The organism is Streptomyces orinoci, from assembly GCF_003121295.1.
Classification (GTDB): Bacteria; Actinomycetota; Actinomycetes; order Streptomycetales; family Streptomycetaceae; genus Streptomyces; species Streptomyces orinoci.
The window spans coordinates 1-115343 of record NZ_PHNC01000012.1; the positions used below are offsets into that span (position 1 = coordinate 1).

Below are 115343 nucleotides of genomic sequence, written 5' to 3' on the forward strand. Positions count from 1 at the left end.
CCGCTGGGGACGCCCCTGCCGGGCGCCCCCAAGGGCGCTCCGTCAGCCGCCGAAGCGCTGGAGGAGCGTTGGCAGCGCCGTACCGATCGGCTCGCGGATCACCTCGTCCGCCCGTTGGTCATAGGGCGTTGGCTCGGCGTTGACGATGATCAGCCGGGCCCCGTGGTCGGCGGCGACCCCCGCGAGGGAGGCCGCGGGCTGGACGGTGAGACTGGTGCCCACCGCGATGAACACCTCGCACGCCCTGGCCACCGCCACCGCCTCGCCCAGCACCACGGGGTCCAGGCTTTCGCCGAACATCACCGTGGCCGACTTCAGGATCCCGCCGCAGCTCTCGCAGGCGGGGTCCGGGTCCCCGGCCGCGACCCGGGCCAGCGCCTCGGTCATCTCCGTGCGCGCCCGGCAGCCGGTGCAGACCACCGCCCGAGCGGTGCCGTGCAGTTCCAGGACCTTGCGCTCGGGCAGCCCGGCCAGCTGGTGCAGCCCGTCCACGTTCTGGGTGATCACCCGCACCGGGGTGCCGGAGCGCTCCAGCCGTACCACCGCCTCATGGGCCGCGTTGGGCCGGGCTCGCAGCGTGGGCGCGTCCCGCCGCATCCGCCAGGAGCGCCGGCGGATCTCCGGGTCCGCCATATAGAACCCGTAGGTGACCAGCTTCTCCGCCTCCGGGTCGCGCCGCCACAGGCCCTGGGGTCCCCGGTAGTCCGGGATGCCGGAGTCGGTGGAGATCCCGGCACCGCTGAGGATGGCCACCAGGGGCCGGCGGTCCGGGGCCGGCTGCTCGCTGCTCATGCGGGGAGGGTATGCGCCGCCCCCGGCGGGCGGCGAGCGAATTGACGGCCGTACCGGCCAACCGGTCACCGGTCACCGGTCCGGTCAACCGGTCACCGCGGGTTGGCCCCGAGCCAGGCCAGTACCTGCCCGGCGTGCCGGTCCGGCGGGAAGACCGGGTAGAAGACGTGCTCCACCACACCCCCGCGCACCACCAGGGTGAGCCGCTTGTAGAGCTCCGCCCCGTCCGCCCGGAAGGTGGGCAGCACCAGCCGCCGGGCCAGCTCCAGCCCGGGGTCGGAGAGCATGGCGAAGGGCAGATGCAGCCGCTCGGTCACCTCACGCTGGTAGGCGGTGTCCTGACCGGACAGGCCGAACACCCGGGACGCCCCGGCCGCCAGCAGCTCCTGGTGGTGGTCACGGAACCCGCACGCCTGCGCGGTGCAGCCCCGGGCGCCGGGGATGCCGTCCCAGCCCTCCGGCAGGTCTGCGTCCGGCCGACCGGTCAGCGGGTAGAGGTAGAGCACCGTACGGCCCGGGCCCAGGGCGTCCAGCCGGATCCGCTCGCCCGAGGTGGCTGTCAGAGTCAGCTCGGGCAGTGCCGCGCCGGGCAGATGGGCGGCCGCCCCGTCGTCCTCGGGCGCCGGAAGACCGGCCGGCAACCGGATGTGGTCGTTCAAGGGTTCTCCCGGAGTGATGATGCTGTTGCGATGGGCGGCCCGGTGCAGCCGGGCCGTCACGGCCGCCCGGCGGGCGGCCAACTCCTCGATGCGCTCGGTCAGTTCGTCGATGACCCGGCGGTAACCGGCCAGCGAGGCCGGGCAGTCGTCGGCGTGGTCCTGGCCGGTGGCCAGACAGTCCAGGAACGGACGGGTGCGCTCCGCCGGAATCCCCAGCCGGCTCAGCGCCTTGATCTCCCGGATCAGCCGCACCTCCCGTTCCGCGTAGTCGCGGTAGCCGTTGGCCAGCCGGCCCGGCGCGATCAGCCCCAGCGACTCGTAGTAGCGCACCGCCTTGACCGACACACCCGCCGCCCGTGCGGCATCCCCGATCCGCATCCAAGCCCACCCCCGCTCTGCCGTACGGAGGCTAAAGCCTGCCCCCGGGGGCAAGGTCAACCGCCGTCACCGGCACCCGGTCGGACGCGCGTCGCCGCGCGGGCCCCGGCCCGCTTGCTGCCACCCTCTCGAACATGACAGTAGGAAGATCACGACGTCACTTCTGCCGGACGGCGCTGGGCACGGGCACGGTACTGGCCTCCCTGGCGGCGTCCCGGACGGCCGCGGCCCAGCCGGACCGGCCCGCTCAGCCGCCCCGGGAACCCGGGGAGACACGGAAGGCCGGGGAGCCCGGGGACGCCGGCTGGCCCCAGGACCAGGCGCTGCCCACCCTGCCCGAGCCCTACCGGCTGGACGTCTGCGAGGTGGACCGGCTCTCGGCGGACGAACGTCTGCTGCTGAGCACCCTGCAAGGGGTGACCGCCCGGCGGCGTCCCTGTGTGTATCTGTCGGCGCCCTTCGAGGAGGGCCGCGACACCTGGCTGCGTGAACTGGATGTGCCCCATGCGCCGGTTGACGGCCTGGCCGCCCTGGTGCGCCGGTACCGGTCCGAGATCCGGGGCGCGGTCATCACCGACCCGGCGGTGCCGGCCACCCGCAATGTGGCCACCACCCTGGCCGGGCTGGAGAACGCGGTGGTGGCCACCTCCGCCCTGGCCTCCCGGCTGGGACTGCCGGTGGTCAAAGACCTGCGCGGCCGGTTCAAGGACGCCCACTCCGCCTACGCCTGGGCGCTCAAGGAGCTGTGGCCCCGCTGTACCCACCGGATGCTGATCGCCGTGGATCCACAGCGCAACCTGGAGAATCTGCGCGACTACGCGGTGGCCCACCGGGCCTTTGTGGTGTGGGCCGACCCCACCCGCGCCAAGGAGGCCGCCCTGCTGGCCTCGCTGATGCGCGCGATGCCCGACAACTCCCCGTTCCTGGGCTGGTTCCCCAACGACCGGGAGAACGCCGGCACCGAACTGGCCTCCCGGCACGGGGTGTATGTAGTGGCCGCCGACTACATCAACAACCTCACCGTGCTCGCCGGGGCTCAGCGCCGCTTCGCCTCCCGGCAGCCCTATGCCGCCCCGCCCCGGCTGCGCCACCGGATCTATGTGACCTTCACCTTCACCGAGGGCGACAACCTCCAGTACAACCAGCACCGGCTGCGCAAGCTCTGGGACGATCCCGCACGCGGAACCGTCCCGCTCAACTGGTCGGTCAGCCCGCTGGCCGCGGACGCCGCCCCGGTGTTCCTGGCGTACTACCAGCGCACCGCCACCCGGCAGGACTACCTGGTGGCCGGGCCCTCCGGCCTGGGCTACATCTATCCGGACGACTGGCCCGCCGCCAAGCTCGCCCGGTTCACCCGGCAGACCGGAACCTATATGCGTGACACCGGGCTCTCGGCGCTCTGTGTGCTCAACCGGGCGCACGGCAAGGACATCGACCTCAGCGCCGGGGCGGCCGCCGCCTACGCCCGGGACGTCCGCCCGGCGGGCATCTGGCAGCACTGGACCAGCCACTTCGGCACCCGCCTGGTCTCCGGGATGCCCATCAGCACCGCCCGGCTGGTCTCCGACGTCAACGGCGCCCGACAGATCCTGGCCAAGGCCGCCCGGGGCTGGAACGGCAAGGCACCGCTCTTCCTCAGCGTCGGAGTGCTGGCCTGGAACCTCACCCCCGGCGATGTCGCCGAGATCGCCCAGGGCCTGGACGAGCGCTTCACCGTGCTGCGCGGCGACCAGTTCTTCGAACTCATCCGTCAGACCAGGTGAGAGCTCATCCTCAGACCAGGTGAGCCTCCAGCCACTCCACCCCGAACCGCACCAGGGCCGCGGCGTCGAACAGCACACTCTCCGCGGCCCCGGCCCGCCCGCGTACCCCGATTCCGACGGCCAGTGCCTCCCGGGCGATCACCGTGAACGGCCACTCGCCCGCCGGCACCGCCCCGGAATAGTCGAAGGCGCCCGAGTCCGTGTCGATGTCCCGGAAGCGCCGCCACACCCGGCGCCCACCCTCCAGCACCGGCAGTTCGTACTCGACGAACCGCTTGCCCGGCGCCGAGGCCAGTGCCTCGGCGTGGTGCAGCAGGGTGAGCGTGTCCAGTGGCGCGCCCAGCAGCAGCACCCGGCCGCCGTGGGCCACCAGGCGGGCCAGCGGGCTGCCGGGGCCGTGCGGATCGTTCCAGGGGTGGCCGGCCGTGAGCTCCCCGGCCGCCGCCCCCAGCGCCGCGAAGCTCACATCCGGATGGCGGCTGCGCACCGCGCCCGGCCAGCGGGCAACACCTCCGGCAACCGGCCGTTGTTGTGGTCGGACTCGCTCAACAGCGGGTCGAAAGCGGGGAGTTCGTCCCGTACGGCCGCCTGCCATGCCTCGGGCCAGCGGATGAAGTCATAGGGCGGGGCGTCGTTCCAGCCGCAGTAGACCAGCAAGGTGCCCCGTACGCCCACCACTTCCAGCAGCGCTTCGATCACCGTGCGGGCGCCGCCCGCCACATAGCCCAGTGCGGAAAGCCGGGTGTGGAACATCAGGGTGTCGCCCTCGGCCAGCCCCAGTGCCCTGAGATCACTGACCAGTCGGCTCCTGGTCACCGGGCTGCCGGAGCGGCGCAGCAGTTCCGTCTCGTCCATGCCCGGCACGGAAACAGAACGGCCCGCCGGCCCGCAAGGCGATTAGCCGCTCCGGGCCGCGCCGACCGGTCGCCACACCGCAAGGGGGTGGGCGGGCGCCCGGCCGCTGGGTAGGGTCGGCCAGCCGGGGCCGAGCGAAGGGGTGGCTGATGGCGGTGGACGACCGGCGGGTACTGGTGGCGCCCGACAAGTTCAAGGGGTCACTGACGGCGGTGGAGGTCGCCCGGCATCTGACGGCCGGGCTGCGCCGGGCGGCGCCCGGGGTGGCGGTGACCTCGCTGCCGGTGGCGGACGGCGGTGACGGAACGGTGGACGCGGCGGTGGCGGCCGGCTACGAGCGCCGCACGGTACGGGTGCGCGGGCCGCTGGGCGAGCCGGTGACGGCCGGGTACGCGCTGCGCGGCGATACGGCGGTGGTGGAACTGGCCGAGGCCAGCGGGCTGCGGCGGGCGTCCCGCCCGGCGCCGCTGACGGCGACCTCCTACGGCACCGGGGAACTGGTGCGGGCGGCACTGGACGCGGGCGCCCGCACGGTGGTGCTGGGAGTCGGCGGCAGCGCCTGCACCGACGGCGGGGCCGGGATGCTGTCCGCGCTGGGCGTGCGGCTGCTGGACGCGGACGGCCGCGAGGTGGGGCCCGGCGGAGCCGGCCTGGCCCGGCTCGCCTCGGCCGACTGGTCCGGCCTCGACCCCCGGCTGCGGGAGGTTTCCGTGGTGCTGGCCGGCGATGTGGACAATCCGCTGACCGGCCCGGAGGGCGCGGCCGCGGTCTATGGCCCGCAGAAGGGGGCGAGCGAGGCGGACGTCCGGCTGCTGGACGCCGCGCTGGCCCGGTATGCCCGGGTGCTGGGCGCCCGCCCCGATCTGCCGGGCGCGGGCGCGGCGGGCGGGGTCGGCTATGGCGCGCTGGTGGGCCTGGGGGCGGAGTTCCGGCCCGGGATCGAGGTGATGCTGGAGGTGGTGGGGTTCGCGGCGGCGGTGCGGGGCGCTTCGCTGGTGGTGACGGGGGAGGGCTCGCTGGATGAGCAGACCCTGCGGGGCAAGGCGCCGGTGGGGGTGGTGCGGGCTGCTCGTGGGGTGCCGGTGGTGGCCGTGTGCGGGCGGCTGTCCGTCGCGCCGGAGGCGCTGGGGCTTGCCGCGGCCTATCCGCTGACCTCGCTGGAACCGGATGTCCGGCGATGCATGGCCGATGCGGGCCCGCTCCTGGAACGGCTCGCCGCCCGGGTGGCCGCGGATTGCCTCGCCTGATCCGCGCGGGCCCCGCCGCTGGTCGCGGCCGTCCTTCGGCTGCCCCGCCCCGGTGGCACCATCCCCACCCACGCATCACCCGTCACCCGCCCCCGGGCTGGGTGCCCCACCGGTGGGTGGCTGGGCGCCGTCGGCGGCCGCCGGACGCCGACGGCGCCCAGCCACCCACCAGCGACCCCAGCCAACCCCGCTGACCGCAACGGGTGGCGCGTGGGTGGGGCCGGCCCGCCGCAGGCGGAAACGGCGCCGCACCCGGCAACGCATCGGCACCCGCCACCGCATCCGTACCCGCACCCGCGGAAACGGCGCCGCACCCGGCAACGCATCCGCATCCCCACCCGCGCCCGCCCTGCGGAAACGGCGCCGCACCCGGCATGAGCGCGCGGCCCCGCCGAAACGGCGCCCGCCCCCCGCGTCCGCCCGCCCCCGCGGAAAAGCAAAACGGGCCCGGGCAGAGCCCGGACCCGTCATGCGTACGCGGCGGCGTCAGGACTGCGCAGCAGCCCGCGCCTCCCGCCGGTTGTCGCGGAACGTATTCACCCGCCGCGCCGTGGCGAACAACGGAATAACCGCCCCCAGCACCAGCTGAAGCGCACAGCCCGTCTGCAGCAGCAGCTCACCGCCCGGCGCGTCAAAGGCCCACGCACACAGCAGCCCCATGCTGAGCACGATCCAGCTGAGCATGGCCACTGCCAGCCGGCCCCGCGGCTTGGGGTACTCGACCCGGCTCACCATCAGCCAGGCGACGCCCACGATCGCCAGCAGCGTCGGGATGAACGGCAGCTCCAGCAGCACCACCGACACCACCGTCAGGGCCCCGAACGGCGAGGGCATCCCCTGGAAGATGCCGTCCCGCATCGGTACACAGGAGAACCGGGCCAGCCGCAGCACCACCGACAGCAGCAGCACCACCGCCGCCACCGCCGACACCTTCTGGTGCGCACCCTCGGCGACCACGCCCCAGACCACCACAAAGTACGCGGGGGCCAGGCCGAAGCTGATCAGGTCCGAGAGGTTGTCCAGCTCGGCACCCATCGCCGAGCTGCGCAGCTTGCGGGCCACCAGCCCGTCGAACAGGTCGAAGACCGAGGCGAGCAGCATCAGCATCACCGCCGTGGCGGCGCTGTTGCGGGCCATGCCCCCGTCGTCGTTGCCGGTCAGGTGCGGCATCAGCACACCGGTGGTGGTGAAGTACACCGCCATGAAGCCGCAGATGGCGTTGCCCAGGGTGAGGGTGTCCGCTATCGACAGCCGAGTGGACAGCGGCATGTCGTCCACATCGTCCTCGGGCTCCGCCTCCGGAACCCAGGCGGCCTGGGCATCTGGATCAATCACGGTCAAGGCGTGTCACTCCTGCCTTGGTGACCTGGCCGACCTCCACCGCGGGCTCGATGCCCTCCGGCAGATAGACATCGACCCGGGAGCCGAAGCGGATCAGGCCGATCCGCTCGCCCTGCTCGACCTTGGTGCCCTGGGGGACATAAGGCACGATGCGCCGGGCGACGGCGCCCGCGATCTGGATCATCTCCACGTCACCGATCTCGGTGTCGAAGTGCCAGACAACGCGCTCGTTGTTCTCGCTCTCCTTGTTGAACGCCGGGACGAACCCGCCGGGGATGTGCTCCACCGAGGCCACCGTGCCGGCCAGCGGCGCACGGTTGACATGGACGTTCAACGGGCTCATGAAGATCGCGACGCGGGTGCGTCCGTCCTTCCACGGCATGATGCTCTGCACCACGCCGTCCGCCGGGGAGATCACCCGGCCCTGGGCGATCTCCCGCTCGGGGTCGCGGAAGAACCACAGCATGCCGGCCGCGAGCGCGGTCGAGGGCACGGCCAGCGCCGCCCAGCGGCCGGAGCGGCGGGCGCGGGAGAGGCTGACCGCCGCCGTGGCGACGGTCGGGAGGAGCCACGGCGAAGCTCCGCGCGCAAGGCGTACGCCGACGAGGCTGTCGCGTGTTGCAGAGGTAGAGCTGTGGGGCATGGATGACCTTCGTAGCGGAGGGTGCCGCGTAACAATTCGGGGACGGCGGCTTTCCGGCGATGCTATCGGTTGCGACCAGCAACTGGCTAAGCGCCAGGGCCAGTCGATGGCCGGACATTGATGACAGGGTGTGATCTAGTTCTCTCCCAAATCGCCCCTTTCGGACAATTACCCCTGGATTCGGTACTCCTCGAGTAGCCGACGCCCGATGATCATTTTCTGGATCTCCGCCGTGCCCTCACCGATGAGCAGCATTGGCGCCTCCCGGTAGAGGCGTTCGATCTCGTACTCCTTGGAGAAGCCATAGCCGCCATGGATGCGGAAGGCGTCCTCCACGACCTCCTTGCAGTACTCGGAGGCGAGGTACTTGGCCATGCCGGCCTCGAGGTCGTTCCGCTGGCCCGAGTCCTTCTTACGGGCAGCGTTGACCATCATCGCATGAGCCGCTTCGACCTTTGTCCCCATTTCGGCAAGTTTGAACTGAATTGCCTGGTGCTGGGCAATGGGTTTGCCGAAGGTTTGCCGCTGCTGGGCGTAGGCGACGCCCAGTTCAAACGCACGCTGTGCTACGCCGCAGCCACGCGCCGCCACATTGACCCGGCCGACCTCCACGCCGTCCATCATTTGGTAAAAGCCGCGGCCGGTGGTCCCGCCGAGCACCCGGTCGGCCGGAATGCGCAGGCCATCCATGATCAACTCGGTGGTGTCCACGCCCTTGTAGCCCATTTTGTCGATCTTGCCGGGAATGGTGAGACCCGGCCTGACCTCGCCGAACCCCGGCTCCTTCTCGATCAGGAAGGTGGTCATCGACTTATGCGGGGCGGTGCCCTCCGGGTGGCCCTCGTCGGTGCGGCAGAGCACGGCGACCAGAGTGGACGAACCGCCGTTGGTCAGCCACATCTTCTGGCCGGTCAGCAGGTAATCCCCGCCGTCCCGCACGCCCTTGGATGTGATGGCCGACACATCGGAGCCAAGTCCCGGCTCCGACATGGAGAAGGCGCCCCGCACCTCGCCCAGCGCCATCCGCGGCAGGAAGTGCTCCCGCTGCTCCTGGGTGCCGTGCTGCTTGAGCATATAGGCGACGATGAAATGGGTGTTGATGATGCCGGAGACGCTCATCCAGCCCCGGGCGATCTCCTCCACGCACAGCGCATAGGTGAGCAGCGACTCACCGAGCCCGCCGTACTCCTCCGGGATCATCAGCCCGAACAGGCCGAGTTCCTTGAGCCCTTCGACTATCTTCGTGGGGTATTCGTCCCGGTGCTCCAGCTCGGTGGCGACCGGGATGATCTCCTTGTCGACGAAGTCCCGGACGGTGGCGAGGATTTCCCGCTGGACGTCGGTGAGCCCGTCGGTCTGTGCGAGGCGGCCCATTGCTACTTCTCCTGGCTGATCGGCGAATTGGCGCTGCCGCCCCGAAGGGGCGTCGTCTGAGGGTGGTGGTGGGCGACGGGCGGGCGGGCCGGCTGCTCGCCGCCGCGCTTGTCGATGTATTCGGCGGTGGGCACCATCACCTTGCGCCGGAAGACGCAGACCACGGTGCCGTCCTGCTTGTAACCGCGGGTCTCCACATGGACGATGCCCCGGTCGCTCTTCGACTTCGACGGCGTCTTGTCCAGCACCGTGGTCTCGCCGTAGATGGTGTCGCCGTGGAAGGTGGGGGCGATATGCCGGAGCGACTCCACCTCCAGATTGGCGATGGCCTTGCCCGAGACATCCGGTACGGACATGCCCAGCAGCAGCGAGTAGATGTAGTTGCCGACCACCACGTTCTTTCCGAAGTCGGTGGTCCGCTCCGCATAGTTGCTGTCCATATGCAGCGGGTGGTGGTTCATGGTGAGCAGACAGAACAGGTGGTCGTCGTACTCGGTGACCGTCTTTCCGGGCCAGTGCTTGTAGACGTCCCCGACGGTGAATTCCTCATAGGTGCGGCCGAATTGCATGATGTCTACGCCTCCGGAGCCTCGAACTTCGACGTCCGCGTCATGCCCGCGGCCCGCCCCTTGCCCGCGATCACCAGCGCCATCTTCCGGCTGGCCTCGTCGATCATCTCGTCGCCCAGCATCGCCGAGCCCTTCATCCCGCCCGCCTCGGAGGTGCAGTACTCATAGGCGTCCAGGATCAGTTCGGCGTGGTCGTAGTCCTCCTGGGAGGGCGAGAAGACCTCGTTGGCCGCCTCCACCTGGCCCGGGTGCAGCACCCACTTGCCGTCGAAGCCCAGCGCCGCCGCGCGCCCGGCCACCTCGCGGTAGCCGTCCACATTGCGGATCTGCAGATACGGGCCGTCGATCGCCTGGAGGTCATGGGCGCGGGCCGCCATCAGGATGCGCATCAGGATGTAGTGGTAGGCGTCCGCCGGGTAACCGGGCGGCTGTTCGCCTACCACCAGGCTCTTCATATTGATCGAGGCCATAAAGTCCGCCGGGCCGAAGATGATGGTCTCCAGCCGGGGCGAGGCGGCGGCGATCTCGTCCACGTTCACCAGGCCCCGGGCGTTCTCGATCTGCGCCTCGATGCCGATCCGGCCGACCTCGAAGCCCATGGTCTTCTCGATCTGGGTGAGCAGCAGGTCCAGCGCCACCACCTGCTGGGCGTCCTGCACCTTGGGCAGCATGATGCAGTCCAGGTTGGGCCCGGCGCCCTCGACCACCGTGATCACATCCCGGTAGGTCCAGTGGGTGGTCCAGTCGTTGACGCGCACCACCCTGGTCTTGCCCGACCAGTCACCGTTGTTGAGCGCGTCCACCACCGAGTGCCGGGCGCCTTCCTTGGCCAGCGGGGCGCAGGCGTCCTCCAGGTCCAGGAACACCTGGTCGGCCGGCAGGCCCTGGGCCTTCTCCAGGAAGCGGGGGTTGCTCCCGGGGACGGCGAGGCAGGAGCGGCGGGGACGAAGGCGGTTGACAGGGGTCGTCATGCGGAGACCTCCAGGGGGTCGAGCTCGTTCGCTTTGCGGATCTCATCGACGATACGGCCGATGATCTCGGTGATATCGAAGTCCTTGGGGGTGAAGACGGCGGCGACTCCGGCCGCCCGCAGGGCGTCGGCGTCGGCGGAGGGGATGATGCCACCCGCGATCACCGGCACCTCGCCCGCCCCCGCGGCACGCAGCCGGTTCAGTACGTCCGGCACCAGCTCGGCATGCGAGCCGGAGAGGATGGACAGGCCCACACAGTGCACATCCTCGGCGACGGCCGCCGAGACGATCTGCTCCGGGGTGAGCCGGATGCCCTGGTAGACCACCTCGAAGCCGGCGTCGCGGGCTCGTACCGCTATCTGCTCGGCCCCGTTGGAGTGGCCGTCCAGGCCCGGCTTGCCCACCAGCAGGCGGAGCTTGCCGGTGCCCAGTTCCTCGGCGGTGCGGGCGACCTTGCGGCGCACCGCGGCCAGCGGGGTGCCGGCCTCGGCGGTGACGGCCAGGGGGGCGCCGCTGACCCCGGTGGGGGCGCGGAACTCGCCGAAGACATCGCGCAGCGCCCAGGCCCACTCGCCGGTGGTCACCCCGGCGCGTACGCACTCCAGGGTGGCCGGCATCAGGTTCTCGCTGCCGGCCGCGGTCTTCTTGAGCACCGACAGCGCCTCCTGGGCGCGGTGTTCGTCCCGGTCGTCCCGCCAGCGGTGCAGGGCGGCCACCACCCGGGCCTCATTGGCCGGGTCCACCGTCATGATGGCGGTGTCCAGGTCGGCGGTGAGCGGATTGGGCTCGGTGGTCTCGAAGCAGTTGACCCCGACGATCTTCTCCTCGCCGGACTCGATCCGCCCGCGCCGTTCGGCGTGCGAGGCCACCAACTGGGCCTTGAGATAGCCGGATTCGACGGCCGCCATGGCACCGCCCATCTCCTGGATCCGGTCGATCTCGGCCAGCGCCTCGGTGACCAGGCTGTCCACCTTGGCCTCGATCACATGTGATCCGGCGAAGATGTCCTCGTACTCCAGCAGATCGCTCTCATGCGCCAGCACCTGCTGGATGCGCAGCGACCACTGCTGGTCCCAGGGCCGCGGCAGCCCCAGCGCCTCGTTCCAGGCGGGCAGCTGGACGGCCCGGGCGCGGGCGTCCTTGGAGAGGGTGACCGCCAGCATCTCCAGCACGATCCGCTGGACGTTGTTCTCCGGCTGGGCCTCGGTCAGTCCCAGGGAGTTGACCTGGACGCCATAGCGGAAGCGGCGGTGCTTGGGGTTCTCGATGCCATAGCGGTCCCGGGTGATCCGGTCCCAGATGCGGCCGAACGCCCGCATCTTGCACATCTCCTCGATGAACCGGACGCCCGCGTTGACGAAGAAGGAGATCCGGGCGACCACCTCGCCCTTGCGCTCCCCGGGCACCTGGCCGGAGGCGAACACCGCGTCCAGCACCGCGATGGCGGTGGACATGGCGTAGGCGATCTCCTGGACCGGGGTGGCCCCCGCCTCCTGGAGGTGGTAGCTGCAGATGTTGATCGGATTCCACTTGGGGATGTGGTTCACCGTGTAGGTGATCATGTCCGTGGTCAGCCGCAGCGAGGGCCCCGGCGGGAAGACATGCGTCCCGCGCGAGAGGTATTCCTTGACGATGTCGTTCTGGGTGGTGCCCTGCAGCTTGGTGATGTCGGCGCCCTGTTCCTCCGCGACCACCTGGTACATGGCCAGCAGCCACATGGCGGTGGCGTTGATGGTCATGGAGGTGTTCATCCGCTCCAGCGGGATGTCCTTGAACAGCCGCCGCATGTCGCCCAGTTGGGAGACCGGCACCCCGACCCGGCCGACCTCGCCGCGGGCGAGGATGTGGTCGGGGTCGTAGCCGGTCTGGGTGGGCAGGTCGAAGGCCACCGACAGACCGGTCTGTCCCTTGGCCAGATTGCGGCGGTAGAGCTCATTGGACGCCTCGGCGGTGGAGTGCCCGGCGTAGGTCCGCATCAGCCACGGACGGTCCTTCTGCCGCTCGGTCATCAGATGTTCCGGAAGCGGTTGATCGCGTCGATGTGCCGGGCCCGCATCTCCTCGTCGCGCACGCCCATGCCTTCCTCCGGCGCCAGCGCCAGCACGCCGACCTTGCCCTGGTGGAGGTTGCGGTGCACGTCATAGGCGGCCTGCCCGGTGTCCGCCAGACGGTAGGTCTTGGACAGGGTGGGGTGGATCTTCCCCTTGGCGATCAGTCGGTTGGCCTCCCAGGCCTCCCGGTAGTTGGCGAAGTGCGAGCCGATGATGCGCTTCAGCGACATCCACAGATAGCGGTTGTCGTACTCGTGCTTGTATCCGGAGGTGGAGGCGCAGGTGACGATCGTCCCGCCCTTCCTGGTCACATAGACACTGGCGCCGAAGGTCTCCCGGCCGGGGTGCTCGAAGACGATGTCCACATCCTCGCCGCCGGTGAGTTCCCGGATGCGCTTGCCGAAGCGCTTCCACTCCCGGGGGTCCTGGTTGTGCTCGTCCTTCCAGAACTTGTAGCCCTCGGCGGTACGGTCGATGATCGCCTCGGCGCCCATGGCGCGGCAGATGTCCGCCTTCTGCTCGCTGGAGACCACACAGATCGGATTGGCGCCGCCGGCCAGCGCGAACTGGGTGGCGTAGGAGCCGAGTCCGCCGCTGGCGCCCCAGATCAGCACATTGTCGCCCTGCTTCATCCCGGCGCCGTTGCGGGAGACCAGCTGCCGGTAGGCGGTGGAGTTGACCAGCCCCGGCGCGGCCGCCTCCTCCCAGCTCAGATGGCGCGGCTTGGGCATCAGCTGGTTGGACTTCACCAGCGCGATCTCGGCCAGGCCGCCGAAGTTGGTCTCAAAGCCCCAGATGCGCTGCTCGGGGTCGAGCATGGTGTCGTTGTGCCCGTCGGCCGACTCCAGTTCCACCGACAGGCAGTGCGCCACCACCTCGTCGCCCGGCTTCCAGGCGTTGACGCCGGCTCCGGTGCGCAGCACCACGCCCGCCAGGTCGGAGCCGATGATGTGGTACGGCAGGTCGTGCCGCTTGGTGAGCGGGGAGAGCTTGCCGTAGCGCTCCAGGAAGCCGAAGGTGGACACCGGCTCGAAGATCGAGGTCCACACCGAGTTGTAGTTGACCGAGCTGGCCATCACCGCCACCAGCGCCTCGCCGGGCCCGAGTTCGGGCAGTGGCACCTCTTCGACATGCAGTGACTTGCGCGGGTCCTTCTCCCGGGTGGGCAGGCCGGCGAACATCTCGGCCTCGTCCTTGTGCACGGTCACCGCGCGGTAGGACTCGGGGAGTTGGAGCGCGGCGAAGTCCTCGCTCGTGCTGTCGGCAGCGAGGATCGCGTCGAGTATCTGGTTCACGGTTGCCTCCGGCGAAGCGCCTGGGAACGGGGCTTTGGGGGAACGTCGGGGGTGGTGCGGCTGTCGGTGCTGCGATCCGTCGGTTCGGGCCTTGCGATGCGCGGGGTGAGCGCGTGCGGTGCCTGGTGACGCAGGCGGTCCGGGCGCACAAAGTGCTTGTGGGGACAGCCGGCACGCGACTGTGGTCGTCTGCGTGCCGGCCGCCCGGACGCGACCAAGGTATGGCACGCCGTGCCAGCCGACAAGACACTGCGTGCCATGAAATTGAGACATCTGTCACCGGGGGTTCACAGATGAGCGGGGCCGGTGGGGTAGGGGAGTTCAGTCGCGCGGTGTCCCGTACCGGCCCGAGACATACGGCAGCATGCTCAGTGCCCCATCGGCCATAAAGCCCCACCAGACCAGCTGGGACAGCACCGTGGGCGGCACCGGATGCTGCCCGTCCAGCAGCCAGGCCGCCCAGGCGAAGGCCGGCGGCACCTGGAGCGCCATCGACACCTTCAACTGCCAGACGGGGCGCCGGATGCCACCGGACCAGGTGTAGTACTGGCCCCAGACCCGCCCGGCGCCCATGGCCGACAACCCGCCCCACAGCGCCGCCGAACCGGAGACCGGCACCAGGCCGGGCAGCAGCGTGGTGGCCAGCAGGCCGGTGAGGGAGCACAGCAGCAGCGCCCAGGGCCACAGGAAGTACCGGGTGACGGTGATCGCGTCCAGCCGGGGACCGGACGGGCGGGGCGGCACCGGCACCGCCGGACCACCGGCCTCGGTGGCGATCCGCCCCGCCGCGGCGCGCAAGGTCTCGGCCTGCCGGTGATCCCCCTGCCCCTGGTGCCAGGCGGCCAGCAGCTCGGTGAACTCCCGTTCCCTGGCGGGCAGCTGGTATGCCCGGCAGATCTCCAGGCCCTCCGCCAGCCGGGCGCGCGCCCGGTCCGGATGGTGTCCGGCCGCCTCCAGCCGGTGGGCCAGTGCCAGCCGGTCGAGCAGGGAGCGCAGATCCCCGGCGGCCCTGCTGTGCGACAGCGATCTGCGCAGATGGTCCAGGGCCTGGCGGGGTTTGCCCTGGGCCAGGCAGAGTTCGGCGAGCGTGGCCCGGGTCAGTGCCCGGGCGGCCCGGTCGGAGCACCCCTTGCCCAGCCTCCGGGCCGCCTCCAGCCGCTCCCTGGCCCGGGGAAGGGAGCCTTCGGCGAGATGGTCCAGGGCCAGCCGGTTGAGGTCCTGGATCCGGCCGGCCAGATCGCCCGGGGCCCTGGCGGAATCGGCCTGCCGGCGGCACCACCGGGCCTCGCGGAAATCACCGTCCTGCCGGAGCCGGTCGCCCAGCCAGTGGGCCAGCTCCGGCACCTGGTACAGCGCACCGATCTGGTCGCAGATCACATAGGCCGCGTGGAAGCACTGCTCCTCGGCGTCCGCCATCCCCAACTGGCGGTACTCGGCGCCCATTTCCAGCAGCAGGTTGGCCTCGGTCAGCCGGTTGCCCTGCCGCTGGGCCACCGCCACCAGGCGGTCCAGCACGGTCAGCGCCTCGGCCGGACGGGCCCGCAGTGCCAGATGCCGGGCCAGCGGCACCCCCAGACGGGCCACCCTGCGGTGCGCCCCGGCCGCGAAGTCCCGTTCCAGCGCGGCCAGCAGCGCGTCCTGCTCGCGGTCCAGCCAGGCCCGGTCATCCTGGCCCGCCCGCCGGATCCACTCCTCCACCAGCGCCTGCCATGCCATCTCCCGCTTCCGGCGCGGCTCTTCGGCCGCCAGCCGCTCCCGGGCGTACAGCCGCCACAGATCGTGGAAGCGCACCCGGCCCCGCTCATCCGCCCGTTCCAGCAGATGGGCGTTGACCAGCCGGCGCAGCGCCCGCTGGGTCTCGGCCACGGTGGTCCCGGCGAGGGCCGCGGCCGCGTCCGGGCCGATCTCCCGCCCGGGATGCAGGCCCAGCAGCCGCAGCAGCCGGGCGTCGGCGGGGGACAGGGCCCGGTACGAGGCCGCGAACGCGGCCCGCACACTGAACTGTTCATCCACCTCCAGCTCGGCCAGCCGCTCGTTCTCCGCCCGCAGCGCGGCCAGCAGCGGCCCGGTGGTGCCGTCCTCCTCGGTACGGGCGGCGGCCACCCGCAGCGAGAGCGCCAGATGCCCGCAGAGCGCGGCCAGTTCATCCAGTTCTGCCGGGTTTGCCGGGATTTTCGGCAGCAGGGCGGTGAGCACCGTCCGGGAGTCCTCGGCGGAGAACACCCCCAGCGGCAGGGCGTCCAGACCGTCCACGGTCAGCCGGGTGCGGGAGGTGACCAGCACCGTGTGCGGCCCGCCCGGCAGCAGCGCGGCGAACTGCGCGGCGGAGGCGGCGTCGTCCAGCACCAGCAGCACCGCCCCATGGCTGTGCGCCCGCTCCCGCAGCCGGCCGCGCAGCATGGCCGCCAAGTGGCCCCGGTCCCGGGGCAGATGCCGCCCCCGCACCGCCAGCCGCCGCAGAAAGGCACCGGCCAGCTGGGCCGGGTCGGCGGGCGGCTCCCCGCTGTGCCCGCCCAGATCCGCGTAGAGCACTCCGCCCGGGAACCAGCCGCGCTCCACCGCGCGGTGCGCGGCCTCCGTCACCAGGGCGGTCTTGCCGCACCCCGGCGGCCCGCTGACCACCACCCCGCCGCCCGGGCCGCGCAGCGCGTCCAGCACCCGCCCCAGCTCCGCCTCGCGCCGGGCCACCAGCGGCGGTCTGAGCGGCAGTTCGTCCAGCAGCCTGGGCTGCGGGGCCTCCAGGGTGAGGAAGGTGAAGTTCTCCCCCTGGAAGACGTTCTCGGCCCGGCCGCCCTCGATCCGGTTGTTCGCGCTCACTCGCGCCCCCCGTGCTTGTACTTCTCACGTGGGTAGCACGGGGCGGGCCGGGGCGTCAGGCGGTCGGCACGATCGGTGCGATACCGGTGAACACGCGGTAGCGGTGAACGGGCCGCTACCGGTGGACGTCAGCCCCGCAGCACCTTCTCGATCGCCCGCATCACATCCCCCAGCGGCGCGTCCGTCCGCGCCACCGTCACCAGCACCTCGCCGCCCTCCGCCCGGGCCGCGGCCGGTTCCTGCTCCCGGCTGGCGCCGATGCCTTTGCCGAAGGTCTCCCGGACGATGGCGAAGGCATGGTCCAGCTGCGCCTCCAGATCCCCCTCGCCGCCGCCCCGCAGCCAGCGCCGCAGGACATGGTTGTGCGCGGTGACCACCGCCGAGGCGGCCACCTCGGCCATCAGCGGATCGTCGTGATGGTGCAGCCCCTCCTCGAAGTGACCCAGCAGATAGCGGGTGAACAGCCGCTCATAGCGGGCCACCGAGGCGATCTCCCGCTCCCGCAGCGCGGGGACCTCGCGGGTCAGCCGGTAGCGCTCCACCGAGACGGCCGGCGAGGCGGCGTACATCCGCATCACCTCCTTGATCCCCCGGCACACCGTGTCCAGCGGGTTCTCGCCCGCCGGCGCCGCCTGGAGCACCCCGGCCGCCCGCACCAGGGTGTCGTCATGGTCGGGGAAGATCGCCTCTTCCTTGGAGCGGAAGTGGCGGAAGAAGGTGCGGCGGGCGACCCCGGCGGTGGCGGCGATCTCGTCCACCGTGGTGGCCTCATAGCCCTTGGTCGCAAACAACTCCATGGCAGCGGAGGCGAGTTTGCGGCGCATGGCCAGACGCTGGGCGGCGGCGCGCCGCGAACCCGCGCTCTCGGCGCCGGACTCGCCGTCGCCCCGGGCGGCGGTTCCGCGGGACGGACGGGCGGACTTGACGGGCTGGGACATGTGGGGAACGTAACACGCTCCCGTGCGGACGTGCCGGGGCGGACCGGCGGAGGGCTCCAGCAGCCCGCCCCAGGCAGGGTCCTGCTCAGGCCCTCGCATACTCGCGGAAGCCACGGCCCGTCTTGCGGCCCAGGCAGCCCGCCGCCACCAGGTGTTCCAGCAGCGGCGCGGGGGCCAGCCCGGGGTCGCGGAACTCCCGGTGCAGCACCCGCTCGATGGCCAGCGAGACATCCAGCCCGACGACATCGAGCAGTTCGAAGGGCCCCATCGGATAGCCGCCGCCCAGCTTCATGGCGGCATCGATGTCGTCCAGCGAGGCGTAGTGCTCCTGCACCATCTTGATCGCGTTGTTGAGGTACGGGAACAGCAGCGCGTTGACGATGAACCCGGCCCGGTCACCGCACTCCACCGGGTGCTTGTGCACCGCGGCGCACACCGCCCGCACGGTGGCGTGCGCGTCGTCCGCGGTGAGCACGGTGCGCACCACCTCCACCAGCTTCATGGCCGGGGCCGGGTTGAAGAAGTGCATGCCCACCACGTCCTGCGGCCGGGAGGTGGCCCGGGCACAGGCGATCACCGGCAGCGAGGAGGTGGTGGTGGCCAGCACCGCGCCGGGCCGGCACACCTTGTCCAGCTCCGCGAACAACTCCCGCTTGATCTCCAGGTCTTCGGCCACCGCCTCCACCGCCAGGTCCACCTCGGCGAAGGCGTCCAGCGAGCCGGCCGGGGCGATGGCGTCCAGCGCCGCCTGCCGCTCGCGCTCGGTCAGCCGGCCCTTGGCCACCGAACGGGCCAGGGACTTGGCAATCCGCTCCTTGGCGGCGTCCGCCTTGGCCAGGCTGCGGGCCGCCAGCACCACCGGATACCCGGCCTTGGCGAAGACCTCGGCGATACCACTGGCCATGGTTCCCGAGCCGGCCACGCCCACCGCGCGCACCGGCCGCCCGGCGTCCCGCCCGGCGGCCGGGGCGGGAGTGACCGCGTCCGGGACCACCACCGGGGAGCCCGGCTCCTGGTAGGTGTAGAAGCCGCGCCCCGCCTTGCGGCCGGTCAGCCCGGCCGCGGCCAGCTGGCCCAGGATGGGGGCGGGGGCGTGCAGCCGGTCGTGCGAGGCGGCGTACATCGCCTCCAGCACGGTACGGGCGGTGTCCACGCCGATCAGGTCCAGCAGCGCCAGCGGGCCCATGGGCAGTCCGCAGCCCAGCTTCATGGCGGCGTCGATGTCCTCGCGGGAGGCATAGCGCGACTCGTACATCGCGGCGGCCTGGTTGAGATAGCCGAACAGCAGCCCGTCGGCCACAAACCCCGGCCGGTCGCCCACGGCCACCGGCTCCTTGCCCAGCTCCCGGGCGAGCTGGGTGACGGCGGCGACCGCGGCCGGCGCGGTGAGCACCGAGGAGACCACCTCGATCAGCCTCATGGCCGGGGCGGGGTTGAAGAAGTGCAGGCCCAGCACGCGTTCGGGGCGGGCGGAGTCGGCGGCCAGCCGGGTCACCGACAGGGCGTTGGTGCCGGTGGCCAGGATGGTCTCCGGGCGCACCAGGGCGTCCAGCGCGGTGAACACCTCGTGTTTGAGCTCGTAGTTCTCCGGCACCACCTCGATCACCAGATCGGCCCCGGCGGCGGTGCGCAGATCAGCCGAGGCGCTGAACCGGGCCAGCGCGGCGGCGCGTTGCTCCTCGGTGATCCGGCCGCGGGCCACCGCGCGGGCGGTGGCCGCTTCCAGCGCGGCGGTGGCCCGGGCGGCGGCCGCGTCGCTGATGTCCACGCCGGTCACCCGGCGCCCGGCGCACAGCAGCACTTCGGCGATGCCGGTGCCCATGGTGCCGAGGCCGATGACGGCTATGTGCTCAAGGGAGTTGGCCGACCCGGCGGTCGGCTGCGAGGCGGGCTCAGGGGCGGACTGTCGGTCCATCGCGGGACTCCAGAGGGTGTTCCCCGAAACACGGCGGGGCGACGGCTGATCACGCCCCGGCGGGGGCGCGGCGACTTGAGTCCGTCCGCGGGCGGGTAAAAAACGTCCACGGAAGGGGAGTTGTGCGACCGGCCGGCCCTGTCCCGGAGCCGTGCCGTACTGGAAGTACCGAACCGACGGACCGACATCGACAATGTCGGTGCGAGAGCGGCTGCGTCACCAGACCGCCCGAGCAAGGTAGCTGCTCTTGCCGGGAGATTAACTCACGGGTAACCGCAAGCACCAGGGGGAGTTCGCGCGAATTACCATGTGGTTCAGGCCACTCCGGGAGGAGAGCGGGAATGGAAGAGGAATTCCGCGCACTGCTGAAGCGGGTGCGGGCCGAACTGGTCTCCCCGGCCGAGTTCCAGGACTACGAGCGGCTGCTCGTCCTGGTCCGTACCGACAGCCGCGCCGCGCGGGACGCCCTCGCCGAGGTCCTGGTGGCCCGCGAACGGCCGCTGTGGGCCCGCGAGATCGCCGCCTTCGCCCTGGGCGCCCAGGGCGACCGGCGGGCCTTCGAGACCCTGGTACTCCTCCTCAACTACCGCGAACCGGTGCGCTGCGCGACCGCCGCCCGCGTCCTGGCCCGGCTGCGCGACCCGCGCACCGCCCGCGCCGCCGCCGCGCTGGCCACCAACCCGCTGCGCACCGCCTACGCCCTCTACCCGGTCCGGCTGCTCAGCGAGCTGCGTGCGCCCGAGTCGGTACCCGCCCTGGTCTCCACCCTGGAGCGGCTGCTGGCCGCCCGGGACCACTGCTGGCCGGTGGCCCGCGCCTGTGTGGAGGGCCTGGGGGCGCTGGGCGACCGCCGCGCCGAGCCCACTCTGGTGGCCGCCCGGGAGCATGAGCGGCTGCGGGCCGCGGCGGTGGAGGCGCTGTCCCGGCTGCGGCGGGTGCGGTGAGGGCGCCCGGGGACGGGCGGGCGTCAACCCGTTGTGCGTCCGGAAACGCGCGGGCGTCCATCCGGCGTGCGTCCGGGAACGGGCGGGCGTCAACCCGGTGCGCGTTGCGCCCCCGGCGGGCCGGATTTGGGCGGCCGCAACGATGATGGAAGGCTGTCGTCGCCAGCCGGGAACCGGCAGCGCACCGCACAGCAGCACTTTCATCGTCCGGAGGACAAGCCATGGGCCAGGTCGAGGCCACCACGGAGCGGATCATCGCGGCGGACCCCGAGGAGGTGTTCGACGCCCTCGCCGACTACAGCGGCACCCGCGCCAAGCTTCTGCCGGAGCACTTCAGCGAGTACGAGGTCCGCGAGGGCGGCGACGGTGAGGGCACCGTGGTGCACTGGAAGCTCCAGGCCACCAGCAAGCGGGTGCGCGACTGTCTGCTGGAGGTCACCGAGCCCACCACCGGGCAGCTGGTGGAGAAGGACCGCAACTCCTCCATGGTCACCACCTGGACCGTCACCCCGGCCGGCGAGGGCCGCTCCCAGGTCGTGGTCACCACCACCTGGAACGGCGCCGGCGGCATCGGCGGCTTCTTCGAGCGCACCTTTGCGCCCAAGGGCCTGGCCCGTATCTATGACGCCGTACTGGCCCGCCTGGAGGCCGAAGTTACCGGCAAGCAGGGCGAGTCCAGCGCCGGCTGAGCCCCCCGCCCTCACCGGTTCGAGTGGTTTTCCCATCCCGGCGACAAAGTCCGCAAACCGCCTCCGACCGGCGGAAATCCACCCGAACAGCATTTCCCGGTAAAGCGTCGCGCTTGCTCGCCGTTGTCGCGTAATGCGAGAAATGGGCGGCGACAGGCGCGACGAGGGGAGCAGTTACGTGGGCGGGTCCACCTATGAGACCACCTTGGTGACGAGCAGTCAGACGCTCGTCCGGCCCGCGGAGCCCCCCGTGTCACCCGGTCCGGGGGAGCGGCCGGGCCCGGCCCGGATCCGTCTGGTCTTCGCCGGGCTGATGCTCACCCTGCTGCTGGCGGCGCTCGACCAGACCATCGTGGCCACCGCCCTGCCCAAGGTGGTCGGTGAACTCCACGGCCTGGACCGGATGTCCTGGGTGGTCACCGCCTATCTGCTCACCTCCACGGTGGTGCTGCCGCTCTACGGCAAGCTGGGCGATCTCTGCGGCCGCAAGGCGGTCTTCCTCTTCGCCATCCTCTTCTTTGTGGCCGGCTCCGCGCTGGCCGGCTGGTCCCGCACCATGGACCAGCTGATCGCCTTCCGCGCCCTCCAGGGAGTGGGCGCCGGCGGCCTGATGATCGGCGTCCAGGCCATCATCGCCGATATCGTCCCGCCCCGGGAACGCGGCCGCTATATGGGCGTGATCAGCGCCGCCTACGGCCTGGCCTCGGTCGCCGGACCGCTGCTCGGCGGCTTCTTCACCGACCACGCCTCCTGGCGCTGGTGCTTCTATGTCAATGTCCCCTTCGGTCTGATCACCCTGGCCGTGGTGGCCAAGGGCCTGAAGATGCCCCGCCCCACCGCCCGCGGCCGCTTCGATGTGCTGGGCGCACTGCTGCTCACCGCCTCCTCAACCTGTCTGGTGCTGCTGACCAGTTGGGGCGGCACCGAGTACGCCTGGACCTCGCGCACCATCCTCGGCCTGGGCGCCGGCACCCTGGGAACGGCCCTGCTGTTCATCGTGGTCGAGCAGTACGCGGCCGAACCCATCATCCCCCCGCGGCTGTTCGCCGACCCCGTCTTCACCGTGGCCGCCCTGGTCGGCGCGGTGGTGGGCGTCGGCCTCTTCGGCGCCGCCAGCTATCTGCCCACCTTCCTGCAGATGGTGGACGGCGCCGACGCCACCGAATCCGGCCTGCTGATGCTGCCCATGATGGGCGGCATCGTGGTCGCCTCCCTGGTCGCCGGCCAACTCATCAGCCGCACCGGCCACTACAAACTGCTGCCCATCCTTGGCGGCGCCCTCTCCGCCGAGGGCATGTATCTGCTCTCCCATATGGACGCCGACACCAGCCGGCTGGTCTACAGCCTCTGGATGGCCATCCTCGGTGTGGGGCTGGGCCTTTGCCTGCCCGTCCTCATCCTCGCCGTGCAGAACTCCGTCGATCCCGCCGACCTGGGCAGCGCCACCAGCGCCAACAACTTCTTCCGGCAGATCGGGGGTTCGGTCGGCGCGGCCGTCTTCGGCACCCTCTTCGCCCACCGCCTGGCCGCCCGGCTGAGCACCGAACTCCCGCCCCGGGCGGGCCTTCCGGCCCCCGACTCCATCACCCCGCAACTGGTGCGCGCGCTTCCGGCGCCGCTGCGGGACGGCTATATCCGCGCCTATGCGGAGGCCATGCCGAGGATCTTCCTCTATCTGGTACCGGTGCTCATCCTCGGCTTCCTGCTCGCCTTCCTGCTGAAAGAGAAACCCCTGGTGTCCCATAACGCACCCGCCCCCGAAGCACCCACCATCCCGCCCGCCCGCCTCGAACCCCCCACCGAGCCACCGCCGGTGAGCACCGGCGTCCCGGTGACCGGCGCGGTCCAGCACCATGACGGCACCACCGTGCCACGGGCCGCGCTCACCCTGATCGACGCCCATGGCCGCCAGATCGGACGCGGCGCCAGCGGCGAGAACGGCCGCTTCGCGCTGAGCACCCCCGGCACCGGCTCCTATGTCCTGATCGCCGCCGCCGGCGGCCACCAGCCGCAGGCCGTCACCGTCACGGTCGGCGAACGCCCGGTGGAGATCGATGTGGTGCTCGGCGGCGCCGGCCGCCTGGCCGGTACGGTGCACACGGCCGACGGCACTCCGGTGTGCGAGGCCCTGGTCACCCTCACCAATGTGCATGGCGAGGTGGTCGCCTCCACCCGCACGGGGCATGAAGGGCTCTATGTCATCGAGGAGTTGGTGGCCGGCGAGTACACCCTCGCCGCCAGCGCCACCGCCTTCCGGCCGGCCGCCCTCCCGGTGACCGTTCAGTCCGCCCGGGAGACCCGCCAGGACATCGAGCTGGCCGGCGGCGCGGTACTGCGCGGCACGGTACGGGCCGGAGGCGGCCGCCCCGTGGAGGACGCCCGGGTGACCCTGCTGGACGCCGCCGGCAATGTGGTGGACTCCACCATCACCGGCGCCGACGGCACCTTCCGCTTCATCGACCTCTCGGCCGGCGAATACACCGTGGTCGCGGCGGGCTATCCGCCGGTCGCCACCGTGCTGCACATCGCGGGCGGCGGCCGCACCGAACGCGACCTCCAGCTGGGCCACGCCGACCAGAACCGCGGCCTGGAGCCGCCGGAGCTGGGCCCGCTCCATTAGGCGGCGCCCCCCATCCCGCGGCTCCGCCGCGCGGGCGCGACCGGCCGCTCAGCAACCCGCGCCCGGACAGGGCCCGTTACGCCCGCGCGGCGGCCACCCCCGCCGCCGCCCTGGCCCGGGACCGGCGCGCATAGGTGATGGTCCAGAACACCAGCACCCCCGTAACGCCATAAGACAACACGGAGTTGACCGTCACCATCCCGCTCGTGCTCAGCACATAGGACAGCCCCACCCGCACCAGCGCCTCAATCACATACGCCACACCCCACCCAATCGTGAGATTGCGCTGCACCTGGCGGAACCCCTCATAGCGCCACAGCCCGTTCCACCAGGCGACCGCCTCCGCCGTGCCATCCGTGGCGAACTTGCGCCCGAAATAGAACATCAGCGGCCGCGGCGCCGCCAGCGAGGCCAGACAGACCAGGCCGAAGGCCCCGGTCACAAAGGAGTCCTTGATCAGCAACATCCGCGCCGAGTGCGGACCGGCCACCGTGACCACAATGGTCGCCGCCATGAACACCAAGGTGATCGCCGCGAATTCATCGATCCGCCGGTGCCAGGCCAGATAGACGGCCATATCCACCACCGGCCAGGCCGCCGAGGCCAGCAGCGCGGTGGCTTCGCCATGGCCGGACGAGTGCAGCTGGTTGTAGGTCAGGATCGGCGCCACGATATTGAAGGCGATGGTCAGCACCCACCCGAGCGCCGCCGCCCCGCCCTTGCGAGCAGGCGCCTCTGCCGGTGTCTGGGCATGCGCCTGCGCCTGTGTCTGTTCCGACACGAAGTTCCCCCGTGGTCAGTCAAAGATCATTCGGCCGGACCTTAGCCGATATCGAACGCGATCGGCCAAGTGAGCGTGGCCACGTCTCCGTCGAACAACGGAAACCACGGCGGAAGGCGTGCCCCCGCGGCGCCCCTGCGGTAGGACTGCTTCATGGTGAAGATCCTGATCTCCGCGGACATGGAAGGCGCCACCGGAGTCACCTGGCCCGGCGACGTACTGCCCGGCAGCCCGCAGTGGGAGCGCTGCCGCCATCTGTTCACCTCCGATGTGAACGCGGCCATCGCCGGGTTCTTCGACGGCGGCGCGGATGACGTCCTGGTCAACGAGGCCCACTGGAGCATGCGCAACCTCCTGCTGGAGAAGCTCGACGAGCGGGCCCGGATGCTCACCGGCAAGCACAAGACGCTGAGCATGGTGGAGGGCATCCAGCACGGCGACATCGACGGCGTCGCCTTCCTCGGCTACCACGCGGCGGCCGGCGCCGAAGGGGTACTGGCCCACACCTACCTGGCCAACTCCCTCACCGGCGTCTGGGTGAGCGGCACGCGGGCCAGCGAGGGGCTGCTCAATTCCCTGGTCGCGGCCGAATACGGTGTGCCGGTGGTACTGGTCACCGGCGACGACCGGACCTGCGAGGACGCCCAGGGCTACGCCCCCCGGGCCCCCGCGGTCGCGGTCAAGGACTACATCTCGCGGTACGCGGCCGTCTGCCGCACCCCGGCCCGTACCGCCGCCGACATCAGGGCCGCGGCCAAGAACGGGGCCGCGCTGGCGGTCCGGTACGAGCCGGTGCGCGGCGGGCCGTTCACCATGGAGCTGGAATTCGACGCCGAGCACCTGGCCGGGGCCGCGACCTGCGTCCCCGGCGTCGAGCAGACCGGCGAACGCCGGGTCGCGTACACCATGGCGACCATGTACGAGGCGATTCGCTGCTTCAAGGCGGTGACGACCATTGTGTCGGCCGCGACGGAGGAAGAGTATGGCTGACGACACGGGGGACACGGGGGAACGGATCGACCGGCGGGCACTGGACGAGGCGGTGCGCTTCACCTCCGACCTCATCCGTATCGACACCACCAACCGGGGCGGCGGCGACTGCCGGGAGCGCCCGGCCGCCGAGTACATCGCCGGGCAGCTCGCCGACATCGGGCTGGAGCCGCTGCTGCTGGAACGGGACCCCGGACGCACCAATCTGGTCGCCCGGATCCCCGGCCGCGACCGTGGCGCCCCGGCCCTGCTGATGCACGGCCACCTGGATGTGGTGCCCGCCGAACCCGCCGACTGGAGCGTGCACCCCTTCTCCGGGGAGGTCCGCGACGGCATGGTCTGGGGGCGCGGTGCCATCGATATGAAGGGCACCGACGCCATGATGCTGGCCGTGGTCCGGGCCTGGGCCCGGGCCGGGGTACGGCCGCCACGCGATGTGGTGCTGGCCTTCACCGCCGACGAGGAGGACGACGCCGCCCCCGGCGCCGCCCATCTGGCCAGTGCCCACGCCGAGTTGTTCAAGGGCTGCACCGAGGCCATCGGCGAGTCCGGCGCGTACACCTTCCACGCCGACGGCGGGCTGCGCCTGTACCCGGTGGGTGCCGGGGAACGCGGCTCCGGCTGGGTCAGACTCACCGCCCGGGGCACCGCCGGACATGGCTCCAAGGTCAACAAGCAGAACGCGGTGGCCCGGCTGGCCGCCGCCGTCACCAGGATCGCCGAACACGACTGGCAGGTAAGGCTCAGCCCGACGGTACGCGCCTCGCTCCGCGAGATCGCCGCCGCCTATGGCGTGGAGGGTGAACCCGACGCCCCGGGCTTCGATGTGGACTGCCTGCTGGACAAGCTGGGCACCGCGTCCAAGCTTCTGGCCGCCGTGGTGCGCAACAGCGCCAACCCCACCGTTCTGCAAGCCGGTTACAAGGTCAATGTGATCCCCGGCAGCGCCACCGCGCTGGTGGACGGCCGTATCGTGCCCGAAGGGGACGAGGAGTTCCTCGCGGCCCTTGACCGGCTCACCGGTCCCGATGTGGACTGGGAATTCGTCAACCACGACGACCCCCTCCAAGTGCCCGTCAACTCACCGCTGTTCGCCGCGATGCGGGCAGCACTGGAACGCTTCGACCCCGAGGCCCGGGTGGTGCCGTTCTGTATGTCCGGCGGCACCGACGCCAAGTACTTCAGCCGCCTGGGCATCGACTGCTATGGCTTCTCCCCGCTGCGGCTGCCCGTCGGCTTCGACTACCAGGCCCTCTTCCATGGCGTGGACGAACGGGTCCCGGTGGACGGACTGCACTTCGGGGTAAGGGTCCTGGACCACTTGGTGATGTCCGGCGAAACAGGCAGGTCCGGCAAGGAGGAACGGGAGGAATGATGACCCTGTCCACGGCGCCCCACGGAAGCTGGCCGTCGCCCGTCACCGCGGAACTCGCCGCGGCCCACGACGGACGGCCCGACCAGGTGGGCACGGTGGGCGAGGAGGTCTGGTGGATCGCGCCCCGCCCCACCGAGGCGGGGCGGCAGGCCCTGATGCGACTGCTGCCCGACGGCAGCACCCGCCCCGCCCTCCCCGCGCCGTGGAACATCCGCACCCGCCTCAACGAATACGGCGGCCGCCCCTGGACCGCCGTACCCCGGCCCGGCGCCGGCCCCCTGGTGGTCTTCACTCACTACGCCGACCAGCGCCTCTACGCCTGGGAACCCGACGGCCCGGCCCCCCGCCCGCTGACCCCGCACGGCCTGCATGGCGCGGGCCTGCGCTGGGCCGACCCGCTGCCCGTCTCCGGCCGCAACGAAGTCTGGTGCCTGCTGGAGGAGTTCACCGGCCCCGCCCCCGCCGATGTACGCCGGGTACTGGCCGCCGTCCCCCTGGACGGCAGCGCCGCCGAGGACCGTACCGCCGTCCGCGAACTCACCGACGACCGCCACCGCTTCCTCACCGCCCCCCGGCTCTCCCCGGACGGCCGTTGCGCCGCCTGGCTGGCCTGGGACCACCCCCGGATGCCCTGGGACGGCACCGAACTGCTCACCGCCGAGCTGGACGAGCAGGGGACGTTCACCGGAGTACGCACTCTCATGGGCGGGCCGGGCGAATCCATCGCCCAGGTGGAATGGGCCCCCGATGGCTCACTGCTCGCCCTCTCCGACCGTACGGGCTGGTGGAACCCCTACCGGGTGGACCCCGACACCGGCCGGAGCGTCAACCTCTGTGCCAGGGAAGAGGAGTTCGCCGGGCCGCTGTGGAAGGTGGGGCAGCGCTGGCTGATGCCACTGCCGGACGGCCTGATCGCGGTCCTGCACGGCCGGGGCGGCCAGCGCCTGGCCATACTGGACCCCGCCACCGGCACCCTGGCCGACGCCGAGGGCCCCTGGACCGAGTGGACCCCCACCCTGGCCGTGGACGGCAGCCGGGTGATCGGCATCGCCGCCGCCCCGGACCGCGCCCATGAGGTGGTGGAACTGGACACCTGCACCGGCCGCACCCGCCCGATCGGTGACCCGCACACCGACCCCATGGACCCCGCCTACTACCCGCGGCCCCGCACCCGCACCTTCACCGCCCCCGACGGCCACCCCATCCACGCCCACCTCTACCCCCCGCACAACCCCGGATTCCGCGGTCCCGAAGGCGAGTTGCCGCCCTATGTCATCCGCGCCCACGGCGGCCCCACCGGCCGCTGCGAGGCCGTACTCGACCTGGAAACCGTCTACTTCACCTCCCGCGGCATCGGCATCGTGGACGTGGACTACGGCGGCTCCGCCGGCTATGGCCGCGCCTACCGCGAGCGGCTGCGCCACCAGTGGGGCCTGGTGGACGTCCAGGACTGCGCCACCGTCGCCGAGGCCCTGGCCGCCGAGGGCACCGCCGACCCCGGCCGGCTGGCCATCCGCGGCGGCAGCGCCGGCGGCTGGACCACGGCCGCCAGCCTGGCCACCACCCGCCGCTACGCCTGCGGCACCATCCTCTATCCCGTACTGGACGCCCTGACCTGGGCCCAGGGCGGCACCCACGACCTGGAGTCGCACTATCTGGAATCCCTGATCGGCCCGCTCACCCAGGTCCCCGACCGCTACCGCGAACGTTCCCCGCTGTACCGCGCGGACGGCATCACCGCACCCTTCCTGCTCCTCCAGGGCCTGGACGACCGCATCTGCCCGCCCCGGCAGAGCGAACTGTTCCTCGCCGAGGTCGCCGGGCGCGGCGTACCGCACGCCTACCTCACCTTCGAGGGCGAAGCCCATGGCTTCCGCCGCTCAGAGACCGTGGCCCGCGCCCTGGCCGCCGAACTCTCCCTCTACTCCCAGGTCTTCGGCTTCGACGCCGGCCCCGGGGTACCGGCCCTGGAGCTCCGCCCATGACGCCCCGCACCCTGGGGGAGCACCCGCTGCCCGGCCGCTGGACCCCCGGCGGCCCGCCTCAGCTGTGGCTCCTGCGCACGGCCGACCACACCCCCGATGCCTCCGAGACCTATGAACACGCCCTGGACGCCCGGGAACTGGCCCGCGCCACCGCCTTCCGCCACCCCCATCACCGGGCCCGCTACCTCTCCGCCCACCTCTGGCTGCGCCGCCTGCTCGGCGCATATCTGGACCTGGACCCCGCCAAGGTCGAGCTCATCCGCGAACCCTGCCCCCTGTGCTCCGCCCCGCACGGCCGCCCCGCGGTGCCCGGCGCGCCCCTGCACTTCAACCTCTCCCACGCCGGGGACCTCGCCCTGTACGCCTTCGCCTCCACCCCGGTCGGCGTGGACATCGAGGAACGCCCGGAGGCCACGGCCGTGGACGACATCCTGCCTTCCCTCCACCCCCGGGAGATCGCCGAACTGACCGCGCTCACCGACCCGGACGAGCGCCGCTCCGCCTTCGCCCGCTGCTGGACCCGTAAGGAGGCCTACCTCAAGGGAACGGGCGCGGGCCTGGCGGAGTCGTTGTCCCTGACGTATGTGGGGTGCGGCCCCGATCCGGTCTCACCCGCCGGCTGGCTGCTGAGCGATGTGGCCGTGGGCCCGGACCACACCGCCGCCCTTGGCGTGAAATCACCCGAGGCCCGCACCAGTTGAACTGGTACGGGCCTCGGATGCTGATTCCAGTGCGCCACCAGGGACTCGAACCCCGGACCTGCTGATTAAGAGTCAGCCGCTCTAACCAACTGAGCTAGCGGCGCGGCAGGAATATTACCGGATCCCCTGTTCGAGGCAAAACCCGGTTTCCGGTCAAGGGTGCGCAATCCGCTGATGCCGCCCCATGGCCTCGGTGAGCGCGCTCGCCTCCCCGAGGTTCCCGGCCCGACTGGCCGCGTAGTAAGCGGCCTTGATGCGCACGCACTCACTGCACCCGGGCCGTCGCCCGGCCGCGGAGGGTACGGGCCGGATGTCCTCCGGCGCGGCATGCCACTCGGTACCGCCCGCCGGCGGCCGCAGTTGATAGCGGGACCACCGGTGGTCCATCACTTCACCGACACACTTCCGGGCCGCGTCCCAGACGAGTTCGCCTACGGCGGGTACGTAGGGGGTAGGGGGCATAGAGGCAACCTCTTGTGAGTGACAACGTTCACGATCCGTGCCCCCAGGGTCGCGCTCCGCACCTAGCCTGGAACAGGGGGTTGCCTTGGACGCTGGAGGGAGTCCAGCGGGAGAGTTGGGGGAGGTGCGCATGGGCGGAGTCGGGGACGGGGTGGCGTCACCGCTGGAGCACTTCGGGGAAGAAGTGCGGCTGGAGCGGGAGCGATTGGGCATGCCTAGGGAGGAACTGGGCAAGGAGGCGTGCTGCAGCTACTCACTGGTGGCCAAGATCGAGGCTGGGGTCCGCGTCCCCTCGGTGGAGTTCGCGGAGGCTTGCGACCGGGTTTTTCCGTACGCCCATGGGCGATTCTCGCGGTTGGCCACTTGGGTGCTGAAGCGTGCATATCCACACGGGTTCGACGAGTATGTGAAGTGGGAGCAAGCCGCAGCCATCATCCGAAGGTTCCAAACCACCCTTGTGCCTGGGCTGGCGCAAACCGAGGCGTACGCTCGGGCAGTTATGGCCACTGGCCGGGCCCGTAACCAAGGAGAGCTGGTTGCCGCTCGAATCTCGCGCCAGCACATCCTCGACCGCGAGCACCCGCCACAGCTGTGGATCGTCCTGGAAGAGTCCGTGCTCAGGCGCTCGTTCGGCGGGCGGGACGTCATGCGGGCCCAGCTGGAAAAGCTCTTGAACTTGGCGAACACCGCGCCTCACGTAGTGCAGGTCGTTCTCGACCGCGAGGAGACCTTTCACGGTGTGCTTTCGCCCTTTGGTGTGCTCTCATTCGATGAGGGAGCGGATCTGGCTCACGTCGACGGATTCCTCGGCGGCCAGTTGCTCGCCGACCCGCCACAGGTGGCTGACGCCCGAGATACGTTTGCGCTGATCACAGCCAAGGCGCTGCCGCCAGACGAGTCGTCCCGCTACATCAGAGCGGTAATGAAGGAGTGCTATTGATGAATTGGCGCAAGTCAACCTACAGCAGCAACAACGGATCCGAATGCCTCGAAGTCGCCGACAACATACCCGGCACCGACACCATACCCATCCGGGACAGCAAGCGTCCCCAAGGCGCAACCCTCACCATCCCCACCCCCTCCTGGACCCACTTCCTCACCACAATCCAGGCAGGCGAGCCGCCGCACACTCATTGAGACCTCAACCGTGGCGGATTTCCTTACCCCCAACGCCCCCAATCCCAAAGGTTTTCCACCCCCGAGCAGCGCATGCCACCGCCCCAGTCCCATCCGGGGCGCCCGGCGCCCCACCGCTCCGGGCACCCCCTCAGGGGCGCGGGGAACTGCGCGACCAGCCACAACCCACCCCGCGCGTGCAAACGCACCCGGAGACGCGACCCCTCACTCCCAAGGCGGATTCGGCACATTCCGCAACTTCTCCTCGATATCGAGAACAGTCGCTCTCAGCACCTCAATGACCCGCCCCGCGGACACCTCTCCCGCCCGCCAGGAACGCCAGCAGCCCAGGAACGCCTCGATCAACTCGGCGTACTCGATGCTCAGATCCATATCGTCCAGAAACGCCGCGTGCGGATCCCGCTCGAACTCCTCGCGGCTGCGCCGCTTCCCCTGGAGGTACCACCAGTTGTAGCGCATATCCGCACCGAGCAGCCGCACCAGCAGGTCGTCCCCCGCATGCCCAAGCGTGGGCATATGCGTCAAGGTCTCCACCACAACCTGGAGAACTTCACTCGTATTCGGCATCGGCTGGAACCGGTTACCTGCCACGGAATTCCTTCCTCGACCACTTGAACAGTCCACCGACATCGGTGGGACTAGGCATCGCATCGCCGCCGCCCGCCTCGATAACCCGGGAACAGTACACCAGACAGCTGTTGTCCCTGAAGTTGTAGACCCCTTGCCCGGAACTGCCCCGGAACGACTTCTTCGCATAGGCGATGGCATGGTCCGCATGGGTCAGATCAATTGTCGAGGACCCCACATAAGTCATCCCCTCCGGAATGCCCTTGAAGCGCATCGGCTTGAGGATCTCGTATTCCACCTGCTCCCCGCCCTCGCCCGCACTCCGCAGCACCGCATTGGCGTGCGCGTGCTCATACTTCCCGCTGTCGCTGGCGATCTCAACGCTGAAATGCGGGCCGTCCGGGCCCTGATACGCATGCACCGTCGCCTTTCCCGGTACAGGCTCCAGACACTCCGGCGCCAGGCCCAGCGGATCCATCCACCCAAGGGCGTTGACCACATACGCGAAGGGATTGGGCGCGGGCGCGAGCCCAAGCGGGTCGGGCGAGATATAACGGGCGGTCTCCGGATCGTAGTGCCGGAAGTAGTTGTAGTTGAACCCGGTCTCCGGGTCGTGGTACTGCCCCGGAAAACGCAAGGGACAGCCGGCCTCGGTACCCTCCCCGGCCGGAGTCGGCAATGGCGTGCCCCAATGACTCGTCCGCCGCTGCCAGGTGATCTCGCCGTCCGGAGAGACCAACTCCATGGGCGAGCCCACCAGATCGGTGAAGACCGCCTGGAAGCGCGGTGGCGAACCCAGCCGCGCAATACGCGATTCCGGCTCGGTGAGCGCATCCCGCTCGGTCTGGGCTATCGGCCGGTGCGTACCCGGGGCGTACTCCCAGGTCGTGGTCCCGTCACCGGAAACGCACTGCTCGGCGAGGCGGCTGTCATCCCAGACAAAAGTGACCTCTTCGGCCACCGAACCATCGTCCGCCAAGCGCCGTTTCGCTATTCGACGGCCCAAGGGGTCATAGAGATAGCGCCAGTGTTCCCCCTCCGGAGTAACCGCCTCCGTCAAGCGGTCTTCCGCGTTCCAGGAAAACTCCCAGACACGCCGCTGCCCATTGAGCAGCTTACGAACCTTACGCACCAGTCGGCCCTGAGCATCATGCTCATAACGCGTACGGCCGGCCCGGTGGATGGTCCCCTTCGCGAACTCCCGCTCTCCGGGCGCCCGGTGACCGGGAGCCTGGGCCCGGATAAGGTTCCCCGCCGCGTCATAGGCATAGGACTCGGTCCAGCCATGTGCGTCCACCCCCGTCACCCGGCCCAGCTCATCAAGAGAGAAGTGCCGCGTACCGGAGGTCAGTTCACGGACCTCGACCAGGAAATCGTCCGCTCGATAGGCATAGGCCCGATGCTGGAGCAGCAGTTCCTTCCCGCTCCCGCCCAGGCTCAGACTCTGCACCGTAAGCCGGTTCCGGCCGTCCCAGAACTGGGTGAGCCGGACCGCGTCCCCGGCCCGCCGCTCAATCTCCCGCCCCGCCGCGTCATAGGCGAATTCCAGCGAACCGCCCTCCGCCCTCAGCCGCACAGGGCGGTCGGCGGCGTCATAGGTCCAATGGGAAACCGCACCACCCGGGGTGGTACGCCGGGTCATACGCCCCAGCGCGTCATACGCATAGGACATCGCACGCCCATTGGTGCTCTCGACCAGCACCCGGCCCAGCGCATCGCGTTCCCACTGGACTTCGGCATCCGGATTGGCGGCGCGCACCAGATGGCCGGAGGCGTCATAGCCGAAAGTCGTCTCCGTGCCGTCTCCCGCCCGGGTGGCGACAACCCGGCCCAGCGCATCGCGAACCAGGGAGAGCGACTCGCCCGCGCCATTGACCCGGGCGGTCAACTGCCCGGCCGCGTCCCGCTCATAGGACACCGTACGACCGCTGAAGTCGGTCTCCGCCACCAGACGCCCGGCCGGGTCGTACTCATACGACCAGGTCAGCCCTTGGGGGTTGGTAACGGACGTCAGCCGCCGCTCCGTGTCATACGCGAACCGATAGTCCGCCCCATCGGGATCCGTACGGGAGGCGGGCAGGTCAAAATGAGTGTGCGTATGCACGGTGGTATTGCCCGCCAAGTCGGTGTGGGAGAGGAGATTCCCCTCCCCGTCCCAGACCCAGGACTCCCGGCTGCCATCGGGCAGTTCACGCCATTTCGGCTTGCCCTCGGTCGTCCAGCCCATACGGGTGGTGTGGCCCAGCGGATTGGTGACCTCCACCACGCGGCCGAAGAGGTCACGGCGAATGGCGGAGGTATGGCCCAGCGCATCGGTGAGGGAAACCGGCAGCCCCGCCGCGTCACAGCCGATGTGCTGCGTATTACCGAGCTCATCCGTAACGGACACCGGATGGCCGGAATCGTCATAGGCGTAACGGGTTTCGGCCCCCGTCGGGTCGGTGGTCGAAAGGAGGTTGCCCGCCGTGTCGTAGCTGTGACGCCACACCGCGCCACCGGGCTCGGTCACCTCCACTGGCAGATTGAGGGCGTTGTAGACGGCCCGGCTGGTTGACCCATCGGGGAGGGTGACGGTGGTGAGATTCCCGGACTCGTCATAGGAGTAACGGGTGGTACGCCCCAGCGGATCGGTGACGGCCAGCCGGTGCCGGCCGGTGGCGTCCCATTCGGTGCGGGTGGTATGCCCCAACGGATCTGTGACCGCGACCACTTGCCGATCCGAGTTGTACTGGTAGACCGTCCGCCTGCCCAGCGAGTCCGTGACCGTGGTGGTGCGCGCCTGCTCGTCATAGGCGAGCACACCCGACAGAAACCCGTCCGAACCCTCCGTACGCACCACACGTCCGCGCTCGTCATAGACATACGCATAGGAGGTGCCATTGCGGTCGGTCCAGGAGGTGATACGACCCCGGCCGTCATACTCGAAGCTCAGCGGCTTCCCACTGGAGTTGATGACCTCCGCGAGGTTGCCCGCCTCGTCATATCCATAACGGACGAGGACCGTCCCACCGCTATCCGTACCCCCCGCGGGTGCATAGCGGCTCCGTTCCCCCGGAAGCAGACGCAGGGCGGTGATACGCGGACCCTGGGTGTCAATGGCGATGCGGTAGCCACCGGAGTGCTGAATCGCGGTCGGGACACCGGCCGGAGTGCGCTCGATCTCCATGCGATGGCCATTGCGGTCCGTTATGGACTCCAGCAGAAGCTCGACGATCTCCTGGCCGGGGGAGTGCGCGGAACGGGCGAAGGTACGGGTCAGCCCGGTCGCCGGATCGGTGACGGTCATCACGCCACCAATGCGGCCGTCCCAGGTCAATGGCGCCGGCACCCCATGCTCCGGCAGCACCGGACCATCCGCCGATGGCACCGGATAACACAGCAGCTTGCCGTCGCCCGCCGCGAACACCACACCGTTGGCGTCCAGTTGAAGACGCTCGTCCAGCGTGGACGCCCAGGTCGGACCGAACCAGCCTCCCGCCCGGTACGAGGACAGAAAGGTACGCCCCAGAACCAGCGGCAGCCGCCCGGCGAGGCTGACATCCGTCTGCGTCAGGAACATCGCCCCGGTGGCGACATCGATCGGGTCCCGGTCGCAGGTGAGCGACTCGGTGTCCCGCGCCGAGGCCGGTACATCCTCCCCCTGGGGCCGGACGGCCTGCATGGGAGGCTTCTCCACCTCCAGCAGATTCGTCTTGCCGGCCTTGCCCAATGACCCCAGATCGCCCAGATCACCCAGACCACCCGGCAGCCGGGACAATGAGGGCATCAGCCCATCGAGCGCCAGGGCCCTCAGACCCCCCGCCTCCACAACGGCCTTCGCCCCGGCCCCCGCACCGCCGAGCAGCCCGCCGCTGATCATGCCGTCCTTCGCCGAGGAGCTGAGCTCATCCAGGCTGAAGTGGTCCTGCAGCCCCGCGGCGATCTGCAGGGGCTGGGCGACCGCGGCATCCACGGCCACCGACTCCACCCCGCCGAAGACGGCCGAGGCAATGGCCGTACCGAGCACCTCGGCCGCTGCCTCCGACACCACCAGGCCCATCCCGCCGGCCAGCGAGATCACCTCGGCGGCCACACCCGCGGCGGCCCCGGACAGGGCGCCGCCGGTCGCGATGGCCAGCGCGATCGCGGCGCCCAGCACGGCGATGTCGATCGCGATCCGCTTCTCGATCTGATGGATGGCGTGGTCGATGGCATCGGCGTATTTGTCGAGCGCCTTGGCCATGTGCCGCGCCGCCTCGGCCACATCGTCCAGCCAGCCCTTGCCCTGCCCGCCGTGATACTGCCGCCAGAACTTGGCGTAGGCGTCGATTCCCTCGCCCTTGTTGTGGTGGATCAGCGCGGCCGACTTGCCGTCCACCGGTTTGATCACATCGTCCACGGCCCCGGCGAAGGTACGCCAAGCGTCCGCCGCCTTACGGCACTTGTGGGGATCGCCCTCGGGCCACCACATGCCCATATGCTTGGCGAGCCAGTGACAGCAGTCCCTGATGCTGGGGAGACCGAACACCGCGGCCCCCTACTTCCGCTGGTCCGAGGCCGGCTTGGTCGCCTTCTTGAACACGCCCGCGATGGCGTGGTCATTGCCGGCGTGCCCCTCGCCCATGGTGACCATGGCCTCGGAGATGCTCTCCAGGCCCTGCACAAGAATGCCGACCGCTTTGTCGATCGAGGTCTTGGCGGGCCCATAGCTGTCGTGGAACTTCTTCCCCGGATCGTCATGACCCCAGGGCGAACCCAGGTCGTCCAGCGCCTTCTTGAGCGTTGCGGCCGCATTGTGAAGCGCGGTGCTCTGCTCATGAAAGGTCGGCGCGGACGCCTTCAGATCGGCCTCGAATATGCGCAGATTCGCCTCACTGCTGCCGTTATCACCCACGGCTACCTGCCCCCGTTGATCTTTGGAACTTGTGCCGGGTGACCCTACCTCGTTGGCTCAGGGGTGGGCGGATGGCAGTGATACCTGGGCCGGGCCTATGACTTGGCGGCGGTGCTCCTCCCTTGCCGCGGCCGGCCGAGCCCGTCCGTTCCGGTCAGGAAACCGCACCGATCCGGGCCCGCAGCCCTTCCGCAAACGCGCGGGCCGCCACCAGATCGGCACCGTTGGGCCGGTCCTTCCTGATCCCGCCGACCAGCTTGAACGGCAGCCAGGTGTCCCAGCCCCGGCAGGAGAAGGCGTCGTCCACCTGGAAGCCCTTCTGCTCAAGAAGCCGCACCAGGGGACGGGTGAAGGGCCGGACCGGCAGCTCCGGCAGCCCGCTGGTGGCGAAGACAAACGCCCTGCCCCATTCCCGCTCCGGCAGCGCCCCGACGAACTGCCGCAGCCGAGGATGGAACTTCCCGGTGAAGATCCCCGACCCGAACCCCACCAGGTCGCACCCGGCAAGCTCCGCCAAATCGACCTCTTCGGGAGCGACCACCCGGGCCTCCAGCACCTGGCCCATAACGTCGGCGACCCTCTTGGTGTTGCCGTGGGACACCGAGGCACACACGAGCATGACCTTCATAACCAGCTCCCTTCCCTATGTCAGCTGCCGTGTGGTCGCTTGGACCTCACACCTGGACGACGGGGGCGGCGCCGTGGGGTGTGACATCAAGGGAGTGTGACGACAGTCACAGGCAAATGGCTGCAGGTGGCAATACTGGATTCCCGTGACGGCCGTCGAGCCGACTGATGCAGTCACATCACCCGGGACGTGAGCAAAAGCTGGGCGCAGACATCTGCCGACGGTCTCGCGACGGAAAGGAGCGGCCTGCTCGCGATGCTCCCCCTGAGGTCACATGCATCTCAACTGAGTGTATATTTGCCCTGGTTGAATATTTAGTTGATGGATCCAACCATGAAGCTGACCCGAGTAGCTCTCGTGGGCTCAGGTCCTCTCATTGCTCTGGCCCTTTGTCGGGCGGATCCCCTGTGCGCAAGGCCGACGAGGCGAGGATGAGTAGGAAGTGCACGCCATCCGGGGGCGGCAAGCGCTAGGCAGTTTCGTTTGGATCAGTCGGTCGTTGGTCCGGGTGTGCCGTTAACAGATGCGCAGTGGGCGCGGATTGAGCCGTTGCTCCCGGACCGGACACCGCAGCGTGGTGGTCGCTGGCGGGATCACCGGGAAATGATCGACGCGATCTCCTTCAAGTTCCAGACCGGGACGCAGTGGGTCCACCTGCCGGAGAAGTACGGCAACTGGAGAGGTGTCTACAACCGGCTGCGGATGTGGGCCCTCGACGGCACCTGGCAGCGGGTTTTCACCACGCTGATGGCCCAGGCCGATGCCGATGAGGACCTGGCCTGGGCCGTGTCGGTGGACTCCACGATCGTGCGTGCTCACCAGCACGCGGCCGGAGCCCGCAAAAAGGGGCCCCGGCCGGCGAACCGGCCGACCACGCCATCGGTCGGTCCCGGGGCGGACTGACCACCAAGATCCACCTCGCGGCCGATGCCCGCTGCCGGCCCCTCGCCTTCGTCCTCACCGCCGGCCAGGCTGGTGATGCACCTGCCTTCACCGCCGTCATGGCCCGCCTGCGCGTTCCCCGACGACGTGGTCGTCCGCGCACCAGGCCGGACATGGTCCTGGCGGACAGGGCCTACTCGTCCCGCGCGATCCGCGACCACCTGCGCAAGCGCGGCATCCGAGCGGTCATCCCGGTCCCGGCGGACCAGCGGGGCCACCGGCTTCGACGCGGCAGCCGGGGCGGCAGGCCACCGGCCTTCGACCGCGAGACCTACAGGCTGCGCAACACCGTCGAACGGTGCATCAACCGCCTGAAGCAGTGGCGAGGGATCGCGACCCGCTACGAGAAGACCGCCACCATCTACATGGCCGGACTTCACATCGCGGGCATCTTCCTTTGGTCAGCACGATGATCCAAACGAAAGGCCCTAGTCATCTCAGAGCGGTTTCTCCATTGTTCCCACTATTCAAGGCAGATTTATCCGGCATGCCTCTACCTATGTATCGCCGTGGTCCCGTCCTGCGTCTGTTCGCCCCTGCGGTGACGACAGCCCTGCTGACGGGCTTGATGACCACAATCTCCGCCGCCACTGGTGCCAGCACCGCAAGCGCGGCGAGTTCCGTAACCGACAACCCGAACTGGAAGGTGCCGCGGCTGGCGGTGATGCCCATGGGTGACTCCATCACCCGAGGCGTCGGCAGCTCCACCGGAGCCGGCTACCGCACCGAACTTCGTGACCAACTTGCCTCGCACACCGACGACCTGCACTTCGTGGGTACGGGGCGGCCGGCGGGGTCCCCGGGCCTCGACCACGAAGGGCACCCCGGCTGGCGGATCGACGAGCTCTCCGACAATGTCGAGAGATGGCTGGCGTCCGCCCACCCCAATGTGGTGCTCCTCCACATCGGTACCAATGACATGGACCAGAACTACGCCCCGGATGCGGCCCCCGAACGGCTCGGCGGGCTGATTGACCAGATCACCACCGCCGCCCCCGGTGTCACGGTGCTTGTCTCCTCCGTGGTCCCGTCCAAAGACCCGCAAGTGGAAAAGCGGGTCGAGAAGTTCAACCTCGCGGTGCCGCAAATCGTCGCCGAGCGCCGGAACAAGGGACGTGCCGTCGGGTACGTTGACATGGGCGACGTCACCACGGCAGACCTCGCCGACCGGCTCCACCCCAGTGACAGCGGTTACGTCAAGATGGCTCGCGCCTTCTTCCGTGGTGTGTCCCAGGCGGCTACCGACGGCTGGATCCACCCGAACGTCGATGTGAAGCCCGCACCGCCCTATCGGACGCCCGTGGGTGACTACAACGTCGACATCAACGGCGACGGCAAGGCGGATTTCCTCTCGGTGGACAAGAAGGGCGCCGTCCACGCCTGGCTCAATAACGGCGGTGACAGCCACGGCGGTTGGCCGAATTACGGTTGGATCGCCACCGGCACCGGCGCCCCTGCCGACAAGGTGCGCTTTGCCGACATCAACGGCGACGGCAAGGCCGACTATCTCGTCCTGGATGACGATGGCGGCATTCAGGTCTGGCTCAACAACGGCGGAGACGGACACGGCGGATGGACCAACTACGGTCGCATCGCCACCGGGGCAAAGGCACCTGCCAGTAAGGTGCGCTTCGCGGACATCAACGGCGACGGCAAGGCCGACTATCTCGTCCTCGACGACAGCGGCGCCGTCCACGCCTGGCTGAACAATGGCACCAGCACCTGGACCGATTACGGCCAGATAGCCACCGGCACGGGTGCTCAGGGGAACAAGGTCCGTTTCGCCGATATCGACGGTGACGGCAAGGCCGACTACCTCATCGTTGACGACAACGGTGCAGTCCACGCCTGGCTGAACAAGGGCGGTGATGGCCACGGCGGCTGGGCCGACCGCGGTCAGATCGCCACCGGCACCGGTGCCCCCGGCAGCTGTGTCCGCTTCGCCGACATCGACGGCGACGGCAAGGCCGACTACCTGGTGGTGGAGGACAACGGCCCCATCTACGCCTGGCTCAACAACGGGGGTGACGGCCACGGCGGATGGACCAACCGCGGCCAGATAGCCAACGGCCTCGCGGGACCGGGCGACAGGGTGCATATGTAAAGGGATTTGGCGTAAATGCGATGTGGCCGGGGCAATGACCCCGGCCACATTTATGTCACCAGCTGCGTTACATATGGACCTTGTACCCGGCTGCCGCCCCGGTGGCGATCTTGCCGTAATCGGCCCAACCGCCGTGGCCGTCACCGCCCTTGTTCAGGAAGGCACGCACAGCACCCTTGTCATCGACAAGCAGGTAGTCGGCCTTGCCGTCGCCGTTGATGTCGGCAAAGCGGACCTGGTCCGGAGTGACGCCGGCGGTCCCGGTGGCGATCAGACCGGCGTCCTTCCAACCGCCGTGGCCGTCACCGCCGTTGTTGATCCAGGCGTGTACGGAGCCGTTGTCGCCCACGACCAGGTAGTCGGCCTTGCCGTCGCCGTTGATGTCGGCAAAGCGCACCCGGTCCGGGGTACCACCGGGAGCGCCAGTGGCGATCACCCCGTAATCGGTCCAGCCGCCATGCCCGTCACCACCCTTGTTGATGTAGGCGTGGATCGAGCCGTCCTTCCCGACGATCAGGTAGTCGGCCTTGCCGTCGCCGTTGATGTCGGCAAAGCGGACTTGGTCGGGAGTGACGCCGGTGATTCCGGTGGCGATGACACCGGCGTCCTTCCAACCGCCGTGGCCGTCACCGCCGTTGTTGATCCAGGCGTGTACGGAGCCGTTGTCGCCCACGACCAGGTAGTCGGCCTTGCCGTCGCCGTTGATGTCGGCAAAACGCACCCGGTCCGGGGTACCACCGGGAGCGCCAGTGGCGATCACCCCGTAATCGGTCCAGCCGCCATGCCCGTCGCCACCCTTGTTGATGTAGGCGTGCACAGAACCGTTGTCATCGACGGTAACGTAGTCGGCCTTGCCGTCACCGTTGATGTCGACGCGATAGTCACCGAGGGGGACCTTGGGGGCCACGGGTGCCACGCGCTTGGATACCCAGTCCGCAATGTCATCGACTCGGGTATCAACGGCGCCCTTTCGGCTCTCGCTCTCGTTGCCGAGACAGCCCCCTTGCCAGGAGCGGCTGTTGACTGCAACGAGCTCATAGCTCCCGCCGATGTCACGGAAGGCCGGCCCGCCGGTGTCGCCCTGGCAGACGACGGCATCGTCCGACTTGCCGGCCAGCTCGATCGTGCCGTCCTGAACTGTGCCGACGCTGAACTTCGCATAGTGCAAGTTGTTCGGAACCCATTCGTCCTTGGTACGGCCGAATCCGGCGACCCAGATGTCCTCGCCGATGAGCGGGGCATTGACTCCGAGCTTGACGGGCGCAATGCCCGTTACGGGCTTGGCCAGCTTTGCCAGGACGAGGTCGCGGTCATCGCGAGGCACGAGTTCCACGACATCTACAACCGTGCCGGTGTCCCTGGTCAGGTCGGCACGCCCAATGGTCGCCGTAGTCCTGAACTTCGGGGCACCGGCCGGGACCTTGGTGCTCTGCACCGGATTTTCGGCGAAGCAGCTGGCGGCGGTCACCAGCCACTGCGGACCTACCAGGGCAGCCGAGCAGCCACGCAGGCCACCGTTCCCGGTATCGATGTCGAGCTTGGCAGCGAAGGGGTACGAGCCGTCCTTCGCGGTGGAACCCACCACAGCGTGTGCCGTGCCGGTGGACATCATGGCCGCCGCAGCGGAGGCAGTGAGCAGCCCCGCGGCCAGGGCCGCGCGTGTACGTCGCGAAGACATATGAAGTCGTCCTTGTCGGGGTTGAGTTTGAAGATGTGGCGTCCGAGAACCCGGGGAGGTCACTTGCGCGGAGTGGGGTCGTTGTGCGGCTGGATCGTTTCCAGGTCGGAGAGCCGGCCGACGATGTTGTAGCTGTGCGGATGGTTGAAGATCCGGATCTCTTCCAGACTGGCCTTCAGCTTGTGGCGCATCCATCGGCCCAGCGGTCGCTCGATCCAGCGGTGTACGAGCCACGAAGTAATCGAGAGCGCGATGAGCAGAATGGCCAGGATCACATAGGGATGGAGCCGGTGTTCCATATGCCGGATGAAGATCCAGCCGATGTCCTCATGGAGAAGGTAGAGCGGGTAGGTCAGAGCACCTGCGGTGGGAAGCCAACGCCAGCTGATGTTGTTGGTGAATCCGGCAGCGACTGCTCCCATGACTGCGAAGATGAGCGCAAGCAGCACCAGGGCGGGCCACAGGGGCGCCTTGAGTCCCGAGTAGTACTGATTCGACCTGTGGGCAGTGATCAGGAAATGCTGTCCGATCAGGAAACAACCACCGACGATGGCCCACAACAATGCGTTCGACTTAAACCGGTAGATGAGGTAGAGCGCAATGCCGGCGATGAAGTACCAGCAGTTCTCCGGCATGATGACGGTCCTGAGCAGGCCGTTGCCCAACTTGGCGGCAAAGAGCCCGGCGACGGCCCAACCAAGGCAGAAGATCACCAGTCGCTTATAGGTCAGTCCCTTCCTGGCCACGATGATGAAGAGAAGGTAGAAGCGTACTTCCGCCCACAAGGACCAGTAGACGCTGTCCACCCGGTCAACCCCTACCGGATCCTGGAGCATGGTCAAGTTGACGGCCAGATCGCTGAGTTTGGGCACGTCCCGCACACCGGGGAACAGCCACAGCAGTAAGGCAGCCGCAAGAACTGCGAACCAATACGCGGGATACAGCCGCGTCACCCGTGACAAGGCGAAGTCGCTGACGCTCTTTCCCCAGCAGCTCATGCATATGACAAAGCCGCTGATGAGAAAGAAGAGTTGAACGCCGAGCCAGCCGTAGTAGGCGAAGAGATGAGTGCTCGGGAAGTGGTGCTCCACCGAAGTGGTCCAGCCGGTCCCGTTGTAGGCCATGAGATGGAAAGAGACCACCATCACAGCCGCGACGAGCCGCAGCCCGTCCAGGACATAGAGCCTGGCTAAAGTCTGTCTTTCCCCTTTCCGGGTGCGATTGATTGCTCTCCGTCTGATGACGTGCATACTGGGTCCCCCCATATTTCATTTTCCTGACTCGCAGCAGGCGAGAGGAAAGACAAGTCGCGCCGACTGGTCAGGGCGGTGCGATTTCTGTGGATCAAATCAGAGCGTCAGGCTGCCAGTAAGTGCCTGCCAGGGCGGAGTCAGATCCGCATCCTGCTCCCCGGTTCGCCGACTCCTGTGGCGAATGTGCCGTAGTCGGTCCAGCCACCGTGGCCGGTGCCGCCGTTGTTCAGCCAGGCATGAACGACTCCGTTGTCCGACTTGGCGGACAGCGCGACAGTGCCGTCCTTGACCTCGCCGGTGGTGCCGGTCTGGTGGTCGGCGTCAACACGGCCAATGGTGGCGGTGGTGGTGAGCGCGGGCTTGCCGGCCGGGATCTGGATGCCCTGTGCGGGATTGTCGACGAAGCAGCTCGCCGCGGTCACGAGCCACTGCTGCCCGACGAGTGCACCTGAGCAGGACCGCTTGCCGTCGAGGGCGAGCTGGGCGGTGAAGGCGTAGGAGTCGTTCAAGGGCGTGCCGACCACGGCGTTGGCTGGTCCCCCGGTGAGCAGTCCGGCTGCGGTGACGGCCGAGAGGACTCCTGCCATCCACGCTGCGCGCGGACGTATGCCAGGCATGGTGTGGTTCTTCCTTGTGAGATGAGGGTGTGGTGCGTCAATGCGCTGCACACGAGCTGGAGTGGTGCGTGCCGGCCTTCGGCCGGGCGTCAGCTGTTGGCGCGAAGTGTGACGAGGACGGAGGCGGACTTGTCGTGCTCGTCGCCCTCACCGAAGCCTGTCCAGTTGTTCTTGGGGGCGTTGACGACAGTGTCCTTGCCGTGGGAGGTGATCGTCGCGGTGACGGCATAGTCCTGGGTCCACATGCCGTAGGCGCCCGGCAGGTTGAGGGAGAGAAAGCCCTTCTTGCCGGTGACGGCGAAGCAGAAATCCTTGCTGGTGTCGCGCGCCTTGACCGTGATGTCGTGAGCCATGGAGCAGTTGGTGAGCATGATGTGCCCGTCACCCGAGTACAGGGTGATGCCCTGGTCCTTGAGGATCTGCGCGGCGTTGGGGTACGCGAACGTTTCAACGGCGTACGGCATGTCAGCGGAGCCGGAGGCCGGTGCAGGAGCCGGCCTGGGTTGCGGCGCTGGCTGAGCCACGGCCACCGTCGCAAATCCGACACAAACGGCAATGGCCGCGAAAATACCAACAGTAGTGGATTTCCGAGCATGGAAGATGGCCATGTTCGCCTTCCAGTAGGTGGGTTGGATCAAGATGGCCCTTGAACGCAGTCAGTAAAGCACATGTAAGCTACGCGTAAGTACGCACCCATCTGCATTAAAACCAATGGGTAGTTGTGTGCTCAACATGTCGGGGGGCTGTTCAAAACTTGACGATGCATGCCTGTATGCATCGTGACGATTTCCACGCCGATGGCACACTCCTCCGGCCTCACCAACTGGCGCGCCGACTGCTGCACAGTCGGCTCCGGACCAAGAAAGAACTTGCTGCATGAAATGGCTACCGCGCTCCGGCTGTGGAGCGCTACACCGGGCCAAACGCCGACAGAGAGATTGCGGGCCAACGCTTGGTCTGCGCGGTGTCGGAGGAGCGCTGCTTTCAGCCCTTCTCCTGCCGGGGCTCCTCGGTGTCCATCCCGCCGCTGCGGACGATGACCCGGACGATGACCTGCCCCCGCTGTCGGATCGCGCGCAGATCGTCGCGCTGTGGATGCATGGCGGTGCGGGTATCAAGGCGGCGGCCGAGCAGGCCCTGCTGGGCGCGGACGAGGACGTCAAGAAGTTCTTCGCCAAGAAGGACGGCGTTCAGTTCGACGACGATTGCATTGATGTCAGCCGCATCATCAGTGTGGGCGGGCCGGGGGTGCGCAAGGCCGCGATGAAGGCCTTGGCCACCAACACCCCTGACGCCGTGCAGTCCTTCCTGCGCAACGGCTGGCAGGCGCCGCTGCGGGAGGACGAGCAGGTCAAGGTCTCGCAGATCATCTCTTCTGGTGGTCCTGGAGTCCAGAAGGCCGGTAAAACGGCTCTGGCCAGCACGGACCCCAAGGCTTTGGAGGACTTCCTCAACAGCGGCCAGTACGCGGCCCGGAGGGAGGACAACGAGGTCAGGGTCTCCCAGATCATCATGGCGGGCGGCACCAATGTGAAGGAGGCCGGCAAGGCCGCCCTCAAGGGCACGCCCGAGGACATCGTCGAGTTCCTCACCATCGGCCAGTTCGTGGCACGCAACCGCGACAAGGAACACGCCACCATCGCCCAGCTCACCGAGCAGGCGCAGCAGTTCGGTGCGCAGGCGGAGAAGGCCACCAAGGCCGCCGAGGCTGCCCGGCAGCGGGCGGTGGAGGCTGCGGCGGCGGCCAAGCAGGACGCCAAGCGCGCGGCCGAGCAGACCGCGGCGGCCCGCGATGATGCCAAGACCGCCGCGGTCAAGGCGAAGCAGGCGGCCAGTTCGGCTCTGGCCGCCGCCAATGCGGCGCAGACGGCCATTGAGGCGGCCAGCGAGGCCCAGGAGTCAGCGCGGGTGGCTGCCATGGCCGCCGCCCAGACGGCGAGCGCGGCGAACGCCGCCGCGGAGGCAGCGGCGAAGGCGTACAACGACTCGATAGCCGCGGAGCATGACGCCGGCAAGGCCGAGGAGGCGAAGAACTCCGCGAAGAGTGCCCGTCAGGCTGCGGGGCTCGCCAGGCTGTCGGCTTCGGCCGCCTTGCAGGCCGGTAACGCCTCCAAGGCGGCGGCAGCGGCAGCCAAGGCATCCCATGGTGCTGCTGCCGATGCCAACGATGCTGCCGACCAGGCCGATGCCGCGGACCAGGATGCGCGGCAGGCCGGGGACTACAACGGCGAGGCACATGCGGCCGCCGAGGAGACCCGGCGTCATGCGAAGGAGGCCGACGCCGCCGCCGATTCGGCCGAGGAACTGGCCAATGAGTCGGCTGCAGCCGCCTACGAGGCGCGGGATGCGGCCAACCGGGCAGCTGACCACGCGGACAAGGCCGCCGACGCGGCTGAGGATGCCGTCAAGCACGCCGGCGAGGCCAAGAAGGCAGCCGCCGATGCAGCCAAGAATGCCGCATCCGCCAAATCTGCTGCCGAAGCGGCCAGTTCAGCAGTAGCCACCGCCAACAAGGTCTTCAAAATTGCCCGGAAGGCCGAGGCGCAGGACCTCGCCACCCGTACCTCCGCCGCCATCGACGTCGCAAGATCCCGCGAGGCGCAGGCGGAACGGATCACCGCCGCCTCGGCCCAGGCGGCGTATGACGCCCGGGGCCTGGACGACATCGCCACCACCCTCGCTGCAGAGGCATCCAAGCCGGACGCCGACCCCAAGGCCACCGCTGCCAAGGGCCGTGAACTGGCTCTCAAGGCGATGAAGACCCGCGGCCCCTTCCTCCAGGAGGCCGCTGCCAACGCCCTGTCCGGTACCGACGCCGACGTCCTGGACTTCCTGCGCAATGGCTGGCAGAAGGCCCAGCAGGACGAAATCCGCCAGGACGTCGCCGACTTGGCCGGTCAGAGCCCTTTCCCGTCGGTTCGCACAGCGGCACAGAAGGCGCTGGGCGGCAGTGACCAGCAGATCCGCGACTTCTACACCACCGGCCAGTACACAGCCGGAATCGACGACTACAGCATCCGCACCTCCCAGCTCATCTCCGCCGGCGGACCGGGGGTGAAGGAAGCCGGCAAGAAGGCCCTGGCCACCAACGACCCCAAGACCATGGGCGCGTTCATCAACGCCGGCCAGTACGCGGCACGGCACGAGGACGAAGAGGTCAACGCCTCCCAGCTCATCTCCAGCGGTGGCCCGGAGATGCAGGCCGCCGGCAAGATCGCCCTCGCCGGCCCCGCGGACGAGCTCCACACCTTCATCCAGGTCGGCCAGTACATGGCCGAACGCAAGGACCAGCTCGCCGCCACCCACATCGCCCAGCTCCAGAACCTCCTCGACCAAGGCGCCATCATCGCCGCCAAGGCCCAGGAAAACCGCTGGATCGCCGCCAAGGCCGCAGCCGACGCCGCCAACGCCAGCACCGAAGCCCAAAAGGCCGCCTCGGAAGCGCAGAAGTCGGCAGCCCAGGCGAAGCAGTACGCCGCGGAAGCCGACAAGTCCGCTACGCAGGCGGAGAAATCCGCCGCCAAGGCAGCCAACTCCGCCAGCACAGCACGCAGCGCGGCAGACGCGGCAGATCACGACGCCGCCGACGCCGAAGAATCTGCTGCGGACTCGGACTTCTCGGCGCAGTACGCCCGGGACTCGGCAGACGAAGCCCGTATATACGCTGACGATGCCCACCGCTCTGCCCTGAAGGCGGGCAAGAGCGAAAAGGAAGCCAACCAGCTTGCCGCCGCAGCCTGGAAGGACGTGATCACAAAGCGGCAAGCCGAGCTTGACGCCGAACGCAAGAAAGCTGCCGAGCTCCGCAAGAAGCAGCGTGAACAACAGCAGAAGAAGACCTGCATCATCCCGATGAACCGGGAACTGACTCCGTGTCAGTTTGCTCCGGACCGCTACAACATCGAGATGCCGGCCATCGACCCCACCATCAACCGCATCTTCTGGAAGTACTCCGGCCTCGACGACCTCAAGGGATGCATAAAGAACCCGACCTGGGGGCAGTGCATCGGCGCCGGAGCAGCCGTCGCCATGGTCATTCCCCCCTTTGGTGCCGAGGCCGGGGGCGGGGTGGAGGCTGTTGAGGGCGTCGAGGATATAGTCAGGGCAACACGGATCGGCAAAAATGCGACCGGGACAGTCTGGGACGGAATCAAGGCCACGCAGCCTACCTACCCCGGTACCAAACTTCCGCGATCGTTCGAACTCACCGCTGGTGATACCCAGGTCTGGGTGCATGGCAACGCATCAGAACACATCGCGGAGTACCTCTCCGGAATGGCCAAGCGGGGCGCAGGCCAATTTGAGCTCGACATGGCCACTCAGGTCCAACTCACCAACCTGCAAACGGCCGTCGAGAAGGCAGGGAGGGGTGGGCTGCCTTTTGATAAGATGGTGGTCGTCGACGGCTGGGAGCTGAAATTTGGTGCACCACGGAGCCCCGGACAACTCCCCGCACTCATCCACGCCTTGCCCAGGCAATGATAGGGGAGCTCATGATCTCAGTATGTGGTTCGACCGCATGTGAAGGTGTAGTCATCGAGAGCGACCCCTGGATCCCCATGAAGGTCACCTGGACTCCCCGCCCTGACGGAAGGCCACTCTACCTCCGGATTACCGGAAGTAGCGGAGGTGAAGTGGAGATGAAGGTCGATCCCTGCACAGGTATGCTCACACAGGTGATCGTCCTGGAGGAGCCTCCACTATCTGATGCGCAGCGGCGGCTTCCCATCGCGGCCGAAGCTCAGAATCGAGCACCGAAGATCGATCTTCGCTACTGGGAAGAACAAGACCGTCTCGATGGCTCCTCATCTGAACACTTCGTGGCATCACTCTTCACGGAGCTGGCTTTTGTGCGGACACGACATCAGATCGGGATCGTGTTCTCCGGCCAAAGTCCCGCCCGATACGTATATTGCGGAGACGTAGTAGTCGCAATATCAGAGGCAGGCGAATTGGCGGAAATCGCGGTATCGTCCCAACCTTAGGTGGCTCGGAGAACGAGTCGGGCACGGTTTTTCAAGATCATGGAGTTCTCTACGTCCCCTGATCCGAGTGGAAGGCCGTGCCTGCCATCGCATCATTCTTGAACACTTCCCGCTTCGCCTGGCTCGCCGTGCTCGACGGTCCGTTGCTGCTCGTCATGGTGCTGCTGGGCCAGAGCTGACCTGGATGATAGTCATCGGCAACGGCGGCTTCCTGGGCAGCTTCACGACGCTGGTGATCCGCATGAAGGCTGGCGACGACGACCCGGGCCGTGGCGCGATGGCTTGACCCGGCGGTATGAACGAAGTCGGTCGGGTGGCCCGAGGGAAATCTCACCCTCGGGCCACAGATCCCGGCGTAACAATCTCCCGTATCGGGGCTCCTGTTGTTCTGATCACCTCATGGGCAGCGCGACTCCATCGCAGACACAACGCAGCTCGTTCGAGACTCGTCAGTGAGCTTTTTCAGTGTGGCGATTGATCGGGTGAGGATGGTGGCGCTCACAACGCACACGAGGCTCACGTGCCGTTGAGGGAGGTGTTCGAAGTCTCAACCCACCGCAGGGGGAGCCTCGTTGGTTCCCTATTCTGCCGCACTCGACTTGCCCCGCGCGCTGGTCGAGTGGGTCACGATGCTCATCGTCACCCGCGAAGGTGACCGCCGCTGCAAACTTCCGCTGCACCAACGTGCTCTGGTCGGCTGGTGTACCTGCGTCGGCATGACCTTAGCCCGGTGGAGCGGGGCATGGCTCGTCTGAGATCCTGGCGGGGCTTTCGCAAAGCCCGTTGCAGCCCGGATCTGATGTCGTCCATCGCAGCGGCCGCCCTCACCCTGAGCGACAACGCTGAAAGAGCTCAGGTGAGCTACGAGGCCGACTTCGTTGCGCCAGGGGCGCCTGGTCCGCATCAGGGGTTGCTCGTCACCTGGAACCCCGCCCCGAAGATGTTGTGCCCTGGGTCCTTCGCCTCGCGGGCCCGCAGGTCGGCGAGGATGTTGGCGGAGCTGGTGTAGTTAAAGGGGGGCCACTGGAGGGTGATGGCCTTGGTGATTCCGGCCCAGGGGCCGGTGGCCTGGAAGTTGTTGGCGGTGGAGGGCAGGTCGGTGCCGGGGACGTGCCAGATGACGGGGCCGCCGGAGTCGCCGGCCTTGTTGGGGGCCGGGGCGCGGTAGATGCCGTTGTCGTTGCTCAGGACGGTGCCGTACCAGACGCCGGTCTGGCCGGAGGTGATGATCTCGTTGTTGCCGATGGTGAGGAGTCGTTCATTGTCGAGAGCGGGGTTGAGCGCGTTGGGGCTCACCGGGCCCTGGGGGGACTTCACTTCGCCGGTCTGCTTGAGGTAGGGGCCCTGGGAGGAGAGGGTCACCTGGGGGACCAGCTCAATGACCATGTAGTCCTTGGTGACATGGCCGGTTTGCGAGCCCTCGGGGTCCTTGAAGTAGCGGACATAGCCGATGGGGCCGAAGCCGGTGTCGTTGCGGTCGTAGACGGGGGCCACGTTGTCCGGGATCTCGCGGTCGGCGTACTTCTTTTGCGGGTCGGAGAGGCAGTGGCCGGCGGATATGGCTATATGGCGCTGGTGGTCGTCGGTGCCGACGGCACCGAGAGTGCAGAAGAGGTTGGTCGTGTCGGGGCTGAAGGCTATTTGCAGGCCGTTGTAGACGCGCTTGCCTTCGGCGGGGCGGGGGGAGTGGGGTTGGGCTTGGGCGGTGGTTGCGCCCAGGGTGCCGGTGAGGGCAAGGGTCAGGGTGAGGGCGGCTAATCTCTTGAGCACGTGAAATCTCCTTGCCGGGTGGGGGACTTGGTCATTCCAACTTAGCCAGGGTTCGCTTGTTCCCGTAGGGGGGAGGGCTGAGCCTGGCCGGTTCTGACGCTTTCTTGATGCGATCGGCTTATCCATGTTCCAGGGAATCGAGCTGGGCCAGAGCATTGCGCACAACTGACTTCAGTTGCTCGTTGGTGAGGTCGCCGGGTTCTTGGAGGGACGGGTCGATCGAATAGTTTTCCAGGGCGTAGAAGACATCGGCCAGGATGTCGCCCAGGGGTTCACGCAGCCGCTCCTTCGTGGCGAGGGAGCGGTGCCGGGCGGACAGCCAAGCGGTAGCGAACTCGGATCCGTTGAAATCCCCGTAGGCAAAGGCCTCCATGAGTGCCAGCTGTTCCGCCGTGGCTGAGCCGGGGAGCACATCGCTCTTCTTTGCCCAGGCCCGCTGTCGGAGCGGGAACAGCTTTGTGGCCTCGGCCACTTCGGGCCGCTTGGAGCCGATGCGCTTGGCGTACCGCTGGAAGTTGGCGCGTGCCCGCTCCACCCCTTCCGGGAGGCTGTACTGGAGAAACTCTCCGACGCCGCCGATAACGGCGTAGCTGTGGCCGGTTACCAGTAGTGCGCCGGAGAGGTCGGGGAGGGCCACCAACAAGTTCTCGCCGGGCAAGGTGAGTTGGGTCAGCAGGAGTTCTTGGTTGGAAGCGACCTTGAGCACCGGTTCCGAGCCGTGATCGCCCGCCAGTCGTGCGGCGATGACGTGGTCGTGTCCGGTGCGGCGTGCGCCCGTGCTCAGCCGCCTGGCCAGTTGAGCATCCATGGCGGTACCGCAGCCAAGCGGTGCGGCCTCTTTCTCTCCTTCGGCCAGCCATTCAGGTCTGAACGAGCAGCCATTGAGAAGCCTGGCGGAGAGTTGTGCGCCGGTACGCGCTTCCCATTTCGGGTCTGTCATGCCAGGAATCCCTTGTCCACGATGCCGGAGAACTGCTTGTCGCTGAGGATCCACCCCGACCAGAATCTGCCGTCCGAGTGCAGCATGACCATTCTGAGGGTCTGCGGGTCGATAAAGCCCACTGCTTGTCCCTGACCGTGGTAGTTGTACCGGTAGATCTTGGTGTCACGAGCCGTCATATGCTTGCGCATCGACTCCTCGAATGCTTTGAGGGCGGCGTTGTTTCTGTTGCCCGGACTGTTCAGGAAGTCGTGTGCGTGCGCATCGTACTTCTTGGACATCGTCCTGGTACTGGAGAAGTCCGCCTTTTGTTCCCAGCCCTGTTTGGCGCAGGACGCGAGCCCCAGCGGGTCCATCCAGGTATGAGGGTTGTGGACATAGGCGAAGGGGCTGGGATCGGGGACGAGGCCCAGGGGGTCGGGTGAGGCGTAGCGCCCCGTCTCCGGGTCGTAATGCCGGTGGATGTTGTAGTGGAAACCCGTTTCAGGGTCGAAGTACTGGCCCGGGAAGCGCAGTGGCGTATAGGCCGTGCTGTCCGTGGACCAGGCCGTGGTGCCCCAGAGGGTGGCGCGGGAGTGCCAGGCGGTGGTGCCGGATTCGTCGATCAGGTGGGTGGGGGTGCCCACCAGGTCGGTGACGATGGCGAAAAAGCGCTGGTCCACCTCGTGTTGGGAGAGGGCGATGCGCTCGGTCTGGGCGATGGGACGCAGGCCGTCATGGTCCCAGGTGAGGGTGACGGGGTTGCCGGGGCCAGTGGTGGGGGTGGTGGTTTGTTCGGCGAGGGTGAAGCCGTCCCAGGTGAAGTCGGTGCGTTCGGTCAATTCGCCGTCGGCGGAGAGGCGTTGTTTGGTTGTGCGGCGGCCGAGGGGGTCGTAGTGATAGTGCCAGCGGGTGCCGTCGGGGGTGGTGACGGAGGTCAGGCGGTCCTCGGCGTCCCAGGTGTAGTGCCAGGTGTCCGGCTTGCGGGAGGGGCGGGTCCGTTGGCGGAGGATGACGCGGCCCTGGGCGTCGTGTTCATAGCGGACGCTGCCCGCGTGGGATATCCGGGCGCCGGTGTAGGCGCGGGGGCCGCGCGCTTCCGAGCCGGGGTGATGGGAGGGCCAGTCGGCTTCGGTCTGGTTGCCGGCCGGGTCATAGGCGTAGCGCTCGGTCCAGTTGGCGGCATGGACGGCGGTGAGGCGGCCGGCCCGGTCCAGGTCGAAGGCGCGGGTGCCGGTGGCTGAGTCGGTGAGGGTGGTGAGGTAGCCGTCGCGGCGGTAGGTGTGGGAGCGGTGGTGCAGGGTGCGGGTGGGGTCGGTCAGGGTGCCAGTGCTGAGGCGGCCGGTGAGGTCCCAGGTCTGGGTGAGGGTGAGGCCCTGGCCGAAGTGGCGGGCGGTTTCCCGGCCCAGGGGGTCGTGCTCCAGGGTGAAGGTGTGGCTGGAGGTGGTGAGGGAGGTTGGGCGGCCCGCGGGGTCATAGGCCCAGGTGCTCAGTGCGCCGGTGGGGGTGGTGCGGCTGGTGCGGCGGCCCAGCGGGTCGTAAGTGTGGGTGATGGTACGGCCGTTGATGGTTTCGGAGGTGAGGCGGCCCAGGGAGTCGTGGTGGCGGGTCAGAGCGGCGTCGGGGCCGGCCGCCTGGTGGAGGTTGCCGTAAGTGTCGTGGGTGTAGGTGGTGAGGACGCCGTCGGAGTCCTTGGTGGTCAGGCGGCCGAGTTGGTCGTACTGGTAGGTGATGGTCTGGCCGAGGGCATTGGTGCGGGAGGTGAGCCGGCCCGCCGGGTCATGGGTGTAGGTGAGGGTGCGGCCGTCGAAGTCGGTCTCGGAGTGCGGGCGTCCGGCTGCGTCGTAGTGGTAAGTCCAGGTCAGACCCTGGGGGTTGGTGACCTGGCGGAGGCGCAGCTCGGTGTCATGGGCGAAGGTGTAGCGGGCGCCGTCCGGGGCCGTGCGGGTGGTCGGGGTTCCGAAGGGGCCGTAGGTGGTGGCGGTGAATGCCCCCTCGGCGCTTTCGTGGACGGTCTGGTTGCCCTCGGCGTCGTAGTGCCAGCGCTCGACCGCCCCGTCGGGGTGGGTACGGCAGGCCAGTTGGCCGCTCGGGGTCCATTCGAGGATGGTGCGGTGGCCCAGGGGGTCGCGAAGTTCGGTGACGCGGCCGAAGGCGTCGCGTAGGGCGTGAGTGGTGTGGCCCAGGGGGTCGGTGATGGCGAGAGGGAGACCAGCGGGGTTGGTGTGGATGTGCTGGACGTGGCCGAGGGCATCGGTGATGGCGGTAGGGCGGCCGAAGGCGTCGTAGGTGTGGGTGGTACGAGCGCCGGTGGGGTCGGTTTCGGTGCGGAGGTTGCCCTGGGGGTCGTAGGTGTAGTGCCAGGACGCGCCGTCCGGCCCGGTGACCTCGGTGAGGAGGTGGAGTTCGTTGTAGCGGAGGCGGAGGGACGCGCCGTCGGGGCGTTCGATGCGGGTGGGGTTGCCGTGGTCGTCGAGGGTGTAGCGGGTGGTGTGGCCCAGTTCATCGGTGTGGGCGAGGAGACGGCCATAGCGGTCGGATTCGGTGAGGACGCTGTTGCCCAGTGGATCGACGGTGCGGGTGATGTGGTGGTGGCGGTCGTAGTGGTACTCGGTGCGCCCGCCGAGGGAGTCGGTGACGATGGTGCAGCGGCGCAGGGGGTGGTATTCGAAGGTGGCCGAGAGGTGGCCCTGGGGGCCGATGCCATGGATGACCCGGCCGGAGTCGTCGTAGCGGTACCCGTAGGTGAAGCCGTTGCGGTCGGTCCAGGAGGTGATCCGGTGGTGCTGGTCGTAGACGTAGTGGAAGGGCACCCCGGTGGGGTCGGTGACGGCGGTGAGCCGGCCGAGGTCGTCGTAGTCGAAGCGGCGGAGGACGGTGCCCCGGGCGTCGTCGGGTCCGTTCAGCAGCCGCAGACCGGTTGTCCGGGGTCCGGCCGGGGTGGTGGCGGTGTCAATGGCCACCCGGTAGCCGGCGGAGTGCTCGACGAGGACCGGCGCATCACCGTCGCGGTGGAAGGTGACGCGGTGGCCATTGCGGTCGGAGAGGGCGCTGAGCAGGTGGAGGGCGGGCTGGGTGGCGGCGGTGAAGTGGCGGGTCAGGCCGCGATGGGGGTCCTCGATGCGGATGGTGCCGTCGGGGTCCCAGTGCAGGGGCCAGCGGGCGCCCTCGGCGGGCAGTACGGACTGTCCGGGCTGAGCGGGATAGGGGTAGCGCAGGGTCTGGGCGTCGTCGCCGAAGTAGTGGATGCCCCGGGTGTCGAACTCCAGGCGCTGGTCGAGAGTTGAGGACCAGCCGGGACCGTACAGCCGTCCGCCGGGGTAGCCGGAGGCGTAGGCGCGGCGCAGTAACAGGGGGAGCAGGCCGGGCAGTTCGGTGTCGGTGGCGTCGGTGATCATCTGGCCGGAGACCACGTCCACCGGGTCGCCGCCGGTGCGGCAGTGCGCATTGCCGTCGGCGGCCTGGCCGATGCCGGCGGCAGCGGGCGGGGGCGGTGCGGCGGCTTCCGGGCCCGCCGCCAGTTCCGCCGGGTCGGGCACCCGGCCCCGGCCGATGCCCGCCGCGGCCGCGGCGGCCGCCGCGAGGGCCGCTCCGGCGGCGACCGCGGCCGTACCGGTGTGCGCCTGCTTGGCGCAGGGGTCGGTGGCCGGAAAGCCGGGAAGGGCGGGCGACTTGCCCGGGCCGCCGTCGTCGTAGCTGACCTGACCACAGGGCGCGGCATAGGCGGCGGAGGCCGGCAGCATCAGCCAGAGCGCGCAGAGCAGGCCGGATACCGCGGCCGAGCGCCGGATCACCTCGCGGATTCTCATGACGCCACCTGAAGGGGACGGCCGGCCGCAACGGCCGGACCGGGCTGGTGTTTGAGGGCGAGGACGCGTTGGCGCAGGGCCTGTTCATCGGGGGCGTACGGGTCGTACTCGTCCCGGCTGCGGTGCCAGCGGGCCATGCCCAGCCGCAGCTGGGCGGCGTACAGCCGGCCCAACCGCCGGTAGGCGTCCGGGCCTTGGTGGCGCAGGGCGTGCAGCCGGAGGTAGAAGCGGCGGGCCGGGCGCAGCAGTACGGGCACCTCGGCGGCGGTCACCGCACCCTGGCCGGTGGCGGCCTCGGCGCGCAGTTCCACCGCCAGTGCTTCCGCCTGGTCGCGCAACCCGCGCCGGAGCAGCAGCAGATAGAGCAGCACCAGCGGGCCTTGGAGGACCAGGAAGCTGAGCGGGGTGAGCACCAGCAGGTCCATGGTGGGGCCGGGTTGGGAGAACCAGTCCTCCTTGACCCGGCTGTAGTAGCTGATGAATACATCGTTGGCGAAGTGCGCGGCCATGGCGATGCCGAAACCGCAGGCGATGGCGGTGCGTTGGGAGCGCCGGTCGGGCAGCTGGCGGGCGACGCCGAAGCCGGCGCCTATCAGGGCGGTGAACGCCATATGGGCGGTCAGCAGCCCCAGTGACTGGCGCAGGAAGTACTGGGTGGAGGCGTCGGCGGCATGGTGTGCCGCCATGTACTGGGCGCTCTCGGTGAGGTTGAAGCCCAGGCCGGCGGCGGCGCCCAGGACGATCCCGGAGACGATGTTGTCGATATGCCTGCGCAGCAGCAGGAAGACGATGGCCACTCCGGCGCCCTTGCCCAGTTCCTCGAAGAGACCGGCGTGCAGCAGGCCGCCGGCGGTCACCCGTAGGCGGACCCGGGCCAGGTCGAGCGGCATCAGATGATCCGGGCCCGGCGCAAGGTAGTTGTAGGAGTAGTCAAGCCACCACTGGTTCATCGAGCCGCCGAAGCCGGTGCCCATCACCGCGCCCCAGCCCGCCGTGGCCAGCAGCAGCCGTACCGGGAGGCGGGAGTAGCGCTGCATCCGGTGGACCAGCCAGAGGGCGTAGGCGGTGCTGGGGAGGCAGAGCAGGATATAGGTCAGATTGTGGCTGTAGGTGTCCAGCGTCCAGATGGGATAGGGGAAGAGGAGCACCACCGCGGCGGCCGCCTGCCAGTGGGGGAGGTAACGCCCGCCCCGGCGGCCGGTGAGATAGAGGGCGAGGGCGGCCGGGAGGCTGAGCACGTAGCACCAGAAGGACACCTTGTACCAGCCGAAGGAGGGATAGGGCAATCCCTTGGGGGGCGGGTTGAGCCAGCCCACCGGGGAGTGGAAGTCCTCGTACGGCAGGTGCGGGCGCAGCAGGTCGATGACCACCTCCAGGCCGTAGAGGGCGGAGAGCACCACCGCGATCAGCAGCACTCCGCGCATCCGGGGGTCGGAGGCCGGGGGCTGCGGGGGGAGTTGGCTCATGACGATCCTCCGGGCAGGCCCGGAAGGCCGGTTGGAAGGCGGGGTGGCGAGCCGGTTGGCAGGCCGGGGGGAAGGCCGGTCGGGAGATCCGTGGGCAAGTCCGTGGGCAGGCCGGTCGGCAAGCCGGAGGGGAGGCCGGGGAGACCCGTGGGCAGGCCCGACGGCAGGCCGGGAACGCTGGGCAGCTTGGGGTCCGGCTGCGGCCCGAAGTTGACCACCGCCGCGCCCACCGCCAGCACGGCGGCCGCTGCCGCGCAGCCGAGCATCAGCCGGTAGTGCGGCGCCCGTTGGTAGCCCGGCGGTTCCGGTGGCGTGGGGAGCGTGGGGTAGTCATGGCGCGCCACCGGGGGGTGCGTGGGGTCAGTCATGGCGCGCCGCCGGGGGAAGGACGCCGAGGACCGGCTGGTCCGGCCGGTGGGAGCCGGGGAAGCCCACGGCGAGATAGTCGCCCGCCCGTACGGCGAGGAGACCATCGGCGGCACCGGCCGAGGCGAAGAACTTGGCCTGATCGGCGGTGAGCGCAGGGCCCTTGACCGCCTGGCGGGGGCCGGTGATGGTGTACCGGAAGCGCTGGTCGGCACTGCCCGCCAGGACCTCCACGCCCGATGCGCCCGATGCGCCTGATGTGCCCGATGCGCCCGAGGGGGTGGGCGCCAGTAGGGTCACCGAGGAGGCCTCCGGCAGGGAGCTGCTCCAGCGCTGATGGCCGGTGTTGAGGTCGATGGCCACCACGCCGTCGTTGTGGTCGGCGTCCGTGGAGTCGCGGCCCTTGGGGAGGTAGAGGGTGTCGCCGCCCATCAGCACATTGACCGGGGCGTAGGCGCCGCCGTAGAGAGAGGCGACACTGCCGGTGGCGACCCCGGTGGTGTCCAGGCGGCGTAGTTCGCCGGTGGCGGCGGAGACGGTGAAGAGCCGGCCCCCGGGGTCGGGTGGCCCGCAACCCACCAGGAGGTGGGTGGCGTTGGCGGTCATCATGCCGGAGATGGTTTTGGTGTTGATGGGGCCCTGGCAGTCGCTCAGCGAGCCCAGCGAGTGGGCGGCGGGTGCGTCGATGTCGCCCGGGAAGGAGAAGAGTGTGGTCTGGGAGCCGCAGTTGGCGAGGGCGTAGACCTTGTTGAGCACGGCCTGCGCATGGCCGCTGAGTTGGCAGCCGCCGGGCAGGGCCGTCCCGTCGGCGTCGGCCGACCACCGCACCCGGCCGGTCCGCGCGTCGGCGACAAGCAGGCCGCCGCTGCCGTGCTCCCGGGCCTTGGGCCCGGCGAAGGCGGCCGTCACCACGCCGTCGCCGATGGACAGCGAGGCGCCGCCGGTGAGGTCCGGGAAGCCGGTCGAGCCGCTGCCCACCAGGCTCACCGGCTGGGCCCAGCCGGGTTTTCCGGAGGCCAGGGAGATGGTCTGGAGGTGGTCGCACTTCTCGATGCCGGGATTGCTGACGAAGCTTCCATAGCTGAACGCACCCACACCGGTCGGGGCGTTGTGGCTCATATTGCACAGGATGCCGTTGTCCGGTGGTCTCCAGGACCAGAGTTGGCGTCCGGTGGCGGCGTTGTAGGCGGTCAGGCCGGAGTTGGTGCCCAGTACCACGGAGGAGGGGGTGCTCCACAGGCCCACATAGCTGCCGGTATCCGCCTTGGTGAGTGACCAGGTGAATCCTCCCGTCCGGTGGTTGGGGGCGCCGCCGGGGCGGGTGGCGCCGGACGGTGCGGAGCCGTCGGAGGAGCCAGCGGAGTCGGTGCTCCAGTAGGTAAGGCCGAGGGCGAGGCCCAGGATCGCGGCCAGCACCCCGGCGAGCAGAGCGGTGGGCCCGCGCCACCCCCGTATACGGCTGCCCGGCGGGGGAGTCGGGGGATAGGGGGGAGGGGGCGGGGCCGCCGGTTGGCCCAGGCGCTGGAGCAGTTGTGGGGCGGTGGGACGGGCGGCGGGATGCGGGGCAAGGCAGTCGAGGACCAGGGCGCGCAGGGCCGGGTCGGGGATCTCCGGCGGGTGAGGGGCGGTGTGGGGCAGGCCGGTTGCCGCGAAGTGCAGAACGGTGCCCAGGGCGTGGATGTCGTCGGCGGGGGCGATGCCGGTGACCAGGACTGTGGGAGGGGCGAGTTGGGGGCCGGCCGGGGTCATCAGGATCCGGGACGGTATGCAGCCGCCATGGGCGCTCCCGGTGGCGTGCAGCGGGGCCAGCGCGGTGACCAGCCGTACCGCCAACTGCCGCAGGGCGTCGGGCGGTAGTGGGCCATGGCGGGCGATCAGCTGGTCCAGCGCCTCGTCGCCTGGTGACATCGTTAACCCTTCTCACAACAGTGCCGAACTGCCCCCGGGGTAGCCGTCGTTACTATAGAAAAACGAAGTGCCGACTATCAATGGCTGACGGGGACCGGCGGTCCGGACGTCCGGAACTCGACGTTTGAGCTCACGGACGAGCGGCCGGGCCGGGCTCCAGGTTGACGCTCCCGCTCGCCGGATCACACCCGGAACGCTCGGGGAGGGGCCAAGCGGAATCGCTTCTTCGGACCGGGGTGCGAGGGCCGCGGCGGTGCCGGCGGCACTGATGAACGAGCGGGAAAAGTAAGGGCGAAATCCCTTGCAAGGTAAGCCAGTTGGGATTTTGCCGTTGTCTCCGATCGTGCTGACAATTCCCCCTCGCCCTCGTAGTTTCGCTGCGTGACTTTTTCTTCGCGCCCCATCGGGCGCCGTGGACTCATGGGGGCGGCCGCCGCGCTCGGCGCCGGGGCGCTGACCGGGGGGGACGGCCGCTCCGGCCATCGCCCGGCCCCGGCCCGCCGCCTCCCCGGATGACCTCAGCCATGACCTGGCCCGCAAAATGCTGCTGGTGGGCGAGAACGGCGAGGACCTCAAGCTCCGCTATCTGGAGATCCTGATCGACCACGGACTGCCCAAGGCCGCGAAGACAGCAAAGCCCAAGCACATTCTGGTGGTTGGCGCCGGTATCGCCGGAATGGCCGCCGCGCTGCTGCTGAAGGAGGCCGGGCACCGGGTCACCGTTCTGGAGGCCAACGGCAACCGGGCGGGCGGCCGTATCAAGACCTTCAAGGGGGTGTTCGCCGATAAGTCGCTGCACGCCGAGGCGGGCGCCATGCGGCTGCCCGACTTCCACCCCATGGTGCTGGCGCTGGCCGACAAACTGAAGCTGAAGCGGCGCCTGTTCTACTACGCGGATGTGGCGCCCGGCGCCCGGCCCAGCGGCCAGGTGCCGCCGGTCGTCTACAAGTCGTTCAACGGGCAGACCTGGACCAATGGCCAGGCGACCGCGTTCCGCCCGCCGGAGGGAACGGCGCGCACCTTTATCCATGTCAATGGCAGCCGGGTGACACGCGGTGCGTACGCCGCCTCGCCGGCCGCCGTCAACCGGTCCTTCGGCAGCCCGGTCACCAGCACCATGGCCGCCGCGCTGGACAAGGCGCTGGCCCCGGTGACGGTCGCCCCGGACGGCCCCATCCAGCAGCAGATCGACGCCTGGGCCAAGGTCATCCAGGAGTATGACGACTACTCCACCCACCGCTACCTGGTGGAACGGGCCGGGTGGAGCCTGGCGGACATCCAGGCCGCGGGCACCCTGGAGAACATCACCTCACGGCTGCACTACTCACTGATCCCGACCCTGATGGACCGGTCCATCATCACGCCCACCACCAGGTTCTGGGAGCTGGAGGGCGGCACCGCGGTGCTGACCGACGCCCTGGCGGCCCGGCTCAAGGGCGATATCCGCTTCAACCGGCGGATGACCCGGATCACGCAGACCGCCGGCGGGGTGCGTATCGAGACCACCGCCGAGTCGGGGAACGAGGAGTCCTGTGACGGGGCCCCGCAAAAGCCGCGGGAGACCTTCGAGGGCGACTACGCCATTGTCACCGCGCCGTTCTCCGCGGTGCGTTTCTGTGACTTCGAGCCGGCCCTTTCCTACCCCAAGCGCCGGGCCATCGCCGAACTCCACTACGACTCGGCCACCAAGGTGCTGCTGGAGTTCAAGAACCGCTTCTGGGAAAGCGGTTCACAGGGGTTCACCGGGGGCGGCTGCGTCACGGACACCCCCAATCGCTTTGTCTATTTCCCCTCGGTGGTGGAAGGCTCACACGGCGGGGTCGTCCTGGCCTCGTACACCTGGTCCGACGAGGCCATGCGCTGGGATTCCCTGACCGACGGCGAACGCTATGCCTTCGCCCTGGACAACCTTGCCCGGATGTTCGGGCCCCGGGTCCGCGAGGAGTTCACCGGCGTGGGCGCCACCCAGTCCTGGGCCAGGGCCCGTTACGCGCTGGGCGAGGCGGCCATCTTCACCCCCGGCCAGCTGCATGAACTCCACCCGGCCACCCGCACCGTGGAGGGGCGCATTCATTTCGCCGGCGAGCACACCAGCCCCAAACCGGCCTGGATCGAGGGGGCGTTGGAAAGCGCGGTACGGGCCGGACTGGAAGTCCATCAGCGCTGAAGCGGTGGTAGGAGCCGGTGGCGGAAGCCGATGGCGGAAGCCGGTCAAAGGGAATGCCCGCACCTCGGAACCATGAAAACGGTTGCGGGGTGCGGGCAATCATTGTGCGCCACCAGGGACTCGAACCCCGGACCTGCTGATTAAGAGTCAGCCGCTCTAACCAACTGAGCTAGCGGCGCGGCAGGAATATTACCCGTTACGCCGTTCGAAGCAAATCCCGGGCCGGGCCGCCTTGGACGGCCACCGTGGGGGAGACCTTGAAGACTCCCTCGGGCAGCCGGTGCGCGTAGAACCGTTCCAGGGAGGTGTGGATTTCCAGCCAGGAGCGGATCTCCGGCTCCGAGGACGGCAGTTCGGCCAGCAGCCGGTCATAGATCCGGGCGTGGTAGGCGATGGCGTCGGTGGACGTCAGGTCCCGTGCCGTCTGGAGGTGGTGGCAGCCGGGGGCCGGGTGGTACTGGTGGGCCTCGCCGAGATGGCAGATGGTCCAGCGCTGCTCGGCCAGTTCGGAGAGATTGGCGGCCAGCACCGCCGGGGCGTCCTCGCGGAAGGCCACCTGGTCCTCGAAGACCAGTACATGCTCCAGGCCCTGTTGCCGGGCCTGGGCGATGGCCATCCGGTGGGCCAGGGCCCGTACCACGCGGGGGTCCCCGGACTCGGGCGGCACCAGGCGGCGTACCCGGTCCGCGACGCCCAGCCGGCGGAAGCGGCGGCTTGCCGCGGCCCAACCGGAGGCGTCTCCGCCGGGGTTGACGCAGACCAGGGCGTCGAAGTAGTTCAGCGGATGGTTCTTCTCGGCCAGGTAGTCGGCCAGCCAGCGCTCCACCACCTCGCCACAGGTCTCCCGGTAGTAGTCCAGCACCGGCTCCACCGCCATTCCCACCTCCTCCCAGGCCAGCAGGTAGTTGCGGCAGCGCTCGGCGGCGTCCACCGGGTAGCCGGTGCCATGCGGCCGGGCGAAGCGGTGCGTCCAGCGCAGGAAGGGCAGGCACAGCACCCGGGCACCGGCCGCCCGGTACTTCTTGTGGATATAGCCCTCCTCGCCGCCGTGCCCGCGCATCCGCGGGTTGAAGCCCAGCCAGGCGTCCTTGCGGCAGGCGAACAGCCCCAGCCCCTGCATGCCGATCTCAAAGGGCGGCGCGTCCGGGTCCATGCCACGCGGGTCGCAGCCCCACACCCCATAGAGGTTGTTGAAGACCGGGTCCATATGGGTCTGGACGGTGCACAGGTCATCGCTGAGCACCGGCCCCTGGAGCAGGTCGCACGAGTGCGGATGGGCGTCGGCGTAGGCCAGGAAGCGGGCCAGCGCGCCGGGGACGAGCAGGACATGGCAGTCCACGCACATCACCCACTCGGTACGGGCCTCCCGGAAGATGATGTCCCGTACCGCGGTGCCCCTGGGCTGGTCCACCGGCAGATAGCGCAGGCCGGGCACGGTGCCCTCCAGGGCCCGCAGGGCCTCGGCGGCCGGACCGTGCGGGTCGTTGTCCAGCAGCAGGATCTCCACCCGGTCGGCGACCTCGGGGTGGTAGAGCCGCAGGGCCAGCGCAGTGAAGTAGGCGCCGTCGTAGTCGTCGTGCACCGCCATGCCGACCGTCAGCCGGCCGGGGGCGGCCGCTCCGGCGGAGGCGGTGACGGGGGACGCGGTGACGGCGGAGGCGGTGACGGCGGACGCGGTGATGGCGGAGGAGGTGAGCGGGAAGGTGGACACCGGTGCGGTGGGCATAGCGGATTCCCGGCTTCCTACTAGGAGGCGGACAGCCAGCCATGGAAGGCGAACCGACTGTCCAGCAGCTTCGCCGACGGGCAGGTCACCGGCCGTACCTGGTACCAGGCGTCGGAGGGGAAGAACACCAGCGAGTCATGATCGGGCTGGACGTCCCGGAAGGACTCGGCCACCTGCGGGTGCCCGTCCCGGATGGTGGTGTCATAGATCCTGGTCTGCCCGCCCAGGAAGCCGCGCGGCCGGCGGTGCAGGTGGTAGAGGAAGCTGATCCTGCGCTCGTCCCCCTCACCGGCGCTGTCCCGGCTGGGCGGCGGCTGGCCCATCGGATCCCGGCTGAGCTGGTTGTGCATGGTGAAGCCGAAGGCCACCCGGACGTTGTGCGGGGCCACCCCCAGCAGCGGCGAGACGCCCAGCATGGTCATCACCATGGGGGAGAGCCGGGCCAGCACCTCGGCCAGCACCGGGAAGCGCGCCGTCTGGTCGGCGCAGCGCCAGGACGGCGGCACCAGCATCTCCGTACCGGAGCCCTGCTCGCGGACCTCGGCCAGCAGCGCGTGGCAGGCCTCCTCCAGCAGCCGGTCGGCCGCCGCGGCGCCCAGGACGTCGTCGAACCGGCACAGCTGGGTCGCCAGCGAGACCGTGCTTCCGGCGGACGGCGGCGTGCCGTCCGGAGCGGTCTCGACCACACCGGCGCTTTCGGTCATCGGGTCACCTCCCGGGTTCGCCCCCACCGGCTGGTGGGTGAGCCCAGCGTTACCCGCTTGACTTGTCATACGAAACTCGGGTGCGCCACAGGTGTCGGGCCGCCACCCGAACAGGCCAGCCCGCCGTGCGGGCCGGTACCGGCCCGCCTACCGTGGCCTGGGGAAAGCAGAGGTCCGCAAAGCGGAAGTCCGTAAGGCACAAGTTCGCAGGCACAAGTCCGCGATGCAGTTCTTCCGCGAGGACGAAAGGCTCCGCCATGTCCGCTGCCACCCCGCAGGACCGCATAGCCGCGCTGATCGGCGCGGCCGCGCTGGCCGCCACCCTCTCGGCGACTCTCACCGGCACCGCCTGGGCCGAGGAACCCCGGCCCACTGGCCTCCACCGCAAACAGGCCCCCGACCTGGATGGCATCGGCTGCGCCGCCGGTCACGCCGCTGCCGCCTGGACGGGTGCCGACCCCACGCTGCCGAATGTGCCGGGCGCCACCCTGCCCGCGCTGCCGACCCTGCCCACACTGCCCACGCTGGAAAAGCCCGCCCCGCTGCCGACGGCGCCCGCGCTTCCGCTGCCCTCCCCCGGCGACCGGTAACGGAAATCCGGGAAATACAGCGGGGCGCGCATTCCCTTCGATGGAGAGGGGAATGCGCGCCCGTTTGTGCGCCGCCAGGGACTCGAACCCCGGACCCGCTGATTAAGAGTCAGCTGCTCTAACCAACTGAGCTAGCGGCGCGTGCGGTGAATATTACCGGCTCTCTTGTCCAAGGCAAATCGGGGTTCCGGCCGTACCGCTCCGACAGGCACAACCACCGCGCCGCTGCCATCATGGCCACAGGCGTCCGTAGTCGTCCGTCACCTTCGGCAGCAGTTCCGTTACGGAAGGGGGTCGGAGAATGACGGTGAGCTCGATTCCCCCTGAGCGAAGCGGGCCCTTTCAGCGCATCGGGCTGGCCGCGGAGCACGCCTCGCCCGAGGATCCGGAGGGTACGGAGACCAGGGTGGCGCTCACCCCGGACGGGGTGGCGGCACTGGTCCGGCATGGCCTCGCGGTGACGGTGGAGACCGGCGCCGGCCGCGCCATGGGCTTTCCGGACGCCGCCTACCGCTCGGCCGGGGCGGCCATCCAGGACCGGGACGCGCTCTACCGTCACAGTGACCTGGTCATCAAGCTCAACGGGCCCGCCCATGAGGACCTTTGGCGGATGACCCCGGGAGCGACCCTGCTGTGCATGGCCCATGTGCGCTCGGTCCCCATGCGGGCCGCGGTGGCCAATGCCCGGGGGATCAACCTCCTGGCCATGGAACTGATCGATGAGCACCCGGAAGTGCTCACCGACTCCTATGTGCGCAGCCAGCTGGCCATGCGCCGGATGCTGGACGATGTGCCTCCCGGACTGCGCTCCGCCGGTGAACTCGACGTCTGCTTCGCCGGTTTCACACCGGAGGTGTTCGGGGCGCTGCAGTATGTCGCCCGGTGCGGGCCCCGGACGCTGCATATGTCACAGCCGGGACTGCCGGGATATGTCCATCCGGTATCCGTCAGCTTCGCCCATCAGGGCCGCACCGTGGGCCAGTTCACCCTGGACGAGATCTCCTCGGAAATCGCTGCCGCGGCGATGGGCGAGTTCCGGGCCGGATATCCGGCCCGGCTGCGCGGTGACCGGAAAATCCACTGTCTGCATGAAACCGGCCGGGCCGGTGCCCTGTTCGGCATCGAACTGGCGCTGCGGAAATCCCCGGCCGTACACACCGTGCACGACATCCGGGTCTGCATTCTGGGATACGGCCGGGTGGCGTTCGGCGCGCTGGACGAATGCATGCGGCATGGCATCGCCAAGGTGGACATCCTCACCCGGCGGGACACCTGCCGTCCGGCGGTACGCCGCTATCTGCGCAACAGCGATCTCATCATCAATGGCGTGGAACTGGGCGCCGGGCGTACGGGAGTTGCTGTCGGCGGCCAGGGCGTCGCCGGTGGGCCGGGCATCAGCGGTGGGCCGGGCATCGCCGGTGGCGAGGGTGGCATCGGTCGCGAGGACGGCACCGGTGGTGAGGGCGGCGACTACATCATCACCAATGGCGATCTGATGGCCGTACTGCGCCGGGGCACCGTCATCATCGACCTGGTCGGCGGCAGTGTCACCAAACGCACGGCGGTCCAGCCGGTGGTGGACGCCACCCACCCCGGGGAGCCGCACTCGGTGCGCAATGGCGTCTATCTGGCCTCGGTGTGGGACTGGCCGGTGCTGGGCTTCCGCCAGGAGTCCGTGGAGCGGTACAGCCGGCAGATCGTCCAGGTGCTGCTGCATGACGAACGCCTGGTCAACGGACTGGGGAATGCCCCGGCCAATATCACCCGGGCGCTGGTGGCCGGGCCGGTGCTGGCCCGGGCGGTATCGCACCGCTCTTCCCAGCAGGTGGCACTGAGTGCCACACTGCGGGCGTGATCAAACGCTCGACCGATGCGGTGCGGCAGGCATGGACGGTACTCGGCGGTGATCCCGCACGAGTGACGGCAGTTGAGTACGGGGGACCGAGTGAGGTGCTGCCCTCCCGGCTGCCGGTGCGGGAACTGGCCCGGGCCACGGTGGCGGTGTGCGGCCTGGCGGCGGCGGAGCTGACGGCGGCCCGCAACGGCGGGGCCCCGCCCCGGGTGCGGGTGGACGACGGGGCGGTGGCCACCGCCTTCGTCAGCGAGCGCCAACTGCGGCTGGACGGACGGGCGCCGGTCAACTTCGCCCCGCTTTCGCGCTTCTGGCGCACCTCGGACGGCTGGGTGCGCACCCATGCCAACTACCCGCACCACCGGGCCGGGTTGCTGAACGCGCTGGGTCTGCCGGCCGCCGACGGCGACAATGATCGGGCGCTGGTCGAGCGGGTGGCCGCCGAACTGGCCCGGCGAACGGCCGAGGAGGTGCAGGAGGCGGTGTACGCGGCCGGCGGGCTGGCGGTGGCGGCCCGTACCCTCGGGCAGTGGGCGGCACATCCGCAGGGCGCGGAGGTGGCCCGGCGGCCGCTGCTCTCTCTGCAACGCACCGGCGAGGGGCCGGTACGCGCCCTGCCGGCTGCCGCCGCGCCCGCTGCCGGGCTGCGGGTCCTCGACCTCACCCGGGTGATCGCCGGTCCGGTGGCCACCCGCACTCTGGGCCTGCTGGGCGCGGATGTACTGCGGGTGGACTCGCCGGGACTGCCGGAGAGCCAGGACGCCCACAACGACACCGGCTTCGGTAAGCGTTCCACCGTGCTGGACCTGGCCCGCCGGGCCGACCGGGCCGTCTTCGAGGAACTGCTGTCCACCGCCGATGTGGTGATCACCGGCTACCGGCCCGGCGCGCTGGACCGCTATGGCCTGTCCGCCGAGGCCCTGGCCGAGCGCCGGCCCGGCCTGGTCATCGGGCAGTTGAGCGCCTGGGGCGCCTATGGCCCCTGGGGCGGGCGGCGTGGTTTCGACAGCCTGGTGCAGGTGGCCTGTGGCATCGCGGCGGCCGAGGCGGACGCCGAAGGGAACCCGGGCGCGCTGCCCGCCCAGGCGCTGGACCACGGCACCGGCTATCTGCTGGCCGCCGCCGTACTGCGGGCGGTCGCCGAACAGCACACGGCCGGCGGCACCTACCAGGCCGCACTGGCCCTGGCGCAGACCGCCCACTGGCTGCTCAACGGGGTAAGCCCGGACGAGGGTTCGGCACCGGAGCGCTACCAGCCGGAGACGTACCTGGCCGAGGCACGGGGGGAACTGGGCGTACTGCGGTACGCACTGCCACCGGTGGCCTTCGACGGCGGCCCGGCCAACTGGAGCCGGGTGCCGGACCGTTGGGGCACGGACAAGGCGGAGTGGAGCGCGCCGTAGGGGGTGCAGGGGCGTTGCATGAGGCGGCTCCGCCGCCGGGGGTTCTTGAGCGGTGTGGAGCGCCTGCGTGATGCCGTTCCGCCTCCGGGGGCTCTCAAGGGGCGCGGGGGCGCGTGCGAGATTGCGGCTAGCGCCGTGGGGGCGTGACCGGCCGGGTACGATCCGCAGTCAACGGGCGCGGCGGCCCCGTTACGCACGCGGCGTGATCAACGCGCGCCCAGGCGCGGGGTGCTTGCGGCTACCGCCGTGCGAGCGCGACCTGCCGCGTACGATCCGCAGGTAGCGGGCGCGAAAGGCGCGGGGCCGCCCGTCACGCACGTTCCACCGCCTTGGCGTGGTCAACGCGCCTTCAGACGCGGGGTGCTTGGGGCTACCGCCGCGCGGGCGTGACCAGCCGCATACGCCCCGCAGGTATCGGGCGCGAGAGGCGCGGGGCCGCCCCGTTACGGACACTCCGCCCCCTGGGCGCGATCAGCGTGCACCCAACAGGGACGCCGGGAACCGCCCGGCCGGGTCGAGCCGGCCGCAAACCAGCCGCACCCGAAACGCCTCCCCCTAACCCCCCTTGCGGTCCACGTACTCGAATACCGACCCGTCCGGGTGCCGGGCCACCAGATTCCGTCCGATCGGAGTGGGAACCGGCCCCGCGATGATCTCTGCCCCCACCGCTCGCAAATCCGCCAGCGCCTCGCCCACATCCGTCACCGCGATGGTCGCCGTGATCTTGCGCAGAATGGACAACTCCGCCTCGGGCCCGCTCATCAGGAAGAAGCAGCCGACCGCCGCCACCGCCACGCCACCCCGCTGGAAGCGCAGCGCCTCCGCACCGGTCAGCCGTTCGTAGACGGCGATCGCCGCCTCCAGATCACCCACGCAGACCCGTAGCGAAGTCCCCAGAATGTTCATGGAAACCAGGCTAGTTGACCAGCGGTACCCGGCACAGGAGTTCACCGCAGGGCACCGAGAACCAGGCGTCCGGCTGACGCCCCCACTCCCGCCATGCCTCGGCGATGCGCTCCAGGAGAGCCTGGTCCGCGTGCCCGCCCTCCAATGCCAGCCGGGCGAAGGAGGATTGCCGGACGCGATCCGCCCACAGACCGCTCCACCAGGCGCGATCGGCGGGAGTGGCGAAGCACCAGGCGCTCGCCGTGGCGGTGACCTCCGTCAGGCCCGCGCTCCGTGCCCAGGACAGCAGCCGCCGCCCCGCGTCCGGTTCCCCGCCACCCGCACGGGCGACCCGCATATACAGCCGTTGCCATTCGTCCAGGCCCGGCAGCAGCGGATACCAGTGCATGGCCGCGTAGTCGCTGTCCCGTACCGCGATCAGTCCGCCCGGTCTGCTCACCCGGCGCATCTCGCGCAGCGCGCCCACCGGGTCCCCGAGGTGCTGGAGCACCTGGTGGGCGTGGACCACATCGAAGGAGCCGTCCGGGAACCGGAGCGCCCGTACGTCCCCGGTGGTGAACTCCACGTTGTCCAGGCCGCGTTCGGCGGCCACCGCCCGCGCCCGCTCCAGGACGTCCCCGGCCGGGTCCAGCCCGGTCACCCGGCCCTGCGGAACCAGGGCCGCCAGATCGGCGGTGATGGTGCCCGGACCGCAGCCGATGTCCAGGATCCGCATGGCGGGCCGGAGTTCGGGCAGCAGATAGGCCGCCGAGTTGGCGGCGGTGCGCCAGCCGTGGGAGCGCAGCACAGACTCATGGTGGCCGTGCACATAGACCACCTCACCGGCCTCCCCGGTGCGCCCTTTCCGGGCCGTGGACGGTTCGGGCATGGTGGATTCCTCCTCCTGTGACGGCAAGCGTCCGACCCGTTCACCGTACGCGTGACTCTCAGTATGCGAGAGGGGCGTCTTGGTATCCGAGACAGGGCTTCACCCGCACGTCCGTGTCCGCCCGGCGAGCACCCGCGCGGTCTGCGAAGGTGGCGGAAAACCGGGCATGGCGCGGAGGTGCACAGGGATGCGGCAAGGCTCTCCGGCGCTACCCGCGTTCCCCGCCCCGGAACGCGGCCTGCCGGTGCTGCCCGAGCTGGCGGACCGGCTGGCCGGGACGGCGGCCCGTACCGAGCCCGAGCCGGTCGGCGGCGGCCCCCGGCTGTGCGAGGCCGCCTGCGGCTACTGGACACGGCGCGGGCTCTCCGCCCGCCCGGCGGAGGTGCTGGCCGCGCCCGGCCCCCAGGCGCTGCTGCTGGCCCTGCTCGCCTCGGCCGGCGGCGAGGTGCTGCTGACCAGGCCCTGCGCCACCTGGTACGCGCCGCTCGCCCGGCTCGCCGGGCGGCTGGCCTACCACGTGCCGGTGCCGGCCGAGTGCGGCGGCGTCCCCGACCCCTTCGCGCTGCTGGAGACCGTCCGCCGGATCCGCGCCGAAGGGGGCAGGCCGCGCTTCCTGGTGCTCTCGGTGGCGGACGACACCACCGGGACCGTCGCCCCGCCGGAGATTCTGCACGAGGTCTGCGAGGCCGCCGCGGCCGAGGAGCTGACCGTGGTCAGCGACGAGACCTGGCGCGATACCCGGCATGACCCGCACGCCACGGTGTTCGTGGGCCCGGCCGAGATGTACCGCGACCGGGTGGTGGTGCTCACCGAACTCTCCGCAACGCTGCTCCCCGCCGCCTGGCCCGCGGCCGTCGCCCTGTTCCCCCCGCCGCCGGCCGGCCGCACCCTGCGTACCCGTGCCCTGGCCGTACTCACTGCGCTGCGGGCCGAACTGCCGCCGCCGGTGGCGGTGGCGGCCGGGTACGCGCTGACCGAACCGGCCGCGGTGACGGCCCGTACCGCGGCCGCCGCCCGGCTGTACGGGGCGGTCACCGGCGCGGTGCACCGGCACACCGCCGCCGCCGGAGTACTCGGCAGGCCCCCGCAGGCCGGACCGCACTTCTACGCCGACCTGGGCGAACTGCGTGAGTCGCTGGCGGCCCGGGGCATCACCGACTCGGTGGAACTGGAGGAACGGCTGAGCACGGCGCTGGGCCACCCGGTGCCCGGCGGCCACCGCTTCGGCGACGACCCGGACGCGCTGCGGGTGCGGCTGTCGGCGCTGCCGCTGCTGGGAGCGGGTGACGACCAGCGTCTACAGGCTCTTGACGCGGCCGATCCACTGCGGTCACCGGTCGTTGGCTCGTCACTGGCCACACTGGGGGCGGTGTTCGGTGAACTCGCCACCGCGTGAGCTTGCGCCGCCAGGGCGGTTTCGGCCCGGCCCGTTTTGGTCTGGCGCGTCTTGGCTTGGGCCGCTTTGGCCTGGCGTGTCTTCGCCTGGTCCGCCTTCGTCTGGCGTGCCGCCGTACGCACCGCAGGGTACGCACCCGTACGCACCCCCGCCCGGCAAGCCGCCCCACGCACCGTCTGACCCGACGTCGATGAGCGGGCCGCCGCCGCACCGGCCCGGCCGGCCCTCGCCGAATGGAGCCTGTCGATGACCGAACAGACCGAGCGCCCTTTGGCCCAGCCCCGCCGGATCGGTGAACACCGCATCTGGCCCCGGGCGTTCACCGACCGGCTGACCTCCCCGCTGCCCGGCGTACGGGCCCTGGCCCGGCTGGCCCGTGAGGGACAGCTGCGGCCCAGCGCCGCCTCCCTGCGGGAGATCGCCGAAGTCCCGGTGGAACCCGCCCCCTTGCCCGTGGTCAACGCCGCCACCATCGCCACCACCTGGGCCGGTCACGCCAGTTGGGTGATCAGCATCGGCGGGCTGACGGTGCTCACCGACCCGGTCTGGTCCCGCAGAATCCTGGGTACCCCGGCCCGGATCACCCCGGTCGGTGTGGCCTGGGCGGATCTGCCGCGGATCGACGCCGTGGTCATCAGCCACAACCACTACGACCATCTGGACGCCCCCACCCTCAAGCGGCTGCCCCGCGACACCCATCTGCTGCTGCCCGCCGGACTCGCCCGCTGGGCACGCCGCCGACGCTTCACCAGCGTCACCGAGCTGGACTGGTGGGAGGCGGTCGAACTCCCCGGCCCGGCCGGGCCGGTGCGCTTCGACTTCGTCCCCGCCCACCACTGGAGCAAACGCACCTTCACCGACACCTGCCGCTCGCTGTGGGGCGGCTGGGTACTCACCGCGCCCAGCGGACAGCGGGTCTACTTCGCCGGGGACACCGGCTATGGCCACTGGTTCCAGCGCATCGGCGCCCGCTACCAGGGCATCGACATCGCCCTGTTGCCGATCGGCGCCTATGACCCGCGCTGGATGCTGGCCCCGGTGCACACCGACCCGGAGGAGGCCGTCCTCGCCTTCCAGGAAGTCGGCGCCCGCTATCTGGCCCCCATGCACTGGGGCACTTTCCTGCTCTCCGCCGAACCCCCGCTGGAACCCCTGCGCCGGCTGCGCCTGGCCTGGGCGGCGACCGGACGACCGCGCGACGAACTATGGGACCTCCCGGTGGGCGGCTCCCGCGTCCTGCCGCCGGTGGACGCGGAGACCTACCCCGCGACTGTTCCCTAGTTCCCCAGGGGCCGGGCCTCCAGCACATACACCCGCACCGGATACCCCAACTCCGGGTGCCTGGTGTCCCTTTCCCGCCGCATCCCCAGCTTGAGCATGATCCGCTCCGACGCGGTGTTCCCGGGCTGGTGCACACTCACCACCCGCGCCAGACCCCGCTCCCGCAAGCCGAAGTCCAGTACGGCCCGCGCCCCTTCGGTGGCCAGCCCCCGCCCCCAGTAGGGTCGCCCCAGCCGCCAGCCGATCTCCACCGCGGGCAGAATCTCCGGCAGAAACTCTGGAACGGTCAACCCGACAAAGCCGACGAACTCCTTCTCCGCCCGCAACTCCGCCGCGAACAGCCCGATCCCGCGCTCCTCCCACTCCGCCTCCCACCTCGCGATCCCGGCGGCGGTCTCCGCCCGGTCACGCACGGAACCGTCGCGGATCCAACGCATCACCTCCGGGTCGGAGTTGATCGCCGCCATCGGCTCGATGTCATCCTCGCGCCAGCGGCGCAGGGTCAGTCTGGGGGTGTTGAGAGTGATCGCCATGGGGTGATCCTGCCCAGGGGCGGGGCGTGGGGCACTTGTGTGTTCGGCATCGTGGGGCGGGCTGGGTCCGACACTGGCTGTGGGGCCGCCGGACAACGGTTTTCCGGCGGCGGTGATTCCACCTCGTCCGCAGGGAAACGGGCGGGCAGCGTGCCGGCGCTTCCTAGCCGGTACAGCTGCCCACGCGATGCGCGGGGCGGGGCTCCAGATGGGTGTGGGTATACGCGCGGCCGCTGACGGTGCACTTGTGGGACCGGGCGAAGGTCAAGAGGGCGAGGAAATCGTCCTGGCGGAGGCCGATTCGGGGGTTGACGTGGTGGAGGAGGGCGGGGGACGGGTGGTGGGCGGCCACGTAGGCGTGGTCGAGGTCGCTCTGCTCGTCGTCCACCCAGGCGAAGGGGCGGCCGTTGGCGTATCTGAGGAGTGGCTCCGTCTTCCAGTGGACGCCGTCGGGGCGTTCGCGAAGCAGGGAGTCGCCGAAGTCCACCCAGGGGAGTTGGGGGAGGCCGAGGGCTGGGCCGATCCAGTGGTTGGCCTCTTCCATCCATGTTGTGGCCCAGCAGAGTTCGAATCCAAGCCGTAGCAGGGATTGTCCGTGGTCCGGGTTGAGCCAGAGGTGCGGCGGCTGGCGTGTGCCCGGCCGCTCGCCAACTCGGAGGGTGATAAAGCCCTTTGGGCATTGTTCGGGTTGGGCTGCGTAGGGGTTGAGCGGGCCGTCCACGTCGAGGAACAGGAGGGGCTGGTGCTGAGGGGTTCTGGGGACGAGTGTGTTGCCGGTAAGGGCTCTGATGAAGGCGCGCCAGGGGGTGGTTGGAAAGATGAGGGGTGGGGTGTCGGGCTGTTTGCTGTCGCGGGTGGGGACTGTGCCGGGTATGTCTTCAGTGATTTGGAGGCAGGCGCCTCCGTCCGGATTGCTGTAGCTGGATTTGTGCCAGGTGGCGGTGCTGAGATCCGGTGCGGATATGAGGGGCACGGTAAGTGTCCTACGTGGGTGTGTGATGAGTGCTGTTGAGTCGTTGGCAGGTCATGGCTCAAGGTGGCCCACTCGTATCGCTCTCACCAAGGTTTGCCATGCGTGAGTTGGGGGCGTCAAGGATGCTTGGGCAGGTCTCTTACTGTCGCGTATAGGCACTCGTCCCGGAATGCCGTCAGCGACTTCGACGCACTCGCCTCCGTCCGGATTGCTGTAGCTGGATTTGCGCCAGGCGGCGACTTTGAGTTGGGGTGGAGTCACGGGGGTCACGGTGAGTTTCCTGTAATGCGCGCTTGATGAGCGCCGCTGAGTCGGCCGGCGAGAGGTAGCGAGGGGTGTTAGGGCTCGAGTCGTCCCAGTCGTATCGCTCTGACGAGGGCTTGCCATGCGTGAATTGAGGGCGTCAATGGTGTGTAGGTGGGGCGCTTGCTGTCACGTACAGGCACTTGTCCTTGGATGCCGTCAGCGACTTCGACGCACTGTCCCCCGTCGGGGTTGCTGTAGCTGCTTTTTCGCCACACGGCGGCGTTGAGACCGGGTTGGCAGTCGGGTATCACTGTAGATATCCTCCGCGATGTGTTTGATCAATTTGGCTGAGTCCTCGGGTGGCAGGGCCAGTGCCCGCAGCTGATCGTAAGCCGTGGCATATGGAGCGACCATCGTCTTCTCGTCGACAAGGTGCCCTTCGAAGGCGCCCTCTGTGTAAACCGCTTTGGATCCGTTGAGTAGCTCCAGCACCGTCATGGAGCCGCCCATAGAGGGATGGGGTCCGCTGGCGAATGGCAGGACCTGCAGCGTTACCCGGGGCTGGGCTCCGGCTTTGAGGAGGCTTATGAGCTGGTCCTGCATGACAGTTGCCTTGCCGCAAGGCCGCAGCAGCACAGCCTCGTCCAAGATGACCCAGTAGCGAGGGGCGGATGGACCGGTGAGGAGCGTCTGCCGATCCAAGCGCGCGGCGAGGCGGTTCTGGAGCTCCTCGTCGGTGGCCTCCAGGCCGTGCCCCAGTAGGCAACGCGCGTACTCCTTTGTTTGCAGCAGGCCTGGCACGCATGCGGCTGCGTACTCGGAGATCTCGCCGGCCTGGGCTTCCAGTTCCATGAACCGCCGGTACTTGTCTGGGAATCGCTCCCTCCGCACCATCCTCCACAGCGACTCGAAGAACCTGTCCTTTCTGAACACTCTGTCGAAGTCGCGGGAGTTGTCCAGAGTCGGCGGCGCCCCCGTCACGCGTTCGATCTGGGCGATACGGGTGTTGCTGACGTGGATGGCTGTGCCCAGTTGCTGTTGGGTCATGCCCTTGCGGAGCCGTTCCTCGCGTAGGTTCCAGCCGTAGAAGGCGGCAGCGGAGGTTGACGGGTCCAGGGTCTTGGGTGGCATCGGCCCTCCCAGGTCAACCGGTATGTGCGGTTTATGGTTCGCGGTTGTCAAGAGCCAGGGGCTGTTGAAGCTACCGGTGGAGGGGAGATCGTCGGGGCGGAAGTGGGGAAGGGCCCCACGGCGGAGGGATGGAGGGGTGGGTGCGATGACTCCTACAGCGCGTGAGATTGCCGCGCGTACGGCCCGGGAGCTGCATGACGCGTTCCGGGAGCATGGTCATGCGGTGCAGGTCGTCGCAGAGCCGGGTGCGGAGGGCGGGGAGGTGTATGTGAGCCTCTTTGGGCCGCTTCGGGTTGCGGAGGCGCGGCTGGTTGCGGAGGCGTTGCGGGCGTACCGGGCCGCGGGGCGGCGGCTGAGTGCGGAGGTGGCGGCGGTCAATGCCAGGAGCCGGCGGGGTGGGCTGGGGTGAGCGGGGGCGAGGAGCGGTCGGCGCCGCGTTGTGGGGAATGCGCGCGGATCAAAGCGGCGTACTACGCGGCGGTGCGGGAGGGCAGGCGCGCGGCGGCGGAGCGGTGGTGTGTGGTGATGGGACGGCATCTGCGGGAGGCGCACTGAGCGGTGCGTTTTCCGGGAGGGGCCGTCCGGCGGGATGGGTGGCTGGGGGAGGGGCTGGCGGATCAATCCCTCCGCGCCCCTTCGGGAGCTAACCCACCAGCCTGCGCTGCCAGTTGAGGTGTGTGACGTTGATTGAGCGAGCAGGGTCGCCGTTCCACTCGGCGGACAGGCCGGCGGATTCAAGGGCGGTCACGATCTCCTTGCCGATGGTCGCCGTCGTATGGCGGGACGCATTGAACGTGCCGTAGAAGAGGGTCAGTCCATGACCGGCCGCCGCGCTGTCCGTGCACTGCTGGTGGAAGTAGACGAAACCGCGGGCGCCGGGAGCGGCCTCGGCGGCTATTTCGGAGTGGCCGCAGTTACGGCAGCAGGTGAAGTTCTCCCGGGCGGTGATTCCCGAGGCGTTGAGAGCGGTGAAGGCTCGGGTGAGGCGTTCGGGGTCGGTCTCGCCTTGCCAGGCGGCTTGTTCGGTGACGCGCTCCAGCCATAGGCGGTCGGCCAGTTGGGCGGCCTGGGCGGGGGAGACGGGGGCGTCGTCGATGTCCGCCAGGTAGTCCTCGGCCAGTTCGGCGAGTTCGGCACGGGTGATATAGCCGGCGAGGAGTGCTTGGCGGAGGTGGTCCTCCAGCTCTTCGCGATCCTGGTCGTCGAGATCGAGCGGGGGGACGGGCGCCGGGGCCGGGCCCAGGTCAAGGCGCTGCCAGGGGAGTTGCGTTCGCCAGGCGTCTTCTCGGCGTGCCCAGCCGGCCAGGGCGGCGACTATGGGTTCGGGGTCGTCCAGCTTCACCTGAAAGTGGCGGTCGGGCCCGCCGTCGCGGTGCTCCAGGGTGTAGTCGCCTCCGGCCCGGTGCCAGACCTGGATAAAGACATGGGGCAGGTCGGGAATGGGCTGGACGACCAGGAACATGTCTCCCTGGCCGCCGATGCGGTGGACCAGCGTGGCAAGTTCCCGGGCGGTGGGCCGGACGTGCCGGTGGCCCTTCTCGGTGAGCACCGTGATCTCAAGCATATGGCTCACTCTCGCATGAGGCTCGGACATCGCCGGCCGGCCCTTGCGGCCCCGTCCGGCAACCACGGGTGGGGGCGATGACGGCTGCCGAGGATCGGCTCGGGGTGGATCCGGGGGGTATGGGGTCGGCATTGCCGGGCATCAGCGAGGTGACGGCCATCACAGTGTGTGGCGCAATGTCTGCGTATGGTGGATTCGTGCGTTTGGCGGTTATTGGTCAAACCAATCCGGACACCGAGCGTGCGGACCACCCGATTCCGCTTGATCGGCGGGTGGTGGACGAATGGCGGTGGGTGGACACGATCACGGCAGCTTTTGCGGCCGTAAGGGGCACTGCGCGGGACAAAAACCAGCGATTTTGCGCCCCGCTCTTGACCACTCACTATGTGGGCGGTCGCATACCTCTGCGACCCTGCCCGCAGGATGAGAGGCACCACAGCCCATGCAAGACACCGACGGCACCCCCGTGCGCCGTTTCGGCCTCCCCACAGCGGTCGCGCTGGTCATGGGGAACATCATCGGTGGCGGCATCTTTCTGCTGCCCGCCTCGGTCGCCCCGTACGGCACCGTCAGCCTGCTCGCCTTTGGCGTGCTGACGGTCGGGGCGATCGCCCTGGCGCTGGTTTTCGGGCGGCTTGCCGAACGGCATCCGCAGACCGGCGGACCGTATGTCTACGCGCGTGAGGCCTTCGGCGACTTCGCCGGGTTCCTCTCCGCCTGGTCGTACTGGACCATGACCTGGGTGAGCAATGCCGCCCTGGCCGTGGCCGGGGTGGGCTACTTCCATGTGCTGGCCGGAACCGCCCCGTCCAAGGGCACCGATCTGGCCATCGCGCTGGCCATGCTGTGGCTCCCGGCGCTGGCCAACCTGGCGGGTACCCGCTGGGTTGGCGCGGTGCAGATGATCTCCACGGTGCTGAAGTTCCTGCCGCTGCTGTTTGTGGCCGTGGTGGGGCTGTTCTACTTCGACCCCAAGAACCTCGGTCACTTCACCGAGGGCGGGGGCAACTGGACCGGCGGGCTGACCGCCTCGGCGGCGATCCTGCTCTACAGCTATGTGGGCGTGGAGTCCGCCGCGATGAGCGCCGGCGAGGTCCGTAACCCCGAGCGCAATGTCGGCCGGGCCAGTGTGCTGGGCACCATCGGTGCGGCGCTGGTGTACCTGCTGGGCACGGTGTCGGTGTTCGGCACGGTGCCGCACGACAAGCTGGCCAAGTCCACCGCGCCCTTCTCCGACTCCATGGATGCCATGTTCGGCGGCCACTGGGGCGGCACCCTGATCGCGGCCGCCGCGGTGATCTCCATCGTGGGCGCACTCAACGGCTGGACGCTGATGAGCGCCCAGTCCCCGTACGCGGCGGCCAAGGACGGCCTGTTCCCGGCGGCCTTCGGCCGCAAGCGGCGCGGCGTGCCCACGGTGGGTGTGCTGGCGGCCGCCGTGCTGGCCACCGGGCTGACGCTGATCAACTATGTGTCCGGCTCCGGCGGGGTCTTCAACATCCTGGTGCTGGTCACCACCTTCTCCGCGACCATCCCCTATCTGCTGGCCGCCGCGGCCCAGGTGTTCTTCCTGCTCAAGGGGCAGCGCGAGAAGGTCAACCCGGCGCGGTTGACCCGGGACATGGTGCTGGCGCTGGGCGCCTTCGCCTTCTCCTTCTGGCTGGTGGCGGGCGCCGGATATGCGGCGGTCTACCAGGGCACGCTCTTCCTCTTCGTAGGCGTGATCGTCTACGCCTGGATGGCGGCGCGGCGCCCGGCGCAGCGGCCGCAGGACGAGGCCGAGGCCGGGGCCGAGGGCGAGGCCACCGGGCCGGTGCTGGAGGCGGAGACCGTCCGCGGCTGAGCGAAAGGTTTCGGCAAGGGCGACCCGGGTGGTGGCAACCGCCCGGGTCGTCGTCGCATTACCTGGCGGGTAATCGCGCACCATGGGCGGCCGCGGGAAGGTTGGGGCATGGCCGCCGGGCCCGCGCACTCGGGCCCGGGGGGCTTCATCGGACCTTTGGAACAAGGGAGTTCAACCATGTCGCGTTACGAGACCGCCGTCGCCCGTTACTTCGAGGCCTGGAACGCCGCCGACGAGGCCGCCCGGGCCAAGGCGGTGGCCGCGGCCTGGACCGAGGACGGGTCCTACACCGACCCGCTGGCCCAGGTCAGCGGTCACCAGGCGGTGGCCGCGGTGATAGCGGGGGCCCAACAGCAGTTCCCCGGCTTTGAATTCCGGCTGAGCGGGGCCGTGGACGGCCACCATGACCTGGCGCGCTTCTCCTGGGAGCTGGTCTCGGTGGCGGACGGGTCGGCGCCGGTGGCCGGTTCGGATGTGATCACCCTGGCCGAGGACGGCCGTATCCGCTCCGTCCTCGGCTTCCTGGACCGGCTGCCTAGCGCCTGACGGTGTGCAGATATGCGGCCGTCTCCGGGTCGGCGGGGAGGAAGGTCTCCAGCGCCAGCTCGGAGACGGTCACATCCATGGGGGTGTTGAAGGTGGCGATGGCCGAGACAAAGGACAGCGTCCGGCCGTCGTGCTCGATGAGCAAGGGCAGCGCGAACGGGGCCGTACGGCCGCCCGAGGCGGAGAGCTCCTCGCCGCAGGGCTCCGGCGGCGGGTAGCCTCTGACCTCCTCGTAGACGGCGCGCAGCTCGGCCGAGCGGAGCACGGCCAGCTGCCGTTCCATCTGGTGCAGCAGATGGCCGCGCCACTCCCCGTAGTTGCGGATGCGCGGGGCCATGCCGCGGGGGTGCAGGGTTACCCGCATCGCGTTCAGCGGCGGAGTCAGCAGTTCCTCGTCCACGCCCTCCAGCAGCATGGCGACGCCCTGGTTGGCGGCCACCACCTGGTAGGTGCCGTCCACCACCAAGGCCGGGAACGGCTGGTAGGCGTGCAGCAGTTGGTCCAGTGCCGCGCGCAGCTCGTGCATCGAGGGGTCGTCAAGGGGGCGTTCGGGGTAGTGCGGGGCGTAACCCGCGGCGATCAGCAGGGCATTGCGCTCCCGGACCGGTACGTCCAGGTGGTCCGAGAGACGGAGCACCATCTCCTGGCTGGGGCGCGAGCGGCCGTTTTCGATAAAACTGATGTGCCGGGCGGAGGAGTCGGCACGCAGGGCGAGGTCCAGCTGGCTCAGGCGCCGTCTGACCCGCCATTCGCGCAGCATGGGGCCGACGGCCGGGGCGGCTGCAACAGTGGTCATGGGCTTGACCGTAACCTGTCACCGGCGCGCGCCGGGCGGCGGCCCGTGGCAGGCTTTCCTTACCGAGGTCCGCGAGTCGCTCGCGGGATGCCCGCGATGAAGGGGATGCCTTATGAGCGTCGAACCGCTCTCGCAGAAGGACGTGGAGGAGCGTCTGAAGGAGCTGCCGGGCTGGAGTACGGACGGGCTGCAGATCAGCCGCAAGTACTCCTTCGACGGACACTTCGCGGCGGCGGCGATGGTGATTCATATCGCCCAGATCCAGGAGGAGTTGGGGCACCATGCCGAGGTGACCCTGGGCTACAACACGCTGGCGCTCACGGTGAACACCCATAGCGTGGGCGGCAAGGTCACCGGCCTGGATGTCGAACTCGCCCGTCGGGTGGAGGCGGTGGCGCCGGGGCACGGGGCCCGCTGAGCGGAGCCCAGGGCCCCGCCCGTGTGCTACCCCCGCGGCACACGGACGGGGCCGGCCGGCGCCGGTGGGACTCAGCCGGGCGCGGCGGTATCGGGGACCGAGGCGCGGTCCATGATCAGAACTGGTCGAACTCGTCCGGGTCCGGCCCCAGTCGGGTGCCGTTGTCCAGGACGGCGAGGGCCTTGATGTCCTCCTCGTCCAGCTGGAAGCCGAAGACATCGAAGTTCTCGCGGATCCGGGACGGCGTCACCGACTTGGGGATGGCCACATTGCCCAGCTGGAGGTGCCAGCGCAGCACGATCTGCGCCGGGGTCCGGCCATGCTTGGCGGCCAGGCGGGTCACCGTCTCGTCGTTCAGCAGCTCCCGGCCCTGGCCGAGCGGCGACCAGGCCTCGGTGACGATGCCGTGCTCGGCGTGCCGGGCGCGCAGTTCGGCCTGCTGGAGATAGGGGTGCAGTTCGATCTGGTTGACGGCCGGGACCACCGAGGTCTCGGCGATCAGCCGTTCCAGGTGCGCGGGCTGGAAGTTGGAGACTCCGATTGCCCTGGCCCGGCCGCTCTCGGCGATCTCCGCGAAGGTGCGCAGGATGGTCAGGTAGTCATCGCGCATGGCGCGCGGCCAGTGGAGCAGATACAGATCGACATAGTCCAGGCCAAGGCGGTTCAGCGAGGCGTCGAACTCCCGCAGCACGTTCTCCCGCGTCCAGGTCTCGGAGGCGGAGTTCCACAGCTTGGTGGTGACAAACAGCTCGTCACGGGGGATACCCGAGGCGGCCAGCGCCTTTCCGGTGCCCTCCTCGTTCTGGTAGACCGCGGCGGTGTCGATGCTGCGGTACCCGGCTTCGAGGGCGTCCGACACCACGGCCGTCGCCTCCTCGTCGGGAACCTGCCATACGCCGAAGCCCAGCTGCGGCATCCGCACGCCATTGTTGAGGGTGAGGGAAGGGGCCGTGCTCACAAGCAATCGATCCTTCTTCGTCTCTGGGGGTTGGTGCTTGCTTCAGCGTCAACCGGCCTTGCCACCGGGGCATTCCCGGGTCGCGGAGAAATTTTCGGGAGCTTGCCCGTGAGCTTGTCCGGGAACTCAGCTGCCGCTCCGCCGGTAGAGCGTCTCCACCTCCGTGGCATATGCCTTCTCCACCGCCTTGCGCCGCAGCTTCATGGTGGGGGTCAGCAGACCGTGCCGCTCGGTGAACCGGCCGGTGAGGATGCGGAAGGTGCGGATGGGTTCGGCGCCGGGAAACTGGGTGTTGGCCATCACCACCGCCTGCCGGATCTCGGCCTCCAGCTCCGTATCGCGCACCAGGTCGGCGGTTCCGGGCAGGCTTCTGCCGCGCATCGCCAGCCAGTGCTCCACCGCCTGGTGGTCGAGGGTGATCAGGGCGGCCAGGTAGGGGCGGCCGTTGCCGACCACCATGCAGCGATCGACCAGCGGGTGGGCGCGTACCCGGTCCTCCAGGGCGGTGGGCAGGGTGCGGGCGCCGCCTGAGGTGGTCAGCAGCTCGGACTTGCGCCCGGCGATGGTCAGATAGCCGTTCTCGTCCAGTGCGCCCAGATCGCCGGTGGCCAGCCAGCCGTCGCCCAGCGCCGCGCCGGTGGCCCGGGGGTCGTCCAGGTATCCGGTGAAGACCTGCTCGCCGCGCAGCCAGACCTCGCCGTCCTCGGCTATGCGCACGGCGGTGCCGGGCACCGGCGGGCCCACGGTGCCGAAGCGGGGCCGGGCGGGCGGGTTGGCGGTGGCCGCGGCGGCGGTCTCGGTCAGGCCATAGCCCTCGATCACGGTGATTCCGGCGGCGGCGAAGAACAGCCCCAGGCGTCGTTCCAGCGGGGCGCCGCCGCAGATGGCGTGGCGCAGCCGTCCGCCCAGCTGTCGGCGGACCGTGGCGTAGACGCTGCGGTCGAAGCGCCGGCGCTGGATGCGCAGCGCGGGGCCGGGGCCCGGTCCGGTGCCGAAGGACTGCTCCTCGCGTGCCTGGGCGTAGCGCACCGCCACCTCCACCGCCCGGTCGAACAGCGCGGCCCGGCCGCCGCGTTCGAAGTCGCGGCGGGTGGCCTGGAAGACCCGCTCGAAGAGGTACGGGACCGTACAGAGGAAGGTGGGACCGAAGGCTCGCAGTTCGCTGAAGAGGCGGTCGCCGGGCGGGAGTTGGAGGTGCCCCAGCCGTACTCCGCCGCGCAGCGCGGCGACTTGGACGGTCCGGCCGAGGATATGGGGGAGCGGCAGCAGGAGCAGAGTGGCGGCCGGCCGGCCGGGGCGGCCGAAGACCGGGCTGTAGCCCTGGACGATGTTGTCGGTGGCGGCCATGAAGTTGGCGTGGGTGAGGACACAGCCCTTGGGGCGGCCGGTGGTGCCGGGGGTGTAGACCACGGTGGCGGGGGTCCAGGGCCGCACCGCCGCCCGGCGGCGGTGCACCTCCGCATCCGGTACGCCCGCTCCGGCCGCTGTCAGCTCCCGCACCGCGCCGGCGTCCAGCTGCCACAGCCGGGCCAGCCGGGGCAGCCGGCCGATCAGCGAGCCCACGGTCATGGCATGGTCCTCGTGCTCCACCACACAGGCGGTGACCTCCGCGTCCTGCAGCGTCCAGTAGACCTGTTCGGCGGGGGAGTCGGAATACAGCGGTACGGACTGGGCGCCCACGCACCACAGGGCGAAGTCGAAGAGCGTCCACTCATAGCGGTTACGGGAGAGCAGGGCGACCCGGTCGCCGGGGGCCACCCCCTGGGCCAGCAGACCCTTGGCCAGGGCCAGTACTTCGTCCCGGAAGGCGGCCGCCGTCACCTCCTGCCACCGGCCGGCCGTCTTGCGGCCCAGGACGACGCGCTGCGGATGCTCGGCGGCTTGCTGGAACACCAGATCCGCGAGCTGGCCGGTACGCGGTGCCGGAACCAGGGGCGGGACGGTGATATGCGGCAATCTTCGCTCCTTGTGGCGGGCCGGACAGCGCACGTGACGTACCCGGCCGGACGGCCGGGTGAACCAGCGGCCGGCGGGATCCGGCTGACGCGGCGGATCGGTTGCCCGGCCGGATGGGTTGCCCTGTCGGATCGATTGACGGGCCGAATTGAAGCGCCGGGATCGGCTGACCTGGCGACCGGCTGACGCGCTGGATCGGTTGCCCGCCGGATCGGCTGAGCCGCCGGTTGGGTTGACTTGCCGGATCGTTGACTGGCTGAACTGTTGACGCGCCGGGAGGGGCGACGAGCCGACCGGCTGACGCGCCGCGAGCGGCGGACCCGGCGACCGGCTGACGCGCCGGATCGGTTCCCCGCCGGATCGGTTGACTGGCTGCACTGTTGACGTGCCGGGAGCAGGCGACGAGCCGACCGGCTGACGCGCCGCGAGCGGCCGACCCGGTGACCGGCCGGCATCCCGGGAGGGGCCGACCCGGCGACCGGCTGGCGTGCCGGACGAGGCCGAGTCGCCGACCGGCTGAGGTGCCGAAAGCGGCCGCGGAGCGTGTGGGTCAGGCCGCGCCCTGGAGACGGTCGCCGGCTGCCAGGATTGCCTGGGCCAGGGCCTCGGCGCTGCCGTGCCCGGTGCCGCCGCGAACGGGGCCGTGCAGCAGCACCACATCGATGGCGCCCAGCTCGGGCAGGCCGGCCCGGGCGGGCACCCGCTGCAGGCCGGGCGGGATCATGCCGCTGGTGTGCGCCATCACACCCAGCCCGGCGCGGGCCGCGGCCACCAGGCCGCTGAGGCTATGGCTGGTGCAGGCCACCCGCCAGGAGCGGCCGTGCCGCTCCAGCACCTCAAGGGCGCGGGCCCGGGTGACCGCGGGCGGCGGGAAGACCACCAGGGGCAGCGGCCGGTGCGCCTCCAGACGCAGCCGCTCGGCGCCGATCCACACCAGGCGGTCGCGCCACACCAGACGACCGTGCGGCCGGCCGGGGTGGCGTTTGACCAGGACCAGGTCGAAGCGGCCGGCCGCCAACTGCTCCTGGAGTGGGTCGGAGAGGTCCACCGTCAGCTCCAGGTCCACCTCGGGGTTCTCCCGGCGGAAGTCCTCCAGCACCTCCGGCAGCCGGGTCAGTACAAAGTCCTCGGAGGCGCCGAACCGCAGCCTGCCCCGGAGCCTGGTGCCCGCGAACCAGTGGGCCGCCCGCTCATTGGCCTCCAGGATGGTGCGGGCGAAGCCCAGCATGGCCTCGCCGTCCTCGGTGAGGGTGACGCTATGGGTGTCCCGGGAGAACAGCTGCCGCCCGGCCGCCTCCTCCAGCCGGCGCACCTGCTGGCTGACCGTGGACTGGCGCACCCCCAGCCGGTGCGCGGCCTGGGTGAAGCTCAGCGTCTGGGCGACGGTGAGGAAGGTACGCAGCTGCCCGGGATCGAACATGCGTCCAGGTTATCGCTGGAAGTGATAACAGTCAGCTTGTTGAACGGGGTTCCCGATGGCCCTGGGGCGGTGGAGGCTGGGGGCATGCGCCGACCAGGACTTTTCCGTGCCCTGCCCATTGATCCGTATATAGCCGCCCTGCTGGGCACCGTGCTGGTGGCGGTGATGCTGCCGGTGCGGGGCTCGGCCGCCGATGCCATGGACGGGGTGACCAAGGGCGCGGTGGCGCTGCTGTTCTTCCTCTATGGCGCCAGGCTGTCCACCCGGGAAGCGGTGGCGGGGATGCGCCACTGGCGGCTGCATCTGACCGTGCTGGCCTGCACCTTCCTGGTGTTCCCGGTACTGGGTCTCGCGGCGCGAGTGCTGGTGCCCCAGGTGCTGACCCCCCAACTGCACACCGGACTGCTCTTCCTGTGCCTGGTGCCGTCCACCGTCCAGTCGTCGATCGCCTTCACCTCCATCGCCCGGGGCAATGTGGCGGCCGCCATCTGTGCGGGCTCCTTCTCCAGCCTGGTGGGCATCGTGGTCACCCCGCTGCTGGCCGCACTGCTGCTGGGCGGCAGCGGCGGGGGCTTCTCGCTGGACTCGCTGCTGGCGATCGTGCTGCAACTGCTGGTGCCCTTCCTGGCCGGGCAGTTGGCGCGCCCCTGGGTGGGCGGCTTCCTCACCCGGCACCGCAAGGTATTGGGCCGGGTGGACCGGGGATCGGTGCTGCTGGTGGTCTATACCGCCTTCAGCGCGGGCATGGTGCGCGGAATCTGGCACCAGGTGACGCCCTGGCGGCTGCTGGCACTGTTGGGTGTGGAGACGGTGCTGCTGACGGTGATGCTGACGCTCACCGGTTATGGCTCACGCCGGATGGGCTTCGGCCGGGAGGACCGGATCGCCATCACCTTCGCCGGCTCCAAGAAGAGCCTGGCCGCCGGACTCCCCATGGCCACCGTGCTGTTCGGGGCCGAGGCCAGTCTGGCGGTGCTGCCGCTGATGCTCTTCCACCAACTCCAGCTGATGGTCTGCGCGGTACTGGCCAAACGCTATGCCCGTGAGGTGGAGGGCACGCCCTCGGCGGGCCGGCTTCGCATCGCGCGGGAGGCCGCCAACTCGCCGTCTGCCTAGGCCAGGTTGGCCCCGATCTTGGACCCGTGCCAGCGGGTGGGGTGCCGTTCCACTGGTGAGCGGCCCCATGCCCTCGGTCGCGTTTCAAGTGCGGGCCGTCTGTGGCTGGTCGCGCGCACGCGGCGGAGCCGCATGTGATACCCGCCCCGCGCCCCTTACGGGGCGCCCCGAGCGGTCGCGGCCACGCGGCGGTGCCGCACATGCGCTCCTTACGGTGCCCGCTCGTTCAATGACGCGGCGGGTCGATCCGGTCCAGGGGGAGCCAGAGCACTGCGTCCCGGCGGGCCGGCGGCTCGCCGGTGGTCCGTACCGCCGCCAACTCGCCCTCGCTCAGCGCCCTTCGGTACACCCGGACGTCCTCCAGATCCCCGGCCAGGAACGAACGGCCATCCGGCTTCTGGCCCAGATGCACCCCAAAGGTGGAGCCACGGCTCACCGAACCCGGCACATCACGGACCGCGGTGGAGACCCCGTCCAGAGTGAGCACCAGCCGCCCGCCCCCACGGCGCAGGGCGAGGTGGTGCCAGCGCCCGTCGTTGGCAGCGCCCGTGGTGGGTACGGAGGCCACGGTCGCGGTACGGACCGGGGCCGGGCCGGTGACCGCGCTCAGCAGCCCGCTGACCCGCCCCACCGCGGGCTCAGCCCGCAGCACCACTTGCGGCGCACCGCCCACCCCGCCCATCCACAGCAGCGGCTGCTCGCCCCGCAGCGCTCGATAGCGGAACCACAGTGAGGCGGTGAACTCCCCATCGCCCAGCGGCAGTGACGGCCGGAACGGCAGGCGCACCGCCCCGCTCACCCCGTCGAAGCGCAGGGCCGGGCCAAAGCGCCCCGCCACCCGGCGGACGCCACCGATCACATACGCCCCCGGAGCGCCCGGTGCCCGGTCCGGGGTGGTCGGGTCGGGGCGGTGCCGGGGACCCAGCCATGACTCGGTGAAGCGGGCGAAACGGATCTCCTGGCGGGCATCCGCCTTCCCGGCCTCATAGAGCAGCCCCACCGTGCCGGGGGCGACCACCGACATATCGGAGTAGCCGGACCAGTCGGCGGTGATCCGTCTGCCGTGCTCGGCGGCTTCCCAGCTTTGTCCCTGGTCGTAGGAGGAGCGGATGGTCATGGTGCGCCGGCGGTCGGGGTCGGCGGGCAGGGACAGCAGCCAACGGCCCGGCCGCAGGGGGAGAACCGACCCCTGCACCATGGGGGCGTAGAGATCCGGCAGGGCGCGGAAGGGCGCCGCGAACCGCTCGCCGCCGTCCAGGGCGGTGGCCTGGTCACGGTTGCCCAGGTCGGTGCCGCCCTGTTCACGGCCGTTGACATAGACCGTGCCCGTTTCCCGTTCCGCCAGGGTGAGTTCGGAGGGCTTCTGGCGGTAGGTGTCGTCCCGGGCCACCGGATAGCTGTCCACCGCGCCCAGCCGCCAGTGCGCTCCGCCGTCGTCACTGAGGGCCAGCGCGGCATGGTTGGCGGAGGTGTGCCTGCCGTCATGGCTCTCGGCGTTGACCCCGATCACCAGCCTGCCGCGGTGCTTCCCCCGGGCGAGCTGGATGCCGTGCCCGGGGCCGGTGGCATACCAGGAGTTCCAGGCGGACGGCCGGAGTTGGGAGGTCACCTCGCGGGGGCGGGACCAGCTGAGGCCGTCGTCCTGGCTGAACTGGATATGCGGGGTGCGGTCGCAGGGCACCGGGCAGCTCTGGTCGTCTTCCCGGCCCTGGTTGTAGGTGCTGGCCAGGATGATCCGGCCGGTGTGGCGGTCCACCACGGGCGCCGGATTGCCATGGGTGTCGCCATGCCCGGCGTTGACCACGCGTGGTGGGCTCCAGGTGCGGCCGCCGTCGGTGGAGCGTTTGACGACCAGGTCGATGTCGGTGGCATCACCGCAGTTGTCCTTTCTGCCTTCGGCGAAGGCGAGCAGGGTGCCTTTGGTGGTGGTGACGATGGCCGGGATGCGGTAGCAGGCATAGCGGGAGCCCGGTTCGCTTCCGGCCTTGAACAGCACCTGCTGTTCGAACTCCGGGCGGGAGGAGGGTGGTTGGTGGGTGCCGTCGGCGGCGGTGGCGTTCACCGGCTGGAGGGCCAGGGCGAGCAACAAGCCCGCCAGGGCGGTGGCGATAGGGGAGCCGGGCACACCATGGCGGTGGCCGGAACGAGGGGGCGGCGCCATGGCCCGTCCTTTGCGCGTCCAGTCACCTGGGTGATACGTGGTGACACGGGAGTGGAGTCGGGCACCGTGCGTTGCCATGCCCGGTGGGCCAACGTACGGGGCGCCCTCTCCGCTCACAAGGACCACAAGGCCAAAGCACTCCAAGGGGGTTAGGCGCATCACACGGGGCGCAGCACCACCTTGCCCCGGTTGGCGCGCGACTCGATGATCCGGTGCGCCGTTGCGGCCTCCTCCAGCGGCAACTCGGCATGAACGGATGGCCGGAGACGCCCGTCGGCGAAGAGCTCCCACAGCTGCTGCCGCCACTGCTCCAGCAGCGCGGGCCGATTGCGCGCTATCAGGGCGATCTGGAAGCCGATGGCTGATTTGGCGCCCACCAGCAGGTCGTATGCCTGGATGGTGCCGCCGCCGGAGCTGAAGAAGACCAGTCTTCCGCCGGGGGCGAGAGCGGCCAGGGCGGGGGAGAGGAGGTCGCCGCCGACGGCGTCCAGCACAATATCGACCGGCTCGCCCCAGGAAGGCTCCTGGTAGGTGACCACTTCATCCGCGCCCATGGCCTTGACGAACCCGGCCTTCTCGGGATGACCCACGGCCGCCACCACCCGGCCGGCGCCGGAGATCTTGGCGAGCTGTACGGCGAGATGGCCTACGCCGCTGGCCGCGCCCGTCACCAGCACCGACTCGCCCTCCATGGGTCTGGCCGCCTGGTAGGCGCCGAGGGCGATCAGACCGGAGCGCACCAGCGCCACGGCATCGACGGCACTGGCCGCATCGGGGATGGGAGTGGTCATGGCGGTGTGCAGCAGGGAGTAGTCCGCATAGCCGTCGCCGAAGCACAGGCCGGTGACCCGGTCGCCGAGCCGGAAGCCGGCGGTCTCGGGGCCGATGGCGACGACTTCTCCGGCCACCTCGCCGCCGAGGCTCGCGGGCAGCTCAAGGCCACCCTCGCGCACCTTGCGCACCACGGGCAGGGTGACGCCGATCGCCTCATTGCGGATCAGCAGTTCGCCCGGACCGGGCCGGGGGGTGTCGGTCTCTTCGACCTTGAGGACCTCGGGGCCGCCGTTCTGGTGATAGCGGACGCGACGCATGGCATACCTCCTTGGCTTCACGCCGGCGCCTGCCGCCGGAGTGCATGGGAGCTCCCGATCGTTGGGGCCGTTCCCTGGAGTCCGCCCCTTGGAGCCGGCTCTTCATTGGGAGTCCCAACGGTTAAGACGATACCCGACTCCGTTGGGAAGTCCAATGGTTTTCCGTAGGGGCTCCCAATGAATTTCCGGCTAGGCTTTGGCCATGACAGAAGCGGCGAAGGCGACCAAGAAGACGACTGGGACAGCGGGGACTTCGAAGACGGCCAAGACGGCCAAGACGGCCAAGGCGGCCACGACGGCCAAGGCGGCAAAGACTGCCAATGCGGCCAAGGCGGTCAAGTCGTCGTCCGAGGAGGCCGGGCAAGCGGCCGCCCTGTCCCGTATCCAGGCCCTCCCCAGCTGGCTGCTCAACCGGGCCTCGGCGCGCGGGCGGCGCCTGGTGGCCGAGGCCCTGGCGCAGGACGGCATGCGGATGCCTCACCATGCGGTGCTCTGCGCGGTCGCGGACCTGGGCCCGGTCGCCCAGGCCGAGCTGGGCCGTACCACCGGGTTCGACCCCAAGGACATGGTGGGCATCCTCAATGACCTCCAGGCGCAGCGGTTGATCACCCGCGAGCCGGACCCGGCCGACCGCCGCAAGAACGCCATCACCCTCACCGAGGAAGGCCGCCGCCGGCTGGCCCGGCTCACCAGGCTCGGTGACGAGGCCAATGAGGCCCTGCTGTCCGGGCTCACTCCGGTGGAGCGCGAGCTCTTCCTGGAACTGCTGGCCCGGATCGCCGAGGAGGCCGAGGGCGAGGGGAGTTGACGGGCGGTTGGCAGGCGGTTGACGGCGGGAGTTGACCTTTGCCGAAACCCCGGCGGCGCGTCGGCGGATCTGGTGATATGGCGTTTTGTGCGTCGGTGGCGTCGGTGAGCGCGGGGTGGGGGCACGGTTGTCTCTGGGGGTGCGGTGGATCGGTGGTGGCCTTGGGGAGTTGTGCTGGGCGCTGACGGGAGAGCTGCCCGTACCGCCGGTGCGCGACTCGGGTGAACTCGCCGCGCACGAGGGGTGGTTGGCAGGGTTCCGGGAAGATGTCGTCCTTCCGGAGCCTCGCCCGGCGCCTCCTCCCGTGTCCGTAGGCAAGCCGTGGAAGGGGAATGCGTGAACCTCCGGCAACTGCACTACACCTTCGCCCCGTCCGGCTCCCAATCCGGGCCGGATCGTTCCGCGTTACGTCCTGTGGCCGTCAGCCCCGGGGTCTGCCCGGCGGTGGAGGAGGAGGCGGGAAGGCTGCTCGCCTATGAGCCACCGCCAAACGCGCCTGGGTGGTCAAGTCCGGAGGAAGTCGCCCGATTTCCGGTCGCGTTCAGTCATCATCGGCTGTCCGACGGGAGCCGGCTGCTGTGCCGTACGGTCTGCACTGCCGGCGGCGGTGGTCATGCCCCTCGCCAGGTATACGCGCACGCCCTGCATCTTCCTCAGGACGGTCCATTGCCCGGCGGGCTGCTGCCCATCGAGGCCTGGGAGTCGCCCTCCTGGGCCGAGCGGTTGCCCAATGGCCAAGCCCCCGCGCCACTGGCCGAGCTGGTCCCGGCCCGGTGCATCGACAAGGCGGGTCTGGTGGACTTCGTGGGGAAGCGTGCGGAGCGCCTGGAGGGGTTCCTGGCGGACGTACGTACCCTCTTCCGCAGCCCGGACGCGCCCCAGTTGCTGGTCATCGAGGAGGACAGCGGGCAGGTCGCGCACTGGATCGCGGTGGCCAGTGCCGTGCTGCCGCGCGAGTTGGCCCACCGGCTGACCTTCACCACCTACACCGGCCGCCCGATGCTGGCCCGGCAGCAGATCGTGGGCACCGTCCCCACCGCGGACTTCACCTATGCCCGGGTCGCCGCCGAGCGCCGCTATCGCGTCCATGACTGCACCGGCGGGCCGTGCAGCCCCGCCCGCGGGGACGGCGACCCCTGGGCGGCGGTGGCCGCCCGGGTGCTGCTGGCCGGGCGGCCGGCTCTGTTCACCGAGGCGGCCCGGCTGCGCGCCGCCGACGACCGGGAGGCCCGGCATGACGCCGGACGGCTGGCCGCCCTGGCGCTGCGGGACGGTGTTGCGCTGGATGCCAACGGACGTACGGCTGCCGCTCGTTGGCTGGCGGAACACCCCGGGGACGGCTCGCTGCTGCGCCGGGTGGTCACCGCGCTGGCGGCCGCCGACACCGCCCGTACCGCGCAGGAGTGGGCCGCGCTGGGCCGGCTGTCCGGTCATTTCGCCCGGCTGCGGGCCCGGCCGGCGGGCATCCGGCTGGCCCGGGACCTGCGCGAGGAACTGTCCCGTACCGAGGCCGGCACACCGGTGAACCGGCTGGCCGGGCTGCTCCGGCTGGCCGGGGCGCTGGGGATGGACGAGCGGTTCGCCCCGCCTGCCCTCTGCGCCCGGCTGACCGCGGCCGCGCTGGGTGAACCGGCGGCCGACCGTGCCGCCGTCTGGACCATGACCGAGGCCCATCCGGGGCTGCGCGCCGCACTGTTGACGGCTCTGGAACACCGGGCGGCCAAGGGCGAGGTGGCGGCGGTGGCCGCCGCGGTCCCGGAGTCCGTGCCCATGGCCGGCGGGAGCGGTCACCCGCATCTGCGGCTGGCCGTTGCCCTGGCCGCCGCCCGGCGGGAGCGCGGCCCGGCCGACCGGGCCGTTCTCTTCAACACCCTGATGGTGAAGGCGGATTCGGCGCACCAACATGATCCGGATGTGCTGCGTGCGGCGTTCCACCTGGTGTGGGGTGACGCTCCGATCACGGCGGGAGAGGCGGGCCGGTTGCTGGACCGCTGGTCGGACGAGGGCCGGCTGACCGCCCTGCGGGCGGCGGGCCTTGACGAGACGTTCCTCCGCGCGGCGCTGGACAGCGCTCCCGACGACCGTGACGCCCCTCGACTGGCCGGCGCCCTGTTACGGCACGGCATGGCGCGGACCAGTACCAGGCAAGGGGCCGCGCTGCGGCTGCTGGAAGAGGCCGGGCGGCTGGAAACCGACCTGGCGGCACCGGGGTTCACCGGCCGGATGACCGTTCTGACCGCCCGGGCCCGCCCGTTGGAGCCGGGCATCGCCCGGCGGTCGGCCACCGCACTCGCCGACCGGCTGCTGCTGGGCGCGGACGGCCTGGACGAACTGCCGGCGCTGGTGCGCTCCGGCGATCCCGGCCTGCTGGCGGGCTATGCACGGCGGGCGCGCTCGCAGACCGTGGCACACCGGCTGCGCCGCGAACCGGCCCTGGCCGCCCGTTGTTTCATCGCCTGGCAGAGCCTGCCGGGCGCCGGTCCGCTCTGGGACGACACCCGTGAGCAACTGCTGGCCACGGTGCTGCGCCCGGCGGTGCGGCGGATGCGGCGGGAGAGCCTGGCCGAGCTGGAGCGCTGTCTGGGTCTGCGGGGCGGATCATGGCCGGTGCGATACCGGGACTGGAACAGGCTTGGCGTCGTGGACCGTTGGCGGGGATGGTGGGGTGCGGTGGGGGTCTTGGCGCGGCGGAGGTGCTGAGGGCTCCGGCGCTTAGGGGGTGGCAGCGGCTTCGTCGGTCCCCCTCACCCCAGAACCACCCGCTCCTCCCCCGCATACACATTCATCGACGCCCCCCGCAGAAACCCCACCAGCGTCAGCCCCGTCTCGGCCGCCAGATCAACGGCGAGCGAGGAGGGGGCCGAGACCGCTGCCAGGACCGGGATGCCCGCCATCACCGCCTTCTGCGCCAGTTCGAAGGAGGCACGGCCCGAGACCAGCAGCACCGTGCCGGACAGCGGCAGCGAACCGGACTGCAGGGCGCGGCCGATGAGCTTGTCCACCGCGTTGTGCCGGCCAACGTCCTCGCGTATGTCCAGGAGTTGGCCGTCCCGGGTGAACAGTGCGGCCGCGTGGAGTCCGCCGGTGCGGTCGAACACCCGCTGGGCGGCGCGGAGCCGGTCGGGCAGGGCGGCCAGCAGGGAGGGGGCCAGCCGCATGGGCTCCGGCCCGTCCGTCAGCGGCCAGCGGGCGGTGGTGCGTACCGCGTCCAGACTGGCCTTGCCGCACAGGCCGCAGGAGGAGGTGGTGTAGACATTGCGTTCCAGGCTGATGTCGGGCACCGGCACGCCGGGGGCGAGGCGGACGTCCACCACGTTGTAGGTGTTGGAGCCGTCCTCCGTGGCGCCCGCGCAGTAGACGATATTGGCCAGTTCGTCGTCCCGGCCCAGTACGCCCTCGCTCACCAGGAAGCCGGCCGCGAGGGCGAAGTCGTCGCCCGGGGTGCGCATGGTGATGGCCAGCGGCTTGCCGTTCAGCCGGATCTCCAGCGGCTCCTCGGCCACCAGGGTGTCCGGGCGGGCGCTCACCTCCCCGTTCCGGACGCGGATGACGCGGCGTCGTGCGGTGACCCGTCCCATTGCTGATCAGCCCCGGTTGCTGGTTGTGATGATGGACGGCCATTCTCCCGGGCGTTCTCTCCCGGCGTTCTCCCGGGCCTGGTACGGGCCCTGCCGCCGCCCACGCCCGGTAGCCGGTACGGGCCCTGCCGCCGCCCCTGGCCGGGCCGCCGCCCCGCGTGACATCGGCCTCATCCGGGGCAGGCGGTCTTCCGGCGCGCCGCCCGGTGGCTACCGTTCGGTATGTACGTGCTGTTGCCCCGCCCCGATGTGCACCGAGAGCGGAGAGACACCATGGCACCCACCCTCACCACCCTGGTCCTGCGCCCCGGCGCCGAGTGGTCCACCGCCTGGCAGCGCTGCCTGGAGGCCGCCCCGGAGGCCTTCCGGGAAGACCGGGTGCTCAACCTCTGGGGCGGCGCCTGGCGGGCGGACGGCCGTCCGCTGCCCGCCGTCACCCCCGTCGATGGCACCCCGATCCCCGGGCCGCCCCGGCTGGACCGGGGCACCGCCCGGCAGGCGGTACGGGCCGCCCTGGACCGGCATCGTGCCTGGCGGGAGGTGCCGCCGGCGGACCGCAGGGCCCGGGTGGGCGCCGCGCTGGACGGGCTGGACGAACACCGCGAGCTGCTGGCGCTGCTGCTGGTCTGGGAGATAGGCAAGCCCTGGAAGGCGGCCCGGGCCGATGTGGACCGGGCCATCGAGGGGGTGCGCTGGTATGTGGCCGGCATCGAGGGGATGCTGGCCGGGCGCGCCCCGCTGGCCGGACCGGTCTCCAACATCGCCAGCTGGAACTACCCGATGAGCGTGCTGGCGCACGCCATGCTGGTGCAGATGCTGGCCGGCAATGCGGTGATCGCCAAGACCCCGACCGATGGCGGGCTGGCCTGTCTGACCCTGGCTGCCGCCCTGATGGCCCGGGAGGGCCTGCCGGTCACCCTGGTCAGCGGCAGCGGCGGGGAGCTGTCCGAGGCGCTGGTACGGGCGCCGGAGATCGGCTGTGTCTCCTTCGTCGGCGGCCGGGACACCGGCGCCCGGGTCGCCACCGCCGTCGCCGACCTGGGCAAACGGCACATCCTCGAACAGGAGGGGCTCAACACCTGGGGCATCTGGAACTTCACCGAGTGGGAGTCGCTGGGCCCCCGGCTGCGCAAGACCTTCGAGTACGCCAAGCAGCGGTGCACCGCCTATCCGCGCTTTGTGGTGCAGCGGGCCGCCTTCGCGGACTTCCTGGCGCACTATCTGCCCGCCGTGCGCTCGGTGCGGTTCGGCCACCCGCTGGCCGTGGAGTGGCCCGCCGACGACCTGCCCGAGCTGGACTTCGGGCCGCTGATCAACGCGGCCAAGGCCAAGGAGCTCACCGACCAGGTGGCGGAGGCCATCGACCGGGGCGCCATCCCGCTGCACCAGGGGGCGCCGGACCAGGGCCGCTTCCTGCCCGGCCAGGACACCAGCGCCTATATGGCACCGGTGACCCTGCTCAACCCGCCCTCCAGCTCGCCGCTGCACCACGCCGAGCCCTTCGGCCCGGTGGACACCATCGTGCTGGTGGACACCGAGGCGGAGCTGCTGGCCGCGATGAACGCCAGCAATGGGGCCCTGGTGGCCACCCTCTCCTGTGACGATCCGGCCACCTTCCAGCGGCTGGCGCCGCAGATCCGCGCCTTCAAGGTCGGCCATGGCACACCGCGCTCCCGGGGCGACCGCGAGGAGCTCTTCGGCGGCTTCGGCGCCTCCTGGCGCGGCGCCTTTGTGGGCGGTGAGCTGCTGGTACGGGCGGTGACCCAGGGCCCGGCGGGCGAACGGCTGCCGGGGAACTTCCCCGACTACCACCTGATGCCGTGACGTTCTGACCCCATGACCCCCTGATGCCGTGACGTCCTGACCGCGCTGCCCCCTCAGGCCGCCCCCGCCGGTCCCGGGCCAGGGACGAAATCCCTGGTGAAAGGCGCTCCGAAACCTTGGTAGAGTTATCCCTGTCGCCGCGGGGAACACCCCGCCGAGACAGACACCTGGTCCGGGTGGCGGAATGGCAGACGCGCTAGCTTGAGGTGCTAGTGCCCTTTATCGGGCGTGGGGGTTCAAGTCCCCCCTCGGACACCGGAGAGGACCCCAGCTGAGCTGGGGTCCTTTTGTTTTTGGGGGCCGGTGTGACCAGCGCGCCGATGTGACCAAGCGCTCAGCCGTCATGGGACCACTGGCCCTAGGGGTATGTCCAGAGAACGGTACCTTTGTTCGAGGGCTGATGGTGTGCCCGGATTTATCCGGTCCGTTCCGGCCCTCACAGGTCCGTCCCTCCGGGGCGACCCGCAACCCTCTGTTCAGCTGCGCAAGGGCTTCTGTTGAACCAAATGATCATTGACCGCGCCACCGGTGCGCCCGGGGCCGGCCGCACCACCCGCATCGGTGTCCTGGTCACCGCACTGCTCACGGCCTGTATCGCCTTCCAGCTCAACGCCAGCATGCTCAGCCCGGCGCTGAAGAGCATCCAGGACCAGCTGGGGGCCAGCACGGCCGAGGTGGGGCTCACCCAGACCGCGTTCTTCACCTCCGCCGCGCTGTTCTCGCTGTTCCTGCCGCGGCTCGGTGATGTCATCGGGCGCCGCAAGGTGCTGGTGGGAATGCTGGCCATGATGGCCGTCGGCTGTGTGGTGGCGGCGCTGGCCACCAGTGTGCCGATGCTGTTCGTCGGCCGGGTGCTGCAGGGCGCCTCCGGGCCGACCGTTCCGCTCTGTCTGATCATGCTGCGGGTCGAGGTCACCGAGCCCAAGCGGTACGGCACCCTGCTGGGCGCGATCACCGCGGTCAATGGCGGTGTGGCCGGTGTGGACTCGCTGGCCGGCGGTTTCCTCGCCGACAAGCACGGCTTCCAGGCCGTGTTCTGGGCCATGGCAGTGGTGGCGGCCCTCGCCACCGTGATGGCCGGCACCATGACCCCGGAGAGCAAGGTCGAGGGGGCCGGGCGGATGGACTGGCCCGGTGTGGTCCTGCTGGTGGTCTCGGTCGGTTCGCTGCTGACCGCGCTGAACGAGGCCGGGAAGCTGGCCGCCGCCGACTGGGGCCTGGTCGCCGGGCTCACCGTGGTCGCCGCCGTGGCCTTCGCCCTGTTCTGGCGGACCGAGGGCCGCAGCGGCCATCCGCTGGTCGCCACCCATCACCTCAAGCAGCGCTCCACCTGGTCCATCCTGCTGACCACGGTGCTCACCATGACCGGTGTGTTCGCGGTGATGAACGGCCTGATCCCGGCCTTCGCCCAGGACGCCACGGTGGGTCTGGGCATGGGCGCCGAGCAGTCCGCCTGGTGGACGCTCACCCCCTATGCCCTGGCCGGACTGGCCATGGGCCCGGTGGCCGGCCGCCTGGCCGCGACCTTCGGGTACGGCCGGGTGCTGCGACTGGGCCTGATCGGCTCCGTGGGTTCGGTACTGCTGATGATCGTCACGCTGCCCGCGCACTCGGAACTGCTGCTGCTGGCGGGCTCCATCCTGGTGGGCATCACCTACGCGGGCGTGGCCAACATCGTGCTCAACGGTCTGGGCGTGGTGCTTTCGCCCGACGACAACCCGGGCTTCCTGCCCGGCCTGAACGCCGGTGCGTTCAACCTGGGCGCGGGCCTGAGCTTTGCGCTGCTCTACGCGGTCAACACCGCGGTGGCGCCCGCCGGTTCGAGCTCCTCGGCCGGGTACACCGCCAGCATGATCGCGGGTGTGGTCATCCTGGCGCTGGCCATCGCCACCTCCTTCCTGATCCCCAAGCCGGTGTCGGCGGAGGCGCAGGACTGAGGCGGGCTGCTGCCTGGACGATATAAGGGAACCCCGGCCCGGTGGGCCGGGGTTCCTTGCCGTAGGGGCGCCGTTCTTTCCGGCACTCCCGGAATCCTGGCCGCCGCGTTCGCGGCGCCGCCCGGCAGGGGCAAGGATGGGAGACGGCTCGACCGGCGAGCCGCGGTCCGTATCCATCGTGGGTACCGGTCGTCCGTATCCATCGTCCGTATCCATCAGGAGCAGCACTCATGATCTTCATCGCCGTGCGGTTCACCATCCGCCCCGAGTACAGCGAGGAGTGGCTCAACCGCGTCCAGGACTTCACCCGGGCCACCCGCAACGAGCCGGGCAATCTCTTCTTCGACTGGTCCCGCAGCGTGGACAACCCCCACCAGTTCGTCCTGCTGGAGGCGTTCGAGTCGGCCGAGGCCGGTGCGGAGCATGTGAACTCCGAGCACTTCAAGACCGCCATGGCCTGGATGCCGGAGCTGATCGCCACCACCCCGGAGATCATCAACGTCGAGCTGGAGCAGCGGGGTTGGTCGGCGATGGCGGAGCTCTCGCCGCGCGGCTGAGAGTTGAGGAGCACCTCCCGCTGCCCGCACAATCGGGGCAGCGACGGCTCAGCCGCCGCACCGGGGGAGGCGCCCATTTCTGGCCCAGGGGCTGCCGCTGGCCCGGGCGGAGTTGCATCTGCGGGGCCGGCTGGTCGCCCGGCACCGGATGGGGATGGCGGACACCGCCTTTCCCGGGCTGCTGCCCATTGAACAGGACGCCAGTGAGCGGCTGTTGCGGAACCGGCTGCGCCAACTCGGGCCGGACGTACGGTGGTCCACCAAAGGTGACCGGGGTACGGGCGGAGGGCGGCGGAGCCCTGGTGCGGCTGCGCGGGGTGAATGCCCTGGCCGCCGGCGCACGCACCACGGTATGCCGGGGCGGGTCCATAAAGACCATCCAGCTGCTCACCGTCCGCCGCAGCCGGGGGCATTGGCGGGGGATGGGGGCGGGCAGCGCGCCCGGCCGAAGGCGCGGTCGGTGAGCACCCGGGCCACATCCCGGTGCCGGAACAGAAACCAGGCGCCCTCGGCCCGGTGCACCGGGTCCGCCGCCCGGTAGCGCCGGTGGACCGGGTAGGGGTCGGCGGGCGGAATCTCCGAGGCCCGGAGCGGACCGGGAAGACCGGGTGAGTTCACCGGGCACCCCTTACGGTGTCGGCCAGCAGGGCGGGATCCGGCGGCAGCCGGCGGCCGCGCCAGGCCACATGCCCGTCCGGCCGTACCAGGACAAAGGGCCGGCCATAGAGCCCGGCCACCGTCCGGTCATGGCATCTTGCCGTCAGCAGCGGCACCCGGCGGTCCGCGAAGGCCGACTCAAAGCCCCCCAGCCGCTCGGAGTCGGCGAAGCACAACAGCCGGAACGCCGGGCCGAACAGATCCAGTACCGAGGTGCCGCCGCTCAGCCAGGCGTGCGGGGCCCGCCCGCCCGGCAGCGCCGCGGTGCGCCAGTCGCCATCGCTGTCCTGGGCATCCCCGATGATCACCGGCGAGGTGTAGCGGAAGCCGAAGTGCACATCGGGCGCCTCGAACTCCCGGCACACGCCACTGGCTTGGAGTCGCTGAGCCAGCCGTGCCCTGGCCCTGGCCCCCTCCGGGGTGTTCAGCACGATCTCCGGGGGCAGTTCGCGGCGCAGGGTGCGGCGCAGATGGGTGTTGGCCTCCAGCAGGCTGAGTTCGGCGACCGGGCGGCGCTCGGTGTCATAGGAGTCCAGCAGCGCCGGGCCCGCCCAGCCCGCGAGCTGGGCGGCGAGCTTCCAGCCCAGGTCGGCGGCGTCACAGATGCCGGTGTTCATGCCGAAGCCCCCGGAGGGGGAGAGGGCGTGTGCCGCGTCGCCCGCCAGCAGCACCCGGTCGTCGCGGAAGCGCTCGGCCACCCGGTGGGTGAGGTGCCAGTGGTGCTCGGTGAGGAACTCCAGCGGAGTGTCCAGGGCAACCGCGCGCCGGATCAGGGAGGCCGCTGCCTCGTCGGGAGTGGTCTCCGCCGACACCGTGAGCCGGTACAGTTCCCGCCCGTCCATGGCTCGCAAGAGAGAGCGCAGATCCGGTGGTTGGGCCAGGAAGTACACCAGCGCGCCCCGCTCGCCCATCCGCTCGCGCAGCAGCGGCGCCCGGAAGAGGATATTGCGGAACACCCGGGTGGGATGGAAGGCCGGTGCCGCTATGTCACAGCTCTTCCGTACGGCGGAGGAGGCGCCGTCGCAGCCCACCAGATAGCGGGAGCGGAACTTCAGCTGGGAGCCGTCGGTGAGGTCGGTGGCCGAGGCGGTGACCGCGTCCGGGTGCTGGATAACGGAATCCAGCCGGCAGCGCGGGCGCAGCGGCCCCTCCGGGTGCACCCCTACGGCGTGAGTGAGCAGCGGGGACAACCAGTGCTGGGGACAGACCTGTTCCGGCTCGGGGGTGTAGGGCAGCGGCGGGCGGGTGTCACAGCTGCCGAAGCGCAGCCGGTGGATCTCATGGCCGCCCAGCGCGGTGGTCCACACCACATCCAGCGGATGGTCGCCGGGCCAGCCGGCGGTGCGGATGGCATGCGCCAGGCCCCAGCGGCGGAAGAACTCCATGGAACGGGGGCCCACCGTACCGACCTTGGGGTGGGTGACCTGCCCGTCCGTCTCCTCCAGCACGATGCAGGGCACCCGGCGCCAGACGAGGTCCAGCGCCAGCGCCAGCCCCACCGGTCCGGCACCCACGATCAGTACATCCGTCTCGGCCTCGGTCGTGGAGGCCGTGGAGGCCCTGGAAGCCATGGAGCCCGTGGAGCTCATGGGGGTCCTTCCGTCCGCTGCGGTCCGTTCCGATGGCAGAAATGGAAGAAATCGGCATGGAAGGCGAGTATCTCCGCGGCCTGGCCGGGCTCCAGGGCAGCAACCGGCCGTGCAGGCCGGGCACCCGCGGCAGCCCCCGCCGGATGGCCGCGTAGAGTTCGCCGATCGACCCCCAGCCGGTGCCCGGTCCATGGCTCGCGCCGGGCGGGGCGGGCTGTTCCGTCGATGTCGGGGATGTGGAAGGGCTCCGCCATTCCCTTGAAAGAGTGCGCATGCCAAGGATCGGATGTGCCGGACATTGAAGCGTCCCCCCGTAAATGCCTGCCTATGGCCCGATTTGACCCTCAAGACATTCCATGGGTGCCCGGCGGAACGCAACCGATTTTCCAGCCATAAATCCCTGCGTAGGCGAAATACGCGGAATGCTGTCCCCTAGGGAACCCGGTACCCGTACTCCCCCAGGAGTAGGAACAACCCCGTACCCAGGAACGACGACGGAACGGGCGGGGCGCGGCATGGTGGGAGGTATGGACGACCACGCTACGGACCGCAGAGGCGAGTCGTGAGCGCACTGACGCTCTCGGTGCTGCTCTGCCTGGTGTCCGCCGTCTGTTACGCGGCCGCCGCCATAGTGCAGGAGCGCATCGCCGCCCTCCCCGGCGGCGGTGCCCGGCAGGCGCTGCGCCGCCCCGGCTGGTGGGGCGCGGTGGCGCTCACCGCCCTGGGCGCGGGCCTGCATGTTCTGGCACTGGCCTACGGTCCGTTGAGTGTGGTGCAGCCACTGGGGGCGCTGACCATAGTCTTTGCGCTGCCCATGGCCGCCTGGTTCGTCCGCCGCCCGGTCGGGGCGGCCGGCTGGCGGGGGGCCTTACTGGCCACCGCCGGGCTGGCCGGGCTGCTCACCCTGACCGGCCCGCCGCGCACCGAGCACCTCGCCGGCTCCGAGCGCCCCGCGCTCGCGCTGGCGGTGCTCGGTGCGATGGCCGGGCTGATGCTCGCCGCGCACTGGATGCGGCGCCCGGTGGTACGGGGGGTGGTGCTGGCCACCGCGGCGGGCGCCGCCTTCGGCATGGCCTCGGTGTTCACCAAGGCGGTCGCCGAGGACCTCACCGACCATCACCCCGCCGCGCTGGGGGTGAGCCTGGGCGCCATAGCGCTGCTGGCCCCCGCGGGCATGCTGATCTCCCAGGCCGCCTACCGTGGCGCCGGGCTGGCGGCCCCGCTGGCCACCCTGACCGTGGTCAACCCGGTGGTGGCGGCGGCCGTGGGCACTCTGGTGCTGGGCGAGGCCTTCCGGTACGGGCTCACCGGCGGCCTGCTGGCCTTACTGGCGGGAGCGGTGACCGCGGCCGGTGTTGTGGTGCTGACCTTCCGCGAAGCGGAACTGGCCGCCCAGGAGCCAGGCATCACCGCGGAGTTGGGCCCCGCCGCGTCGGATCCCGCCACGGGGCCGGGCCTCACCGCGGAGCAGGACCCCGCCGCGGAGTTGGGCCCCGTGCCCGTGCTGGTGTCCGTGCCCGAGCCGGATCCGGCCCTCCAGCCGGATGCCGCCCTCAGGCCGGATTCGGCCCCCGAGCCGGATTCCGCCCCCGGGCCCTGGTCCGGACCCGTCCCGCTGACCGGCCGGGAGCCGGAGGCCCGGGTGCCCAGAGCCCGGACGCGCCCCCGCCGGATGACCGTCCGCTGTGGTTCGAAGTCGCCTGAGGACCAGTCCGTTCGGGCCGTGGTGCGGGCGTGCGCCCCGCGCCACCATGGGGCTGCCGACCCCTGAGGAGGAGCGCCCATGGACTTCGACGTCGTGGTGGAAATCCCGCAAGGCAGCCGCAACAAATACGAGATGGACCATGAACGGGGCCGTATCCGCCTGGACCGGCTGCTGTTCACCTCCACCCGCTACCCCGCCGACTACGGCTATATCGAAGGCACCCTGGGCGCCGACGGGGAGCCGCTGGACGCCCTGGTGCTGGCGAGCGGTGAACCCACCTTCCCGGGTGTGGTGATCCGCTGCCGGGCGATCGGGATGTTCCGGATGCACGATGAACAGGGCGAGGACATCAAGGTGTTGTGTGTCCCTGCCGCCGACCCCCGCCAGGAACACCTGCGTGATCTGCGGCACTTGCAGCAATTCGACCGGCTGGAGATCCAGCACTTCTTCGAGGTCTACAAGGAACTGGAGCCGGGGAAGTCGGTGGACGGCGCCTGCTGGGGCGACCGTTCGGCCGCGGAGCGGGAGATCACCGTCTCCCGGGACCGCGTGGAGGGGTGACCGCCCGCACGGCCCACAGCTTGATGCGGTACAACGAGCCATGGCCAAGTACCGCGCCACCGTCCCCCTTCTCGCAGTCGCCGCCGGCTTTGCGGTACTGCAACTCTGCTACGCCGTCGTACATATGGACCTCGGCTGGGATGAGACCGTCTACCTCTCCCAGGTCGATCCCCGCCATCCCGCCGCCTACTTCAGCGCCCCCCGCTCCCGGGGCATCACCCTGCTCGTCTCCCCGCTGATCGCCGTCACCTCCTCCGTACTCACCCTGCGCATCGCCCTGGCCCTGCTCTCCGCGGCCGCCCTCTACGCCGCGTTCAAGGTGTGGGAACCCCTGCTCGGCAAGGGCCGGGTGGCCCTGGCGGCCCTGCTGTTCGCCACCCTGTGGATCACCGTGCTCAGCGGTCCGGAGGTGATGCCCAACCTCTGGCTGGCGTTCACCGCGGTGGCCGCCACCGGCTGGTTTCTGCGCGCCCGCACCGGCGCACCGGAGCGCCGCAAGGCGCTTTTCCGGCTGACCGCCACCCTCGCCGCCGCCACCCTGCTGCGTGCCCCGGACGGCGTCTGGCTGTCCTTCCCCCTGCTGGCCGCCTGTGCGCTGGCCCGGCCCTGGCGCCGTCCGGCAGCGGCCGGCGCCGTCCTCGGCGGGCTGGCGCTGGGCGGGCTCCAGTGGGCCATCGAGGCATATGTCCGCTTCGGTGGCATCCTTAAGCGGCTATCCGATTCCAGCGACACCGAGGGCGGCATGGGCCGCGCCCTGGGCGCCGGGGTGCGGGCCGCCTTCCGCAGCCTGGACGGACCCCAGCTGTGCCGCCCCTGCCATATAGCCGCGCCACCGGTGACCCATACCCTGTGGTGGCTGCTGCTGCCCGTACTCGCCCTGGCCGCCTGTGCGTTGGCCGCCCGCCGCCCGGACCGGGCCGCGATCGTCCTCCCGGTCGCCGGTGCGCTCTCCCTGGCCGTGCCCTATCTGCTGCTGCTGGACTACGCCGCCCCCCGCTTCCTGCTCCCCTGCTACGCCCTGCTCGCCCTGCCGGTCGCCGACCTCACCGTCCGCGCGGTACGGGCCATGCCGGCCCCGCGCCGGCGCTCACTGGTCGCCCTGCTGCTCTGCGCGGTGTTCGCCGGCCATCTCGCCGTACAGGTCAAGGAGTTGCGCTACAACGCCGCCGACGCCCGGGACACCGCGGTGCGTTACCGGCGCGCCGCCCGGGAGCTGAACCGCCTGGGGGTGGCGGCGCCCTGTCTGGTCACCGGGCCGCGCGCCCAGCCCATCGGCTATGAGGCGGGCTGCACCTCGGCCCAGACCATGGGCAACAACCGCTCCACCACCACCGCCGGCCTGCTCCGCGCCGCGGCCGCGGAACCCCTCGCCGTACTCTTCGACCCGGCCGACGGCTATCTGCCGCCGTACGCCCGCCACTGGCACCGGCACCCGCTGCCGGGCACCGACTGGAGCGTATATCTGCGCTGACCTCCCGGCGCCCGCCTCATCAGGCCTGCCGCAGCAGCGCGGCCACCTCGGAGTCCACATCCACCAGCCCGGCCTCCCCGCCGGCCGGTACCAGGGTGTAGGAGGCGGTCAGGAAGCCGCGCAGCTCCTCGGTGTCGATCTGCACCATGGCCACCCCCTCCTGGGCGTGGAACTCCAGCACCGTGCGCCGCGGCCCGCACGGCCACACCCGGACATCACCCCGGCCCGCCGGGGTCAGCAGCCCGCTGGCCAGCAGCTCGCGGGCGAAGGCCCACTCGACCTCGGCGCCGTCCAGCGAGGCGGCCGGCGGAAAGGAGATATGCACTGCATAAGGATCGGTACGCGCATAGCGCAGATGGGCGGGAACCGCACGGGGCCGGGCGGCCGAAGCGATAAGCCGTGCCTGAACGGCCTGGTCGATGACAGTGGACAACGCCTGCTCCCTCGCGGTTGGTTGGCTTGCGGGTGACGTCCGGGTGGTGAGTCCAAGGGCCTTCCCAGGGTGAGACGGCGGAACGACATCCGTAGTGCTTGATTCAAGAGTGAGATGCGTCACTGCCCTTGGAAAGCAAGGCAATTGTGGCTTTTCCGGAGGAACGTCAAGCAAACTCGCAAGCGGGCCAAACCTCTTGGACCGGCCCGGAGCCGCCCCGCTCACCGGGGCGGCTCCGGGCCGCTACCGCGCGGGCATGGGCTGGCGGTACTGCTCCAGCGCCGGGGCGGTCTTGGTGGCATAGAACTGGGTGATCGAATACTCGCACACCCCCGCCACCGAGAAGGGATCGCTCCTGGCGATCTCCTCGATCTTGGCCCGGTCGTCGCCCACCGCCAGGATCACCCCGCCGTCCCGGGGCTCCTTACGGCCGGAGGCGAGAAAGACGCCGGAGGCGTAGTGCGCGTCCAGCCAGGCCAGATGCTCGGGGTGCGCGGCTTCCACCCGGTCCATGGGTGCGATATAGGTCAGCTCCATCACGAACATGACCGACAGGCTAAGTCCCGGTTCCACCGGTCCCGTAACCTGCCGCGTTATGAACGACAAGTCCGACCATCTGCCGCCCGACTGGCCTACTGACGAGGCCGCGGCCCACGCGGTTCAGGACGAACTGCGCGGCCGGGTCATCCTGGACGAGCCCGGCCCCGCGCCCGGCGCACCGCTGGTCGCGGTGGGGGTGGACGTGGCCTATGACGATGAGCGGGATGTGGTCGTGGCGGCGGCCGTGGCGCTGGACGCCCGGACCCTGGAGGTGCTGGAGGAGGCCACCGCCGTGGGGCGGGTCGCCTTCCCCTATGTCCCCGGCCTGCTGGCCTTCCGGGAGATTCCCACCGTGCTGGCCGCGCTGGACCGGCTGGCGGTCACCCCAGGCCTGCTGGTCTGTGATGGCTATGGCCTGGCGCACCCCCGCCGCTTCGGACTGGCCAGCCATCTGGGCGTACTGACCGGTCTGCCGTCCATCGGCGTGGCCAAGAACCCCTTCGTCTTCCGCTACCAGGACCCCGGTCCCCGGCGCGGGGACAGCGCACCGCTGCTGGACGGTGCGGAGGAGGTGGGCCGGGCGCTGCGCACCCGCACCGGGGTCAAGCCGGTGTTTGTCTCGGTCGGGCACCGGGTGAGCCTGGACACCGCCTGTGCCCAGGTGCTGGCGCTGACCCGGGGCTACCGCCTGCCGGAGACCACCCGCGCCGCGGACTCGCTGTGCCGCCGGGCTTTGGCGGCGGAGACCGGCTCCGTCCCGCCCGGTGCCGAGTAACGGGCGGGCGGCTGGGCAGCCTACGCGCCGAAGGCGCGTGCACCCACCCCAGGAGGCAGCCGACCATGAACCCCCAACTGACCGGCATCGTGCCCCCGTTGTGCACCCCGTTCACCCGGGACGGGGAAGTGGACACCACATCCCTGGCCGCCCTGGTGGCGAGAGCCCTGGACGCCGGCGCAAGCGCCGTATTCGCCCTCGGCACCTGCGGCGAGGCGGTCTTTCTCACCGACGCCCAGCGCCGCACCGTCCTGGACACCGTGGTCCAGGCCGCGGCGGGCCGGGCCCCGGTGCTGGCCGGTGTCATCGATATGACCACTCCCCGGGTGCTGGTGCACGCCCGTGCCGCCGCCGAGGCCGGGGCGGCGGCGCTGGTGGCCACCGCGCCCTTCTACACCGGCACCCACCCCGCCGAGACCGCCGGCCACTTCCGCCGCATCCGGGGTGCGGCCGGACTCCCGCTGCTGGCCTATGACATCCCGGCCGCGGTGCACTCCGGGCTCCCGGCGGCCACCCTGCTGACGCTGGCCGAGGAGGGCGTGCTGGCCGGGCTCAAGGACAGCAGCGGCGACCTGGGCGCCCTGCGCCGGCTGCTGCTCGCCCTGCGCGAGCGCGGCCTGCAGGACACTTTCTCGGTGCTCACCGGCTCCGAACTCATCGTGGACGGTGCCCTGTTGGCCGGAGTGCAGGGCGTGGTGCCGGGGCTGGGCAATATCGACCCGGGCGGCTATGTGCGTCTTTACCGGCATGCCCGGGCGGGGCGCTGGCCGGCCGCGGCCGCCGAACAGGACCGGCTGACGGCCCTGTTCGCCCTGGTGGACGCGGGCGCCGGGACACCTCCCGGAATGAGCGGCTCCGCCTCCGCCCTGGCCGGTTACAAGACCGCCCTGCATCTGCTGGGCGTCATCGGCCACCCGGCCACCGCCACGGGCCAGGTGCTGCCGGAGCCCGCGGTGCGTACCGTACGTACCCTGCTGGCCGGGGCCGGGTTGCTCTGACAGTGCCGGGGGTTAGCGTGAGCGGCAACATGCGACCAGACCCCGGAAGGCGGCCGCCACCATGACCGATCCCCTCAAGGTCCGAGCAAGGGTCCGGGAATTCGCCCTGTCCCTGCCGGGGGCCGTGGAGGAGTTCCCCTGGCACGACCATGCCGTGGTCAAGGTCAACAAGAAGATCTTTGTCTTTCTGGGCTCGGAGGACGACACCGCCTCGGCCGGCATCAGCGTCAAGCTCAAGAATGAGGAGGCGCACGGCCACGCCCTGGCCGTCCCCGGGGCCGCCCCCACCGGTTACGGTCTGGGCCGGGCCGGCTGGGTGTCCGTCCCGCTGGCCGGTGACGGCGCCCCGGCCGAGCTGCTCTGCGACTGGGTGGAGGAGAGCTATCGGGTGGTCGCCCCCAAGCGCCTGGTCGCCCGGCTCGACGGGTGAGCCGGCAATGAGCCGTCAAAGCGGCGCGCTGTCCCGGCACTTGTGAAAACTGGAACACGTTCCTAGCATCGCTGGCATCGCGAGTGTGACAGCGGTTGTGTCATAGCGGTGTCATCACCAGCTTTGGGGGCTGCATGGCGGCAACGGAAAGCGGCCCACTGGCCGGAGTGCGCGTACTGGAACTGGCCGGCATCGGGCCCGGCCCCTTCGCCGCCATGCTGCTGGCCGACCTCGGCGCCGATGTGGTGCGGGTGGACCGCCCCGGCGGACCCGGCCTGCATATCGACCCGCGCTTCGATGTCACCAACCGCAACAAGCGCTCGGTGCTGATCGACCTCAAGGACGAGCAGGGCCCGTCCACCGTGCTGGCCCTGGCCGAGCGGGCGGACATCCTGCTGGAGGGCTACCGCCCGGGAGTCGCCGAACGCCTGGGCGTCGGCCCGGAGGACTGCCTGGCCCGCAACCCCCGCCTGGTGTACGGCAGGATGACCGGCTGGGGCCAGCACGGCCCGCTCGCCCACACCGCCGGACACGACCTCGGCTATATCGCCGTCACCGGCGCCCTGGGTCTCACCGGTGACCCCGAGGGGCCCCCGTACGCCCCCGCCAATCTGCTGGGCGACTACGCGGGAGGCTCCCTCTACCTGGTCATCGGGGTGCTGGCCGCCCTCCACCACGCCCGTACCACCGGCACCGGCCAGGTGGTGGACGCCGCCATCGTGGACGGCACCGCCCATCTGACCGCCATGCTGCACGGCATGCTGGCGGCCGGCGGCTGGCAGGACCGGCGCGGGGCCAACCTGCTGGACGGCGGCGCCCCCTTCTACGGCACCTACCGCACCGCCGACGGCCAGTACATGGCGGTGGGCGCGCTGGAGGAGCGGTTCTGGGCGGAGTTCACCGCCCGGCTGGGCATCGGGCACCTCACCGCCGCCCGTAGCGACCCGGCCCGCTGGCCGGAACTGCGCACCGCCATCGCCGAGCGCTTCGCCCGGCACACCCGCGACCACTGGACCGAGGTCTTCGCCGGCTCCGACGCCTGTGTGGCCCCGGTGCTCTCACTGCGCGAGGCCCCGCACCACCCGCACCTGGCCGAGCGCGGCACCTTCGCCGAGCACCAGGGCATCACCCAGCCCGCACCCGCCCCGCGCTTCTCCGTCACCCCCGGCGCCCTGCGCCGCCCGCCCGCCCAGCCGGGCGCCCACAACGCCGAGGTCGCCCGGGACTGGGGCGCCGGCATTCCCCAGCAGAAGGGTCAACAGCCGTGAAGCGCCAGCTTTTCAAGGCCGGGCACCACACCTTCCGGGAGACCGTCCGGACCTTCCTGGCCAAGGAGGTCACCCCGCACTACGAACAGTGGGAGCGGGACGGCATGGTTTCCCGCGACGCATGGCGTGCCGCCGGACGGCAGGGACTGCTGGGACTGGCGGTGCCCGAGGAGTACGGCGGCGGGGGCACCGACGACTTCCGCTACAGCGCCGTGCTCACCGAGGAGTTCACCCGTGCCGGGGCGCCCGGCTTCGCCATCGGGCTGCACAACGACATCGTCGGCCCCTACCTCACCACCCTGGCCACCGAGGAGCAGAAAAGGCGCTGGCTGCCCGGCTTCTGCTCCGGGGAGTGCGTGGGCGCCATAGCCATGACCGAACCCGGTGCCGGCTCCGACCTCCAGGGCATCCGCACCACCGCCGTGGCGGACGGCGACCACTGGGTGATCAATGGCGCCAAGACCTTTATCTCCAATGGAATCCTGGCCGACCTGGTGATCGTGGTGGCCAGAACCACCCCCGAGGGCGGGGCCAAGGGCCTGAGCCTGCTGGTGGTGGAGCGGGGCACCCCCGGCTTCGACCGCGGCCGCAATCTGGACAAGATTGGCCAGAAGGCCCAGGACACCGCGGAGTTGTTCTTCACCGATGTCCGGGTGCCCAAGAACAACTTGCTCGGCGAGCGCAACGGTGCCTTCGCGCATCTGATGCACCACCTGCCTCAGGAGCGGCTGTCCATCGCGGTGGCCGCCATCGCGGCCGCCGAGCATTTGCTGGAGATCACCACCGAGTATGTCAAGGAGCGCGAGGCCTTCGGCCGTCCGCTGGCCCGGCTTCAGCACATCCGCTTCGAGATGGCCGAGATGGCCACCGAATGCGCCGTCACCCGTGCCTTCCTGGACCGCTGTATTGCCGACCACACCAAGGGCGAACTGGACGCGGTGCATGCCTCGATGGCCAAGTGGTGGGCGACCGAACTGCAGAAGCGGGTGGCCGACCGCTGTCTGCAACTGCACGGCGGCTATGGCTATATGACCGAGTACCGGGTCGCCAGGGCCTTCACCGACGGCCGCGTCCAGACGATCTACGGGGGCACCACCGAGATCATGAAGGAGATCATCGGCCGCTCCCTGCTCGGCTGATCCCACCCCGAACTCCCGCGAAAGGCACCCATGTGAGCACCGAAGCGTATGTCTACGAGGCCATCCGCACCCCGCGCGGGCGTGGCAAGGCCAATGGCGCCCTGCACGCCACCAAGCCCATCGACCTGGTGACCGGCCTGATCCGGGAGCTGCGCCGGCGCTTCCCCGGCCTGGATCCGGCCGCCATCGACGACATTGTGCTGGGCGTGGTCAGCCCGGTCGGCGAACAGGGCTCCGATATCGCCAGGATCGCCGCCATCGCCGCCGGACTGCCGGACACCGTGGCCGGCGTCCAGGAGAACCGCTTCTGTGCCTCCGGGCTGGAGGCCGTCAATTTGGCTGCCGCCAAGGTCCGTTCGGGCTGGGAGGACCTGGTGCTGGCGGGCGGCGTGGAGTCGATGTCCCGGGTGCCGATGGCCTCGGACGGCGGCGCCTGGTTCGGCGACCCCATGACCAACCTGGACACCGGCTTCATCCCCCAGGGCGTGGGCGCCGACCTGATCGCCACCATCGGCGGCTTCACCCGCCACGATGTGGACTCCTTCGCCGCCCGCTCCCAGGAACTGGCCGCCACCGCCTGGAAGGAGGGCCGCTTCGACCGCTCGGTGGTGCCGGTACGCGACCGCAACGGCCTGGTCGTCCTGGACCGGGACGAGCATCTGCGCCCCGGCACCACCGCCGAGTCCCTGGCCGCCCTCAAGCCCTCCTTCGCCGCCATTGGCGAGGCCGGCGGCTTTGACGCGGTGGCGCTGCAGAAGTACCACTGGATCGAGAAGATCGACCATGTCCACCACGCCGGCAACTCCTCCGGCATCGTGGACGGCGCCGCCCTGGCCGTCATCGGCAGCCGCGCGGTGGGCGAGCGCTATGGCCTCACCCCCCGGGCCCGGATCGTCTCCGCCGCCGTCTCCGGCTCCGAGCCCACCATCATGCTCACCGGGCCCGCTCCCGCCACCCGCAAGGCGCTGGCCAAGGCCGGGCTGACCATCGAGGACATCGATCTGATCGAGATCAACGAGGCCTTCGCGGCGGTGGTGCTGCGGTTCGCCGAGGAGATGGGCATCGGCCTGGAGAAGATCAACGTCAATGGCGGCGCCATCGCCCTGGGCCACCCGCTGGGCGCCACCGGGGCCATGCTGCTGGGCACCGTGATCGACGAACTGGAGCGGCAGGACAAGCGGTATGGGCTGATCACCCTGTGCGTGGGGGGCGGCATGGGCATCGCCACGGTGGTGGAACGCGTCTGAGACTCTGTGCGGCGGGATCGTCCCGCGTCGGATCGTCCACCCCCGGGTGCGGCCCGGCTCGGCACCGCCGGAGACCGCCGTCGTGGCCGAGCGCCGCTGCGGCGGGGAAAGTTCCGGGGGCTTGGGCCCCCGCCCCCGCTTACGCCCCATGCTCCTTCACCACCCCATGGAGAGCCCCGAGATGAACCAGAGCAGCAAGACCATTCGCTGGGAGCAGGACGGCGAAGGCGTCGTCACCCTGGTCCTGGACGATCCCAGCCAGTCCGCCAACACCATGAACCGCGACTTCCAGGCCTCGCTCACCGCGATCGCCGACCGCCTGGAGGCCGAGCGGAGTTCGGTACGCGGCATCATCGTCACCTCCGCCAAGAAGAGCTTCTTCGCCGGTGGCGACCTGCGCGAACTGATCGCCGTCACCCCGGAGACGGCCCAGCAGTTCCTGGATGCCTGCCAGCAGATCAAGCGGGACCTGCGCCGCATCGAGACCCTGGGCGTACCGGTGGTCGCCGCCCTCAACGGCACGGCCCTGGGCGGCGGTTACGAGATCGCCCTGGCCTGCCACCACCGCATCGCCCTGGACGCCCCCGGCACCAGGTTCGGCCTGCCCGAGGTGACCCTGGGCCTGCTGCCGGGCGGCGGTGGCGTCACCCGCACGGTACGCCTGCTGGGCATCACCGACGCCCTGCTGAAGGTGCTGCTCCAGGGGACCCAGTACGACCCCCGACGGGCCCTGGCGGCCGGACTGGTCCATGAGGTCGCCGACAGCGTGGACGAGATGCTGGCCAAGGCCCATGCCTATATCACCGCCCACCCCGAGTCCCGCCAGCCCTGGGACACCGAGGGCTACAAGATCCCCGGCGGCACCCCCGCCCACCCCAAGCTGGCCGCCAGCCTCCCCGCCTTCCCGGCCAACCTGAAAAAGCAGACCGGCGGCGCGCCCTACCCCGCCCCGCGCAATATCCTGGCGGCCGCCGTGGAGGGCGCCCTGGTGGACTTCGAGACGGCCCAGCTGATCGAGTCCCGCTACTTTGTGGAGCTGGCCGCCGGCCAGACCGCCAAGAACATGATCCAGGCGTTCTTCTTCGATCTGCAGGCCGTCAACGCGGGCCGCAGCCGCCCCGCCGGGATCGAGCCGCGCCCGGTACGCAAGGTGGCGGTACTGGGCGCCGGGATGATGGGCGCGGGCATCGCCTATGCCTGCGCCAAGGCGGGCATCGAGGTGGTCCTCAAGGATGTGTCGCTGGACAACGCCCGCAAGGGCAAGGCGTATTCGGCCCGGCTGCTCGACAAGGCACTGGCCAAGGGCCGTACCACCGAGGCCAAGCGGGAGGAGCTGCTGGCCCGGATCACCCCCACCGCCGAGCCGGCCGACCTGGCCGGCTGTGACGCGGTGATCGAGGCGGTCTTCGAGGACTCCTCCCTCAAGCAGCGGGTCTTCCAGGAGATCCAGCACCTTGTGGCCCCCGACGCCCTGCTGTGCTCCAACACCTCCACCCTGCCCATCACCCTGCTCGCCGAAGGGGTGGAGCGGCCCGCCGACTTCATCGGCCTGCACTTCTTCTCGCCGGTGGACAAGATGCCGCTGGTGGAGATCATCAAGGGGGAGCGCACCGGAGAGGAGGCGCTGGCCCGGGCCTTCGACCTGGTCCGCCGGATCCGCAAGACGCCCATCGTGGTCAATGACTCCCGGGGCTTCTTCACCTCCCGGGTCATCGGCCGGTTCATCAACGAGGGCGTGGCCATGGTGGGCGAGGGAGTGCCCGCCGCCTCGGTGGAACAGGCCGCCGCCCAGGCCGGCTACCCCGCCAAGGTGCTCTCCCTGATGGACGAGCTGACCCTCACCCTGCCGCGCCGCATCCGCGAGGAGACCCGGCGGGCGGTGGAGGCGGCCGGCGGCACCTGGACGGCGCACCCCGCCGACGCCGTCATCGACCGCATGGTGGAGGAGTTCGGCCGCACCGGCCGCAGTGGGGGCGCGGGCTTCTACGACTATGACGCCGACGGCAACCGGACCGGCCTGTGGCCGGGACTGGCCGAGCACTTCGGCAAGGGCCGGGCCGCCAACGTTCCCTTCGAGGACATCAAGGAACGGATGCTCTTCGCCGAGGCGCTGGACACCGTGCGCTGCCTGGAGGAGAAGGTCCTCACCTCGGTCGCCGACGCCAATATCGGCTCCATCCTGGGCATTGGCTTCCCCGGCTGGACGGGCGGTGCGCTGCAGTACATCAACGGGTACAAGGGCGGCCTCCCCGGGTTCATCACCCGCGCCCGGGAGCTGGCCGCCACATATGGCGAACGCTTCACCCCGCCGCCGCTGTTGCTTACCAAGGCCGAACGGGGCGAGACCTTCACGGACTGAGGGGGGCGCGCCCTCAGGGGCGCGGGGCAGCAGTGATATGCGGCTCCGCCGCGTAAGGCTGCCCGGCGCCCTGGGCGCCGGGCCAACTGCCCATATCTTGCCTGGAATCGGACACCGTACCCGCTTGATCCTTTCGGCTCCGGGCCAACCGGGTTAGATTCTCCGGGTGACGAGACACATCGCGTTCGATCGCCTTCACAACTTCCGTGATCTGGGCGGCTATCGCACCGCCGACGGCCGCTCCCTGCGCTGGCGGCGCCTCTACCGCTCGGACTCCCTGGGCAAGCTCCAGGGCCAGGACCTCAGCCGCTTCCAGGCCCTCGGCATCCGCACCGTGATCGACCTGCGCTACCCCTGGGAGATCTCGGCCCGGGGCGCGGTCCCGGTCCGGGACGGGCTCGATTACCACAACCTCAGCATCGAGCACCGCCCTTACGACCAGGCCGAGATCGACCCCGCCCTGGACCCCTGGCGCTATCTCGCCGACCGCTATGCCGAGGTGGCCTCGGACGGCGCCAAGGAGATCCGCGCCGCCCTGGAGCTCATAGCCGACCCGGACAGCGGGCCACTGGTCTTCCACTGCGCCTCCGGCAAGGACCGCACCGGCCTGATCGCGGCACTGGTGCTGTCCCTGCTGGACGTTCCCGAGGACGACATCGCCGCCGACTTCGCCCTCACCGAACTGGCCACCGAGCGGCTGCTGGCCGACTGGCAGGCCGCCAACCCCGGCCGCACCATGCGCTGGCCCGGCTACGGCCGCGCCCCGGAACAGGTGATCCGGCTCTTCCTGGCGGATCTGGCCGCCGCCCATGGATCGGTCCACGGCTACGCCACCGAAGTCCTGGGCGTGGACCATGAATTGACCGGCCGGCTCCGCGAATCCCTCCTCGCCCCGGCAGGTTCCCCGTGATCCACCCCATTGAACTGGTGATCTTCGACTGCGACGGGGTGCTGGTGGACAGCGAACCCCTGGCGGTCCGGGCCAATGTGCGTATCGGCGCCGAACTGGGCTGGCCGCTGACCGAACAGGATGTGCTGGACCTGTTCGTCGGCCGGTCCGTCGCCTCCGTGGAGGCCGAGATCTCCTCCCGGCTGGGCAATGAGGCGGCCGCCGCCTGGACCGAACGGTTCCAGGAACTCCATCAGGCAGCCGTCAATGCCGGGTTGACCGAGGTGGCGGGCATCAGCGAGGCACTGGCCGCGATCACCTTCCCCACCTGCGTCGCCTCCAGCGGCCCCCACCACAAGATGCGCCACACCCTGGGCGTCACCGGCCTCTACCCGTACTTCGAGGGCCGTATCTTCAGCGCCACCGAGGTGGAGCACGGCAAGCCGGCCCCCGACCTGTTTCTGCACGCGGCCGCCGCGATGGGCGTGGCACCGGCCGCCTGTGTGGTGGTCGAGGACAGCAAGTACGGCGTCCAGGCGGCCCGCGCCGCCGGAATGCGCGCCCTCGGCTATGCAGGCGGCCTCACTCCCGCCGAGTGGCTGGCCGGTCCGGACACGGTGGTCTTCGAGGACATGCGCAAACTTCCTGCTCTGCTGGAGGAGTTGGGATGACCAGGGCCAGTAACGCGGGCTACGGTGCCGAAGCGGACAAGCTCGCCGTGCAGTACGAGAGAGTGAGCTTCGCCCACGTCCACCGCCACACCCTGCGTGAGCAGTGCTTACCCGAACACGGCGTATCTCAACTCACCGCCCGCCTCACCAACTCGGCGATCCGTGCCTCCACCTCCTCCGTCACCTCGGTCAGGGCGAAACCGGCCGCCCACATCGTGCCCTCGTCCAGCTTCGCCTGATCGCTGAAGCCCAGTGTGGCGTAACGGGACTTGAACTTCTCCGCACTCTGGAAGAAGCAGACCACCTTGCCGTCCAGCGCATAGGCGGGCATCCCGTACCAGAGCTTCGGCGCGAGGGCCGGGGCGGTGGCCGTGACCACGGCATGGACGCGCTCGGCCATGATCCGGTCCGAGTCCCGCATTTCGGCGATCTTCGCCAGCACATCCCGCTCCGCCTGCGCCGCCTTCTCCGCGTGCGAGCCGCGGCGCGCCGCCTTCTTCAGCTCTTGGGCGTGATCCTTCAGCGCGGCCCGCTCCTCGGCCGTGAATCCCTGATGCGTGCCACCCTTGGTGCTGCTCATGGCAGATTCCCCCTTGAGGATCTCGACGTCCACAACCTTCAGAGGAAACGCTATCCGGACCCACTGACAACGGACGCTACGGCGGCGGGCTCTACCGGCCGTGGCCCTGAACGGCCTGAAGGTTCAGGCCGGTTGTGGGACGGTCAGGCCAGGTGCCGGGTGAAGAACGACCGCACCCGGGCGCGCACCGCGGGCACCGACCGGGCCGGGTCGATCGTGCCCACCAGCTTGTCGCGGCTCGCGGGGCTCATCAGTCCCGCCGCCTGCAACTGCGGTGCCAGGGCCGCGTAGTCGGTGAACACCCAGTGCCGGGCGTGCTCCAGCCGGGGAGCCCGGCGGGCGTGGCCGTGGGAGCGGGCCAGTACGGCCGCCCATGAGCGTTCATAGGGCTGGCCCTCGAAACCGTCCGTGCCCAGCAGGAGCAGCGGTCGGTCCGTCCCCTCCCGGGCCACCGGGAACAGCTCTCCGGACGGCTGGTCCAGGTAGCCCTCCAGATTGACCGCGG

Annotated in this window: 93 protein-coding genes, 4 tRNA genes and 4 pseudogenes (1 of these 101 running past the window's edge); 46 read left to right on the top strand and 55 right to left on the bottom strand. The window is 70.1% G+C overall.

Translation table 11 applies throughout. The features are described 5' to 3' along the window. Positions 1 to 42: 42 nt before the first annotated feature. Positions 43 to 792 (bottom strand): SIR2 family NAD-dependent protein deacylase, encoded by a 750-nt coding sequence (locus CV755_RS09665; RefSeq protein ID WP_109279773.1) that lies wholly within the window; start codon positions 790 to 792, stop codon positions 43 to 45. Between the two features lie 92 nt (positions 793 to 884). Then, positions 885 to 1829, bottom strand: a complete 945-nt coding sequence (locus CV755_RS09670) for a MerR family DNA-binding transcriptional regulator (protein WP_109279774.1) — start codon at positions 1827 to 1829, stop codon at positions 885 to 887. Between the two features lie 134 nt (positions 1830 to 1963). On the opposite strand from CV755_RS09670, the gene CV755_RS09675 reads away from it, so the two are divergent. Then, a complete protein-coding gene (locus CV755_RS09675; protein WP_109279775.1) occupies positions 1964 to 3592 on the top strand; it encodes a GxGYxYP domain-containing protein in 1629 nt (542 codons plus the stop codon). Positions 3593 to 3602: 10 nt separating this feature from the next. On the opposite strand, the pseudogene aac(3) reads toward CV755_RS09675, so the two are convergent. Beyond that, a pseudogene (aac(3), locus tag CV755_RS09680) lies at positions 3603 to 4447 on the bottom strand (aminoglycoside 3-N-acetyltransferase). A gap of 149 nt (positions 4448 to 4596) precedes the next feature. Here aac(3) and CV755_RS09685 point away from each other — a divergent pair. After that, complete coding sequence (locus tag CV755_RS09685; protein WP_109279776.1) at positions 4597 to 5694, top strand: glycerate kinase; 1098 nt, start codon at positions 4597 to 4599, stop codon at positions 5692 to 5694. Between the two features lie 486 nt (positions 5695 to 6180). On the opposite strand, the gene pssA is transcribed toward CV755_RS09685, so the two are convergent. The 10 genes from pssA to CV755_RS09740 form a co-directional block, all read right to left on the bottom strand. Next, positions 6181 to 7035 carry a CDP-diacylglycerol--serine O-phosphatidyltransferase gene (gene pssA, locus CV755_RS09690; protein ID WP_109279777.1) on the bottom strand — a complete coding sequence of 285 codons (855 nt, stop codon included), beginning with the start codon at positions 7033 to 7035 and terminating at the stop codon, positions 6181 to 6183. Beyond that, positions 7022 to 7678, bottom strand: coding sequence for a phosphatidylserine decarboxylase (locus tag CV755_RS09695; RefSeq protein WP_109279778.1), 657 nt, complete (start codon positions 7676 to 7678; stop codon positions 7022 to 7024). The genes pssA and CV755_RS09695 overlap by 14 nt, the downstream gene beginning before the upstream one ends. A 168-nt stretch (positions 7679 to 7846) precedes the next feature. Beyond that, positions 7847 to 9052, bottom strand: a complete 1206-nt coding sequence (locus CV755_RS09700) for an acyl-CoA dehydrogenase family protein (protein ID WP_109279779.1) — start codon at positions 9050 to 9052, stop codon at positions 7847 to 7849. 2 nt (positions 9053 to 9054) lie between these two features. Continuing rightward, positions 9055 to 9621, bottom strand: coding sequence for a MaoC family dehydratase (locus CV755_RS09705; RefSeq protein WP_109279780.1), 567 nt, complete (start codon positions 9619 to 9621; stop codon positions 9055 to 9057). Between the two features lie 5 nt (positions 9622 to 9626). Further along, entirely contained in the window at positions 9627 to 10592 is a 966-nt protein-coding gene (locus CV755_RS09710; RefSeq protein WP_109279781.1) for an HpcH/HpaI aldolase/citrate lyase family protein, read from the bottom strand. Next, the gene (locus CV755_RS09715) at positions 10589 to 12601 is read right to left on the bottom strand and encodes a protein meaA (RefSeq protein WP_109279782.1); all 2013 of its coding nucleotides are present in this window, start codon (positions 12599 to 12601) and stop codon (positions 10589 to 10591) included. Before CV755_RS09715 ends, CV755_RS09710 begins: the two co-directional genes overlap by 4 nt. Next, positions 12601 to 13938, bottom strand: a complete 1338-nt coding sequence (ccrA, locus tag CV755_RS09720; RefSeq protein ID WP_109279783.1) for a crotonyl-CoA carboxylase/reductase — start codon at positions 13936 to 13938, stop codon at positions 12601 to 12603. Before ccrA ends, CV755_RS09715 begins: the two co-directional genes overlap by 1 nt. A 321-nt stretch (positions 13939 to 14259) precedes the next feature. Then, entirely contained in the window at positions 14260 to 16755 is a 2496-nt protein-coding gene (locus CV755_RS34585) for an ATP-binding protein (RefSeq protein WP_161968643.1), read from the bottom strand. 128 nt (positions 16756 to 16883) lie between these two features. Continuing rightward, positions 16884 to 17693 carry a TetR family transcriptional regulator gene (locus CV755_RS09735; RefSeq protein WP_109279786.1) on the bottom strand — a complete coding sequence of 270 codons (810 nt, stop codon included), beginning with the start codon at positions 17691 to 17693 and terminating at the stop codon, positions 16884 to 16886. Positions 17694 to 17778: 85 nt separating this feature from the next. Continuing rightward, a complete protein-coding gene (locus CV755_RS09740; RefSeq protein ID WP_109279787.1) occupies positions 17779 to 19608 on the bottom strand; it encodes a 3-hydroxyacyl-CoA dehydrogenase family protein in 1830 nt (609 codons plus the stop codon). A 341-nt stretch (positions 19609 to 19949) separates the two neighbouring features. On the opposite strand from CV755_RS09740, the gene CV755_RS09745 reads away from it, so the two are divergent. The 3 genes from CV755_RS09745 (at position 19950) to CV755_RS09755 (ending at position 23861) form a co-directional block, all read left to right on the top strand. Continuing rightward, entirely contained in the window at positions 19950 to 20552 is a 603-nt protein-coding gene (locus tag CV755_RS09745) for a HEAT repeat domain-containing protein (RefSeq protein ID WP_109279788.1), read from the top strand. A 221-nt stretch (positions 20553 to 20773) separates the two neighbouring features. Continuing rightward, complete coding sequence (locus tag CV755_RS09750) at positions 20774 to 21241, top strand: SRPBCC family protein (RefSeq protein WP_109279789.1); 468 nt, start codon at positions 20774 to 20776, stop codon at positions 21239 to 21241. Between the two features lie 142 nt (positions 21242 to 21383). Continuing rightward, positions 21384 to 23861 (top strand): MFS transporter, encoded by a 2478-nt coding sequence (locus tag CV755_RS09755; RefSeq protein ID WP_109279790.1) that lies wholly within the window; start codon positions 21384 to 21386, stop codon positions 23859 to 23861. A 76-nt stretch (positions 23862 to 23937) separates the two neighbouring features. On the opposite strand, the gene CV755_RS09760 is transcribed toward CV755_RS09755, so the two are convergent. Continuing rightward, complete coding sequence (locus CV755_RS09760; protein WP_109279791.1) at positions 23938 to 24642, bottom strand: VC0807 family protein; 705 nt, start codon at positions 24640 to 24642, stop codon at positions 23938 to 23940. Between the two features lie 156 nt (positions 24643 to 24798). Here CV755_RS09760 and CV755_RS09765 point away from each other — a divergent pair, with 156 nt between their 5' ends. From CV755_RS09765 to CV755_RS09780, 4 genes are read left to right on the top strand one after another with little or no spacing between them, the layout of a single operon-like run. Continuing rightward, positions 24799 to 25632 carry a M55 family metallopeptidase gene (locus CV755_RS09765; RefSeq protein WP_109279904.1) on the top strand — a complete coding sequence of 278 codons (834 nt, stop codon included), beginning with the start codon at positions 24799 to 24801 and terminating at the stop codon, positions 25630 to 25632. After that, positions 25625 to 27007, top strand: coding sequence for a M20/M25/M40 family metallo-hydrolase (locus tag CV755_RS09770; protein WP_109279792.1), 1383 nt, complete (start codon positions 25625 to 25627; stop codon positions 27005 to 27007). Before CV755_RS09765 ends, CV755_RS09770 begins: the two co-directional genes overlap by 8 nt. Next, positions 27004 to 28992, top strand: coding sequence for a S9 family peptidase (locus CV755_RS09775; protein ID WP_422070529.1), 1989 nt, complete (start codon positions 27004 to 27006; stop codon positions 28990 to 28992). The genes CV755_RS09770 and CV755_RS09775 overlap by 4 nt, the downstream gene beginning before the upstream one ends. Then, the gene (locus tag CV755_RS09780) at positions 28989 to 29693 is read left to right on the top strand and encodes a 4'-phosphopantetheinyl transferase family protein (protein WP_109279793.1); all 705 of its coding nucleotides are present in this window, start codon (positions 28989 to 28991) and stop codon (positions 29691 to 29693) included. The genes CV755_RS09775 and CV755_RS09780 overlap by 4 nt, the downstream gene beginning before the upstream one ends. Positions 29694 to 29723: 30 nt before the next feature. On the opposite strand, the gene CV755_RS09785 is transcribed toward CV755_RS09780, so the two are convergent. Further along, a tRNA-Lys gene (locus CV755_RS09785) sits at positions 29724 to 29797 on the bottom strand. A 488-nt stretch (positions 29798 to 30285) separates the two neighbouring features. Here CV755_RS09785 and CV755_RS09795 point away from each other — a divergent pair. Further along, entirely contained in the window at positions 30286 to 31095 is an 810-nt protein-coding gene (locus tag CV755_RS09795) for a helix-turn-helix domain-containing protein (RefSeq protein WP_109279906.1), read from the top strand. After that, a complete protein-coding gene (locus tag CV755_RS09800; RefSeq protein WP_109279795.1) occupies positions 31095 to 31292 on the top strand; it encodes a DUF397 domain-containing protein in 198 nt (65 codons plus the stop codon). The genes CV755_RS09795 and CV755_RS09800 overlap by 1 nt, the downstream gene beginning before the upstream one ends. Before the next feature lie 204 nt (positions 31293 to 31496). Here CV755_RS09800 and CV755_RS09805 read toward each other — a convergent pair whose 3' ends face one another. From CV755_RS09805 to CV755_RS09820, 4 genes are all read right to left on the bottom strand, one after another. After that, a complete protein-coding gene (locus CV755_RS09805; RefSeq protein WP_153068631.1) occupies positions 31497 to 31883 on the bottom strand; it encodes a hypothetical protein in 387 nt (128 codons plus the stop codon). Continuing rightward, the gene (locus CV755_RS09810; RefSeq protein ID WP_479681637.1) at positions 31873 to 36366 is read right to left on the bottom strand and encodes a DUF6531 domain-containing protein; all 4494 of its coding nucleotides are present in this window, start codon (positions 36364 to 36366) and stop codon (positions 31873 to 31875) included. Before CV755_RS09810 ends, CV755_RS09805 begins: the two co-directional genes overlap by 11 nt. Before the next feature lie 9 nt (positions 36367 to 36375). Beyond that, the gene (locus CV755_RS09815) at positions 36376 to 36732 is read right to left on the bottom strand and encodes a hypothetical protein (protein ID WP_109279797.1); all 357 of its coding nucleotides are present in this window, start codon (positions 36730 to 36732) and stop codon (positions 36376 to 36378) included. Between the two features lie 154 nt (positions 36733 to 36886). Continuing rightward, positions 36887 to 37360, bottom strand: coding sequence for a flavodoxin family protein (locus CV755_RS09820; RefSeq protein WP_109279798.1), 474 nt, complete (start codon positions 37358 to 37360; stop codon positions 36887 to 36889). Between the two features lie 510 nt (positions 37361 to 37870). Between CV755_RS09820 and CV755_RS09825 the strand changes: the two are divergent. Together CV755_RS09825 and CV755_RS09830 are read left to right on the top strand one after the other, a co-directional pair. Continuing rightward, positions 37871 to 38715: pseudogene (locus tag CV755_RS09825) on the top strand (IS5 family transposase). A gap of 128 nt (positions 38716 to 38843) precedes the next feature. Further along, complete coding sequence (locus CV755_RS09830) at positions 38844 to 40406, top strand: FG-GAP-like repeat-containing protein (RefSeq protein ID WP_161968644.1); 1563 nt, start codon at positions 38844 to 38846, stop codon at positions 40404 to 40406. Positions 40407 to 40473: 67 nt separating this feature from the next. Here CV755_RS09830 and CV755_RS34590 read toward each other — a convergent pair whose 3' ends face one another. The 4 genes from CV755_RS34590 to CV755_RS09850 form a co-directional block, all read right to left on the bottom strand. Continuing rightward, complete coding sequence (locus CV755_RS34590) at positions 40474 to 42084, bottom strand: FG-GAP-like repeat-containing protein (protein ID WP_161968645.1); 1611 nt, start codon at positions 42082 to 42084, stop codon at positions 40474 to 40476. Positions 42085 to 42143: 59 nt separating this feature from the next. Continuing rightward, positions 42144 to 43334, bottom strand: a complete 1191-nt coding sequence (locus CV755_RS09840; RefSeq protein ID WP_109279800.1) for an acyltransferase family protein — start codon at positions 43332 to 43334, stop codon at positions 42144 to 42146. 140 nt (positions 43335 to 43474) lie between these two features. Further along, a complete protein-coding gene (locus tag CV755_RS09845) occupies positions 43475 to 43954 on the bottom strand; it encodes a trypsin-like serine protease (protein ID WP_109279801.1) in 480 nt (159 codons plus the stop codon). A gap of 89 nt (positions 43955 to 44043) precedes the next feature. Continuing rightward, on the bottom strand, positions 44044 to 44418 hold the full coding sequence (locus CV755_RS09850) for a hypothetical protein (protein WP_109279802.1): 375 nt from the start codon (positions 44416 to 44418) through the stop codon (positions 44044 to 44046). Between the two features lie 631 nt (positions 44419 to 45049). Here CV755_RS09850 and CV755_RS09855 point away from each other — a divergent pair. The 4 genes and pseudogenes from CV755_RS09855 to CV755_RS09865 all read left to right on the top strand — a co-directional run. Beyond that, positions 45050 to 48436 (top strand): ALF repeat-containing protein, encoded by a 3387-nt coding sequence (locus CV755_RS09855; protein ID WP_161968646.1) that lies wholly within the window; start codon positions 45050 to 45052, stop codon positions 48434 to 48436. A gap of 152 nt (positions 48437 to 48588) precedes the next feature. After that, positions 48589 to 48939, top strand: a complete 351-nt coding sequence (locus tag CV755_RS34170; protein WP_153068632.1) for a hypothetical protein — start codon at positions 48589 to 48591, stop codon at positions 48937 to 48939. Between the two features lie 67 nt (positions 48940 to 49006). Further along, the gene (locus CV755_RS09860; RefSeq protein WP_193553384.1) at positions 49007 to 49225 is read left to right on the top strand and encodes a hypothetical protein; all 219 of its coding nucleotides are present in this window, start codon (positions 49007 to 49009) and stop codon (positions 49223 to 49225) included. Between the two features lie 286 nt (positions 49226 to 49511). Continuing rightward, a pseudogene (locus CV755_RS09865) lies at positions 49512 to 49660 on the top strand (IS5/IS1182 family transposase); the annotation flags it as partial. 182 nt (positions 49661 to 49842) lie between these two features. On the opposite strand, the gene CV755_RS09870 reads toward CV755_RS09865, so the two are convergent. The 6 genes from CV755_RS09870 to CV755_RS36670 all read right to left on the bottom strand — a co-directional run bounded on the left by CV755_RS09870 (position 49843) and on the right by CV755_RS36670 (position 59177). Next, positions 49843 to 50709, bottom strand: a complete 867-nt coding sequence (locus tag CV755_RS09870) for a chymotrypsin family serine protease (protein WP_206608406.1) — start codon at positions 50707 to 50709, stop codon at positions 49843 to 49845. Positions 50710 to 50827: 118 nt separating this feature from the next. Next, positions 50828 to 51649 (bottom strand): colicin immunity domain-containing protein, encoded by an 822-nt coding sequence (locus tag CV755_RS09875; protein WP_109279804.1) that lies wholly within the window; start codon positions 51647 to 51649, stop codon positions 50828 to 50830. Beyond that, positions 51646 to 55437 (bottom strand): RHS repeat-associated core domain-containing protein, encoded by a 3792-nt coding sequence (locus CV755_RS09880; RefSeq protein WP_109279805.1) that lies wholly within the window; start codon positions 55435 to 55437, stop codon positions 51646 to 51648. The genes CV755_RS09875 and CV755_RS09880 overlap by 4 nt, the downstream gene beginning before the upstream one ends. Continuing rightward, positions 55434 to 56903: a PrsW family intramembrane metalloprotease gene (locus CV755_RS09885; RefSeq protein ID WP_241561092.1), complete on the bottom strand. Its 1470-nt coding sequence runs from the start codon at positions 56901 to 56903 to the stop codon at positions 55434 to 55436. The genes CV755_RS09880 and CV755_RS09885 overlap by 4 nt, the downstream gene beginning before the upstream one ends. Further along, entirely contained in the window at positions 56900 to 57271 is a 372-nt protein-coding gene (locus CV755_RS34175; RefSeq protein ID WP_153068633.1) for a hypothetical protein, read from the bottom strand. Before CV755_RS34175 ends, CV755_RS09885 begins: the two co-directional genes overlap by 4 nt. Next, on the bottom strand, positions 57264 to 59177 hold the full coding sequence (locus CV755_RS36670) for an outer membrane protein assembly factor BamB family protein (RefSeq protein WP_277751794.1): 1914 nt from the start codon (positions 59175 to 59177) through the stop codon (positions 57264 to 57266). Before CV755_RS36670 ends, CV755_RS34175 begins: the two co-directional genes overlap by 8 nt. Positions 59178 to 59718: 541 nt before the next feature. Here CV755_RS36670 and CV755_RS09895 point away from each other — a divergent pair. Further along, on the top strand, positions 59719 to 61344 hold the full coding sequence (locus tag CV755_RS09895) for a flavin monoamine oxidase family protein (RefSeq protein ID WP_241561093.1): 1626 nt from the start codon (positions 59719 to 59721) through the stop codon (positions 61342 to 61344). A gap of 105 nt (positions 61345 to 61449) precedes the next feature. Here CV755_RS09895 and CV755_RS09900 read toward each other — a convergent pair. From CV755_RS09900 to CV755_RS09910, 3 genes are all read right to left on the bottom strand, one after another. Next, positions 61450 to 61523, bottom strand: a tRNA-Lys gene (locus CV755_RS09900). A gap of 17 nt (positions 61524 to 61540) precedes the next feature. After that, positions 61541 to 63070: a glycosyltransferase gene (locus CV755_RS09905; protein ID WP_109279806.1), complete on the bottom strand. Its 1530-nt coding sequence runs from the start codon at positions 63068 to 63070 to the stop codon at positions 61541 to 61543. Between the two features lie 20 nt (positions 63071 to 63090). Beyond that, positions 63091 to 63774, bottom strand: coding sequence for a 2OG-Fe(II) oxygenase (locus CV755_RS09910; protein WP_109279807.1), 684 nt, complete (start codon positions 63772 to 63774; stop codon positions 63091 to 63093). Positions 63775 to 64031: 257 nt separating this feature from the next. Between CV755_RS09910 and CV755_RS34595 the strand changes: the two genes are divergently transcribed. Further along, entirely contained in the window at positions 64032 to 64364 is a 333-nt protein-coding gene (locus CV755_RS34595) for a hypothetical protein (protein ID WP_161968647.1), read from the top strand. Positions 64365 to 64431: 67 nt separating this feature from the next. On the opposite strand, the gene CV755_RS09920 is transcribed toward CV755_RS34595, so the two are convergent. Next, a tRNA-Lys gene (locus CV755_RS09920) sits at positions 64432 to 64505 on the bottom strand. Positions 64506 to 64665: 160 nt separating this feature from the next. On the opposite strand from CV755_RS09920, the gene CV755_RS35560 reads away from it, so the two are divergent. Continuing rightward, a complete protein-coding gene (locus tag CV755_RS35560) occupies positions 64666 to 66219 on the top strand; it encodes a hypothetical protein (RefSeq protein WP_206608407.1) in 1554 nt (517 codons plus the stop codon). Continuing rightward, positions 66216 to 67619, top strand: coding sequence for a CoA transferase (locus CV755_RS09930; RefSeq protein WP_193553385.1), 1404 nt, complete (start codon positions 66216 to 66218; stop codon positions 67617 to 67619). The genes CV755_RS35560 and CV755_RS09930 overlap by 4 nt, the downstream gene beginning before the upstream one ends. Before the next feature lie 555 nt (positions 67620 to 68174). On the opposite strand, the gene CV755_RS09935 is transcribed toward CV755_RS09930, so the two are convergent. Together CV755_RS09935 and CV755_RS09940 are read right to left on the bottom strand one after the other, a co-directional pair. After that, positions 68175 to 68525 carry a VOC family protein gene (locus CV755_RS09935; protein ID WP_109279808.1) on the bottom strand — a complete coding sequence of 117 codons (351 nt, stop codon included), beginning with the start codon at positions 68523 to 68525 and terminating at the stop codon, positions 68175 to 68177. A 10-nt stretch (positions 68526 to 68535) separates the two neighbouring features. Continuing rightward, positions 68536 to 69393, bottom strand: a complete 858-nt coding sequence (locus CV755_RS09940; protein WP_109279809.1) for a class I SAM-dependent methyltransferase — start codon at positions 69391 to 69393, stop codon at positions 68536 to 68538. Positions 69394 to 69580: 187 nt separating this feature from the next. Here CV755_RS09940 and CV755_RS09945 point away from each other — a divergent pair, with 187 nt between their 5' ends. Next, on the top strand, positions 69581 to 70789 hold the full coding sequence (locus CV755_RS09945) for an aminotransferase class I/II-fold pyridoxal phosphate-dependent enzyme (protein ID WP_109279810.1): 1209 nt from the start codon (positions 69581 to 69583) through the stop codon (positions 70787 to 70789). Positions 70790 to 71035: 246 nt separating this feature from the next. Then, positions 71036 to 72070 (top strand): MBL fold metallo-hydrolase, encoded by a 1035-nt coding sequence (locus tag CV755_RS09950; RefSeq protein ID WP_109279811.1) that lies wholly within the window; start codon positions 71036 to 71038, stop codon positions 72068 to 72070. Here the strand turns inward: CV755_RS09950 and CV755_RS09955 are convergent. The 6 genes and pseudogenes from CV755_RS09955 to CV755_RS09975 all read right to left on the bottom strand — a co-directional run bounded on the left by CV755_RS09955 (position 72067) and on the right by CV755_RS09975 (position 74953). After that, positions 72067 to 72603 (bottom strand): GNAT family N-acetyltransferase, encoded by a 537-nt coding sequence (locus tag CV755_RS09955; RefSeq protein ID WP_109279812.1) that lies wholly within the window; start codon positions 72601 to 72603, stop codon positions 72067 to 72069. The two genes, CV755_RS09950 and CV755_RS09955, sit on opposite strands and share 4 nt — an antisense overlap. A gap of 163 nt (positions 72604 to 72766) precedes the next feature. Then, on the bottom strand, positions 72767 to 73393 hold the full coding sequence (locus CV755_RS09960; protein ID WP_241561105.1) for an HAD domain-containing protein: 627 nt from the start codon (positions 73391 to 73393) through the stop codon (positions 72767 to 72769). Next, a pseudogene (locus CV755_RS37135) lies at positions 73394 to 73576 on the bottom strand (DUF397 domain-containing protein); the annotation flags it as partial. It abuts the gene before it with no gap. A gap of 51 nt (positions 73577 to 73627) precedes the next feature. Beyond that, entirely contained in the window at positions 73628 to 73963 is a 336-nt protein-coding gene (locus CV755_RS37140) for a DUF397 domain-containing protein (RefSeq protein WP_109279813.1), read from the bottom strand. Next, entirely contained in the window at positions 73915 to 74133 is a 219-nt protein-coding gene (locus tag CV755_RS09970; RefSeq protein ID WP_422070530.1) for a DUF397 domain-containing protein, read from the bottom strand. Before CV755_RS09970 ends, CV755_RS37140 begins: the two co-directional genes overlap by 49 nt. After that, complete coding sequence (locus CV755_RS09975; RefSeq protein WP_109279814.1) at positions 74039 to 74953, bottom strand: helix-turn-helix domain-containing protein; 915 nt, start codon at positions 74951 to 74953, stop codon at positions 74039 to 74041. Before CV755_RS09975 ends, CV755_RS09970 begins: the two co-directional genes overlap by 95 nt. Before the next feature lie 405 nt (positions 74954 to 75358). Between CV755_RS09975 and CV755_RS34600 the strand changes: the two genes are divergently transcribed. Then, on the top strand, positions 75359 to 75508 hold the full coding sequence (locus CV755_RS34600) for a hypothetical protein (protein ID WP_161968649.1): 150 nt from the start codon (positions 75359 to 75361) through the stop codon (positions 75506 to 75508). A gap of 88 nt (positions 75509 to 75596) precedes the next feature. Here CV755_RS34600 and CV755_RS09985 read toward each other — a convergent pair whose 3' ends face one another. Next, complete coding sequence (locus CV755_RS09985) at positions 75597 to 76517, bottom strand: DUF6891 domain-containing protein (RefSeq protein ID WP_109279816.1); 921 nt, start codon at positions 76515 to 76517, stop codon at positions 75597 to 75599. A 442-nt stretch (positions 76518 to 76959) separates the two neighbouring features. On the opposite strand from CV755_RS09985, the gene CV755_RS09990 reads away from it, so the two are divergent. Beyond that, a complete protein-coding gene (locus tag CV755_RS09990; protein ID WP_109279817.1) occupies positions 76960 to 78360 on the top strand; it encodes an amino acid permease in 1401 nt (466 codons plus the stop codon). Between the two features lie 177 nt (positions 78361 to 78537). After that, positions 78538 to 78906 carry a nuclear transport factor 2 family protein gene (locus tag CV755_RS09995; protein ID WP_109279818.1) on the top strand — a complete coding sequence of 123 codons (369 nt, stop codon included), beginning with the start codon at positions 78538 to 78540 and terminating at the stop codon, positions 78904 to 78906. Here CV755_RS09995 and CV755_RS10000 read toward each other — a convergent pair. Further along, a complete protein-coding gene (locus tag CV755_RS10000) occupies positions 78896 to 79702 on the bottom strand; it encodes a helix-turn-helix domain-containing protein (RefSeq protein ID WP_109279819.1) in 807 nt (268 codons plus the stop codon). The two genes, CV755_RS09995 and CV755_RS10000, sit on opposite strands and share 11 nt — an antisense overlap. Before the next feature lie 112 nt (positions 79703 to 79814). On the opposite strand from CV755_RS10000, the gene CV755_RS10005 reads away from it, so the two are divergent. Continuing rightward, a complete protein-coding gene (locus tag CV755_RS10005; protein WP_109279820.1) occupies positions 79815 to 80120 on the top strand; it encodes a 4a-hydroxytetrahydrobiopterin dehydratase in 306 nt (101 codons plus the stop codon). 115 nt (positions 80121 to 80235) lie between these two features. On the opposite strand, the gene CV755_RS10010 is transcribed toward CV755_RS10005, so the two are convergent. The 3 genes from CV755_RS10010 to CV755_RS10020 form a co-directional block, all read right to left on the bottom strand. Further along, a complete protein-coding gene (locus CV755_RS10010; protein WP_109279821.1) occupies positions 80236 to 81078 on the bottom strand; it encodes an aldo/keto reductase in 843 nt (280 codons plus the stop codon). A gap of 126 nt (positions 81079 to 81204) precedes the next feature. Next, positions 81205 to 83034 carry an AMP-dependent synthetase/ligase gene (locus CV755_RS10015; RefSeq protein ID WP_109279822.1) on the bottom strand — a complete coding sequence of 610 codons (1830 nt, stop codon included), beginning with the start codon at positions 83032 to 83034 and terminating at the stop codon, positions 81205 to 81207. A 550-nt stretch (positions 83035 to 83584) separates the two neighbouring features. Next, complete coding sequence (locus tag CV755_RS10020; protein ID WP_109279823.1) at positions 83585 to 84454, bottom strand: LysR family transcriptional regulator; 870 nt, start codon at positions 84452 to 84454, stop codon at positions 83585 to 83587. A gap of 84 nt (positions 84455 to 84538) precedes the next feature. Between CV755_RS10020 and CV755_RS10025 the strand changes: the two genes are divergently transcribed. Then, positions 84539 to 85570 carry a bile acid:sodium symporter family protein gene (locus CV755_RS10025; protein ID WP_193553386.1) on the top strand — a complete coding sequence of 344 codons (1032 nt, stop codon included), beginning with the start codon at positions 84539 to 84541 and terminating at the stop codon, positions 85568 to 85570. A gap of 226 nt (positions 85571 to 85796) precedes the next feature. On the opposite strand, the gene CV755_RS10030 is transcribed toward CV755_RS10025, so the two are convergent. Further along, positions 85797 to 87731, bottom strand: a complete 1935-nt coding sequence (locus CV755_RS10030) for a sialidase family protein (RefSeq protein ID WP_109279824.1) — start codon at positions 87729 to 87731, stop codon at positions 85797 to 85799. A 158-nt stretch (positions 87732 to 87889) separates the two neighbouring features. Continuing rightward, the gene (locus CV755_RS10035) at positions 87890 to 88822 is read right to left on the bottom strand and encodes a quinone oxidoreductase family protein (protein WP_109279825.1); all 933 of its coding nucleotides are present in this window, start codon (positions 88820 to 88822) and stop codon (positions 87890 to 87892) included. A gap of 373 nt (positions 88823 to 89195) precedes the next feature. Between CV755_RS10035 and CV755_RS10040 the strand changes: the two genes are divergently transcribed. Together CV755_RS10040 and CV755_RS10045 are read left to right on the top strand one after the other, a co-directional pair. Next, positions 89196 to 89630: a MarR family winged helix-turn-helix transcriptional regulator gene (locus CV755_RS10040; protein ID WP_109279915.1), complete on the top strand. Its 435-nt coding sequence runs from the start codon at positions 89196 to 89198 to the stop codon at positions 89628 to 89630. A 336-nt stretch (positions 89631 to 89966) separates the two neighbouring features. Further along, positions 89967 to 92330 carry a GTPase-associated protein 1-related protein gene (locus CV755_RS10045; protein WP_241561094.1) on the top strand — a complete coding sequence of 788 codons (2364 nt, stop codon included), beginning with the start codon at positions 89967 to 89969 and terminating at the stop codon, positions 92328 to 92330. 44 nt (positions 92331 to 92374) lie between these two features. Here CV755_RS10045 and fdhD read toward each other — a convergent pair whose 3' ends face one another. Further along, positions 92375 to 93208, bottom strand: coding sequence for a formate dehydrogenase accessory sulfurtransferase FdhD (fdhD, locus tag CV755_RS10050; RefSeq protein WP_109279827.1), 834 nt, complete (start codon positions 93206 to 93208; stop codon positions 92375 to 92377). Between the two features lie 273 nt (positions 93209 to 93481). Here fdhD and CV755_RS10055 point away from each other — a divergent pair, with 273 nt between their 5' ends. The 4 genes from CV755_RS10055 (at position 93482) to CV755_RS10070 (ending at position 97526) form a co-directional block, all read left to right on the top strand. Continuing rightward, on the top strand, positions 93482 to 95032 hold the full coding sequence (locus CV755_RS10055; RefSeq protein WP_109279828.1) for an aldehyde dehydrogenase family protein: 1551 nt from the start codon (positions 93482 to 93484) through the stop codon (positions 95030 to 95032). Positions 95033 to 95202: 170 nt separating this feature from the next. Next, positions 95203 to 95287, top strand: a tRNA-Leu gene (locus tag CV755_RS10060). Positions 95288 to 95538: 251 nt separating this feature from the next. Beyond that, positions 95539 to 96969, top strand: coding sequence for a uridine transporter UriT (gene uriT / locus CV755_RS10065; RefSeq protein WP_109279829.1), 1431 nt, complete (start codon positions 95539 to 95541; stop codon positions 96967 to 96969). Positions 96970 to 97199: 230 nt separating this feature from the next. Beyond that, a complete protein-coding gene (locus CV755_RS10070) occupies positions 97200 to 97526 on the top strand; it encodes a putative quinol monooxygenase (RefSeq protein WP_109279830.1) in 327 nt (108 codons plus the stop codon). A gap of 387 nt (positions 97527 to 97913) precedes the next feature. On the opposite strand, the gene CV755_RS10075 is transcribed toward CV755_RS10070, so the two are convergent. Both CV755_RS10075 and CV755_RS10080 read right to left on the bottom strand, forming a co-directional pair. Next, entirely contained in the window at positions 97914 to 98144 is a 231-nt protein-coding gene (locus tag CV755_RS10075; RefSeq protein ID WP_109279831.1) for a hypothetical protein, read from the bottom strand. After that, on the bottom strand, positions 98141 to 99772 hold the full coding sequence (locus CV755_RS10080; RefSeq protein ID WP_241561095.1) for an FAD-dependent monooxygenase: 1632 nt from the start codon (positions 99770 to 99772) through the stop codon (positions 98141 to 98143). Before CV755_RS10080 ends, CV755_RS10075 begins: the two co-directional genes overlap by 4 nt. Before the next feature lie 562 nt (positions 99773 to 100334). Here CV755_RS10080 and CV755_RS10085 point away from each other — a divergent pair. From CV755_RS10085 to CV755_RS10095, 3 genes are read left to right on the top strand one after another with little or no spacing between them, the layout of a single operon-like run. Beyond that, complete coding sequence (locus tag CV755_RS10085; protein ID WP_109279832.1) at positions 100335 to 101543, top strand: DMT family transporter; 1209 nt, start codon at positions 100335 to 100337, stop codon at positions 101541 to 101543. A gap of 12 nt (positions 101544 to 101555) precedes the next feature. Further along, on the top strand, positions 101556 to 102038 hold the full coding sequence (locus CV755_RS10090; RefSeq protein ID WP_109279833.1) for an inorganic diphosphatase: 483 nt from the start codon (positions 101556 to 101558) through the stop codon (positions 102036 to 102038). Positions 102039 to 102078: 40 nt separating this feature from the next. Next, the gene (locus tag CV755_RS10095; RefSeq protein ID WP_109279834.1) at positions 102079 to 103509 is read left to right on the top strand and encodes a hypothetical protein; all 1431 of its coding nucleotides are present in this window, start codon (positions 102079 to 102081) and stop codon (positions 103507 to 103509) included. A 19-nt stretch (positions 103510 to 103528) separates the two neighbouring features. Here CV755_RS10095 and ssgD read toward each other — a convergent pair whose 3' ends face one another. Both ssgD and CV755_RS10105 read right to left on the bottom strand, forming a co-directional pair. Further along, positions 103529 to 103942 carry a spore wall synthesis regulator SsgD gene (gene ssgD / locus CV755_RS10100; protein ID WP_109279835.1) on the bottom strand — a complete coding sequence of 138 codons (414 nt, stop codon included), beginning with the start codon at positions 103940 to 103942 and terminating at the stop codon, positions 103529 to 103531. 243 nt (positions 103943 to 104185) lie between these two features. Further along, a complete protein-coding gene (locus CV755_RS10105; protein ID WP_109279836.1) occupies positions 104186 to 104488 on the bottom strand; it encodes a YciI family protein in 303 nt (100 codons plus the stop codon). A 49-nt stretch (positions 104489 to 104537) separates the two neighbouring features. On the opposite strand from CV755_RS10105, the gene CV755_RS10110 reads away from it, so the two are divergent. The 9 genes from CV755_RS10110 (at position 104538) to CV755_RS10150 (ending at position 114258) form a co-directional block, all read left to right on the top strand. Further along, positions 104538 to 105257: an endonuclease V gene (locus CV755_RS10110; RefSeq protein ID WP_109279837.1), complete on the top strand. Its 720-nt coding sequence runs from the start codon at positions 104538 to 104540 to the stop codon at positions 105255 to 105257. Between the two features lie 65 nt (positions 105258 to 105322). After that, positions 105323 to 106255 (top strand): dihydrodipicolinate synthase family protein, encoded by a 933-nt coding sequence (locus CV755_RS10115; protein ID WP_109279838.1) that lies wholly within the window; start codon positions 105323 to 105325, stop codon positions 106253 to 106255. Positions 106256 to 106316: 61 nt separating this feature from the next. Continuing rightward, positions 106317 to 106685: an MmcQ/YjbR family DNA-binding protein gene (locus CV755_RS10120; protein ID WP_193553387.1), complete on the top strand. Its 369-nt coding sequence runs from the start codon at positions 106317 to 106319 to the stop codon at positions 106683 to 106685. A gap of 134 nt (positions 106686 to 106819) precedes the next feature. Next, positions 106820 to 107953: a CaiB/BaiF CoA transferase family protein gene (locus tag CV755_RS10125; RefSeq protein ID WP_109279839.1), complete on the top strand. Its 1134-nt coding sequence runs from the start codon at positions 106820 to 106822 to the stop codon at positions 107951 to 107953. Then, positions 107950 to 109092 (top strand): acyl-CoA dehydrogenase family protein, encoded by a 1143-nt coding sequence (locus CV755_RS10130; protein ID WP_109279840.1) that lies wholly within the window; start codon positions 107950 to 107952, stop codon positions 109090 to 109092. Before CV755_RS10125 ends, CV755_RS10130 begins: the two co-directional genes overlap by 4 nt. 32 nt (positions 109093 to 109124) lie before the next feature. Continuing rightward, positions 109125 to 110339, top strand: a complete 1215-nt coding sequence (locus CV755_RS10135; RefSeq protein WP_109279841.1) for an acetyl-CoA C-acetyltransferase — start codon at positions 109125 to 109127, stop codon at positions 110337 to 110339. 181 nt (positions 110340 to 110520) lie between these two features. Continuing rightward, a complete protein-coding gene (locus CV755_RS10140; protein ID WP_109279842.1) occupies positions 110521 to 112698 on the top strand; it encodes a 3-hydroxyacyl-CoA dehydrogenase NAD-binding domain-containing protein in 2178 nt (725 codons plus the stop codon). Between the two features lie 166 nt (positions 112699 to 112864). Next, entirely contained in the window at positions 112865 to 113608 is a 744-nt protein-coding gene (locus CV755_RS10145; RefSeq protein ID WP_109279843.1) for a tyrosine-protein phosphatase, read from the top strand. Continuing rightward, a complete protein-coding gene (locus tag CV755_RS10150) occupies positions 113605 to 114258 on the top strand; it encodes an HAD family hydrolase (RefSeq protein WP_109279844.1) in 654 nt (217 codons plus the stop codon). The genes CV755_RS10145 and CV755_RS10150 overlap by 4 nt, the downstream gene beginning before the upstream one ends. Positions 114259 to 114385: 127 nt before the next feature. On the opposite strand, the gene CV755_RS10155 is transcribed toward CV755_RS10150, so the two are convergent. Both CV755_RS10155 and CV755_RS10160 read right to left on the bottom strand, forming a co-directional pair. After that, a complete protein-coding gene (locus tag CV755_RS10155) occupies positions 114386 to 114838 on the bottom strand; it encodes an iron chaperone (protein WP_109279845.1) in 453 nt (150 codons plus the stop codon). Between the two features lie 143 nt (positions 114839 to 114981). After that, positions 114982 to 115343: the 3' portion of an alpha/beta hydrolase family protein gene (locus tag CV755_RS10160; RefSeq protein WP_109279846.1), read on the bottom strand. It continues 844 nt past the right edge of the window; only the last 362 of its 1206 coding nucleotides appear in the window; the start codon falls outside the window, past its right edge — the gene reads right to left on this strand; the stop codon is at positions 114982 to 114984.

Excerpts from the sequence above, each read along its gene's own strand:
- CV755_RS09665 (WP_109279773.1), bottom strand. The coding sequence starts at position 792 with ATGAGCAGCGAGCAGCCGGCCCCGGACCGCCGGCCCCTGGTGGCCATC.
- CV755_RS09670 (WP_109279774.1), bottom strand. The coding sequence starts at position 1,829 with ATGCGGATCGGGGATGCCGCACGGGCGGCGGGTGTGTCGGTCAAGGCG.
- CV755_RS09675 (WP_109279775.1), top strand. The coding sequence starts at position 1,964 with ATGACAGTAGGAAGATCACGACGTCACTTCTGCCGGACGGCGCTGGGC.
- CV755_RS09685 (WP_109279776.1), top strand. The coding sequence starts at position 4,597 with ATGGCGGTGGACGACCGGCGGGTACTGGTGGCGCCCGACAAGTTCAAG.
- CV755_RS09695 (WP_109279778.1), bottom strand. The coding sequence starts at position 7,678 with ATGCCCCACAGCTCTACCTCTGCAACACGCGACAGCCTCGTCGGCGTA.
- CV755_RS09700 (WP_109279779.1), bottom strand. The coding sequence starts at position 9,052 with ATGGGCCGCCTCGCACAGACCGACGGGCTCACCGACGTCCAGCGGGAA.
- CV755_RS09705 (WP_109279780.1), bottom strand. The coding sequence starts at position 9,621 with ATGCAATTCGGCCGCACCTATGAGGAATTCACCGTCGGGGACGTCTAC.
- CV755_RS09710 (WP_109279781.1), bottom strand. The coding sequence starts at position 10,592 with ATGACGACCCCTGTCAACCGCCTTCGTCCCCGCCGCTCCTGCCTCGCC.
- CV755_RS09715 (WP_109279782.1), bottom strand. The coding sequence starts at position 12,601 with ATGACCGAGCGGCAGAAGGACCGTCCGTGGCTGATGCGGACCTACGCC.
- CV755_RS09735 (WP_109279786.1), bottom strand. The coding sequence starts at position 17,693 with ATGTCCCAGCCCGTCAAGTCCGCCCGTCCGTCCCGCGGAACCGCCGCC.
- CV755_RS09740 (WP_109279787.1), bottom strand. The coding sequence starts at position 19,608 with ATGGACCGACAGTCCGCCCCTGAGCCCGCCTCGCAGCCGACCGCCGGG.
- CV755_RS09745 (WP_109279788.1), top strand. The coding sequence starts at position 19,950 with ATGGAAGAGGAATTCCGCGCACTGCTGAAGCGGGTGCGGGCCGAACTG.
- CV755_RS09750 (WP_109279789.1), top strand. The coding sequence starts at position 20,774 with ATGGGCCAGGTCGAGGCCACCACGGAGCGGATCATCGCGGCGGACCCC.
- CV755_RS09755 (WP_109279790.1), top strand. The coding sequence starts at position 21,384 with ATGGGCGGCGACAGGCGCGACGAGGGGAGCAGTTACGTGGGCGGGTCC.
- CV755_RS09770 (WP_109279792.1), top strand. The coding sequence starts at position 25,625 with ATGGCTGACGACACGGGGGACACGGGGGAACGGATCGACCGGCGGGCA.
- CV755_RS09775 (WP_422070529.1), top strand. The coding sequence starts at position 27,004 with ATGATGACCCTGTCCACGGCGCCCCACGGAAGCTGGCCGTCGCCCGTC.
- CV755_RS09780 (WP_109279793.1), top strand. The coding sequence starts at position 28,989 with ATGACGCCCCGCACCCTGGGGGAGCACCCGCTGCCCGGCCGCTGGACC.
- CV755_RS09795 (WP_109279906.1), top strand. The coding sequence starts at position 30,286 with ATGGGCGGAGTCGGGGACGGGGTGGCGTCACCGCTGGAGCACTTCGGG.
- CV755_RS09800 (WP_109279795.1), top strand. The coding sequence starts at position 31,095 with ATGAATTGGCGCAAGTCAACCTACAGCAGCAACAACGGATCCGAATGC.
- CV755_RS09820 (WP_109279798.1), bottom strand. The coding sequence starts at position 37,360 with ATGAAGGTCATGCTCGTGTGTGCCTCGGTGTCCCACGGCAACACCAAG.
- CV755_RS34590 (WP_161968645.1), bottom strand. The coding sequence starts at position 42,084 with ATGTCTTCGCGACGTACACGCGCGGCCCTGGCCGCGGGGCTGCTCACT.
- CV755_RS09840 (WP_109279800.1), bottom strand. The coding sequence starts at position 43,334 with ATGCACGTCATCAGACGGAGAGCAATCAATCGCACCCGGAAAGGGGAA.
- CV755_RS09845 (WP_109279801.1), bottom strand. The coding sequence starts at position 43,954 with ATGCCTGGCATACGTCCGCGCGCAGCGTGGATGGCAGGAGTCCTCTCG.
- CV755_RS09850 (WP_109279802.1), bottom strand. The coding sequence starts at position 44,418 with ATGCCGTACGCCGTTGAAACGTTCGCGTACCCCAACGCCGCGCAGATC.
- CV755_RS09855 (WP_161968646.1), top strand. The coding sequence starts at position 45,050 with ATGCATGGCGGTGCGGGTATCAAGGCGGCGGCCGAGCAGGCCCTGCTG.
- CV755_RS09875 (WP_109279804.1), bottom strand. The coding sequence starts at position 51,649 with ATGACAGACCCGAAATGGGAAGCGCGTACCGGCGCACAACTCTCCGCC.
- CV755_RS09880 (WP_109279805.1), bottom strand. The coding sequence starts at position 55,437 with ATGAGAATCCGCGAGGTGATCCGGCGCTCGGCCGCGGTATCCGGCCTG.
- CV755_RS09885 (WP_241561092.1), bottom strand. The coding sequence starts at position 56,903 with ATGAGCCAACTCCCCCCGCAGCCCCCGGCCTCCGACCCCCGGATGCGC.
- CV755_RS34175 (WP_153068633.1), bottom strand. The coding sequence starts at position 57,271 with ATGACTGACCCCACGCACCCCCCGGTGGCGCGCCATGACTACCCCACG.
- CV755_RS36670 (WP_277751794.1), bottom strand. The coding sequence starts at position 59,177 with ATGTCACCAGGCGACGAGGCGCTGGACCAGCTGATCGCCCGCCATGGC.
- CV755_RS09895 (WP_241561093.1), top strand. The coding sequence starts at position 59,719 with ATGCTGCTGGTGGGCGAGAACGGCGAGGACCTCAAGCTCCGCTATCTG.
- CV755_RS09905 (WP_109279806.1), bottom strand. The coding sequence starts at position 63,070 with ATGCCCACCGCACCGGTGTCCACCTTCCCGCTCACCTCCTCCGCCATC.
- CV755_RS09910 (WP_109279807.1), bottom strand. The coding sequence starts at position 63,774 with ATGACCGAAAGCGCCGGTGTGGTCGAGACCGCTCCGGACGGCACGCCG.
- CV755_RS34595 (WP_161968647.1), top strand. The coding sequence starts at position 64,032 with ATGTCCGCTGCCACCCCGCAGGACCGCATAGCCGCGCTGATCGGCGCG.
- CV755_RS35560 (WP_206608407.1), top strand. The coding sequence starts at position 64,666 with ATGACGGTGAGCTCGATTCCCCCTGAGCGAAGCGGGCCCTTTCAGCGC.
- CV755_RS09935 (WP_109279808.1), bottom strand. The coding sequence starts at position 68,525 with ATGAACATTCTGGGGACTTCGCTACGGGTCTGCGTGGGTGATCTGGAG.
- CV755_RS09940 (WP_109279809.1), bottom strand. The coding sequence starts at position 69,393 with ATGCCCGAACCGTCCACGGCCCGGAAAGGGCGCACCGGGGAGGCCGGT.
- CV755_RS09945 (WP_109279810.1), top strand. The coding sequence starts at position 69,581 with ATGCGGCAAGGCTCTCCGGCGCTACCCGCGTTCCCCGCCCCGGAACGC.
- CV755_RS09950 (WP_109279811.1), top strand. The coding sequence starts at position 71,036 with ATGACCGAACAGACCGAGCGCCCTTTGGCCCAGCCCCGCCGGATCGGT.
- CV755_RS09955 (WP_109279812.1), bottom strand. The coding sequence starts at position 72,603 with ATGGCGATCACTCTCAACACCCCCAGACTGACCCTGCGCCGCTGGCGC.
- CV755_RS37140 (WP_109279813.1), bottom strand. The coding sequence starts at position 73,963 with ATGGCAAGCCCTCGTCAGAGCGATACGACTGGGACGACTCGAGCCCTA.
- CV755_RS09975 (WP_109279814.1), bottom strand. The coding sequence starts at position 74,953 with ATGCCACCCAAGACCCTGGACCCGTCAACCTCCGCTGCCGCCTTCTAC.
- CV755_RS09985 (WP_109279816.1), bottom strand. The coding sequence starts at position 76,517 with ATGCTTGAGATCACGGTGCTCACCGAGAAGGGCCACCGGCACGTCCGG.
- CV755_RS09990 (WP_109279817.1), top strand. The coding sequence starts at position 76,960 with ATGCAAGACACCGACGGCACCCCCGTGCGCCGTTTCGGCCTCCCCACA.
- CV755_RS09995 (WP_109279818.1), top strand. The coding sequence starts at position 78,538 with ATGTCGCGTTACGAGACCGCCGTCGCCCGTTACTTCGAGGCCTGGAAC.
- CV755_RS10000 (WP_109279819.1), bottom strand. The coding sequence starts at position 79,702 with ATGACCACTGTTGCAGCCGCCCCGGCCGTCGGCCCCATGCTGCGCGAA.
- CV755_RS10005 (WP_109279820.1), top strand. The coding sequence starts at position 79,815 with ATGAGCGTCGAACCGCTCTCGCAGAAGGACGTGGAGGAGCGTCTGAAG.
- CV755_RS10020 (WP_109279823.1), bottom strand. The coding sequence starts at position 84,454 with ATGTTCGATCCCGGGCAGCTGCGTACCTTCCTCACCGTCGCCCAGACG.
- CV755_RS10025 (WP_193553386.1), top strand. The coding sequence starts at position 84,539 with ATGCGCCGACCAGGACTTTTCCGTGCCCTGCCCATTGATCCGTATATA.
- CV755_RS10030 (WP_109279824.1), bottom strand. The coding sequence starts at position 87,731 with ATGGCGCCGCCCCCTCGTTCCGGCCACCGCCATGGTGTGCCCGGCTCC.
- CV755_RS10035 (WP_109279825.1), bottom strand. The coding sequence starts at position 88,822 with ATGCGTCGCGTCCGCTATCACCAGAACGGCGGCCCCGAGGTCCTCAAG.
- fdhD (WP_109279827.1), bottom strand. The coding sequence starts at position 93,208 with ATGGGACGGGTCACCGCACGACGCCGCGTCATCCGCGTCCGGAACGGG.
- CV755_RS10055 (WP_109279828.1), top strand. The coding sequence starts at position 93,482 with ATGGCACCCACCCTCACCACCCTGGTCCTGCGCCCCGGCGCCGAGTGG.
- uriT (WP_109279829.1), top strand. The coding sequence starts at position 95,539 with ATGATCATTGACCGCGCCACCGGTGCGCCCGGGGCCGGCCGCACCACC.
- CV755_RS10070 (WP_109279830.1), top strand. The coding sequence starts at position 97,200 with ATGATCTTCATCGCCGTGCGGTTCACCATCCGCCCCGAGTACAGCGAG.
- CV755_RS10080 (WP_241561095.1), bottom strand. The coding sequence starts at position 99,772 with ATGAGCTCCACGGGCTCCATGGCTTCCAGGGCCTCCACGGCCTCCACG.
- CV755_RS10090 (WP_109279833.1), top strand. The coding sequence starts at position 101,556 with ATGGACTTCGACGTCGTGGTGGAAATCCCGCAAGGCAGCCGCAACAAA.
- CV755_RS10095 (WP_109279834.1), top strand. The coding sequence starts at position 102,079 with ATGGCCAAGTACCGCGCCACCGTCCCCCTTCTCGCAGTCGCCGCCGGC.
- CV755_RS10105 (WP_109279836.1), bottom strand. The coding sequence starts at position 104,488 with ATGTTCGTGATGGAGCTGACCTATATCGCACCCATGGACCGGGTGGAA.
- CV755_RS10110 (WP_109279837.1), top strand. The coding sequence starts at position 104,538 with ATGAACGACAAGTCCGACCATCTGCCGCCCGACTGGCCTACTGACGAG.
- CV755_RS10115 (WP_109279838.1), top strand. The coding sequence starts at position 105,323 with ATGAACCCCCAACTGACCGGCATCGTGCCCCCGTTGTGCACCCCGTTC.
- CV755_RS10120 (WP_193553387.1), top strand. The coding sequence starts at position 106,317 with ATGACCGATCCCCTCAAGGTCCGAGCAAGGGTCCGGGAATTCGCCCTG.
- CV755_RS10125 (WP_109279839.1), top strand. The coding sequence starts at position 106,820 with ATGGCGGCAACGGAAAGCGGCCCACTGGCCGGAGTGCGCGTACTGGAA.
- CV755_RS10140 (WP_109279842.1), top strand. The coding sequence starts at position 110,521 with ATGAACCAGAGCAGCAAGACCATTCGCTGGGAGCAGGACGGCGAAGGC.
- CV755_RS10155 (WP_109279845.1), bottom strand. The coding sequence starts at position 114,838 with ATGAGCAGCACCAAGGGTGGCACGCATCAGGGATTCACGGCCGAGGAG.